Here is a 115,343-nt window from a genome sequence, read left to right on the forward strand (position 1 = left end):
AGGACATAAAGGCCGCACGAGGCGTTGTCCGCCACCGTATCGACGAGCGTGATGTTCCAGTTTTCGATCGCGCTGTCGACAATCTCGATCGCCGGTAGCGCGTACTCGATGCCATGCAGGAATCGGCCCCAGCTCAGTTCCTCGGTCAGGTCTCGCCCTATGACGAAAGCCACCTCGCCCTCGGCCTTGGGCTGAATCAGGCTACTGACCGGAATGTCTGCGCCGCTGACAAACTCCATGTCCCTGAACAGGACGCCGAAATCCGGCTGATCGACCCCAAGTTGTCGCTGGACCGCAACCGATGTCAGCCCAACTTTCTTCCCGCAAATTCGTTTCCCAGCGTCGATAGCACGGTTCGTGTTGAGCGCCGCTACCCGATACGCGTCGTGCAGACTCTCGATCCCGAACCTTTCCGAAATCCTGGAAACCGGGATACGCGTACTGCGGGCTTCGTATAAGGCATCCGCGGCTTGCTGAATAGATGAATTAGTCATACGTCCAACCGTCATGAACCAAAATCTTCGGCGCGGACTGCCGTTCGTTCCGCAGCCTTGAAATAGGTAATGTGTTTCATCGATAGACTTCGAAATTCAGCCCGTCGGAAATCGATGCTCCTTGAACTGCTCTCGCAGTGCGGCTTTTTGAAATTTGCCGGTCGCGGTCATGGGCATGGCATCGACGAAAACCACATCGTCCGGAACCCACCACTTCGCAACCTTTCCTTCAAAAAACTCCAGCAATTCATCTCGACTGACATTCGCGCCGGCTTTTTTTACCGCGACCAGTAATGGGCGCTCGCCCCATTTCGGATGGCGCACGGCAATGCACGCGGCCATATGCACCGCTGGGTGAGCCGCTGCAATGTTCTCGACGTCTATCGACGAGATCCATTCACCTCCGGATTTGACGACGTCCTTGCTGCGGTCGGTGATCTGCATGTAGCCATCCGCATCGATCGTCGCCACATCGCCAGTTGGAAACCAGCCATCCTGCAGCGGCGACGTGTCGTTGCCGTAGTACGAATCGATCACCCACGGGCCACGAACGAAGAGGTCGCCGGCCGCTTTGCCGTCCCAGGGCAATTCGCGACCGTCACCATCGTCGATCTTCATGTCTATGCCTGCAATCACAGGACCTTGCTTCTCGACGACCTTTTCTTGCTCGGATTCGGAAAGCGCGGCATGCTGACCTCGCAGCGTGCAGCTGGTGCCCAACGGCGAAGTCTCCGTCATGCCCCAGCCATGAAGCACGTCGACACCCAATCCTTTGAAGGCGCGAATCATCGAACGGGAGACGGCGGACCCGCCGATACCTGTCCGACGGAATGTCGAGAACGCGAGATTGTTCGACCGGACGTATTCGAGCAAACCCAGCCACACAGTCGGCACGCCGGCGGAGAACGTAATCTTCTCCCGCTCGAGCAGCTCGTAGAGAGAAGCGCCGTCGAGCCTGGGCCCCGGAAGCACCAGCTTCGCGCCGACGAGCGGCGCTGAATACGGCAGCCCCCATGCATTCACGTGGAACATGGGAACCACGGGCATGATGACCTCCGACGCTGAACAACTCAGCGAGTCGGGCAAGGCGGAAGCGTACGTATGCAGAACCGTCGAACGATGCGAGTACAGCACGCCCTTTGGGTTGCCGGTCGTACCGGACGTATAGCAGAGGCCTGATGCGAGGTTCTCGTCCAACATCGGCCATTCGTAATTTCCATCCTGCGCACCGATCAATTCTTCGTAGCAGAGCAGGGAAACCTTGCTAACGGCAGGCATGTCCTCGCGACCGGCCATCATGATCCATGCCTTGACTCCTGAGCACCGTCCTCCGATTTCCTCGACGAGGGGCAAGAACTGAGCGTCGAAACACACGTATGTGTCTTCGGCATCGTTGACGATATGGACGATTTGCTCAGGAAACAATCGTGGATTGATGGTATGGCAGATCGCACCCGCACCTGGCACGGCGTAGTAAAGCTCCAAATGGCGATAGCTATTCCATGCCAGTGTGCCGATGCGATCTCCTTGTCGCACGTCGAGCGCCTCCAACGCCTGGGCCAGCTTACGCGCGCGGAGCTCGCACTCCCGATAGGTATAGCGGTGAATGTCGCCATCACTGCTGCGCGAAACAATCTCGACGCCGCCGTTGTATCGGGCCGCGCGCCTTATGATCGAAGAGATGAGCAGGGGCGTGCTCATCATCCGGCCTGTCATTGCCATGGAATATCCCAGTTACGTCGTGATTCAACAATCGTCGGCGTCGTGTTCAACGCTCTTCCGCGAGGAAGGACGAAACGACTCGATTGAACCGATCCGCCCATTCCCATTGCGCCCAGTGGCCGCACTTCGGAAAGGTGTTGAGTTGGGCATTGGGAATACGCTTGACATAGATCATTCCGGTATCGAGCGGAACCACGCGGTCCTCTCTGCCCCAAATGATCAGTGTCTGGTGCGGCAGCGTCGCAAGGCCCGGGTCTCGCCAGAGTTCTTCGATCGGTTGTCCGGATTCCAGGCGCATCGGCGGCTGCGCAATGATGCGCGGATCCATTGCCGCTTCAAGTCTGCCTTTGACCAGTTCATCGGTGATCGCCGACTGATCGAACAAGCTCTCGCTGATGAAACTCTTCACCTTTTCCGCCGTAATGCCATCGCCCTCATAGGCGGTCGCCAACGTGCGGATCGCGGGCGTGGGCCATTGGCCAAGCGTCGGGAAGCCGCCGGCCGGCCCCATCAGCACGAGGCGGCCGATACGTTCCGGAGCAGTCAAGGCCATCTTTAGGGCAATCATTCCGCCAAGCGAATTGCCGATGATGTCAGCCTGCGTAATGGACAAAGATTCCATGAGACCGAGAATCGAGTTCGCCCACCAGCCAGGAATCGATACGCCGACCGGCCTCATGTCGGATTTGCCCCACCCGGCGAGGTCAGGCACGATGACACGGTGGCTGCGCGCGAAGAACGGCGCATTGCGGCTATAGTTCGACCAACCGGACGCGCCCGGTCCCGATCCCTGAAGCATGATCAGAGCCGGACCTTCGCCCGCCTCCTGGTAGTGAATTCGGGTGCCTTCGAATTCGACAAACGCGCTGCGGAAATTCACTTCACTCATGTTGTTCTCCCAATCTCACTGGCCGGTACGCTGATGGCCCCACACGCTGATCCGATCGTGACTCACCACCGTCCACGACTCGTCGACGCTCACCGCTCCCGCGCCGTATTCGACTTCAAACCCTGACGGCGTTCTCGCGTAAAAGGAGACCATCTGGTCGTTGGTGTGGCGACCCAACGTCATCGTGACCGGCACGCTCTGCTGCGTTGCGCGATCGAGCGCGAAGCCGACGTCGTCGATCGACGGGACCTGCAACATGAAGTGCTGGAGGCGCTTTGGAGCCGGCATTTCAGCGAAAGCCAACGTGTGATGCCGCGCGTTGCAGTGAAGGAAATGCAGTTCGAGCGTGCGATCGGGACCGATCGGCATCGTGATGATGTCGGACAGTTTGAAGCCCAATCCCCGGCAGTAGAATTTGAGCGCTGCCTTGACGTCAGGAACGAGCAGCACGATATGCCCAAGCCCCTGGTCGCCGGTTTCGAAACCGTCGACCACAGCCGATCGGAACGGTGCTTCGCCGCGTTCGGTCGCGCCCCAGTAGAGTTCCACTTGCATGCCGGACGGATCGGTGCAACGTGCTAGCTCGCGCACCTGCCGGCTGCGCGCGAGTTCGCCGGAATCGCTTTCGACGCTGTAACCCAGGTCCTGCAGGTGCCCGACCATTTGCGCGAGGGCTTCAGGCCCTTCCAGTTCGAACCCTGCATAGGCGATGTCATCGCGTTCACCTTGTTCAACCGAAATCCGCCAAAGACGGTTATCGATACGATAGCGATCACCGGACGCGCCATTTTCTCCAGGCATCAAGCCCAGGAACTCGGTCGCGTAACGTCTCCAGGCAGATAAGTCGGAAGCGTCGATTCCGATATAACCCAACGATTGCACCTTCATGCGACCGTCTCCTGATTGATTGAAAGTTTTTCGAGCAACCCGGCTCCGCCGCGGCTATCGATAAATCCTTGAACGGCTAACCCACCGTCGTGTCTCAGGACCGTTCCGGTCGCCGGCACGTTGTCTTCGCGTGATGCGAAGAAAACATAGGCGCCCGTGTAATCGGCCGGAGTCGGCAGGTGGCCGATAGGCACCACATGGCGGGCCATTTCGACGAACTGCTCCGCCGGAATCGTGGCATCCGAGAGTCCGAGCGACTTCACGCCGCTGAGGTTCGTAATCATTCCCCCCGGGGCAACGGCGTTGACGCGGACGAACGGCGCCAATTCGAAAGCGAGTTGCGTAACGATGCCGCGAATTGCGTGCTTGCTGGCCGTGTAGAGGACCCCGCCACCGTCCGACTGAAACGACGCGTTCGATGCCGTAAAGATCAGACTCCCGCGACTTTCGGCCAGCGCTTTTAAAGCGGCCTTGGCGAGCAGAAGATAGCCCTTCACGTTCACAGCGAACAATTCGTCGAACGCCGAAGAGAGTTTGTCTTCGGAGAGATCGACCAGTGCGGTCTTGAAATCCCAAATCCCGGCGTTCCCGATCGCGCAATCCAGGCGGCCGAACTGAGCGACCAATCCATTCACTGCGCGAAGGTTGTCCTCATACGACGTAACATCGCCCTGAAAGCCCATCACAGCATCACCGAGTGCATCGCGGATTTCGGCGATCCGATCGGCCGAGCGGTCAAGCACGCCCACCCGCGCACCCTCCGCAACGAACCGCTCGACGATTGCGCGGCCCAAGCCAGATGCGCCTCCTGTCACCAGCACGACTTGGTTTTCCAGTTTTTTCATTTAGTTCACCTTGTAGCTAAGCAAGCTGCGAAGCTCGGTAGAGGGATCGGCTAGCAGTTCGGTCGGCACAGCAATTTGCGACTCGACGAGCCTTTTGGCCATCGCGTACTCACGCGGGGCATCAACTGTCGCAACGCCTTCCACCCGTCCTCTCGATACGCGGAATACGGAAAAGGACGCGCCCGTCTCATCGCCCCGTATAACCATCCCTCCCGGACCCGTGAGCTCGCCAGCAAGTTGAATCTTTCGTCCTGCAATTTCGGTCCACGAGAACGCGATCTGAGGCTGCTCGTTCACGCACCCGATCATTGCGCATGCTGCGACGGCCGCCTGCGCCTGGCTGTTGAGAAAACTCTCGAGAGAGCGGCGCCCACCTTCTACGAGCGGCCACGAGGCAACATCACCGGCAGCGAAGATTCCGGGAACGGTGCTGCGGCCCGCGGCATCGACGACCACGCCGCGCATACACGCCGCACCAGCGGCTTGTGCGAGTTCGTCGCATGGTTGGGCTCCCACACTCAAGACGACGACGTCAGCCGGCAAGTAGGCGCCGTTCGACAATCTCACGCCGCGCGCCCGTGTATGGCCTTCGATCGAAGCGACCGTCGCGGATCGATGAATGACCACACCGAGTTGCTCGAGTTGAAACCGCGCCCAACGGCCCATAATTCGCCCGAGCGCACGCTCCATCAGTTCCTCGCCAGACTCGACGACAGTTACCGCATGCCCTGCCTTCCTCGCGGTGCTCGCGACCTCGCACCCGATCAGGCCACCACCAATGACGACGATCTCGCTCTGCGCCGCTAGCGCATCTCGAAGCGCGAACGCATCATCCAGCGCACGCAGCGTATAGACGCCTGGCAACGACACGCCGGGCAAGTCGACCTTGCGAGCCCGGGCGCCGGTCGCCAGCAAAATGCCGTCGGTCGCCACCGACGTGCCGTCGTCAAGCGCGAGTACGCCTCCGTCAATCGACACCGCGCGCGCCCCTCGACGCCAGTCGAGCTCCAACGTATTCAAGTCTTCCGTCGAGCACAGCACCGGCGGAGCGCCCCCGCACAGTGCTTCCTTGGATAACGCAGGTCGCTCGTACGGGTGCTGGACCTCCTCGCCGACCAGGATGATTCTGTCGCTATACCCATTGGCACGAAGCGTCTGCGCCGCGCGTACACCGGCGAGGCCCGAACCGACAATCGCAAGCGGCTGTTTCATATGCCGGCCTCAGGTTCAAGATCGATCAGTACCCGGTCACCCACTACCTTGATCGGAAACACTTTGACGTCGCGTATCGCCGGCGGCGCACAGACCTTCCCGGTCTTCACGCAGAACTTCGCCATATGCAGGCTGCATTCGATCAGGCCGCCGTCTAGATAGCCGTCTGACAAGGACCAGTCGCCGTGCGGACACTTGTCCTCGATCGCGTAGAAATTGCCGTCGATCTTGAACACAGCGACCGCCTCGGGTCCAGCGTCGATCCTCAGCCCGGCGTCGCTCGGGACGTCCAATACTGAGCAAACATCGGTAAACGACATTACGCTAACCCTCAAAGAAAGAAACTGAGGTTGTTCGCGAGAAACGTCGTCTGATCGAGCAAGATGCGCCGACTGACGATCTGAAATCCCGCGTCCGTCTCGACGCAGCGCAGGCGATCATGGCGCTCCCCGATCAGGTAGTCGGTTTGTCGTTCCGACCTGCTGCGATATGCGAGGAAGTTCGAGCGGACGAGGTATTCGCCCTGCCCAGCAGCGCTTGCGCGTACGTTCGTGATCAGATGCCGCGTGTGAGACGGCGGCTCCTCGGCCCATGCGGCGCCCGATTGGAGTTTGCGCAGACGAAGCTTGAGGTTCTCCTTGCTTTCGTCGAAATACGCGAGTTCATCAGGACTGGTCCATTCCACTTTTCGCTCGCGCGGCCCCACGTTGCGGCGGATCGGCATCACATAACGGAGGTCGTCGGCCATCAGCTCGATCCACTCCGCGATGTTCCTGCCGTCGAGAAGCTCGGCTTCGAGAAAGAGGAACTGTTCGATCGCAAAGTGCTCTGCTACCGAAACGGCGTTCGTGCGCGTCGCGGCGATTTCGTTAGCAACCATGGCCGGCCTCCTTGGCGCACGTATCGTTTTGCGTCGGAATGCACATCAACTTGAGCCAGTGGCCATAGAGTCGCCGTGCGGCCTCCTCGCTGTAACAGCCCTCGACAGTGCCGGGGAACGCGGGATCCGCAGCGGGATTCAGATCCTTACCCATCTGAATGCTCATGGTGGTACGGCGTGCCTGATGTCCGCGCAGCACGCGCTGGATCTCGACCCAGTTCTCGCCGTCGTCCTGTTCCCATGTTCCTGCGGGCGAGAAGGTACGCAACGTGGCTTGCCGGAGTTGCTCCTTCTCGGCAGGTGAAGCGTCGGAGTCGACCAGACAGAATGCCCAGACCTCGATTTCGCCAGGGCCGCGCGGATGCCAGACGCGGCAGCTGTTCACGCCCGCGAAAAATGAGAACGTGGGAAACACGGTCATGTGTTGCGCAGTAATCGCGCTCACGCCAGCATTGTGAGCGGCGTGCCGCTGAGCAAGGGCCATCGAATCGTATCCCGGCTCGCGCTCGCCAGCCTGCGACACAATCCAGTCTTCATGAAGGCCCGGGGCCAGGAAAAAGCCCGTGCCATGTCCTTGGTCAGATAACAATTGACGCCCCGGCAGCGGCAGTTCCTTGCCCGCATACTCCGGTGTTGTCGCAACTTGCACAGACACATGCGACATGATCCCGTGGTGCATATCGCTGGCGAATTGCTCGGCGGCAAGCTTCCAGTTGCAGGGGATGACCCACTTGTAGATCCCGCCGATCGGCTCCGTACCGGCAGGCGACCGATCGAGCAGTGCGTCCAGATACAGCGCAGCTTCGCCGAGCGATTCTTTCAGCGATTGTGCATGCTCGTCCCAGTTGGCGAAGATCAGGCCCTTGTAGCTTTCAACTCGAGGGACGCGCCTTGCAGGCCATTCTTCCTTGTTGAAACACGGCCCGTAGTGCTCCTCTGACGGCACGTTCACGAGAGCGCCGTCAATCCCATAGGCCCAACCGTGGTAACTGCATGTGAATGCCTTCGCGTTGCCCTGGTCCGCACGGCAAATCTTCATGCTGCGATGACGGCACTGATTGAGCAAGACGGCGACCGACCCGTCCTTTTGCCGAACTGCAACGACGGGATCCTCCGCCATGTAGGTGGAGAGGAAGTCCCCGGTCTTGGGAATATGTTTCTCGTGAGCGATGAACAGCCACGACCGCCCGAAGATGCGGTCCAGTTCCTGCTCGTAGATACCCTGGTCGGAGTAGACCAGTGGACTGATCGTCCCCGCCTCTTCGTCGAACAGCGCAGAGGCAGGATAGCCTTGAATGGTGGTATCAGGCACTTGCGTCTCCTAGATAGTTGCCCATGGCGAAGCATCGGCTCTTATTGCGGTATGCGGCCGTTGGTGTGAGCGTCGCGCGCATTTCCGTTACTGAAACAATAGGCGTTCGCGGACTGTCCACCTTTGCTCACAGCGCGGCAAAGCTTTGCTCGTCGGGCAGCGACATCCGCGGATCAGATGGCGATGCTTCGGGGGGCAGCATCAATGGATGATGCTGCCGGCCGCAGAGTGGAAACGTTGGGAGAGATGCCCGTTGTGACGGCATGACGAGCGTCATACCGCAGAGAGGGATGGACTTTAGTTGATAGCGCGTTCGCGCAGTGGAACGTGGCGGGTCAGCGCGAGCACGGGCACGGGCACACAGATGCTCACATGACTTCCAGCTGGACGCCCCTTTCGGGGTCGACTGACGGAAGGCTTTCGCAGCGGATACGGTCTCTCAGTTGGCCGGGGCTTTCGCCAAATCGATTCTTGAAGGCTCGATTAAAGTGGCTAATGTTTTTGAATCCTTCTTCGTAAGCAACCTGGCAAATTGTTTCCCTAACTTGGTTTCTAAAAAGCAATCGATTCCTGCATCGCTCGAGTCGCTCCGCGATGATCCACTCTGTTACCGTCGTCTGACATTGAGCGAAGAGTTCATTCAGGCGGCGAACGCTTATGCCCATGGCGCTTGCGATGGAAGATGGGGTAAGCGTGTCGTCGTGCAACCTGGCGACGATGTAAGATTTGATCCGCTGCAGAGTCGCGCGACTATACGTCGTGGCATGCCCCTCTCTCGCCACGATCGAACTGGCGCTTACCGCCGCCGCGATGAGATCCAGCAAACTGCTCTCCAGCCACGGGACGCTATCCCCTGCAATCGAATTCGCCGACTCGTATGTGGCCAGCAGCGTTCTCAACAGGACATGCATGATCCCGTGCCGGCTATCAAATTTTCTGTCTACCGCATCCTGAAAGATCACGCGTCTAATGTGTGATTCGATTTTCGGAAGACGTACCCATAGCCCATCAAAGCCTGCTGAGAACTCCATCCGGGTAGGGTGCTCCGAGCCGATGAGCGCAATGTCGCCCTCGGCCAGAGCGTAGTAGCTATTCCCGATTTCACATGACAGTTGACTTGCCAGAACGACAACTAGAAATAATTCGTCCTGCCCGCCTCTGCTGCTTTTCGAATCTCGATGGATTTCAAACGGACGATTGGAGGTCGCCGCCTTGGAACGCAGCATTTCAATGCTACTCAATCGGCGACTCGTAATCTTTCCGACCGGCTCAAATCGATTCTGGGAAGCCTCGAGTTCCAACCGCTCGCCGTGAAACGCCTCGCACAGCCGCTGCGATGTCAGACGCTCGAAGCCTTGTGGATCGGACGATAACTGTTGAATAGGTGCGTACATGTGTCTCCCCCATCATTAGTGGGTCATTTACGTTGTTTTACCTTCTCGTGCCGCGCTACTCTGAAGCGCAGCTGAGCGCCCTCCAGACAGCCTTCGTCGCAGCGCGAAGTGTTTCATCGTCTGACGATGCGCCATGTGCCGGCCGGACTAAAACAATCAAACCGGCCAAATGGGAGTACAGCAGACGACCGCGTAACGCGCACTCCCGGGGTGTAAGCGATCGATTGATCTTGGCCAGCAATCGGGCGAACGTCTCCTGGAATCGACGATTGAAACTTGCCACCAGGTCTCGGGCAAATTCTTCGCGCTCGGCCATGCTCCAGACTTCCAGGCAAAATGGTGCAATGTGTGTACCACGCTTGACCAACTCGTCGAAGGCGATATCTGCGATGGCATCTAGCCGAGCCTCCGGCGATAGATCATCGTCGTCGACCACACTTTCATAGAGCGTCAGATATCGTGTTGCCACCGTCTCCGACGCCGCTCGCAAAAGGTCTTCTCTGGTCGGGAAGTAGTGCTGCAAGGTCGCCAGGTGGATCCCAACATCGCTCGCCACGCGGCGCAAAGCGAAGCCAGCGTTACCGTACTGCGCGAGCACATTGATCGCGGCCTCCACGATTTCGGGGACTCGTGTCGTTCTGTTGCCGCGGCGCTTTGGCTCGTCGGCTAACTCTTTAGCCTCTGTCAGTTCAATCGCCAGTTCCCTCATCTTTGACCTCTTATCGGCAGCGGCCGGTGTGCGCTTCGGACAGTCCAACCGCTCAAATATCAACATTCCCTCGACCGAGCGATCGCAGTCAGTTCATCGGTCCTCGCCCTAGCCACCATGGCGAGCAACCACCTTGTCATGAAGAATATGTCACGCGACTGATAATTACCAGTCAACCGAGCATATACATATCCGACCCCCAAATATATCGGCGCTATTTGTCAGGAAGATAGGCGATTTTCCTGGCAACTACGGCCTTGATATATCCGTCGCGTGACTGTATAAATCGGTCAATCGACCAATAGTTGGTTCCCAACGGCCATCCGGAATTCAAGTTAGCCGAGGGCAATCGCAGCACCCGCGCCTTGGCGGTACCGCATGCGCCAAGGTGCGGACTCACAAGGTGGTCGAGTCGCGGTTACGGGGTCATGGAGAGCACGATGAACTACGATGGGTATTGTTTGCGCAGGTTGATCGACAAGTGGCTTGCTCCCTCCGACACGTCACCGATTCGCATCAAGCGCTTCCAGCTCAGCGACAAGGTATATCGCGAAGGACGCTGTGTCTGTGTTGAGTCCACCAAGCCTGGTCGATCGTTGGCGATATTTTTCTTCCGACACGATGACGGCTTATGGTATGTATTTCCCCCAACAGCAACACGACCGGCGATGCGCGCCGCTTGACTTGATGACTGAGTTCCCAGGACATCACGTCGCTTGCTCGACACCGAGCACATGCATGCGTGTCCTTTTGCACTGCGTTGCCTTAAATTCCTTGATCCTTTCCTTTAGGTCGGGGTAGCGGTTGTAAATCAGCGAATGCGATACACCGCATCGCGCAGCGACAGCGTGAATGCTGATGGTCGCCAGCAGGGCAATGAAGCTCGACCGGATCGCGCCCGGGTCCAATGCAGCTGCATGGGCTTGTTCAATCAGCGTTAAACGCGTAACAGATCCAACCCATCGACCGACAGGATGGCCAGCCTCGCGCTCAGAGTCCGTTGTACGTCAACCGAGCTTACCCCATGGTGGGCTCACATGCGATGAAACGTAGGTCTCGGGCCTGAGCAGCGTTGACACTCGGATGATCATCCAGCGCCACCCATCCGTTTAGCCCCCTTCGCTTCACCTCGGCGAATATTTCTTCAGAGCGGGATGTCCGGTAACTTTCTACCACCCCGACAAACCGCGTGGCCAACGGGCCCAGCAGCCGGATAAGCGTCGCGTCATCGACGATCCGACGCCAGTGCGAACTGCCAGTCCTGCTTTGACATGACGTCGAATCCGCTTATCGCACTGTATTTCGCTTGCGAGGGAAACTTCCAAAGAACGAAGGCGTCGTTCATGCTTCCGCGCTGGAATCGGCGGAACTCTGGCCGAGTTAGCGCGCGCTCAGACAGGCGGCCCATCCGGGTGACCGGGCACCAAACTCGACTGCACGAGCCGATGCGTGCAACTCGTGCGGTCATTGATCGCATCCATCACGAGTTCCGCGATGATGTGGCCCGTTGATTGACGCCCGCGCTCACACACAGCTTCGAATAAGCAACAGGCAGAATGGAATGATCGACTTTGTGACCCCGCCGACAAGCAACGGCCACAACTTTTACCTTTCACAAAGAATCGGGTATCACCGCCCCTCTTCGATTGGCGGAAAGCAGCCGGAGTCGAACCGACCTGAGAGCGTCTGACGCCCTCAACTGAGTTTGAAGCCCAGCCGCGCCACCGGACGCGAATGCCTTCCTGCGGTGATCGAACTACACGTTGCCGATGCTCAGAGCAGATCGAGCCAGCGAGTATCCGTGCGCAGCAGATGCAGCCCACGGTGGAAGCGAGTATACCCAACCCGGTCGAAGAACTCCAAAAGCTGGATCGCGCGTTTGCGGCCCAGTCCGGTGGCGTCGCGAAACGGTGCGGCCGCAACCGTGCCGGCATTCTTTTGCCCCTCGGCTGCCGCAATCGAAGCCAGTTCCCGAATCATCTCGGGGTGATAAAAGAGGTCGCGCACGACCTGAAACAGCTCGCCCCGCCGCGCGAGTTTACGCATCAATTGCCGCACGCGCTCCTCCGGCACGCCGTTCGCATCGGCCAGATCGCGTACCCAGGGCGGGTCGAAACGCCCTGCTCTCACCGCCGGCAGCAACGTCGCCGCGAGTGCGCGATCCGCTTCGTCGAGCGTTACCGTATGACCCGGCAGATGCAGCCAGGGCCCGCGTTTGACGATCTCGCCACGCGTCGCCGCATCGTCGACAAGCGCGCGCCACAGCGCGTCGTCCACCAGCGGCGCCGCGATGCGCCGCAAGCGCGAGATATCCGGGCCCAGGTCGTCCGGCGAGCGTTCGTGGTACTGCGCGAGCGTAGTCGTCAAGCGCGTATTGAGCGCTTGCCAAAGCGCATCGGCAATTAGCAATGCGTCCTCGCCTGGCAGTGCCACGACCCGCGTATCGGCCGGCAATGCGAGCGCGGCCGCCGGCATGCCCGTCAAACGTTCCAGCAGCGAGCGCGGCAAGCCATGCGGTGCTCTCGCGATGACGGCGTCGAGCGTGCCGGTGTCGAGCATGATCTGAAGCGCGTCGAGCCACGCCAGCCGCTCGGCCGAACGACGCTTGCGCGACGGCGCGAACGGATCGAGCACATGGCCGCCGCCAATCGTGCGATTGGCCTGCGCGTTACGTACCACGAAGCGATCGCCGGGCAGCGCGCAAACCGGCCGCTCGAACACGAGCTGAACGCGGGCACGCTGACCGGCGCCGAGTGTTTCGCCATCGAGCAACGCGACGTGCGCAACCTGATGCTGCGTGCCCAGATGCACATGCAGCGGCGCCCAATGCTCCAACGCCTGCGGTGCATCGGCGAGCAGCGTCAGCATGACGTCGATCCGCTCCGACGCCTGCGAGAGCTGCGGATCGACGATCCAGTCGCCACGATCGATCGCGCTCTTCTCGATACCCGCCAGGTTCAATGCACAGCGCTCGCCAGCGCGTCCGCTCTGCGCCGGACGATTCTGCGCATGAATGCTGCGCACACGCACAGGTTGATTCTTCGGCGCGAGCAGCAGCGTATCGCCCACCGCCACGCGACCCGACACCACAGTGCCGGTCACGATCGTGCCTTGGCCCGTGAGCGTGAATACTCGATCGACCGCGAGACGGAACAGGCCGTCGTCGCGCTTCATTCGCCATGCCGCGGCCGCCGAGTGCAGATGCGCCTTCAACGCGGCGACGCCGGGATCGCCGGACCGCACCGCGCAAGTATCGAACACAGGCGCGTCCTGCAGCACGCTGCCGCTCAGAAACGCCCGCACTTCGTCATGCACTTCGCGCAGACGCTGCGCGTCGACGCGATCCACCTTGGTCAGCGCGACGGCGCCTTGCCGGATCCCGAGCAGTTCGACAATCGCCAGATGCTCGCGCGTTTGCGGCATCACACCGTCGTCGGCGGCGATCACCAGCAGCGCGAAGTCGATGCCGCTCGCGCCCGCGGTCATCGTATGCACGAGCTTTTCGTGACCGGGCACATCGATCAAACCGAGTACGTCACCGTTCTCCAACGGTACGTACGCGTAGCCCAGTTCAATCGAAATGCCGCGCGCCTTTTCTTCCTTAAGACGATCCGTATCGATACCCGACAGCGCCTTCACCAGGCTCGTCTTACCGTGGTCGATGTGCCCCGCCGTACCGACGATCATGCGCGCACGCCTTTCAATTGCTCGATCAGTTCCGCTTCATCGGCGGCTTCGAGACAGCGCAGATCGAGGCGCAACGCGTCGTCTGCGATACGGCCGATCACGGGCCGCGCCATCTCGCGCAGCCTCTTTTCGAGCGCGAGCAATTGACGGCCACCGCGCTTACCGTCCACTGTTTTGACGACCAGTCCGTAACTCGGCAGTACGTCGACCGGCAACGCGCCGCTGCCAATCTGGCTGAACATCGGCTCCGCCGTCACCGCATAGCGTTCGCCGAATGCATGCTGCAACGCGGGCTGCACGCGCTCCGCGGCGAGCCGGATGTCACCGGCGGCACGGGTCAATAAGCGCAACGTGGTGAGCCGCTGCGTGAGCCGCTCCGGCGCACGATAAAGCTGCAAAACAGGCTCCAACGCCGCGAGCGTCAGTTTGCCGACGCGCAACGCGCGTTTAAGCGGATGCTTCTTGATCTTCGCGATCAGATCGCGTCGCCCGACAATCAAACCGGCTTGCGGACCGCCGAGCAACTTGTCGCCGCTGAAGGTGACGATATCCGCACCGGCTTCGACGGTTTCGCGCACTGTCGTCTCGCGCGGCAGGCCCCATTGGCTGAGATCGACCAGCGTACCGCTGCCGAGATCCACGGCAACCGCGAGGCCGCGCGTGTGGGCGAGCGGCGCGATTTCATCCAGAGCGACCTCTTTGGTGAAGCCGCTGATTGCATAGTTGCTCGCGTGGACTTTCATCAGCAGCGCGGTTTGCGGGCCGATGGCTTCCTCGTAGTCCTTCAGATGGGTGCGGTTCGTCGTGCCGACTTCGCGGAGTTTCGCGCCCGCGCGGCTCATGATGTCGGGAATGCGAAACGCGCCGCCGATTTCAACCAGCTCGCCGCGCGACACGATGACTTCCTTCTTCGACGCCAACGCCGACAGCGTGAGCAGCACCGCGGCCGCGTTGTTGTTGACCACGGTGGCCGCTTCGGCACCGGTCAATTCGCAGATGAGGTCGTCGATCAAATCGTCGCGATCGCCGCGCTTGCCGGTGCCAAGATCGAACTCGAGGTTGGCGGGTTGCGTGAGCGCTTTCATGACGGCCTGAACCGCCTCGTCGGGCAGCAATGCACGGCCGAGATTGGTATGCAATACCGTGCCGGTCAGATTGAAAACGCTGCGCAAGCGCGACTCGTTGCGCTGGCGCAGTGCGGCTTCGACTGAACTCTTCAGTTGCGCGACGTCGAGCGCGCTCACGGACGCATCGCCTGATTGCGCGCCGGCGCGCCAGGTGTCGAGCGCCTCGCGCACCGCGCCCAACACCTGCGTGCGGCCGTATTCGACAATCAACGCCGCAAATTCGGCCGACGCCATTACCTTTTCCACCGACGGCACGCGCGCCATCAGCGCCCGCAATTCAGAGCCGCTTACATCGCTCACGAGCCAATCCCTTTTCTAGTCGCATTCATTCGCTGCTAGTCGGACTCGCCGGACGACTCATCCGCGTTGACGCCCTGTTCGGGCCACAGCCACGGATGCGGCGACGCCCGCCGGTAACCTTCCGCCCCCATCAGCAAATCCAGCGTGAGACTGGCGAGATCGTCCGCGAACGGTTCGAAATCGTAGTCCTTCGACTGAATGCCGATCTTCCGGTAAGTATGGCATTCGTCGCACGACTCCGCTTTCAACGCGGCGTTCTTCGATTCGGCTTCGCGCGCGGCTTCGCCGGCATCCGGCGAGCCGACTGTGTGATAAGCGATGCCCTTGGTCGAATCGCAGTTCGAGCATTTCGCGCGAACCATGTGCCACTCGGTCGAGCACAGGCCGCATTGCAGGTAGCGGTAATTGTCATGGGCGCCGCCCACGCGCACGATGCTCGCCACCGGATGCGATCCGCACACGGGACACAGGCCGAGCGTCTCGATGTACGGCACCTCGCGCTTGTCGATGTCGGCGGCGAGGTCGGTCCACACCACTTGCAGCGCGGCCACGATGAACGGTGCGCTCGCCGGATCGATTTCTTCGAAGCGCTGCGCGAAGATGGCGTCGGCCTGGAATTCGAGCGCGTCGGTGTCGAGTGTGCGCAGGCGGTCGATCAGCGCTTCGAGGGGCGGCGTGAGCGGGCCCGCGGCTGCCACCTTGTCGAGCAACCGGCGCAGCACGTCGCGCCACGCCGGATCACGCACGCCGGAAAACGCAGGAATCAGCGGCATGGAATGCTGCTGCGCACTCGCGATCAACTCGGCGCTCGGCGGCGCTGCCTTGAAACTGGCGATCACGGCCTGCTGCGCGTCGGCGAGCACGGCCATCAGGCGCAAATAGCCGGCGATCGGATTGTCGAGCGCCGCAAGCTGGCGCAGCCGCGCGGCGCGCGCGGCAAACACCGCGAGCCGTTCCGGCATGCGAAGGCGCGGAATCGCGGAATGATCGAGCGATTCGATATCGCCGGCTTCGAGAATACGTTGAACCACGGTATCGACCTTTAAAAACTGAAGAGCCGCCGCCGTTCATTGAACGGGAGCGGCGGCTCGGGTGCAGCACGCCGGCAGCCGCACTGCCTCTACTGACTATGCATGGCCCGCTATTTACGGATGACTTCCTTGAACCAGTTCGGATGATGCTTTCGCGCCCAGCCGTAGGTCACTGTGCCGCGCGTCATGGCGCCTATCGACCCCTTGATCCACAACGCCGCATAAATATGCACCACGATCCCGACGATCAGCACGAACGCCGCCGCGGCATGCACGAGCGCCGCAAGGCGGATGATTTCGATTGGAAAGTAGATCGAGAAATAGCGCCGCCAGATCACGATACCGCTCGCCAGCAACAGCAGCAGGCAGATCACCATGGTGAAAAATAGCAGCTTTTGACCGGCGTTGTACTTACCGATCGCGGGGAGTTTTTCCTCACGATTGTTGAGCACGTCGTCGATCTGCCTCATCCACTGAAGGTCGGCTTTGTCGAGATAATTGTGATGCCAGAAGCGCAACGCAAGAATCAGAAACGACAGGAACATCACGCAGCCGACGAACGGATGCAGAATCCGTGTCCATTGCCCGCCGCCGAAGATCGCGTAGAGCCATGACATGGCGGGATGAAACATGGCAAGACCGGACAGCGCCAAAAGAACGAACGTGATCGCAGTGATCCAGTGATTCGTGCGCTCATTCGGCGTGTAGCGCACGATCAGGCTGTTGCCTCTCACATCCTTCAGATCGGTATGCTCAGGGTGCTTCATTGGGCGCCTCCCGCGAACGGCGTACTTCATCGGCTTCGTGCTGGGCTTCGGCTTCATCGGCTTCCGACACTTCGTTCGGACCGACGCGCGTGTAGTGGAAGAACCCGGCTATGGCCGCGAACGCGATACCTGCAAGCGCCAGCGGTTTTGCCAAACCTTTCCATAGCGCCACCATCACGCTGATCTTCGGATTCTGCGGCAACCCGTGATACAGAGTGGGCTTGTCGGCATGATGCAGCACGTACATCACATGCGTGCCGCCCACGCCGGCCGGATCGTACAAACCGGCATTCTGGAAGCCACGTTCCTTCAGATCTTCAATCCGGTCCGAGGCCTGCTGCTTCATGTCCTCCTTGGTGCCGAACATGATCGCGCCGGTCGGGCAGGTCTTCACGCAAGCCGGTTCCTGGCCGACCGCCACGCGATCCGAACACAGCGTGCACTTGTACGCGCGGTGGTCCTGCTTCGAAATGCGCGGTACGTTGAACGGGCAACCGGTGATGCAATAGCCGCAGCCAATGCAGTTTTCCTCGTGGAAATCCACAATGCCGTTGGTGTACTGCACGATCGCGCCCGGCGACGGACAAGCCTTCAGGCAACCCGGATCCTCGCAATGCATGCAGCCGTCCTTGCGGATCAGCCACTCGAGATCACCCTCGGTGTTCTCATACTCCGAGAACCGCATGACGGTCCACGAATGCTCGCTCAGATCGCGTGGGTTGTCGTAGATGCCGGTTGTCGTGCCGATTTCGTCGCGCAGATCGTTCCATTCCATGCAGGCGGTCTGACACGCCTTGCAGCCGATGCACTTCGACACGTCGATGAGCTTGGCGACCGTGCCCGTAACCGGCTCACGCACTTGTGGTTCAGGCAAGGTCGTGGCCGAGAGGCGTCTGATGTCCAGTGATTGCAGTGCCATCTCTTCTCCCTATGCCTTTTCGACCTTGACGAGGAACGATTTGAATTCCGGTGTTTGCGAATTCCCATCGCCCACGGAAGGCGTCAGCGTGTTGACGAGATAGCCCGGCTTCGCGAGTCCCTTGAAGCCCCAATGCAACGGCAATCCGACAGTCTGGATTTTCTTCCCTTCGATCATCAGCGGTTTGATCCGCTTGGTGACGAGTGCCACGGCGATGATATGCCCGCGATTGGACGACACCTTGATGCGATCGCCGGCCACCACGCCCACTTCTTTCGCCAGATCCTCGCCGATCTCCACGAACTGCTGCGGCTGCACGATCGCGTTCAGATGCGCGTGCTTGGTCCAGTAGTGGAAATGCTCCGTCAAACGATACGTGGTCGCCGTATGCGGGAAGTTCTCGTGCGTGCCGAACGCGGCGTGGTCAGCGGGGAACACGCGTGCCGCCGGACTGTTGACGGCCGCCTTGTTGTTCGGATGCAGCGGGTTGTAGCCAAGCGGCGTTTCAAACGGTTCGTAGTGCTCCGGGAACGGCCCTTCCACCAGACCATCGCGCGAGAAGAAACGCGCCACGCCTTCCGCGTTCATGATGAACGGATTCATGCCGTTTTCGGGCGGTTCGTCGGCCTTGAAGTCGGCAATGTCCGCTCCTGTCCACGCCTTGCCGTTCCATGCGATCAGCTTGCGGGTCGGATCGAACGGCTTGCCGCTGACGTCGCACGAAGCACGGTTGTACAGAATCCGCCGGTTCGCCGGCCAGGCCCACGCCCAGTTCAGCGTATTGCCGATACCGGTCGGGTCGGAGTTGTCGCGGCGGCCCATCTGGTTGCCCGCCTGGGTCCATGCGCCGCAGAAGATCCAGCAGCCGCTCGCGGTGCTGCCGTCGTCGCGCAACTGCGCGAAGCTGGACAACTGCTCGCCCTGTTTGGCGAGCACCTTGGTTTTGTCGGTCGTGTCGGTGACGTCGGTGAGCGCCTTGCCGTTGAACTCCATGGCGATCTCTTCGGGCGTCGGACTTTCCGGGTCGGCATACGGCCAGCTCATCTTGAGAATCGGATCGGGATACTTGCCGCCGTCCTCCCGGTAAGCCTCGCGAATGCGCAGCCATAGCCCCGACATGATCTCGAGGTCGCTCTTGGCTTCCCCGGGGCCGACCGCGCCCTGCCAGTGCCACTGCAGCACACGGCTGGAACTGACCAGCGAGCCGCGTTCTTCCGCGAAACAGGTGGTCGGCAAACGGAACACTTCGGTCTGGATCGCAGTAGGATCCACGTCGTTGAATTCGCCGAAATTCTTCCAGAACTCCGACGTTTCCGTAGCGAGCGGATCCATGACGACGAGCCACTTCAGTTTGGCCAGACCCGCGCCGATCTTCGCCTTGTTCGGCGCCGCGGCAAGCGGGTTGAAGCCCTGCGCGATGTAGCCGTTCATCTTGCCTTGATTCATCAGCTCGAAGACCTGCAGCATGTCGTACGACTTATCGAGCTTGGGCAGATAGTCGAAACCGAAGTTGTTCTCGGCTGTCGCGTTGTCGCCCCACCATGACTTCATGAAACTGACATGGAACGCGCGATAGTTGCGCCAGTAGCTCAACTGATTCGGCCGTAGCGGCTGGCTCGCCCGTTTCGCGATGAAGGCGTCGAAGTCCTGCTCGGCTTCCAGCGGCAGCGTCATGTAACCCGGCAACAGGTTCGACATCAGACCGAGGTCGGTCAAACCCTGAATGTTCGAGTGACCGCGCAGCGCATTCATGCCGCCGCCCGCAATGCCGATATTGCCCAGCAGCAACTGCACCATCGCACCCGCGCGGATGATCTGCGCGCCGATCGAGTGATGCGTCCAGCCGAGCGCGTACAGGATCGTACCGGCGCGCCCCGGAACAGCCGTCGATGCGAGCATCTCGCACACCTTAAGGAATTTTTCCTTGGGCGTGCCGCACGTGCTCTCGACCTGTTCGGGCGTGTAGCGCGAGTAGTGCTTCTTCATCAACTGATAGACGCAGCGCGGGTGCTGCAAGGTCGGATCGACTTTGGCAAAGCCGTCGTCGCCGCGTTCGTAGTCCCACGAACTCTGGTCGTACTTGCGCTTGTCGGCGTCGTAGCCGGAATAGAGACCGTCGGTAAACGAGAAATCCTCACGGACGATGAACGGCATGTCCGTGTAGTTCTTTACATACTCGTGCTGGATTTTGTCGTTGGTGAGCAGATAGTTGATCACCCCGCCGAGGAACACAATGTCCGAGCCGGTCCGAATCTGCGCGTAATAGTCCGCAACCGATGCCGTGCGCGTAAAGCGCGGATCGACCACGATCAACCTCGCCTTGCGATGCGCCTTGGCTTCAGTGACCCATTTGAAACCGCACGGGTGCGCCTCGGCCGCATTGCCGCCCATCACCAGAATCACGTCCGCGTTCTTGATGTCGACCCAATGGTTCGTCATCGCTCCACGGCCAAACGTCGGGGCAAGACCTGCCACCGTCGGGCCATGTCAGACACGCGCCTGATTGTCGAATGCGAGCATGCCAAGACTGCGGACAGTCTTGTGCGTCAAATAACCTACTTCATTGCTGCCGGCCGATGCCGCGAGCACGCCGGTGGTCAGCCAGCGGTTGACCTTCTTGCCGTCCGCCGTTGTCTCGACAAAGTTGGCATCGCGATCTTCCTTCATCAATTTCGCAATGCGGTCGAGCGCGTCTTCCCATGAAATGCGTTTCCATTCATTCGAGCCGGGCGCGCGATACTCCGGATACTTCAGACGGCTTTCGCTATGAATGAAGTCGATCAGGCTCGCGCCTTTCGGGCACAGCGTGCCGCGATTGACCGGATGATCGGGATCGCCCTCGATATGGATGATGCTGGACTTTGCATTCTTGGCGTTGTCGCCGAGTCCGTACATCAGGATGCCGCAGCCTACCGAACAGTACGGGCAGGTATTGCGGGTTTCGGTTGTGCGCGACAACTTGTACTGACGAACCTCCGCTAACGCGGGCGCGGGTGAGAAGCCCATAAGGGCAAGGCTCGATCCGGCTAGCGTGGTGGCGGAGACCTTCAGAAATTGTCGCCGGGACATATGGGTCATCGAATGGCCTCGGCTCTTTATGGGGACACCAATATTGATTATAGAGAGCGGTATGAAATCCTGCAGCGAGGAGTTACGCCATCTACAGTGCAACTGAATATGAATTGCCACAGCCGGTTTCAACAGCTGAGGCACCGTTATTGCTGACAGGAGGCAGACGCCTCCACGCTTACTCCTGACCTTTGGCACATATATGACCGCTCCGCTTTTCACATCTTCTCCCGCACGCACTATTTACGGCACAGTGAAATGGCGCGCGTCGGTCGGCCTTGTGTCGCTTGCGCTGGGTGGTGCGATGCTCGTACTGAGTTCGCACAGCGTTGCCCAGATCACGCAAGGCAGCGGCTCGTCGCAGCAGGAGAGCCGGACTTCTTCAATGGGTTCGGCGCCGGATTCGTCGGCCTCGGCAGTTCATGAATCGCATAAGCCACAGACGAAAGATGGCGGCTCGGCGAACACGCGCGGCAAGACGGCCGGGCAGGGTCACAAGCCCCAAGGCGCGGGCGGCTTCGATAACGGGCTCTACGGCACCGGCGCAGGCAGCAACAAATAACGTGTGAGATGGCCGCATCTTTGCCGCCCGCTCTCCCGCGGCGGGCGCATGATGAGACCGCCGCGCATTTAGAGGTACCTTCAGAAGAATCGACAATGTGTTGCGCGCTCTGGCCGGATCGCTTCGACGACCGCCGTCCCTGCGCGTTGCCCGAACAACCATCATAATGTCGGTCATTCGTCGTCTGAAATGCCTGCCACAATGACCCATACTCCCAGCCACGCAAGCGCGTCGCCCCGTCTCACCAGTCTGTCGCACGGCGGCGGTTGCGGCTGCAAGATCGCGCCCGGCCTGCTCGCCGACCTGCTCAAGCGCAGCGCGCCGCTGCCGTTCTTTCCCAACCTGCTGGTCGGCAACGACACGGCCGACGACGCCGCCGTCTACAAACTCAACGACGAACAGGCGATCGTCGCGACCACCGATTTCTTCATGCCGATCGTCGACGATCCGTTCGACTTCGGCCGCATCGCCGCGACCAATGCGCTGTCCGACGTCTATGCCATGGGCGGCAAGCCGATCATGGCGCTGGCCATCGTCGGCATGCCGATCAACGTGTTGCCGCACGACGTGATCGCTGCCGTGCTGAAGGGCGGCGAATCGGTATGCGCAGAAGCCGGCATCCCGCTCGCCGGCGGCCATTCGATCGATTCGGTCGAGCCGATCTACGGCCTCGTCGCCATCGGCGTGGTCGACCCGAAGCGCGTCAAACGCAACGCGGGCGCGCAAGCCGGCGATGTGCTGATCCTTGGCAAGCCGCTGGGCGTGGGTATTCTCTCGGCAGCCCTGAAGAAGGACCGCCTCGACGCCGCCGGCTACGCCGCCATGATCGGCGCGACGACCAAGCTCAACCGGCCGGGCGCGGACCTGTCCAAACTCGCCGGCGTGCACGCGCTCACGGATATCACCGGTTTCGGGCTGCTCGGCCACACATTGGAATTGGCGCGCGGCTCAAACCTCACCGCTCGCTTGCGCTACGCGGATCTGCCGTGGTTGCCTGAAGTGGTGAGTCTTGCGGAAGCCGGCATTTTTACAGGCGCTTCGGGGCGCAACTGGGACGCATACGGCAAAAACATCGATTTGCGATCCTCATTTTCCGAGACCGCACGCACACTGCTCACCGACCCGCAAACCTCGGGCGGTCTGCTGGTCTCGTGTGCACCGCAAGCCGTCGACGAAGTGCTCGCCCTGTTCAGCGCCGATGGGTTCGGCGAAGCATGCGTGATCGGCGAAATGGTCAACGGAGAAGGACGCGTCGAGGTTATCTGAGCCGCGAGCGGCAGGCGGAACGACGCGGCCGTATGGACGACGCGTGCGATAATTGCACCCCGCCGCAGCCGACCCTTTGTACCCCAACGCCTTGAAAAACCTACTCGTCAGCCTCGAACAAGCCGGTGATTTCGACGAAATCATCGATGTGCGCACGCCTCTCGAGTTTGCGGAAGACCATATGCCGGGCGCGCTCAACGCGCCCGTGCTGAGCAACGAAGAGCGCGTGCTGGTCGGCACGACTTACAAGCAGGTATCGCCGTTCGAAGCCACGCGGATCGGCGCGGCGCTGGTCGCGCGCAATATTGCGCACCATCTGGAGACCACGTTCGCCGACCGGCCGCGCAACTGGCGGCCGCTGGTCTATTGCTGGCGCGGCGGCAAGCGCTCGGGCTCGGTGACCACGCTGTTCAATATGATCGGCTGGCAGGCACGCCAACTCGAAGGCGGCTACAAAGCCTATCGGCGCGCCACGCTCGACACGCTCGTCACGTTGCCGAAAAAATTCTCCTACGTCGCGCTGGTTGGCCCGACGGGCAGCGGCAAGACGCGCCTGCTTGCGGCCCTGAACACCGCGGGCGCGCAGACGCTGGACCTCGAAGCGCTGGCGGCGCATCGCGGCTCGTTGCTCGGCGCCTGGGCCGGCGTGCCGCAGCCGTCGCAGAAGCGTTTCGATACGCTGCTCGTGAGCGCGCTGCGCACGTTCGACCCGGCACGGCCGGTGTTCGTGGAAGCGGAAAGCCGGCGCATCGGTTCTATCGCGCTGCCGCTTGCCCTGCTCGACACGGTTCATCAGAGCCGCTGCGTCGAGGTGATCTCGAGCCCCGAAGATCGCGCGGCCTTCCTGCTGCACGACTATGCCCATCTGTTCGACGATCCCGAGTCACTCAAGGGACAGTTGCAACGAATGATCGGTTTACATAGCCGGGAACGTGTGACGGGTTGGCAGCAACTCGTCGACGACAACCGGCGCGCCGAACTCGCGCGCGAGTTGATCGGGCGTCACTACGATCCGGCGTACGCGCGCAGCAGCCATCAGCATTTCGTCCAGTTGGCGCGCGCATTGCAATGGAATTTCCGGCCTAACGACGCCGATGTCATCGATCAGGCGAAAGCACTGCTTGCAAAGCTCGACAGCAGCGCACTCGCTGTCACCTGATTAAAACCAACGTTCAAGACCCCTATGCAATCAACCCTTCGACAACCACGAGTCGCGCTAGGCTGGATCGTCTTTCTGCTGATCGCCGTGGTCGGCCTCTTTTACGTGAAGTGGTTTCCGTACTACAACCGCGCGTTCGTAGCGGCGAGTCAGCACTCGATCGGCAAGTCGATTCTGATGGGCACATCGGCGAGCGCGCCGGCGGCGTCGTGGCAATCTGCCCTTGACTACGCCCTCGCCTACGGCAAAGCGATCTGGCAAGCCATGGTGCTCGGGCTGCTGCTCGGTTCGGCGGTACAGGCGCTGATTCCGCCGCAATGGGTCGCGCGCGTGCTCGGCCGGACCGATTTCAGCAGCGTCGTGAAGGGCGGCCTGATGTCGTTGCCAGGCATGATGTGTACATGCTGCGCCGCGCCGGTAGTGGCGGGCTTGCGTGCGCGTCAGGCGGCGCCGGGCGCGGCGATCGCCTTCTGGCTCGGCAATACCGCCTTGAATCCGGCTACGCTGATCTTCATGGGCTTCGTGCTCGGCTGGCAGTGGATGGGTCTGCGCCTCGCCCTGGGCATCGTGATGGTGTTCGGCCTCGGGTACCTGGTGAACCGCATGGTGACGCCGAAGGAAGCCGAAGCGTCGCGCGAAGCGATGGCGCAGCTGGTCGCCGTCGATGTGCCCGGCACCGCCTTCGCACGCTGGGTGAAAATCCTCGGCACGATGACGCTGCGGCTCGTTCCCGAATACGTCGTGCTGGTGCTGATTCTCGGCGCGGCACGCACGTGGCTGTTTCCGCATGTCGGACCTGAGATCGACAACAGCCTGCTCTGGATCATTGCGCTGGCCGTCGCCGGCACGCTGTTCGTGATTCCGACCGCGGGCGAAGTGCCGATCATCCAGGCCATGCTCTCGTTCGGCATGGCGGCCGGCCCGGCTGGCGCCTTGCTGATGACGTTGCCGCTGATCAGCGTGCCGTCCATGGCGATGCTCGGACGCTCGTTTCCGCGGCGCGTGCTGACGGTCGTGGCGCTGGCCGTCGTGGTGTGCGGCGTGATCAGCGGATTGTTGGCGGTAGCTTTGGGGTTCTAAACCATGAAACGTATTGCGGCATTTGCCTTCACGTGCTGGTCGGCGGCCGGCCTGCTCTACTTCGGACAGCATTCGGTGGCGCTGATCGTGGTGAGCGGCGTTGTGACGCTGGCAGGGTTCGATCTGCTGCGTCCGTGACCGCGCGCTGCGACTCGCCTACGCCGCCTCGCGAATCGCAGCCAGCCACAGCGCTACCGCATGCGCGGCAGGATCCACGTGATCTGGCGCGCGCACGAGCGGTGCTACGTCTAACTCAAGGTAATTAGGAGAGGATAAACCGGCGGGACAGAGCGGCACGCTGAGCAGTGCGCCGAGGTGATACGGGAACCTGACAGTAGACGAAAGCGAAGCCGCTTTCGTCTACGTCACGGATGCGTTGGTAGGCTCGATTGGATTCGAACCAACGACCCCCACCATGTCAAGGTGGTGCTCTAACCAACTGAGCTACGAGCCTTTAGAGGCGCGAATTATAGAGAACCCGCACGCTCAGCACAAGCCCCTGACGGCACTTCTGTCGACTCAACTCGTTGATGCCCACTCGGTTTGCGTATCCAGCGGATAAACCGGCCGCCTCACCTGCTTGAAAGCGAACAGGCCGTAATCCGAACTCGTCACGCCACGGCTATCGCATTCGACCAGCGCCGCCGCAATCGGCACGAACACCGGGCGGCAGTACATGCGCGACTTCAGCAACAGGAAACGCGCGCGACGCGGATCGATGCCGACACTCTCGAACACGCCGAGGTCCCACGGTTCGTGCGTGCGCTCGGTCATCACGAGCTTGACGGTGCCCGTGTCGAGGACCGCGGCGCGGCCCATGAAAGCGCGCTGCCCGGTGTAGGTCGGCCCGCTGATCACGTACTCGCCGTCGGTCAACGCGCGCACCACGCCGGTCACGGCGAGCGGCGGACGCGGCTTGAGCGCGTCGCTCGCCACCTTGTTGCCGATGGTCACCGTCACCGTGCTGCCGACGCCCGACGACATCAACGCGGCGACCGCTTGCGGATCGCACAATGGTCCACTCACGATGCCGTCGAGCTTCTGCTTCAACGCTTCCTCGAGCAGATCCATCGTGTCGCAGGTGCCGCCCGACATGCAGTTGTCGCCGTGATCGAGCAGCAGCACGGGCTTGTCGGCGTCCACTGCGAGCGCCGCGGCTTGCGCGACGGATTCAGCGAGCGGCGCACTGCGATAGACGAAGTCTTCGCGCTCGTTCCAGATCTGCCGCGCGATGCGCTCCGCGACCGCTTCGGCGTGAGCGCGCTCGCCATTGCCCACCACCACGACGCTGATGCAGGGCGCCTCGATATCGGCAAGCGAGAAGCCAGACAGCACCGACACCGCGAGCATGCCGTCGGCCTCGGCCGCGCGCGCGGCGTCGACGGCGCGCTTCATCGCGCCTTCGGCAGTCGCGCTGCGCAGCGTATGCGTGAGCAGCGGCGGCTGGCGCCACGCGATCACAGGCTTCGCCTTGCCGTGAATCAGGTCGAACATCAGACGCGCCGCGTGCACGCCGGTCTCGTACATATCGACGTGCGGATAGGTCTTGAAGCTGACGATCACGTCGGTGTTGTCGATCATCTTTTGCGTGACGTTACCGTGCAAGTCGAGCGCGACGGCGATCGGCGCATCCGGCAGCAACGCGCGCACGCGTTCGAGCAAGTCGCCTTCGCCATCGTTCGAATTCTCGGCGACCATCGCGCCGTGCAGATCGAGCATGACGGCGTCGCAACCCACGGCGGCCGACACGATCGCCTCGCAGATCGCGTCGTAAGCAGCGGCCTCGACCGGCCCGCTCGGATTCGCCGACGCCGACACGGGCGTCACGATGTCGGCATGCTCACGCTCGGCAGCGTCGATGAACGCGGCCATCGCCGTTTGCATGCCTTTGTTGTCGTTGAACGCGTCTTCGCCATAGCTCGGCCCGTGACGGCCGAATGCCGCCAACGGCGTGGCCACCGGCGAAAACGTGTTGGTCTCGTGATTCATCCGCGCGATGAGGATCTTCATGCGTCCGCGCTCCCCGCGTTCTGCGCGGCGTTCAGCATGGCCTGCAACAGCACGTTGCAACCGGCTTCGAGATGATCCGAGCGCGCATCTTCGATTTCGTTGTGGCTGATGCCGTCTTTGCATGGCACGAAGATCATCGCCGCAGGCGCGACTCGCGCGAGATAGACGGCGTCGTGGCCGGCGCCGCTGATCACGTCCATCGACGAAAATCCGAGTGCGTCCGCGCCCTGCTTCACGGCTTCGACTAATTCGGCGGCAAACGGTTGCGGCGGAAAATACACCACTTGTTCGACATCCACCGTGATACCGGTTTTCTCGCGCGCTACCGAGCATGCGGCGCGCAACGCGTTGTCCATTGCCGTGAGCGTGGCGTCGTCGGCGGCGCGCAAATCGACGGTGAGTGTTATGCGGCCTGGAATCACATTGCGTGAGTTGGGATGCACGTCGAGCCAGCCGACTGTGCCGCGACCGTGAGGCGCGTGATCGAGCGCGATGCGGTTGACGGCGTGAATCAGATCGGCCGCGACGAGCAGCGCGTCGCGGCGCAACTCCATCGGCGTCGGGCCGGCGTGCGCTTCCATGCCGTGCACCGTCACGTCATACCAGCGTTGACCGAGCGCGCCCTGCACCACGCCGATTGTTTTGTCGTGTGCTTCCAGCACCGGACCTTGTTCGATATGCGCTTCAAAATAGGCGCCTACCGCATGTGGTTTTGTGATCTCGCCGGCGTAGCCGATCTGCGACAGCGCGTCGCCTACCGTGATGCCTTCTCGATCGTGTTGTTCGAGCGCGTGCTCCAGAGTAAACGCACCGGCGAACACGCCGGAGCCCATCATCACCGGTACGAAGCGCGAACCTTCCTCGTTGGTCCATACCGCGACTTCGAGCGGTGCGAGTGTCCGCACATTGGCATCATTGAGCGTGCGCAGCACTTCCAGTCCCGCGAGCACGCCGTAATTGCCGTCGAACTTGCCGCCTGTAGGTTGCGTGTCGATGTGGCTGCCGGTCATCACCGGTGGCAGGTCGTCACGCAAACCCGCGCGGCGCGCGAAGATGTTGCCGATTGCGTCCACCCGCACGCTGCAGCCGATCTCCTTCGTCCACGCGATAAAGAGGTCGCGTGCCTCGCGGTCCAACTCTGTGAGTGCGAGCCGGCACACACCGCCTTTCTCGGTGGCGCCGATCCGCGCGAGTTGCATGAGACTGTCCCAGAGCCTCGCGCCGTCGACTCGCAGATCTGCGAACGTCGCGACGGTTGTTGATTCATGAACTTGCATCGATGCTTCCTCGTATTGAAGACAGAATGCGCGTCAGACCACGCCGACGCCGAGATAACGGTCCTTGATCGAGTCGTCCGCGGCAAACGACGCGTTGTCGCCCGAATAGACGATTACGCCCTGCTCGATGATGTAGTGGCGATCCGCGAGTTGCGTGCACACCTCGAGATTCTGCTCGACCAGCAGAATCGCCACGCCCGCTTCGCGGATCAGCTTGAGTTGCGCGACGATTTCTTCGACGATCACCGGCGCGAGGCCTTCGACGGGTTCATCGAGCATCAGCAAGCGCGGGTGATTCATGAGCGCGCGGCCGATCGCAAGCATCTGCTGTTCGCCGCCGGAGAGTTGCGCGCCTCCGTTCGTGCGCCGCTCTTTCAAGCGCGGAAAAATGCGGTAGATATCGTCGAGTTGCCACGGCGAATCTTTGCGCGCGCCGAGCCGCAAGTTTTCTTCGACGGTAAGCAGACGAAAGATGCCGCGATGCTCGGGCACGAAGCAGACACCACGTGACGCGATCCTGTGCGGCGGCATGCCGCTGACTTTGGCGCCGCTGAACGTGACCGTGCCGCGCTGCGGCGCGACGACGCCCGCAATCGCTTTCAGCGTGGTCGATTTGCCGGCGCCGTTGCGGCCCAAGAGCGTGACCGTTTCACCATCGTCGATCTGCAGGGATACGCCTTGCAGAATGTGGCTTTTGCCGTAGAAGCCGTGAATCTGCTGCACATCGAGAATCATGCGCGGCCTCCGGTGATCATGTTGCCGAGATAGGCGCTGCGTACGCGCTCGTCGCCGCGAATGTCGTCGGGGCGGCCTTCCACCAGCACACGCCCTTGCTGCATGACGGTGATCGTGTCGGAAATGTCCATCACGATGCCCATGTTGTGTTCGATCAGCACAACCGTGTAATCGTCGCGCAGGCCGCGAATCAACTGCTTCATGTCGTCGAGGTCGTCGATACCCATGCCCGAGGTCGGCTCGTCGAGAAAGATCGCCTTGGGCCGCGCGGCGAGCGCCATGCCGACTTCGAGCCGCCGCTGCTGACCATGCGAAAGCGCGCCCGCCGATATGTCGCTGAAACGCTGCAACGCGAGCCGCTCGAGCACGCTGTCGACAATGTCCGCATGCGTGAGCGCACCGTGCGGCGGCGTCCACGCATTCAACGCGCGCACTGCGTCGACACCTTGCGCGGCAAGCCGTAGATTTTCTCGCACGCTCAGATTGGCGAACAGGCTCGTTACCTGAAATGAACGGGCGACGCCGCGTCGTACGCGCTTATAATCCGGCTCGCGCGTGACATCGTGACCGTCGAAAACGATCTTGCCTTCGGAAATAGGCAGCGTGCCGGTCAACACGTGAAAGAGCGTGGTTTTGCCCGCGCCGTTCGGTCCGATCACGGAATGCACCGTGCGCGGCATGATGTTCAAGGTGACGTCGGAGAGCGCTGTGAATTTGCCGTAGCGCTTCACCACGCCGCTCGCTTGCAGAATGGCTTCGCTCATACGGACTCCTTGTCTGCGTCGTTGCCTGCATCAGCGGATGATTTACGGCGCAGCGATTGCCAGATGCGTTCGCCCAATCCCCACAGACCGCGCTGCATGTACAGGCTGACTGCCATCAGCACGATGCCGAGCAGCAAGAGCCAGCGCGGCCACAACGTCGAGAGCCAGTCAGCGAACAGCACGTAGAACGCAGCGCCCAATACGGAGGCGAACAGATTGCCGGTGCCGCCGATCACCGTCATCACGAGGATCATTTCGCTCGTGTGATAGTCGATGTTGGAGAGCGGAGCGATGCCGGTCATCAGCGCATGCAGCGCGCCCGCGAGACCCGTGACCGCGCCGGAGATCACGAATGCCATCAGCTTGAAGCGCTTGACGTCGTAACCGACCGCTGCCGCGCGTGCTTCGTTGTCGCGAATCGCCAGCAGCGTACGGCCGAACACCGAGTGCGATACACGCATCAACAGCCAGAACACCACGAGGAACAATACCGCGACGAAACCGTAGTATTGCCACGGCGAGGTCAACGGCACGATCGCTTTGCCGAACAGTCCCAACGCCGGGCGTGGGATGTCGAGCAAGCCGTTGTCGCCGCCGGTCAGATCGGGCGTGGTGTAGGCGAGGAAGTAGAACAGTTGGCCGAATGCGAGCGTCAACATGACGAAGTAGGTGCCGCGCTGGCGAATCGAAAACCAGCCGACCAGCGCTGCGGCCGCCGCGCCGATCACCGCCGACGCAAGCAAGGCCATGGGAACCGGCAGCCCTGTTTTAGTAAGGACTAGTCCCGCGCAATAGCTGCCGAGCCCGAAGAAAATGCCTTGTCCGAACGAGAGCAACCCTGTGTGGCCGAGTAGTAGATTGCAGCCGAGCGCGGCGAGTGCGAACACCAGTACTTCGGTAGCAAGCGATCCGGAGCGTAACGTGAGCGGCAAAATGCATACGACCAATAGCGCCAGCAACAGGAAGCGATAACGGTGCAGTGAGTGCTTCAGGCCCGCTGGCGTCTTCGAGGAAACGGCGCTCTGCCCGATGGGTTTGGGGGTATCGATCATGCCGCCCTCCCGAGCAGACCGTTCGGTCGCAGCAATAGCACAGCGGCCATCGCGACGTAAATCATCAATCGCGCGCCTTCCGGCCATAAGGTGCTCATCACGCTTTGGACGATTCCCACCAGCAATCCACCCACCAGCGCACCCAGAAAATTACCCATTCCGCCAACCACCACCACGACGAATGCGACGCTGAGCGCTTCGATACCCATGAAAGGATCGACGCCGCGAATCGGCGCGGCAAGCACGCCCGCCAGCGCGGCCGTTGCGGCGCCGAGCGCGAACACGAGGCTGAAGACACGCAGCACGTTGATGCCGAGCAGCGAGACCATCTCCGTCGATTCGCTGCCCGCACGCACCGCACTGCCGAGCCGCGTACCTTCCAGCACCCACCACAAGAGCGCGGCCAGTATCGCCGTGAAGCCGATCACGAAGAGACGGTACTTGGGATACACGAAGCTGCCCCAGATCACCACGCCGTTCAGCACGTCGGGCACGGCCACGTTATCGCCGAGCGGTCCCCACATCAGGATCGCGCACTCCTGCACGACGAGCGCGAGACCGACGGTCACGAGAATATGAAACTCATGCTGCTGCGCGTAGACGTGCCGCAGAATCAGCTTCTCGACGACCCACGCAAGCGCGCCCACGACGACCGGTACGACTATAAGCGCGGTCCAGAAACTCATGGACCATTGCATCGCCTGATAGCAGAAGTACGCGCCGAGCAGATAGAACGCGCCGTGCGCGAAATTCACGAAGCGCAGCAAACCGAACACGATCGACAAACCGACCGCGAGCAGGAAATACAACATTCCCACTCCGATGCCGTTGACGATCTGCAGGAGATAAACGTTCATGGCGTCCGTCTAAAGGGTGGTGCAAAGAGAAGTCGCGATGCGGTATTGCGATATGCGCGCCGAGCTTGCATACGGCACGCAGGCGTCAGGTCATCTTGCAGCCGGTTTTGTCGAGTGGCAGGAACGATTGGCCGGAGCTCACGATATCCGCGTAGTCGTCGGCGTTCTTCATCTTGTTCTTCGCCTTGCCCTTCAACAGATAATAATTCTTCAGCACCTGATGGTCGCCCTTGCGGACTTCTTCCGGGCCGGTCAATCCATCGTACTTCATGCCTTCGAGTGCGGCGACCACTTTCTTCGGGTCGACGTTACCTGCTTTCACGATGCCGTCGAGCAGGATCTTCGTGCAGATATACGACCCTGCGAGGCTGTAGTTGGGATTGGCCTTGAACGCGGCATTCGCGCGTTTGACGAGATCGCGATTCAACGGCGAATCAATGTCGTGCCAATACTGTGCGCCGAAATAGACGCCTTCGCACAGGTCCGCTCCGAGCGATTCGAATTGCTCGAGTCCGGACGCCCAGGCCATCAGAATCGTGCAATTGTTCTTCATGCCGAAGCTCACGGCCTGGCGCAATGTATCGGACGACTGCGAGCCGAAGTTCAGAATCAGCAGCACGTCAGGCTTCGCCGCCACTGCGTTCGTCAGATAGCCGCTGAACTCCTTCTCATTGAGCGAGTGGTAGCTGTTGCCCACGTGTTCGATGCCCTTCTCTTTGAAGACCGTCTTCGCGGCCGAGAGCAAACCGTCGCCGAACACGTATTGCGGCGTGATCGTGTACCAGCGTTTGGCTTTGGGCATCATCTGGATCAGCGGACGCACCGTCTGCTCGATCGCGCCGTAGGTCGGCACCGACCAGCGGAATGTGGCGTCATTGCAATCCTTACCGGTGATTTCGTCCGCGCCGGCAGTCGTAATGAAAACGCCGCCCGCCTTCTGCACTTCCTTGCCCATTGCCAATGCTTCGGAGGACAGAATACCGCCCGCAAAGAAGCGCGCATTCTTCTGTTGCGCGATTTCCTGAACCCGACGCACGGCGGTTGCGGGCTTGCCTTCCGTGTCGAGCACCGTGTATGCGAGCGGTTGACCCAGCACCTTGCCGTACTGCTCAATAGCGAGCTTCATGCCGAGGTCGGCGTATTTGCCGTTCGCCGCGAATGGACCCGACATCGGCACCGGACAGGCGAACTGCAACGTTCCGGCCTGTGCGAACGCGCTTCGCGCGACCAGCGAGCCCAACGTGCCTGGAACGGCCGACAACGCGGCCAGCTTCAACATATTTCGGCGATTCAAAATGACGCTCCTTAGGAAAGAGACACGCACTGACCGACTACGAAACTGCACACGCTGCGCGAACGACTACTCGAGCTTGCTGGCCGCCGTGAAGTTTTTCACTGCATCGGCTTTGTTCTATTTATCATGATAAATAGGTTGGACTTGATCGTAGGTACAATAAATTCGGGTGTCAATAAGGCAAAATTCCTGGCGGCGTCGGAGCACTCTTTCAGGCAGCGACGGCACCGGCGAATCGATCGAAGATCGCAGGACAAACTGGGAGCATCGAATATGGCCATGGACCGCGCCAAGGCTGGCGCCGCGATTGAGATCAAGCAGCAGAAACGCGGCGATCTGGTCGCCGAGGAAATCAAGCGGCTCATCACCGAGAAAGACCTGAAGCCAGGCGACCGGCTGCCGCGCGAGGTGGAATTGCAGCAGCTCTTTTCGGTGAGCAAGAGCACGATCCGCGAGGCGTTGAAATCGCTCGAGGTGCAAGGTCTCATCAAAGTGACCACCGGCCCGAGCGGCGGCGGTATGGTGGTGGAGGTGCCGCTCGATCGCACGCTGCAACTGCTGCAAAACTACCTGTTCTTCAAGGACGTTTCGATCGACGACATTTACACCGTGCGCAAACTGCTTGAGCCCGAACTCGCGGCGGGGGCCGTGCCACATCTGACGGAGCAGGACTTCGAAGCGCTCGACGCGAGCATTGCGTGTTGCGATCAACCGGCTTCGTCACACGGCGGGAAGGATATCGTGCGGCAACGTCAGGAAGATGTGAATTTCCACGACATCCTCGCGGCGGCGAATCCGAATCCGTTCCTGCGTTTCAGTTGCGAGTTGATCAATGAAATGATCCGGCAGCTCATCGAGTTTCGTAACGATACGCCGCAAGCGGAGCATGAGCGTTTCGGTCAGGCCAACGTCAAGATTCACAAGGCGATTACGAAGGCGGCACGTGAGCGTGATGTGGAGAAAGTGCGAGAGTTGATGGTGATCCACATGACCGAGGCCCCGCGCTATGTGAAGCGGATGAAGGGGAAACTGCGTGGACGTTTGATCCTCGATTCGGAGATTCGTCGGCGAGTGCGGGCGCGAAGTGTGGCGCCGGTTTCGGAGGAGGATGACGGCGAGTGAGGCGAGGCGTTGATGCGGCCGGAGTGGGTTGAGGGTGGGTTGCGGTCTCGTGGCGACGCCGGGTAGGGGTGCGGCTTCGCGGACAGAGGCCATTTTCTCTCATGAAGAGACGCAAATGGTCCGTTGCGTCCGGCATATAGCCGAAGTTTCGACGCGGTCGCAGATCGGCATCGCGCGGAACGAAGTTCAAGGTTCGAGGTTCTGGTGGGAGAAATGTCTGTCGCAGGAAGGAAGATTGAAAGGCATCGCGCCTTTGGCCTGAAAGACGTATGCGCCGGACTCCACGCAGGAGTGGTGACGAGGGCCGCCAGACAGCCCTTCCAAGCGTTCCGTCGATGGCGTGCACGACTGCGCAACGAGGGCTCAATCTTTTACGATCCGCGCCGTTATTGCATCTGCACAGGCATAAACATTGGACCTTCATGGCACAACCTATTCCGTTATCTCGCCACACTGGCGCTACGCGCGCGCGGCATGCCAAGGCCATGCTATTGCCGATCCCCCGGCAAACCGCCGACGACCTCGCGCTGCGGGTCCATCTGGCCCTCGACGCCTTGCGCCGTGGCGCCGGCAGTATGAGCGACGCGCAAACGCTCACGCAAATCATGCTGCTGACGGGGTTTCTAGCGGAATCGGGTTTCGGTTCGGTGACCGGTGAGCAGCTAGGAGCGGCGGAACGTGCGGTGTCGGCAGTGTTCGACATTGGTCGTGATGCCGGCAAGTGGGAATTGGACGATACGGGCTTCGCGCTTTTTGCGGCGATCGCTACGAATTACGACCGACAGTTGCGTAGCGCACCCCTCTGGGCGATCACCGATGCGAGTGAACGACTTGATCGATTCACCGCAGGTGTGCCGCATCAGATCCCGGTGCGTAAGCGGGCTTAGCCGGATCACGATGTGGGGCGGCGAGGAAACCTCGTCAACGGTTGCTCGCAATCGACGGATCTGCGGCGCGAAGGTGTGGATGTGGGACGGGCGTATCTGGAACTGACGGGCTACGCGGATACGCGGCGGATGGGGCGGGAGTGAAGGCGGGTTATACGGCGGGGTTGTAAACGCAGAAACCCCACCTTTTCGGGGTGGGGTTTCTGGTTGCTGCTGGGGAGCCTGACGATTACCTACTTTCACACGGGTAATCCGCACTATCATCGGCGTGGAGTCGTTTCACGGTCCTGTTCGGGATGGGAAGGGGTGGGACCGACTCGCTATGGTCATCAGGCATGACTTGTTGCTGCACTGCTCGTGGAGCAATACAGCCAATCGGGAAGAAGTAGTTTCTGGTGATGCTCACCAGGGGTAAAGCTGTTGGGGTTGTGTTGTTTCTGGCACAACACGATCACTTAACCTGAGTGTCCTTGCCCCCTTCGGGGGTGGGATGCCCGTCAGTGCTGAAGCACTAACGATCATCGCAAAACACACCTGTTATAGGATCAAGCCTTACGGGCAATTAGTATCAGTTAGCTTAACGCATTACTGCGCTTCCACACCTGACCTATCAACGTCCTGGTCTTGAACGACCCTTCAAGGGGCTCGAAGCCCCGGGGATATCTCATCTTAAGGCGAGTTTCCCGCTTAGATGCTTTCAGCGGTTATCTCTTCCGAACATAGCTACCCGGCGATGCCACTGGCGTGACAACCGGTACACCAGAGGTTCGTCCACTCCGGTCCTCTCGTACTAGGAGCAGCCCCCTTCAAATATCCAGCGCCCACGGCAGATAGGGACCAAACTGTCTCACGACGTTTTAAACCCAGCTCACGTACCTCTTTAAATGGCGAACAGCCATACCCTTGGGACCGGCTACAGCCCCAGGATGAGATGAGCCGACATCGAGGTGCCAAACACCGCCGTCGATATGAACTCTTGGGCGGTATCAGCCTGTTATCCCCAGAGTACCTTTTATCCGTTGAGCGATGGCCCTTCCATACAGAACCACCGGATCACTATGACCTGCTTTCGCACCTGCTCGACTTGTCGGTCTCGCAGTTAAGCACGCTTATGCCATTGCACTATCAGCACGATTTCCGACCGTACCTAGCGTACCTTCGTACTCCTCCGTTACACTTTGGGAGGAGACCGCCCCAGTCAAACTGCCTACCATGCACTGTCCCCGATCCGGATTACGGACCAAGGTTAGAACCTCAAACAAACCAGGGTGGTATTTCAAGGGCGGCTCCACGCAGACTGGCGTCCACGCTTCAAAGCCTCCCACCTATCCTACACAGACCGGTTCAAAGTCCAATGCAAAGCTACAGTAAAGGTTCATGGGGTCTTTCCGTCTAGCCGCGGGGAGATTGCATCATCACAAACACTTCAACTTCGCTGAGTCTCGGGAGGAGACAGTGTGGCCATCGTTACGCCATTCGTGCAGGTCGGAACTTACCCGACAAGGAATTTCGCTACCTTAGGACCGTTATAGTTACGGCCGCCGTTTACCGGGACTTCAATCAAGAGCTTGCACCCCATCATTTAATCTTCCGGCACCGGGCAGGCGTCACACCCTATACGTCCACTTTCGTGTTTGCAGAGTGCTGTGTTTTTATTAAACAGTCGCAGCCACCAGTTTATTGCAACCCCTTCACCCTCTGCCCGCAGGGGCATCAAGCTACAGGGGCGTACCTTATCCCGAAGTTACGGTACCAATTTGCCGAGTTCCTTCTCCCGAGTTCTCTCAAGCGCCTTAGAATACTCATCTCGCCCACCTGTGTCGGTTTGCGGTACGGTCTTGTTAAACTGAAGCTTAGAGGCTTTTCTTGGAACCACTTCCGATTGCTTCTTCACCGAAGTGAATGGCCTCGCACCCTTGAATCCTGCGCCCGGATTTGCCAAAGCGCCTTCTCCAATGCAAGGACCGGGACTTCCAACACCCGGACAACCTTCCGCGATCCGTCCCCCCATCGCATTTAACAATGGTGCAGGAATATTAACCTGCTTCCCATCAGCTACGCATTTCTGCCTCGCCTTAGGGGCCGACTCACCCTACGCCGATGAACGTTGCGTAGGAAACCTTGGGCTTACGGCGAGGGGGCTTTTCACCCCCTTTATCGCTACTCATGTCAGCATTCGCACTTCCGATACCTCCAGCACACTTTCCAGTGCACCTTCGCAGGCTTACGGAACGCTCTCCTACCATGCACATAAATGTGCATCCGCAGCTTCGGTATATTGCTTAGCCCCGTTACATCTTCCGCGCAGGACGACTCGATCAGTGAGCTATTACGCTTTCTTTAAAGGATGGCTGCTTCTAAGCCAACCTCCTGACTGTTTTAGCCTTCCCACTTCGTTTCCCACTTAGCAATATTTGGGGACCTTAGCTGGCGGTCTGGGTTGTTTCCCTCTTGACACCGGACGTTAGCACCCGATGTCTGTCTCCCGTGATTGCACTCTTCGGTATTCGGAGTTTGCTATGGCGTAGTAATCCGCAATGGACCCCACAACCATGACAGTGCTCTACCCCCGAAGGTGATACACGAGGCACTACCTAAATAGTTTTCGGAGAGAACCAGCTATTTCCAGGTTTGTTTAGCCTTTCACCCCTATCCACAGCTCATCCCCTAACTTTTCAACGTTAGTGGGTTCGGACCTCCAGTACGTGTTACCGCACCTTCATCCTGGCCATGGATAGATCACCTGGTTTCGGGTCTACACCCAGCGACTGAATCGCCCTGTTCGGACTCGCTTTCGCTACGCCTGCCCTAATCGGTTAAGCTTGCCACTGAATGTAAGTCGCTGACCCATTATACAAAAGGTACGCCGTCACCCTCTTTCAAAGGCTCCGACTGTTTGTATGCATGCGGTTTCAGGATCTGTTTCACTCCCCTCCCGGGGTTCTTTTCGCCTTTCCCTCACGGTACTGGTTCACTATCGGTCGATCACGAGTATTTAGCCTTGGAGGATGGTCCCCCCATCTTCAGACAGGATTTCACGTGTCCCGCCCTACTTGTCGCATACCTAGTTCTTCCAATCTGTTTTCGCCTACGGGGCTATCACCCGCTATGGCCGCACTTTCCAGAGCGTTTGGCTAACAGTTCAGATAAAGAATGCAGGCTGGTCCCATTTCGCTCGCCACTACTCTGGGAATCTCGGTTGATTTCTTTTCCTGCGGTTACTTAGATGTTTCAGTTCACCGCGTTCGCTTCGCGTAGCCTATGTATTCAGCTACGGATGACCCATACGGGCCGGGTTTCCCCATTCGGATATCGGTGGATCAAAGCTCGTTTGCCAGCTCCCCACCGCTTTTCGCAGGCTACCGCGTCCTTCATCGCCTGTGATCGCCAAGGCATCCACCACATGCACTTGTTCGCTTGACCCTATAACGGGTGTGTCTCTCCCGATTCACATGCCGCTACAGGTTGAGTATTCGTGTTGCGCCGTATTCCAAAAGCGATCTTTCGATCTCTCTTTTCATACATTGATACAATCACAACCCTGATTCACCTACTCAACCACCCATCTCTAAGTGATCTTTCGTGAATCTCTTTACTACTTCTTCCTGATTGTTAAAGAACGACAGCCGATATCGCAGTTGCTATAACCGCGTATCCTTACTGACTGGCTCAATCGCCAATGCACAGTGCTCTGCTTTTACTACCCGCAGAACGCTACGCATTGAGGATTGGTGGAGGATGACGGGATCGAACCGACGACCCCCTGCTTGCAAAGCAGGTGCTCTCCCAGCTGAGCTAATCCCCCAGTCATGCACAGATAATCTCTACCTGCATTGATACCCAGGGGTCTTAGTCGCCAAACTCGGCGATCAGCACACCAGACAAGACTTTGGTGGGTCTGGATGGATTCGAACCATCGACCCCCGCCTTATCAAGACGGTGCTCTAACCGACTGAGCTACAGACCCCTGAGTCTGTCCAGATTTCACAGCCGATAAGCGTGAGCGCTCAACGCATTGCTTTTACGCAACTGACACGTTCGCTCGAGAAAGGAGGTGATCCAGCCGCACCTTCCGATACGGCTACCTTGTTACGACTTCACCCCAGTCATGAATCCTACCGTGGTGACCGTCCTCCTTGCGGTTAGACTAGCCACTTCTGGTAAAACCCACTCCCATGGTGTGACGGGCGGTGTGTACAAGACCCGGGAACGTATTCACCGCGGCATGCTGATCCGCGATTACTAGCGATTCCAGCTTCACGCACTCGAGTTGCAGAGTGCGATCCGGACTACGATCGGTTTTCTGGGATTGGCTCCCCCTCGCGGGTTGGCGACCCTCTGTTCCGACCATTGTATGACGTGTGAAGCCCTACCCATAAGGGCCATGAGGACTTGACGTCATCCCCACCTTCCTCCGGTTTGTCACCGGCAGTCTCCCTAGAGTGCTCTTGCGTAGCAACTAGGGACAAGGGTTGCGCTCGTTGCGGGACTTAACCCAACATCTCACGACACGAGCTGACGACAGCCATGCAGCACCTGTGTTATGGCTCCCTTTCGGGCACTCCCACCTCTCAGCAGGATTCCATACATGTCAAGGGTAGGTAAGGTTTTTCGCGTTGCATCGAATTAATCCACATCATCCACCGCTTGTGCGGGTCCCCGTCAATTCCTTTGAGTTTTAATCTTGCGACCGTACTCCCCAGGCGGTCAACTTCACGCGTTAGCTACGTTACCAAGTCAATGAAGACCCGACAACTAGTTGACATCGTTTAGGGCGTGGACTACCAGGGTATCTAATCCTGTTTGCTCCCCACGCTTTCGTGCATGAGCGTCAGTATTGGCCCAGGGGGCTGCCTTCGCCATCGGTATTCCTCCACATCTCTACGCATTTCACTGCTACACGTGGAATTCTACCCCCCTCTGCCATACTCTAGCCCGCCAGTCACAAATGCAGTTCCCAGGTTAAGCCCGGGGATTTCACATCTGTCTTAGCGGACCGCCTGCGCACGCTTTACGCCCAGTAATTCCGATTAACGCTTGCACCCTACGTATTACCGCGGCTGCTGGCACGTAGTTAGCCGGTGCTTATTCTTCCGGTACCGTCATCCCCCTCAGGTATTAACCAAGAGGTTTTCTTTCCGGACAAAAGTGCTTTACAACCCGAAGGCCTTCTTCACACACGCGGCATTGCTGGATCAGGCTTGCGCCCATTGTCCAAAATTCCCCACTGCTGCCTCCCGTAGGAGTCTGGGCCGTGTCTCAGTCCCAGTGTGGCTGGTCGTCCTCTCAGACCAGCTACAGATCGTCGCCTTGGTAGGCCTTTACCCCACCAACTAGCTAATCTGCCATCGGCCGCCCCTGTAGCGCGAGGTCCTAAGATCCCCCGCTTTCATCCGCAGATCGTATGCGGTATTAATCCGGCTTTCGCCGGGCTATCCCCCACTACAGGACACGTTCCGATGTATTACTCACCCGTTCGCCACTCGCCACCAGGATTGCTCCCGTGCTGCCGTTCGACTTGCATGTGTAAGGCATGCCGCCAGCGTTCAATCTGAGCCAGGATCAAACTCTTCAGTTCAAACCTGTTACTGTTTTCGGGCTCTTTCGAACCCGGTCGCTCACTCAACGTACTGACGAATGATCCTTCCATCTTTCAATGGAAAAACCTTCCTTTCATTACTGTGTGAGACTTGATACTTTCGCTTCATCCGGCAGATCCCGAAGGGCCCGCCGGCGCGTCGCGCATCAAGCGCCCACACTTATCGGCTGTTAATTTTTAAAGATCGAGTACGCATTCACCACCGAACCCGCACCGCCAGTCGTCAACATCACAACCACCCGGCACCGCTTCGTTCTGCGTCGCTGCATCAGCAGCAGAGAAACGAGATTATGGAGAACGACTGACACGTCGTCAACCCCCTTTTGTGAATTTTCTTTTGACCAGGCGCTGATCGACGCTAGAACACGCTATCCCTATATATAGGGGGAGCAGCGCATTCGTGATCCCGTCGTGTGAGGACAACCGAACTCCTCTATAGTGAGGAGCTTGAAAACAGCGAATGTGCACGCACCTAGATGCATCGGCCCAGCAACCGCTCCAAGCCCGACCGGCGGCCAAAGGACGAACCTGCGACAAACGCGCATGATGAAAAGATGTGCATACGATGAGCGCAAAGTCCCAAGCTCGGATATAATGCGAGCCGCGCGAATTTCGCACATTTCTATCGGCCCGCTTCGAGCGGGCTCATCTTTTTTGCTCCCCAGAGCACAGCCAAACAACCGCGTTGAGTCACTCAGGTGATGTTGAGCCATGCTCGAAACGCCTGACGGTCGCGTCTTGCGTCTCATAGCGAAGCCTCTAGAGGAGAATACGTGAACCCTTTTGATCGCGAAGATTCGCAACACGAAACCGCCGCCTACACCGCCAAAGCGCCCTCGGGCCGCACGGCCAAGGGCAAGGGCGCCGGTAAAGCGATCCCCGTGGCGGCCGAGTTGCCGCCGCAACAAGCCGAAGAACGTCAGCGCCAGATGCGCGCCCTGATCCAGCTGGGCAAGGAGCAAGGCTACCTGACCCACGCGCAGATCAACGATCACCTGCCCGACAACTTCGCGCAGACGGCCGCCATCGACAGCATTGTCAGCGCGTTCAACGACATGGGCGTGCAGGTCTACGAACAGGCGCCGGACGCGGAAACGCTGCTGCTCAACTCGAACGCCCCGGCCGTCGTGTCGGACGATCAGGCGGACGAGGAGACCGAAGTCGCCCTGTCCACCGTCGATTCCGAATTCGGCCGCACGACCGACCCGGTGCGTATGTACATGCGCGAGATGGGCGCGACCGAACTGCTGACGCGCGCCGGCGAAATCGCGATTGCGAAGCGCATCGAAGACGGCCTGCACGAAATGGTGCAGGCAATCGCCGCTTGCCCGCTCGCGATCTCGGCCATCCTGGCGAGCGCCCAGCAGGTTGCCGACGGCGAACTGCGCATCGACGAACTGGTCGACGGTCTGAATGAAGACACGCTCGCCGCCGAAGAAGATAGCACCAGCGCGGACGCATCCGCCGACGTCGACACGGACACGGATAGCGACGATGAAGAAGACAGCGACGACGACGTTGGCCCGGCCGACTCTTCGGCAGCGGACGAAGCACGCCTGAAGCAACTCACGAGCGACTGCCTCGAAATCTTCGCGCAAGTCGGCATGCTGTCCGACCAGATGAACGCATCGCACACGCGCGGCGACGTCACCTCGAAGGCGTACCAGCGCGCACGCGAAGAGATCCAGCAGCACCTCGCGAAGATCCGCTTCACGGCACGCACCATCGACCGCCTGTGCGGCGACGTGCAGCAACAGGTGGCACAAGTTCGCGCGATCGAGCGCAACATTCTGCAAATCGTCGTCTCGAAGAGCGGCATGCCGCGCGAGAAGTTCATCGAGTCGTTTGCCGGCCATGAAGCCGACCTCGGCTGGACGGAACGCGCGGCGCGTGGCGCTTCGTCGTACGGCGCGGCGCTGGAGCGCCATCTGCCGGCGATTCAGTCCGAACAGCAAAAGCTGATCGAAATCGAAGCAACGGTTTCGCTGCCGCTGAAGCATCTGAAAGAGATCAACCGCCAGATGGTCGCGGCCGAATCGAAGATGCGCAAGGCGAAGAGCGAGATGATCGAGGCGAATCTGCGTCTCGTGATCTCGATCGCGAAGAAGTACGTGAACCGCGGCATGCTGTTCCTCGACCTGATCCAGGAAGGCAACATCGGCCTGATGAAGGCGGTGGACAAGTTCGAATACCGTCGCGGCTGGAAGTTCTCCACGTACGCAACGTGGTGGGTTCGCCAGGCTGTGACGCGTTCGCTCGCCGACCAGGCTCGCACGATCCGCGTGCCGGTGCACATGATCGAAACGATCAACAAGCTGAACCGCATTTCGCGCGAAATCCTGCAGCAGACCGGTCAGGAAGCCCATCCGTCCGTGCTCGCGGAACGCATGGAACTCTCTGAAGAGAAGGTGCGCGGGATTCTGAAGATCGCCAAGCAGCCGGTGTCGATGGAAACGCCGGTCGGAGACGACGGCGACGCCACGCTCGGCGACATGATCGAAGATTCGGCAGCGTCCTCGCCGGCCGACGCCGCGATGCAAGCCGACCTGCGCGCCGCCATCGACGACGCGCTCGACTCGCTGTCGCCGCGCGAAGCGAAGGTGCTGCGTATGCGCTACGGCATCAACACGAAGTCGGACCACACGCTCGAAGAAGTCGGTAAGCAGTTCGACGTCACGCGTGAGCGGATTCGTCAGATCGAGAGCAAGGCCATGCGCAAGCTGATGCACCCGAGCCGCGCCGACCGCCTGAAGTCGTTCCTCGATCGCTGAGCCACCGCTAAATCAACCGGTAAGCCGTCAATAGCGCTTGCCGTGCGTCACGCACGGCAAGCGCTTTCTTTTTCCCGCTCCCCTTTCACGCAAGCAGCGAAACGATCCCGCCGATCGTGATTCCGGCTGCCAGCCAACGTCCGGCCGTATAGAACGCGTTGTGCGCTTCCTGAGGCTGATCCGGACGCTCGAGCCCGAGCGTGCCGTACGCAAACGATTTGACCGCTGAGACACCGGATGCCGGTGTGTCCTCCCTTGCGGAATCGCTGACTGCGTCACCCTGACCCGTATTGTTATCCTGAGCCGCCGTTGCCGCACCTTCCGCGGAGATATGGACGGCGTCGTCCTGCGCGGGCGCATCCATGGTCGATGTCTTTACGACAGAGTCGTGCGCTGCGGACGGTCCTTTGGTCGTCGTGCGATCCGGCCCCGGCAGTGTCGACGACAACGCACTGTCGATTTGCATAGCAACCTCCGTTGATTTTGTTTCTGCTGCGTCGGCCGGCGCCGCACACACAGCCGGTTAAAACTCCTATCGACCTCGATTCGCGGAAACTTGAGCACCGGTAAGAAAGGGTAAGGGCTACCTGCTCGATCGCCGCGCCACGCGTTGCGGATCTGGTGGTCGAACTCGCGCTGAACCGCCGAAAAAACCAGCTCCGGTCCGCGCCCCTTTTTCCGGTAACGCCGCCCACAACTGTCGATTGCCCACATGCCTCGCCGTACAGCCGCGCGCGCAAAACCCATCACACGGCCAGCAGCAGCAACCACCTGCGAAGCGCTCCCGCGCCAACCATTCCCCGGCTAACAGGCATAGTCGTTGCGCGCTCCCTACGTACGCTTTTTACGAGGAGCACATCATGACTACGCTCGATCCCCAAGTACCGGCATCCGCCGATACGCAAGGGGCAACTATCGTTGGAGTCGGCAACGGCGACGGTCCCGGACCGGACGTCATGGCGGCAGCCACGCTCGACGGCAACAAGGTGATGTCGTCGGACGGCGAACATGTCGGCAAGATCTCCGACATCATGCTCGACGTGCGCGGCGGCCGGATCGCTTACGCGGTGTTGTCGACCGGCGGCTTTCTGGGCATCGGCGACACGCTTCACGCGATTCCGTGGAGCGCGCTCACGCTCGACACGGACGACAAATGCTTCGTGATCGATGCGAGCGCCGATCGGATCAAGAACGCACCGGGTTTCGATAAGGATCACTGGCCTTCCATGGCGGACATGCAATGGGGCACGGCCGTGCACGACTACTACAACCGTCAGCCGTACTGGTCGGTCATGCGCGATGGAGTGGAAGAGCGGCGATTGGACACCGACCTCTGATCGCCGGACGTGCAGAGTCGATCTGCGCAAGGCGGCTTTTCAAAGCCAGGATAGCGCGCGAACCTGTCCGTGGCATTTGTCCACAGAAACTGTTCAGAAGCCTGTGGACAACTTGCGCATGACACACCCAACTCCTTGAACGCATTGGTTTTCGTCGCCGCGCTCCGAATGAGTCGCGGGCCTCACGGCTTGCCGCAGACCGACGAGTGTTTCCTGCTTTACGGCAATACAAACGTTTTCACGAGCGTCAATTCACCGGCTTTGCGCATGGGCACGCGGATCGTTTCGCTCTTTTCGTTCGGCGTATTCTCGTTCGTGATGATGGTCACTTGCGCGACGGTCATATCGGCGCCGCTGTTGCCGCTGCCGTAGTAATTCACATAGACCAGATACGTACCCTTCAACGGCGCCGCGGACGAATAAATCTCCGGCCCGTATCCCGTCGTCACGTCGACGTCGAGCGCGCCGCCGTTCGGCGCGACGCGCTCGCCATACCAGGTGTGCGCGCCGTCGGGTGAGACGACGTGCAAATCCAGATCGGTGCCGTCGGTGTCCCACGCAAGCAGCACGCGCAGCTTCGGCTGGGTCTTGCCGCTGTAGGCGTCGTAGAACTGCACGCGCTTGCGACTGCCGTCCGGCGCGCGCAGTTCGACATTGTTGCTGCCAGCGGGAAACGCATAGGGACGCGAAAATTTGCCGTCCTCTTCCACGCGCTGCGGCAGCGGCGTGCCATCGACCACCAGCGTCCCCACCGAGGTGCCCTTCTTCTTCGGCGTGCTGCGGATCTGCCCTTCGATCAGCGCGAACCTGGACTGCCCTTCCGGCGTCGACACCGCCACCGCCGGGTAATGCACGTCCTGCGTATAGCGTTCGCTATCGCCGCTCGTGTTGCGCCAGCCGTTCAACGGCGCCGCGAAATCGATATCGCTCGCGTACGCCGCCGGCACTGCCAGCAAGCAGGCCAAACCCGCCGAACAGGCCATTGCGAGCCAGGCGCGGCTCGCCTTCATCCAACCCGTCGTCTCGACCTTCATCGTCACTGCTCCCATCCCGCTGTCAGAGTCGCTCGCTCTTCACGAGCATCAGGTCGCCGATCTTGCGCAGCGGCACGACCATCGTTTCACGCCGTTCGTTCGGCGTGTTTTCGTTGAACACCAGCGTCAACGTCGCCGTAATCACGTCGCGGTCGTGCGCGGCGGCGTCGAAGTTATAGCCGGTCGAATCGAAATTGCCCCAGTAATTCAGAAAGAACAGCCACGTGCCACGCTCGGGCGCCGCCGACGAAAAAATACCCGGCCCCGCGCCGTCCACCGAATCGACGTCGAAGCCGCTGCCGTCTTCGAGTGTCGGGTTGGCGAAGAAGGCATGCAGGCCGCCCGGCGTGACCACATGCAGATCGACCTGCGCGTGCGGATCGTCCCACGTGACCAGCGCGCGCAATTTAGCTTGCGGCTTGCTGCGGTCAGCTTCGTAGAACTGCATGCGCTGATGCTGTTTGCCATCGGCGGAAATCAGCTCGATGCTGTTCGAGCCCGCGCCGAACGCCCATGGCCGCGCAAACGCGCCTTCCTCGTCGGTATATAGCGGCGTGGGGCTGCCGTTGACGACGAGCGTCGGCGGCTTACGCGCGTGTTTGTCGATGTGCTTCAGGCGCCCTTCGATCAGCGTGCGATAGCGCTGCGCGCCGCGATCGACCGGCGGTCGCGGATAAGCCGCGACGAAATGCTCGCCCTCGTTGGTCAGTCCACTGTGACGCCAGCCGCCGAACGCGCCGCTCAGGTCGGCAATCGCGCCATCCGCGTCAGCGGCTTGGGCGTTCGGCGCACTCGTGCAGAGCGCAAGCGCAGCCACGGCTGCGGCCAACGTCACGACGGCGCGACCACGGAAATCACGCCGTGCAAACGGCCAGCGCAACAAGGATATCGGCGAGCGCGAGACGGTATTCATTGGATCGGGTTGTCGGTGCGAATCAGCGTGCGCGCGGTACGCTCGACAAACGTCTCGTCGAGCCCACGCGGATGATGCTGAAACGCGAGGTGAATGTATTCATGCGCCAACGCAATCCGGTCCTCTTCGGTCTGCAACCGATACACGTACACGCGATTGCGCTGCGCATCCGCATACGGCCGACCTTCGCGCACGGCGCACACCGCGGGCAGATCGGGCGTTTCGTAGCCCGCCGCGCCGTCCATGCGCCGCGCCCATATCGGCGCGTTGCGCTGCAGCCATGCCTGCGCGCCGGCCACTTCCACGCAATCGCCCGACAGCGGACTCTGAAACGAAGTCAGCGTCGCTTGCGGCCACGTGCGCGCGAGAATGGCGTCGAACGTCAGGCCGGCTTGCGCCGACGCCTTCGCCGCCAGCCAGCTCATCTGCCCCGGGGCGGCCTTGTCGTGGTGATATTGAACGGGCACGCCGGTCAGCACGAGCGCGTCGGTGAGATCGGCGGCATGGCGCGCGGCGGCTGTCGGCGCGCGCGGCAGAACGCGCTGCGTCTTGCTGCTGTCGTCGATACGGAAACAGCCGTGGTCGTGGCTGCCCTGCTGCACGACGTAAGTGCGCGCCGCGACCGCCAGCGCCTTCGCCGCTTCCACCTGGCTCGTGTCGCCTTCACGCTCGACCACGCGCGCCACATAGTCGTTCATGCCGAAGCGGCCGACCACTTGCGGCGCACCGGCCGCATCGCGATCGAGCCGCAACTCGCCGCGGCTCATCACCCGCGCCCAATTGCCGTTGACGAAGCCGACGCGGAAATCGCCGCGCAGCGGACCCTCCGGCGCGGCGGCCGGTCCCTTGTCGCCGAGCACTTCGCGAATCGGATAGCGGCTGAAGAAATCGACCAGCACGCAAGCGCCGTCGTCCGGCACGGTGACTTGCGTAAGCAGCGGCGCAATGCGCGGCGCGGCGGCCGCCAGCACGCGCGCGCTGCCGCCCGGACCGCCGAGCCACACCGGCGTGCCGTCCGCGAGCCAGCCGGCGGCGCCGCCGATCGAAGCGCCCGGACGCGCCGGATCCGGCATCGTCCAGGTCTTGGCGCGCAATATGCTGCCGTAAAGCGACACCGTGCCTTCGCCGCGTCCGCTGGTCAGCACCGACACCAGCGTGCTCGCGGCCGCTTCGCGCGGCCGGGCGGGCATCGCTTGCAAAGCGGCGAGCAGTTCGGCCACCGGCACGCGATGCGTGGGCGTCATGGCGCGCAGATCAAGCAGCCAGGCCGGCGCGTGAGCGGCTGTCCAGTACTTGCGCCAGTCGGCGGAATCGAGCTGCAGGCGCGCGGGCTCGAAAAAAAGTCCGCATGACTGCACCAGCGCATGTTCACGGTCGATATGACCGCCCGTCATGCAGCAATACACTTCTTCGGGATCGCCGCCGTTGCAGGCGTAATCCGGCGTGGCGATATTGCGATCCACCACATAGCCGTAGACGAATAACTTCCAGACGCTGCCGAGCGGCGTCTTTAGTGTCGCGGGCAAGACACCCGCGGCCTGCGGCGAGAAGCCGAGCGCGGCGCCGTTGCCGTCGGCTTGCCAAAGCCGGCTCTGACCGTCGCGCAACCAGGCGAAGCGCAGCATGTGCGATGAAGATCGCGCTGACATTCCAGCGGAGGTCGCGGTGCTCATCCCATTAGCGGCATCCGTTGCGTTCGCCAATGCGACTGAAGACGAAGCCACCGCATCCGCCGACACGCCCTGTCCAACGCAACCGAGTCCCACGGCCACGGCGAGCGCGATCCGCAGCCTGGCTGCCAGACGATCGCGTAGAGGCCGAAGCGCGCGGAACATGGCGGTCTTGTCTCGCTTATTGAATGCGCAACGTCGTCACGCGATCGCTCTTGCCGCCTTCGAACGCCTTCGCGTCCGGCTGATACATGCGGAAGTAGCGCGCGGGCGGCAACGCGAATGTGCCCGGCAACGCGAAGCGCACCAGTTGCCGCAGCGTGACCGGTCGGTCGAGCAAGGGCACGGGCTGGTGATACGCCAGCTCGCCCATCTCGTACGACGCCACGCGCTGGAACGCCTGCGGACCGCTGGCGCCGTCCTTCGCGCCCGGCAGGCCGTCGATCGACACGCCCCAGCTCGTCGCCTCGACATCGCCGCCCGGCGGCAGCGGCACGTCGAGCAAGCCGTAGTGGTAGGTGTTGCCCGAGCGCGGCGTGAGCGTGACTTCGTCGACATAGAGCGCATTGCTGTCGATCGCGTCGCCCGGTTTCATCACACGCGCGGTGAATGCGGAGCGGCCCAACTGACTCTCGCTAGCGGCGTCCTTTTTCTTCGGATCGGTCGCGACTTCGACCGGTTCGAGCTTGTAGAAACGCCGCTCGACAGTGATGTTCAAGCGGCTGTCCTCGCTCGTGTGGCTGCGGAACGAGACGAGCGCGTTGACGTCGGTGCGCGCGGCGCCGGCATCGAGCGTGGTCGGCTGTGCCGCGCCGGTCCACTTGTAAAGCGGCGTGCCGGTCGGCGTCGATGCGCGGGTCCAGCCCGTGCCTTGCAGCGACGGCAACGACGCGGTAGTCGGATCCGCGCCGAGCGACTTGCGCAGCCACAGCAGCGTCAAGGCGCGATCGAGCGTCGGATAGTCGGCGCTGCTTTTCGCCAGCAATGCCGGGGCATCGGCGGCCGCTCCGCCGTCGCCCGTCATTGCGATGAGGCTTTGCACCAACGGCGCGGGATCGTTCACGAGCGTGAGGCGCGCGGCGCTTGCCGCGGCGTCGAAGCCATCCGGCAACTGTGCGCTCGTGCTGCGCGCCATGCTCGCGATCAACAGCGTCGCCATCTGCTTGCCGCGCGGCGAATCGGCCTGTGCGAACACGATGCTGTCCGACGCGCCGTACGTGCCGCTACGTGCGGGCGCTTTAGCGGTGGCGGCCGCATCGCTCGTCAGATCCGCGGCCACACCCGACACCGGCGTTGCGACCGGCAGACCCATCTGCTGCATCAGCCACAAAGCCAGCGCGCGATGCAACAGCGGCTCTTTCGCGCCGGCGTCGCGATAGACGTCCATGGCGTGCTGCCAGTTGTCCGCGGGCAGGCTAATGCCGAGGCTACGGCTCGCGAGCCAGTCCGCGTAATACGCATAGGCCGTAATCAGCGCGCTGCCGCCGGTCGTATCGCCCCACCAACCGAACGTGCCGCCGACGCCCGCGAGCATCGCCAGACGCTGCCGCTGATTGCGTAACAGTGCTTCGAGCCCTTGCGTCGAGCTCGCATTGTCGCCGTGGCCGATCGCATCGTGCGCGAGCGCCAGCGGAATCAGACGGCTCGACGTTTGCTCGGCGCAACCGTACGGGTAGTTGATCAGGTCATCGGCGACGCGCATGAACTGGCTCTGCGCGCTGCCGATGAAACGCACGCTGACGTCTTGCGCATCTTGCGGCAGATTGAGCGGCTTGTTCGAACCGTCGAGCGCCACCGTGTTCTGATGCAGATCGAGCCAGCCGCTCGCATCGAGATGAATCGCCGTCTGCAGACGATCGACGTCCTTACCCGCGCTGCGCAGCGACGCGTTGATCGCGCCGTCCTTCAGCGCGCCGCTCGGCAAACGCAGATAGTTCGCGCCGCGCTTGAGCGTGACCTTCTGATTGAGCGACAACCCGCCGCCGTCCACCACCCACTGCGCGTCCATATCCGCGTCGGTCTGATTGAAGGCGATCATGTCGATGGCAGGCTGATCGTTCACGCGGAAGTGCGACGGCCCGCTCCACTTCAGATACAGCGCCTTGTCCGAGCGCACGTAAGCAGTGCGCTGACCGACCATGCCATCCGGCGCCGCCGCGCGCACCGTAATGCGCCAGCGCGCCAGCGAATCCGGCATCTTGAACGTCATGGTGGCATGGCCGCTGGCGTCGGTCTTGAGGTTGCCTTGCCACGCGGCCGTATCCTGATCGTCGCGACGCGGCCGTTCAAGCACCTTCACGCCGCGCTCGTTGTAGTTGGCGCGCTGCGGTCCGCCGGGCGCGCCCTTCAGCGGCGAGCGCGCGAGGTCGTAGGTAATGAACGACAGGCTCGACGAAGTCCGCACGTTATTGCGGCGCGGGTGATAGAAAAAGTCGACGATATTCGGTGCGATTTCCGGCTGCAGCACGTAGACCATTTCATCGACCACGCTCACCGTCAGGTTCGCCGCTTCCGGCTTGCCGTTCAACGTGCTGTCGAAATTCAGCGTGACCGTGTCGCCCGGCCCGTACACCGTCTTGTCGCTCTTCACGTTCAGTTCGATCTGCGGCTGCGCGACCACGATGCCCGCGTTCTGGAACACGTATTCTCCGGCGTGCACGTACAGCACCGAGAACGTCATGTTCGGCGCGAAGTCAGCGCCGACCTTGATGCGCGCTTTCCATTGCGACGGCGCCACGCGTTGCAACTGCAACCAGTCGCCGCCCGCCGTCAGCAACGCGCGACGTTCGACGTTATCCCGTTCGAGTGTGAGCAGCGCGTCGTCGACCGGCATCGGGAACGTGATCAGTGCTTCGGCGGTATCGCCGATCTTGTACTTGTCGCGATCGAACACGATCTCGACGCTGCCCGGAATCGCCTTCAGGCCATCGCCCGCGACCCAGTGGCTGGTGGCGGCGAGCAGGTTGCCCAAGTCGTCCTTGACCGACAACATGTACGAACCCGGCTCGTCGAACTGCACCGGGAACAACAGCTTGCCGCCCGCGCTCGCGCCCTTCAGCGCGCCTTCGCCATGCGTTTGCGATTCGAGGCGCGTCCATTCGTATTTCGATGGCGCATGCGAAGCCGGATCGACCGCGCCGAGCGCCTGCAAATCGAAGCTGACCGCTTCCTTCGGTTGCGAGAACGACTTGGCCGTGGTCAACCGATACGACGTCGCGCCGCGCGCGATCAGCACTTCGCGCGTCACACGCACTTTGTACGCCGCGCCGTCCTGCGCGAACAGCGTCAACGCGTAGCGGCTCGGTTCCTTCGCGGCAGGCAGCGTGAGGCTCGCGTTGCCGTCGCTATCCGTCTTCAGTTCCTGCTGTTCGAGCTTGACCGGAAACAGCCCCGCATAACGCAATTCACCGTCGACGATCGTCACTTTCTGCGCGCGCAACGTGACCGAAATCTTGCTGTCGCGCACCGGCTTGCCGTCCGGATAGCGCAACTGGATCTTGCCCTTCAGCGCCTCGCCGGTCGCGTAGTCGGCTTTATCCATCGACAGGTTCACGTCGAAGTGCGGCTTCACATATTCGGCGACGCGAAACGCGCTGCCATACACATCGCCGTTGTAATCGAAGCGCAGCGTGTAGCCGCCGGCGGTGGCGTCGGCGGGCAGCGTGAACGCGGTATCCGCGCCGGTGTCGGAGGCGAAATGCACTTTGCTGGTCGCGACCGGCGCGCCGTTCGGATCGAGCACGTCGAGCTTGATATCGGCCTCGGCCGGCGCCGACGATTGCGTCGCGTTCTGGAACGTGCGGCCGATGAACTTCACATGCACCGGATCGCCCGGCCGGTACATCGGCCGGTCGGTGACCGCGTAGATCTTCGTGTTGTAGATCTCGCTGTCGTAATAGAAATTCTCGGAGACGAACACGCCGCCCTGCGGATCGGTGCCGAGCACATAGCTGCGCTCGGGGCTCACGTGTTGCAGCACCAGCGCGCCGTCGCCGCCGGTCGTGCCGCTTTGCAGAACGCCCACGCCGTCGGTCCAGTTCACCTCCGTATTCGCCACCGGCTTGCCGTTATCGCGCCGCGTGGTCCACACCAGCATGCCGCTCGACGCCGCCTTCACGACCGCCACCGTGTCCGACACGAACAGCAGCGTATGCGCGCGATAGTTGCCGATCACCGCTTCGACGATATACAGCCCCGGCGGCAATTTGCCGACCGGAATCATGACGTTGCCCGAACTGGCTTCGATAAAGTTACTGCTGCTGCCCGCGAGATTCACGCCCTTGGGCGGCTCGATCACTTTCGCGTCCCAGATCGGATAGCGGAAACGCGCGACCAAGTCGTAGCCTTTGAGCGGCGCGAATTGCGAGTTCGGCTCGAATTGCGTCGGCTTGCCCGTCTGCTCGCCGAGCTTGAACTGCGGCGCGGCTTCAGTCGCCTTGCTGCGAGTCGCGAACGACAGCACGCGCTGCCACGCGCGGCGCGCTTCGGTGAACCAGCGGTCCCACAGATACGCGAGCGTGTTCGCGAGCCCTTCGCCCTGATAGTTCGGCGCGACGTTCAGCCGATGCAGATTCTTTTGCGCCTTCAGAAAGTCCAGCGGCCTGGGCACGCGATACACGACGATGTCCGCGCCGCCATAAGCCTGCAACGCGTCCTTGAAATCGCGGCCGGGCGCTTCGAGCCGCACCTGCGCGAGTTGATCGCTGCCGAAGCTCGCGTCCGAGAGCAGGAAGAACGGCTGACCGTCCACTTTCTGCGAGCTGAAGTTGCTAGTGGGCGCCGTCTGCAGCGTCGGATTCCCGGCGATGTTGGCATCGGCGGCAGCAGAGGCGCTCGCTGCGTCGTCGTCCGCATAGGCGGCCGGTGCGACGGCGAGCGTCATCACCGCGAACAAGACTGGCAGCAGCGCCGCGAACGCGCATGCCGCGCGACGGGGCGCCCTGCCCAACCAACCGCTCGGTCGTGTGACGGAAATCATTCGGGTCATGGTGTCAGAAAGTCCAAACGAAACACGCCAACGAAATTCGGATTGCCGTCGAGCGGCTGCCAGCGGGAATCTTTCCATTGCATCAGGTCGGAAACGGCGACGGCGCGCAGACCGGTATCGGTCGGCGTGACGGTGCCTGTGTGATAAGCGATGTAGCGATCCAGCCAGATCATCAGATGCTGGTCGTCGCCCTGGTCGAAGAACAGCAGATCACCGGGCAGGGCCTGGTTCACGTCCTTCGAAACAAAACGGCTGTTGCGTTGAATCAGCGCGATCGCCGATGCGTATGCGCCAGTGGATCCGTCGAGTTGGGTCCAGCGGTTGGCGATCGTGCGCTGCGACGCCGACAATTGCAGTTCGGGCGGCATGCTGCTCGTATCCGCGAGACTGGTCATGCCGTTGGCGCGCAGCCATCGGGGGTCGTGCGGACGGAGCGTCTCGCCGATCGCGAAGCGCACGAGGCCCGCGCAGTCGCGTTGGGTCCAGCGCGGCGTCGGCCCGCGCCGCATCTGCTGATCGACGATGCGCGCGAACCACGCGCGAAATGCTGCGGATTGCTGTGGTGAGAGTGCGTCGGGGTCGGCGGATGCGGTGGTGCTGGTGAGCGCGTGCGCGTAGGGCGCGAATGTCGCGATGGCGAACGCGGCAGCCGTGCTCGCAAGCCACGCTCGGCGCGATGTGAGGGCGGCATGCGCAGGCTGCGCGATGGCCACGCGCGCCGCGCGCTCAGGCGCGTGCGCCGCCACTACCGCGTCGGATACGCGCAGGCGGCGCACTCAGTCGCCCTCGGTGCCGGGCTGATCCGCGGGCGTATCCGCCGCGCTCGTATTCAAACCAGCATCTGCTTTCGCGCGGTCGAACCACCACTCCACCGGCACCCAGCCCGTCGAACCTGGCAGATTCTGCGGCAGCGTCAGCGAAACTGGCGGGTAGTGAGCGAGCGCGTGCAGCTTCGGCATGAGATGTGTGCGCGACGCATTGCGGAACACGGCTTCCTGATCCGCCGGCAACGCTGCGCCGGCCTCGCGTTCGATCAGCGCGGCTGCCGACGACGGCGCGAGCGTCAGAATCGTGCGCGGCAGACGTTGCGGCGCGAGCGTATCGGCGAGCGCCGGGTAGCGCTTGTCGAGCACGGCGAGCGTGTCGTCGACGAGGCGGCCGTCCGGCGAGAAAATCAGATAGCCGTGTGCGAGTGCGAGCGTGACCGGGAAATAACGTTCCGCCGACAACTGCGACGCGAACGACGCCTTGCTGCTCACCGCCGTGCCCGACCGCGCGCTCACCGGACGCTGCCACACGGTGACGTCCGCGCCCTGATCGCGCGTGGTGACAGGCAAGCGGCGATAGCCGGAGTCGGCGCCGTCGGCTTTGGCGGCCTTCGCTTCATAGGCGCCGATCACATCGCCGAAAGTCTTGCCGAGCGCGCTCTTCAATGCGGCGATGCCGGCCGCGTCCTGCTGCTTCACGCGCGCGACGAACACCGGCGCGACCAGCGTGGACTTCGCATACCAGCACACCGCAGCGGGGCCGGTAAGCTGATCGCCGATCGCGGCCGCGTTGTCCGCGCCGCCGCCGGTCACTTTGCCCAACAGACCCGAGGCTTCTTTCCAGTCCGCCGGCAAGCTCGTGCAGGCCGCCGCATTGGCCGGCAACGCGCGCCACAGGTCGGCGCCGTTCCACTGCTGCGGCAACTTGCCCGGATCGATCAGCGCCGAGGTCTGCCAGTTCGCCGCGGCGTTGCCGTTGCCGTTCGGGGAGAAGTCGAAACGCAGCGCGTCGATACCGGAGAAGAACGCTTGATAACCGAACGACAGGTAATTCGCCGACACCACCAGCCGATGGCCCTTCGGCGCGTCGCCGGACGCATCGAGCCGATAGGCATGCGCGGCATCGTCGCGGCCTGAGGACAGCATCTCGGACACGGCGTCGGCCCGCTCGCTCAGCAAGCCGCCCTTGCCGTCGAGCAGTACGCCGGGCGCGGACAGCACCACCAGCCGGTCGTCTTTAGTGGCGAACAGCAGCGTGCGGCCGACCGCCAGCTTCAATGCGTAGACCGGCACCTCGCCGGAAAGCTTGGCCACCTGACTCAGCTGCGCGTCGCTCGTGGCGACGTTGCCCACGCCTTGCAACAGCTTGGCGAGGCCGTTGCGATGCATCGACATCGCCCAGTAGCCGAGGCGGCCGTCGGGCGAGCGCCACAGCAGCACGTGCGCGGGTTCGTCGAAGACGCGGCGGATCAATTCGTCGCGCCAGTCGAGTTGATGTTCGAACGCGAGACGCCGCAGCGCGCCTTCGGCGGACAAGCGCGTATTGCTCGATTCGTAATAGTCGACGAAGTCTTGCGTCAGCACGTCGTGCAGCAGCGGCACGCGCAGGATGTCGCGCGGCAAACGCGACAGCGCTTCGCTGTCGATTACCGCGTCAGGGTGATGAATATCGAGGACGACTTCGCTGTTCTCGGCGACTTTGCGATGACCAAAAGGACGCCACACCGCCTGAATGACCACGCCGGCCACGACCAGAAGACCGGCTACCAGGATTGCAATCTTTTTGCGCGACATCTTCATCTGATTTCTTCTGGTTCGATGCGACGGTATTAACGCGGATGCCCGGTAGATTAAGCCAGCGGGATCAATCTCCGAAGGCAGCGATGATAACCGATATTTTTAACTGAAAACCAACGACGCTTCCTATTTAACAGTGGGACTTTGCTTGAGGAGTTTGACAAAAATCGGACACATGCCTGATTAAGGGAATAGGAAACGCTTCCATTGGATGCGGCGATTCGATTCGTTAAAATGGCGCGAGCCAGTGCCGCGCCTATTAGGCGGGAACACGCGGGACATGGCCTCGACGCTTTGGGTATAGCGCGCGTCGGCTTGCATGGCATTACTCGTCCGGCGCCATTATGCTAAATCCGCTTGATTTAGCGTGCGCGTAAAAAACCCGGCTGCACGCAATGTGCTCGCCGGGTTATTTCAGGCATCGCGATTACTGCTTTGATGCGAGCACCACCTTAGCCGCCGTCAAAAATACTCAAGCGCCTGCTTCATTCTCCGCACGCCGGTTTCGATATCCGACACACCGGGCGCGGCAAATGACAAGCGCAGTGCCGACGAATCGATATTGTCTTTATAGAACGCGACGCCCGGCACAAACATCACATTGCGCTCGATACAAGCGCGCAGATAATCGGATGCATTCTGACCGGCCTTCAATCGCGCCCATACGAACATGCCGCCAGCAGGACGATGAAATGCGATCTGTTCCGCCAGTTGCGCGTCGAGCGCATCGCAGAGCGTGCGGCATTTCACAGCGTAGGCGTCGACGATCCGCGGCAAATGCTGCTCCAGCGCGCCGCTCGCGAGATACTCCGCGGCGATCGACTGGGTCCACGGCGAGCTGCACAGATCGACGGTCTGCTTGGCGACCACGCAGCGTCGCAGAACCTCCGCGTGCGCGAGCATCCAGCCCACGCGCAAGCCCGGCGCGACGATCTTCGAGAGACTGGAGAAATGCACGACCCAATCGCGCGACTCCGGCACCTGTTCGCTCAGGGCGAGCAGCGACGGCAACGCCGCGCCGCTGAAGCGCAGATCGCCGTAGGGATCGTCTTCGACGATCAGAAAGCGGTGACGCGCCGCCAGCTTCAGCAAAGCCGTGCGGCGTTCGAGCGACAAGGTCGCGCCAGTGGGATTCGCGAACGTGGGCACCGTGTACAACAGCTTGGGCGGCCGGCGCAGCGTGCCCGAGTCGAGCAGCGCGGCGAGCGCGTCGATATCGAGGCCGTTCTGATCGACGGGAATCGTAACCACGTCGGCCTCTTGCAGCTTGAGCGCCTGCAAGGTCGCGGGATAAGCGGGCTGCTCGACCAGCACCACGTCGCCGGGCGCAACCATCACGCGCAGCAGAAGATCGAAGCCTTGCTGAGAGCCGGTCGTCACCAGCAAGTCCTGCGGCGTGCAAGACACGCCGCGGCGCGCCATCAGGTGCGCGAGTTGTTCTTTGATGACAGGGAGACCGTCGGTCGGGCCGTATTGCAGGCAGAGCGTGGTGTGTTGCGAAGCGCGCGACGCAGCGGCATCGAGCCCGTCACGATCGAACAGGTCGCTCGCCGGATAGCCGCCGGCGAACGAGATCATGCCGGCTTGCGCCAGATACTTGAACAGTTCGCGGATCGGCGAACCGGTCGGCGCTTCGAATGCGGGATTGAACGTGAACATGGTGACGGGCCGCTTCTCAGGAAGAAAGATCGTCGCCGATTGTGACCATTGCCGAGGCGGGCGGCAAACGCTATCTACGCACTACGTATTGCGTTTTCCGCATCACCCCGATGCACGCGGCTACACCACGTTCTTCTCCACGATGGGCCGGTTTTCCAGCACACGCGTGAAGCTCAGCGAGCCCAGATCGAGCGTCGTGTAGCGGCCGTGCAGAATCAGTTCGCTGATGCCGCGCCCCGTGGCCGGACCTTGCTGCAAACCGTGACCGCTAAAACCGTTGGCGAAAATGCAGTTATCGACATCCGGGTGATAGCCGATGATCGCGTTCTGATCGAGCACGTTGTATTCGTAGTAGCCGGACCAGCAATTCTGCACGCGCAGCGCTTCAAATTGCGGCACGCGATGCGCGAGCGTCGGCCAGATCACGTCGTCGAAGAGTGCGTGATCGACTTCGTCGAGCGGCAGATCGTCGGGGTCGTTATTCGCCGACGGCGACGTACCGCAGATAAACGATTTACCTTCGGGACGGAAGTACACGCCGCTCGGATCGATCAGCAGCGGACACCGTTCGAGCTGCCCCGGCGAGCTGACGTTGAAAATACTGCGGCGCCGCGCGTAGACCGGAATGTCGATGCCGACCATCTGCGCGACTTTGCGCGACCATGCGCCCGCTGCATTGACCATTACGTCGCAGGCGTAAGTCTCTCCGTTCGCGGTCTGCACTTGCGTGACGCATTTGCCGTCGCGATGAACGGCGGTGACGTCGGCGGCGATGTAGCGCGCGCCGAGCGACTGCGCCTTCTTGCGTAGCGCCTGCACGAGTCCATAGCCGTCGAACCAGCCCTCGCCGCTTTCACCGTATGCGCCGGCCACGAGGTCTTCTGTGTTGAGCCAGGGAAAGCGCGTTTGCAATGCGTGCTGGTCGAGCAGGCTGATGTCGGCGCCAAGACTCGTTTGCAGCGCGTGATTCTCGCGCAGCGTGGTCTCGCCGGCCGGCGTTGCGAGAAACAGATAACCGCCTTCGTGCAGATCGATCGACGGTTTCGCGCCATCGACCTCGAGCCGTTCGCCGATCGAGCGCAAAAACTCGATGCCGTATAGCGACATCTGAATGGAAAGCGGTGTGGAGAATTGCTGACGAATCGACGCCGCCGATAACGCCGACGACGAGCGCGCATAAGTCGGATCGCGTTCTATGACAGTCACGCCGACCGTCGGATCGGACAGTCGCAAGAAATACGCAATCGAGCTGCCGATCACCCCACCGCCGACGATCACGACTTTGGAACTCACGTCTTACTCCACGAATAGCGTGGCCGCTCGCAAACGCCGGCGGCGCAAACGGATTGCTGAAGAGGTTATGTCAGTTAGCAACGGCGCAGGAATGCGCCGTTGCTTTTGCACCGGTCAAGCGAGCGGCATCAGCCGATATTGAAGTCGATACCCTGCGCGAGTGGCAACGCGGACGAGTAGTTGACCGTATTGGTGGCGCGGCGCATATAGGCCTTCCACGCATCCGAACCCGACTCGCGGCCGCCGCCGGTTTCCTTCTCGCCGCCGAACGCGCCGCCGATTTCCGCGCCGCTCGGTCCGATGTTGACGTTCGCGATGCCGCAGTCGCTGCCCGAGTCGGACAGGAAGCGTTCCGCTTCGCGCAGATCCGTAGTGAATACGCACGACGACAGGCCGTGCACCGCCGCGTTGTTCGCCTCGATTGCGTCGGCGAAATCGCTGTAGCGCAACACGTAGAGAATCGGCGCGAAGGTTTCCTTCAATACCACCGACGTTTGCGATGGCATTTCGACGATAGCCGGACGGACGTAGTAGCCGTTTTCATAGCCCTTCACGTCGACGCGCTCGCCGCCGAACACCTTGCCACCTTCGGCCGTGGCCTGCTGCAGTGCTTCCTGCATGCGGCCATACGATTGCTTGTCGATCAACGGCCCCATCAGCGTGCCCTTTTGGAGCGGGTTGCCGATCGGCACCTTGCTGTACAACTGCTTCAGACGCTCGATGGTTTTGTCGTACACGCTCTCGTGCACGAACAAACGGCGCAACGACGTGCAACGCTGACCCGCCGTGCCCACCGCCGAAAACAGAATGCCGCGCATGGCGAGTTCGTGATCCGCCGTTTGCGTGACGATGCCCGCATTGTTGCCGCCGAGTTCGAGCAGCGAGCGGCCGAAGCGCTTCGCCACTTCCACGCCGACCGTGCGACCCATTTCCGTGCTACCCGTCGCGCTGACAATCGACGCGCGCGGATCGGCCACCAGCTTCGCGCCCACGTCGCGGCCGCCGTTGATCAAGGCGGTGAGGCCGGCGGGCGTGTCGCCGAACTCCTGCAGCGCTTCGCTGAGAATCTGATTGACGGCAAGCGCGGTGAGCGGCGTCTTTTCCGACGGCTTCCAGATCACCGCATTGCCGCAGACCAGCGCGAGTGCCGCATTCCACGACCACACCGCGGCCGGAAAATTGAACGCCGAGATCACGACGCAGGTGCCCATGGGATGCCACGTCTCCGCCATGCGATGCCCCGGGCGCTCCGAGGCGATCGTCAGGCCGTACAGCTGGCGCGACAGACCGACCGCGAAATCGCAGATGTCGATCATTTCCTGCACTTCGCCCAAGCCTTCCTGAAGAATCTTGCCGGTCTCGAGCGTGATGATGCTGCCGAGCGCCTGCTTCTTTTCACGCAGACGGTTGCCGAGCAGACGCACCAGTTCGCCGCGCCGCGGCGCCGGCACGTTGCGCCAGGCGGTGTACGCCTCTTTCGCCTGGGCAAGGGCCGTGTCGACTTCCGCCACCGTGTTGCTGGCCACACGGCCGATGAGTTCGCCGGTGATAGGCGAATGAACCGCGATGTCGCCGGCTTGCGCCGCGTGGGCGATGCCGAGGTCGGCGAGGATGGTGGAAGCGTCCATGAAAATCCCTTTAATTTCCGATGCGAAACAAGAGTAAGTTCGGAAACTATACACGCGGGCTTTTATGGCGGCAAGTGAAGCTCTCGACTAGAACCGGATGCAGCGCGCAAATACTTCCGGACACGACACCTCAAAAGTATGCTGAAACCCATACTGGACGGACTGAGTCCGCAATTAATCGAGCATCTTTAAAAGTTGATCTCGGCGACGGTGCAGCGACTTTTTGTTATAGCCAACGTCGAAAGTGGGACGATACGATGGGAAACATCGTTTCTCTTCGGAAATCCCGTGCCGGAACTCCTCGCACGCGCCTTGCGCCCCCTTTCCGCTCGTTCGCCTCGAGATATTTGCTTGCAAAAGCCACATAAGCTGGCCGGTCTTCAACGCGTCGATCGCGGCCTGCGTGTCGAGGAGCCCGCCGCGGCTCGTATTGATCAGTATCGCGCCAGGCTTCGCGCGTTTGAGCGTTTCCGAATTGATGACGTGGTGCGTCGTAGGGGTGAGCAGGCAATGCAGCGAAATGATATCGGCTTTCTCACCGATCTCGCCCTGCTTTGCATAGGTCAGACCGAGCGCCTCGAATTCCGTCGAGGGTTGCAGATCGAAACCAATCACCCTGCAGCCGAAGCCCAGCATGATCTTCGCAAACACGCAACCAATCTTGCCCGTTCCGACCACCGCAACCGTCTTGCCACTAAGGTCGAAGCCGGTCAGACCGTCGAGAGAAAAGTTCGAATCGCGGGTGCGATTGTAGGCACGGTGCACCTTGCGGTTGATCGCGAGCAGAAGTGCCACTGCGTGCTCCGCCACGGAGTTCGGCGAATACGTCACGACGCGCACCACCTTTATGCCGAGCCTTGCGGCAGCTTCCAGATCGACGTTGTTGAAGCCCGTGCAGCGCAACGCGAGCAGACGCGTGCCACCCGTGCGCGGCGCGTCCAGTACTTGTGCATCCGCCTTGTCGTTGACGAAAATGCAGACGGCGCCGTAGCCAGCGGCAAGACCGACTGTGTCCATCTCCAGCGAAACGTCAAAGTAATGCAACTTGTGCTCGCCGCTCTTGTTCGCCTCGTCGAGATATCGGCGTTCGTAGCGCGTCGAGCTAATATCGCCACTTCCATGATGGACTCCTTCTGGATCCGTAAAGCTAATTTCGTTCGCCTGCGGCACGGACAAGTCAAGCGAGCTGCAATCGCGATGGCGATCTGCACGAAGAGCACCTTGACGATCGTCATCGACGGAAAAATCAATGTCGGGCTGCTCCGTCGGCGCGACGCGGTGGCAAAGGCGAGAATCGCCGGTTGCCGGTCGCGCCGCGGATTACGCGGACCGACGTGTCGAACGACAACTTGAAAGATCCACTGGCAGCAGATCGCCGTCACGCCGACCAGCACCGGCACCAGCAGCGCGATGGCGCCACAAGGCAGCAGCAGGGGCCGACGGCGCCCGCGGTCGCGACGAACTCGCGTCCGCAAGCGGTGTCCACCTGCGCAACAAAAATCGTAAGTCCGAGACTGCGCTGGACGAGATTCGCCGAAAGCGGCATCACCCAGACGAACGGTCCGTTGCGACGCGCCTTGCCGAGACACAGCGCGACCAGCAGCAACGCCGCGAGACCCAAGCTAAACGCGCCGTTCTGACTGCGCCCATGCCCACTTAAGATGGACAAAGCAACGCGGCAGTACATAAACATTAAAGTCGCTTTACCGCACACCGTCCGGCGCCATCGCGTACATTCATCGTGATTCAAGCACCACGACACTGCGCGCCTCTACACGGCAGGTAACGCGCTCGACGCGGGCTGTTTCAACAGTCGAGACAATGTCCGCCGGTGGTTCCGCGGCCGTATCGACCATCCGCCGCCACTTCGCGTCGTCGAGGGCGGGAAGCTCCGCGTCGCGCGCATCCGCGTTCATGTTGAGGACGATGTGCAACATGGGTTCGCCCGGCGCATGTCCCGCAAGCGTGAACGCCACCAGCCGGGCGCCCGGGTCGCCCCATGCGGGAACGCCGAGCCGTTCGCCATGCCAGGCGACATCGGGATGCGTTTGCCCATGCCCGGCGCGGCCCGTGAGGAACCGGCGACGGCGCAGGCTCGCGTGACGCCTGCGAAGCCCGATCATCTCGCGCACGAAACGCAGCATGTCGAGCGCGCCATCGGAGAAGTGCCAGTCCATCCACGATAGCGCGTTGTCCTGACAGTACGCGTTGTTGTTGCCGCGCTGGCTACGCAGGATTTCGTCGCCGGCGAGCAGCATCGGCACGCCCTGGCTTAGCAACAGGATCGCCATGAAGTTGCGCGCCTGCCGCAAACGCAGACCGACGGTAGACGGATCGTCCGTGTCGCCCTCGGCGCCGCAGTTCCACGACAGGTTCTCGTTGCTGCCATCGCGGTTGTCGTCGCCGTTCGCCTCGTTGCGCTTCGCGTCGTAGCTGACGAGATCGCGCAACGTGAAGCCGTCGTGGCAGGTCACGAAGTTGATGCTGTTTGTGGGCAGTCTGCCGTCCGCTTCATAGAGATCCGCGCTTCCCGCGAGGCACGTGCACATCAGGCCGATCAGTCCCGGATCGCCCCGCACGAAACGGCGGATCACATCGCGGTAGCGGCCGTTCCATTCGGCCCACGCCATGCCCGGAAACGCACCGACGTGATACAGGCCCGCCGCGTCCCACGCCTCGGCGATCAGCGGCACGCGCCCAAGCACTGGCGACGCTTCCATCGCCCACGGCAACGGTGGCGTACGCAGCAGCGCGCCGCCTTCGCCGCGCGTGAAGACGCTCGCCAGATCAAAGCGAAAGCCGTCCACCCCGAGTTCCTCCACCCAGTACTCGAGGCAGTGGAGGATGAACGCCGACACCAGCGGATGATTGCAGTTGACCGTATTGCCACAGCCGGTGTAGTCGAGATAACGCCCGCCGTCCGCCGGATCGACGTGATAGAAGACTTCGTTGGCGAGCACCTTGAAATTGATCACCGGACCGCTCAGGCCCGCTTCCGCGGTGTGATTGAACACCACGTCGAGCAGCACGCAGATGCCGGCCGCGTGCATCGCGTCGATCAGCGCACGAAATTCCTGCGGTGCTCGCTCAGGCTCGACGCAATAGCGCGGATGCGGGCTGTAGAAGCTGTGGGTACTATAGCCCCAGTAATTGACGAGCCCTTTGGCGGCGGCCGATGCCGGCACGTCCTGCTCATCGAAGGCCATCACAGGAAGCAGCTCGACGTGCGTGATGCCCAGTTCCTTCAGATAAGGGATCTTCTCGATCAGCCCCGCGAACGTGCCCGGATGTCGTACGCCGCTCGATGGATCGCGTGTGAAGCCACCGACATGCAGTTCGTAGATAACCGCGTCGTCGAGCGTGCGCACGGCCACCTCTTCGCGTTTGTCCAGCGGTTCGGTGACGATGGCTCTATAGGACGTATGCCCGGGCTCGTGCCCATCGGCAGCGGGCTCGCGCTGCCAACGGCGGTCGCTGACCGCGCGCGCGGCGGGATCGAGCAACTCGCGACGGCCCAGTGCCTCGTCGTCGAGTTGCGGCACGCCATGACGACCGTAGGCGCGCCACGTGTAGCAACACGGCACAGGAAGCGCTTCGACCAGCACATGCCAGAAATAGAACGTGCGGTTCCTTTCGGGCGTGAGTCCGATGATCTGAAACGGCTCGATGCTATCCGTGGAAGCGTAAAGCAGTAGTTCGAGGTGAGTCGCATGCCGGCAAAAAATGCAGAAGTTGACCCCTTCCGGCACGACCGACGCACCGAGCGGAAATCGCGAACCGGGCCGCGCCTCGTAGCCGCGCGTAATGTCGGTGTTACGGCTGACCAAGGTCGATCCTCACCGCACGCGCGTTCCAGATGCGCTCGCAATACTCGCTGATCGAGCGATCCGACGAGAACTTACCCGAGCGCGCCGTGTTCATGATCGACATTCGCGTCCAGCTGCTCGAGTCGCGCCACGCGTCGCTGACGCGTTGCTGACACGCGACGTAATCCGCGAAATCGGCCAGCACGAGGAATGGGTCCGCGTGCAGCAGATTGTCGACGAGCGGCCTGAACACGTCCGCATCGCCGCGCGAGAAGCGCCCTTGTGCGATCTGCGCGAGCGCTTCGCGCAAGTCGTCGTTGGATTGCACGTAGTCGGACGGGCGATAGCCGTTGCGCTTGGCCTCTTCGACTTGCCGCGCGGTCAGGCCGAACAGGAAGAAATTGTCGGCGCCCGCTTCTTCGCGGATCTCCACGTTCGCGCCGTCGAGCGTGCCGATCGTCACCGCGCCGTTCATCATGAACTTCATATTGCCCGTGCCCGATGCTTCCTTGCCCGCTGTCGAAATCTGTTCGGACAAGTCCGCGGCGGGATAGACCCAATGTCCGTTCTTGACGTTGAAGTCCGGATAGAAGACCACTTTCAGCCGGCCGTCGATTAGCGGATCATGATTGACGACTTCCGCGATGCCGGTGACAAGGCGGATCATCAGCTTGGCCATCGCGTAGCCCGGCGCGGCCTTGCCGCCGAAGATGAAGCAGCGCGGCGCGATGTCGAGCGCGGGATTGCGGCATAGCTGGTGATACAGACTGATGATGTACAGCGCGTTCAGATGCTGGCGTTTGTATTCGTGAATGCGCTTGACCTGAATGTCGAACAGCGCGGTCGGATCGACGTCGATGCCCGTTGCGCTCGCGATCCGCGCGGCGAGCGCGGCCTTGTTGTCGCGCCGGATCGCGCGCCACACTTCATGAAAGCCGGCATCATCGGCGTGTGCAGCAAGTGCGTCGAGCTGCGTGAGATCTGTGCTCCATTCGTGGCCGATCGTTTGATCGAGAAGACGCGTGAGACCAGGGTTGCTCAACATCAGGAAGCGGCGCGGCGTCACGCCGTTCGTGACGTTGAGAAAGCGCTGTGGATAAATCTCGGCGAAATCGCGAAGCACGGTTTGGCGTAGCAGATCCGAATGCAACGCGGCCACGCCGTTGACCGCATGACTGCCAACCGTGGCCAGATGCGCCATGCGCACTTTCTTGTCGCCGCGTTCGTCGATCAGCGACATACGCGTCACGCGCGCGTCGTCGCCGGGAAAAATGCGCCGCACGTCGTCAAGAAAACGTCGATTGATTTCGTAGATGATTTCGAGCGGGCGCGGCAACAGGCTCTGAAACAGCGGCAGACCCCAGGTTTCGAGCGCCTCGGGCAACAGCGTGTGATTGGTGTACGCGAAGGTGCGCTGCGTGATGTCCCACGCGGTATCCCACGAAAGCCCGCGCACGTCCAGCAGCAGACGCATCAACTCGGCCACCGCGATCGACGGATGCGTATCGTTGAGTTGCGCGGCGAACAGGTCCGCGAAATGGTCGATCGAAGTGCCCTTCAGTTCCATCAGCCTCAGCATGTCCTGCAGCGAACACGAAACGAAGAAGTACTGCTGCGCGAGACGCAGGCGCTTGCCCGCTTCCGGCTCGTCGTTCGGATAGAGCACCTTCGACAAGGTTTCCGACACGACTTTTTCCTGCACCGCCTCGTAGTATTGGCCGGCGTTGAAGTCCTGAAAGTCGAACGACTCCACCGCTTCGCTCTTCCACAGCCGCAGGACATTGCAGGTATCGACACGATAGCCCTGCACTGGCAGATCGCAGGCGACGCCCTTCACTTGCCGCGCCGGTATCCAGCTCACGCGCAGGCGGCCTTCGTCGTCAGTCTGCTGCTGTGTGTATCCGCCGAAGCCTACGTAGTGGCTCACATCCGGCCGCACGATTTCCCATGGGTTGCCGTTCTGCAGCCATTTGTCCGTCACCTCAACCTGCCAGCCGTCGCGAATCTCCTGATCAAAGATGCCGAACTCGTAGTGGATGCCGTAACCGATTGCCGGTATTTCGAGTGTCGACAGCGAATCCATGTAGCACGCGGCAAGGCGTCCAAGTCCGCCGTTGCCGAGTCCCGGCTCTTCCTCGATCGCGAGCAGCACGTCGAGATCCTGGCCGAGCGCGTGCATGGCTTCGCGCGCTTCGTCTTGCATGCCGAGATTGAGCAGATTATTGCCGAGTTGCGGTCCGATCAGGAACTCCGCCGACAGATAGCAGGCCACCTTGACGTCCTTCGCCGCATAGACTTTCGTCGATGCAGCCCAGCACGCGAGCATGCGATCACGCACGCTGAAGGCGAGCGCCATGTACCAGTCGTGCGGGCCCGCAATGTCCGGGTAGCGCCCCGCGCGGCAAATCAGATTCCTCACCACGTCGTGCTGGAATGCGTAGCCGCTCACATCGAGCGACGCGGCTTTCGCGTTCGAAGCCGCATCCGCTACGGAAACATCGTTCATGATCGCTTCCCTCGCATGTCATGCCGGAGTTGGATGGCCTGTCGGTGTCCAGCGCAGCGCATTCGCGAGATTCTCGGCGCCGAGTCCGACCAGCAGGTCGATCGCGCCGTTCTTCAACGCTTGCGTGGCAGGCACACCCGCAGCCTTGAGCGCCGCCGCGTCGATCCGCGAGATGTCGGACAGCTCGACGCGTAAGCGCGTGGCCGCTAGCGCTTCGAGCTTGATGATATTGGCCGCCCCGCCGAGCGCCGCGCGAATCCTCTCCGCACGCGCGATTTCCTGCGCCGAGCTTTGCGCTGAACCTGCCAGCACCGCAGCAGCCGTAGCGCCCGCGTTAGCCATTGGTTCGTCCGGTGTGACGGGCGTGCCGGCCGGGGCCAGGTCGGCGTCGCTGCCTGCCGTCTTCAGATACTCCTGCATGTCGGTTTTCAGGTTCTCCGACAGCGGCCCGAAGATCGCCTGCACGCCATTGCCGACGCGCATCACGCCCGCTGCACCGAGTGCTTTCAGCTTTGCTTCGTTGACGCGCGCGGGGTCTTTCACGGATATGCGCAGACGCGTAATGCACGCGTCGAGACTGGTGATGTTCGAGCGTCCGCCGAACGCAAGCACCAGTTCGCGCGGACGCCCGCCTGTGCCGCTCGTGGCGGACGGCGCCGTTTCGACCGTGTCGTCCTCACGGCCGGGCGTCTTCAGGTTGAAGCGCGTGATGAAGAAGCGGAACACGCCGTAATAGATCACCGCGTAAATTGGGCCGAGAACAAAAACGTACCAGGCGTGCGTGCCCTTATTACCGACCAGGTTAAACATCAGGAAATCGATCCCGCCTTGCGAGAACGTAAAGCCCATGCGCATGCCCAGCGTGTTCGCGACGAACTGCGCGGACGCCGCGAGGCACGCGTGGATGAAGTAAAGGAGCGGCGCGACGAACAGAAACGCGAATTCGATCGGCTCGGTGATGCCGGTGAGGAACGACGTCAGCGCGGCCGAAATCATCATGCCGCCGACGGCCACTTTCTTCTCCGGGTTCGCGCAGTGCCAGATCGCAATCGCCGCCGCGGGCAGACCGAACATCTTGAACAGGAACGCGCCCGCGAGGATGCCCGCGCTCGGATCGCCCGCAAAGAAACGGGTGATGTCGCCGTGCACCGTCTTGCCGGTCGTCGGATCGAGGTAACTACCCATTTCGAAGAAGAACGGTACGTTCCAGATGTGATGCAGGCCGAACGGAATCAGCAGACGCTCGACGAAACCGTAAACAGTTGCTGCGGTGCGCGGGTCGGACACCGCCGCCCAGTGCGAGAATGCCTTGATACCGCTGCCGATCGGCGGCCATATGAAGGACAGGATGCCGCCGAGCACGATTGCGCCGATCGCCGTGACGATCGGCACGAAGCGCTTGCCCGCGAAGAAGCCGAGATACGACGGCAATGTGATCCGGTAGTAGCGGTTGAACATCCATGCCGCGAGGCCACCGGCCAGGATGCCGCCGAACACGCCGGTCTGGATCGACGGGATGCCCATGATCATGTCGGGCTCGATGCCTTCGACCTTCGCGATAACGCCGAGCGTCGCCGTCATCACCAGATAGCCGATCGTCGCGGCAATGCCCGAGACGCCATCGTTCTCGGTGAAGCCGAGCGCGACACCGATCGCGAAGATCAGCGGCAGGTTCGCGAAGATCACGTCGCCCGAGTTCTTCATCAGCGCGAGCACGACCGCCGGCACGTAACCGTGAAAGTCGGTTGCGCCGAGACCGAGCAGCAGGCCGGCCACTGGCAGTACCGCGACCGGCAGCATCAGCGACTTGCCGACCTTCTGCAAGACTCCGAACGCATGCGAAAACATGGCAGGTCTCCTCTTGATCCGCTCAGTCGGAAAAACGGGAAAGTTGCGCGCGGACTTCCGCGACGGTGCCCAGACGCAGCACGTCGGCGGCGAGCTTGCTGGCCTCGGCCATCGTCAGCCGCGCAAGCTGGGCCTTGACCGAACCGATAGCGGGAATGCTGACCGACAGCTCGTCGATGCCGAGGCCCGCGAGCACGGGCACGGCCATCGCATCCGACGCGATGCCGCCGCAAATGCCGACCCATTTGCCGTGCCGGTGCGCGCCCTCGACCGTCATGCCGATCAGACGTAGTACCGCAGGGTGAAGCGCATCGGCCTGCTTTGCGAGTTGAGGATGGCCACGGTCCATCGCGAGCGTGTATTGCGTCAGGTCGTTCGTGCCGATCGAGAAGAAGTCGACTTCGCGCGCGAGCGGCTCGGCGATCAGCGCGGCAGCAGGCACTTCGATCATCACGCCGACCTTGACGCTCGCCGCGTGGTCGCCGGCTTCTTCGAGCAGGATTTTGCGCGCGGCCTTCACTTCCTCGACCGTCGCGATCATCGGGAACATCACGTGCAGATTGCCGAGTGGCGCCGCGCGCAGGATCGCGCGCAATTGCGTGCGGAAAATGTCGGGACGTGCCAGGCTCACCCGCACGCCGCGCAAACCGAGGAACGGATTGTCTTCCTTCGGCAGGGGCAGATACGACAGCGGTTTGTCGCCGCCGACGTCGAGCGTGCGGACCACAAGCGGACGTTCGCGGCCGAGCGCCTCGGCTACCGCACAGTATTCGGCGGCCTGCTCGTCTTCGGATGGCGCGGTGTCGCGCGCATCGAACAGGAACTCGGAGCGCAACAGGCCCACGCCTTCGGCGCCGGCCGCCACCGCGTCGCGCGCCTCCTGCGCATTGCGGATGTTCGCGACGACTTCGATGCGGTGGCCGTCGGCCGTCATTGCGAGCTTGCTCGCCGCGAGCTTTTCGGCTTCGCGTTTGGCGGCCTGGCGCCCGATGCGTTCGTGCGCCTGCGCCAGTTCGTCGGCGCTCGGGTGGCGCCGCAAGCGGCCGCGCGAACCGTCGAGCACGACGGGGGTGCCGTCGGCGACTTGCAGCGCGCGGGCGTCGATACCGCAAATCGCGGGAATGCCGAGCGAACGCGCGAGGATCGCAACATGACTCGTCGCCCCGCCGGTCGTCGTGCAAAAGCCGAGCACCTTGCTGCGATCGAGCGACGTGGTGTCAGACGGAGACAGTTCTTCGGCAACCAGAATCGAGTCCTGCGGCACGTCGATTTGCGCCTGCCTGACGCCCGCGAGCAACGCGAGCACCCGCCGGCCGACGTCGCGGACATCGCCCGCACGTTCGCGCAGCAGCGGGTTGTCGAGCTTCCCGAGGGTGCTCGCCTGCATCTGGAAAGCCTCGCGCCACGCGAAGCCCGCGCTCTTGCCTTCGCTGATGCTGGCGATCGCCATATCGCTCATGTCGGGGTCGTCCAGCAGTTCGAGATGCGCAGCCAGAATCTGCGCCTTCGACGCATCGGCGAGCGTCGCTTTCAGCGCTTCGATCTGCTGACGCGCCTGGTGCCGCGCCGCTTCGAGTTTCGCGCGCTCGCGTTGCGGCGATTCGCCCGCTTCGTTCACGTCGATCACTTGCTGGCGGAACTGCACCACGTTGCCGACGGCGAGTCCCGGCGAAGCGCAGACCCCGGTGAACTCGTTAGGGTCGGCCTCGGTGACTGCGGCGCGGGTGGCGATTGGCTCGGCGCTTGGAACCGGAGGTGCTGGAGTTGCGGCAGACGCGGGTGCGTCGCCGGGCTTTTCGCCAGAACCGTCGGCGAGCAGTCGCGCAAGCACGCTCGCTGCCTCCGCTGCGTCGGGCCCGCGGGCCTCGACGCGCAGCTTGTCTCCGAGCGTGGTGGCGAGCCCCATGATCGCGACGACCGACTTCGCGTTGACGCTGTCGCTGCCGCGCAGCAGGCGGATCTCGGACGTAAACTTCTTCGCTTCCACAGCGACGACGGCGGCGGGCCGCGCATGCAGGCCCGCCGGATTAGGCAGCGTGATTTCGCCAGAGAGGATTGCGCGGGCCGCCCCCGCCGTCTCCTTGTCTGCGATGCTGCCGGCCAGCTCGACATACAGGGCCGTGTCGGTGCCCGCGTTGACGAGGCCTTTAGCGGGCACATAGCGGGCGACGAGTTCGCCGTTGGCGATCACCATCTGCGTGAGCAAGCTGCTTGCCTTCGCACCGACCACCACCGGGTCGAAGCGGATCAGCGGCGTGCCGACCGCGACGGTGTCGCCTTCCTTGACGAGCGGCATGAAGCCCTCGCCGCGCAACAGCACAGTGTCGAGCCCGATGTGCAACAGGACTTGCAGCCCGTTGTCGCCGGTGATCGTCAGCGCATGGCTCGCGCTATGCAGTTGCGTGACTTTGCCGGAAAGCGGCGCCAGCAACTCATCCGACGTCGGATCGATCGACACGCCGTCGCCGACCATCTTCTGCGCGAAGACCGGATCGGGCACGCTATCCAACGGCACCAGCACGCCCGAAAGTGGCGCGCTCAACGCGATGCGCAGGGGACCCTCAGGAGCTTGCATTGCGACAACTCCTAATGTTTTTTACGCTTGCCAGAAAGAGTTTGATTCGGGCCATGCGAGCGCGAGATGCACGGCGCAGACGACGAACCGGTCAATACGGCCACACCCATTCGGAAATCTCCGGGCTATCGGTGCCGTGCTCGTGCGCGTAATTCATGTTGAGGATAATTGCATTCCTCATGTCGTCTCGCAGATGCGCGGTTCTGCCCTGCAAGCGCGGCACGCGGTCGAGCACGTCGAGCACCAGGTTGAAACGGTCCACCTTGTTGAGAATCGCGAGTTCGAGCGGCGTATTGATGTTGCCTTTCTCCGTGTAGCCGCGAACGTGCAGATTCTCGTGATTGCGAAAACGATATGCGAGCTTGTGAATCAGCCACGGGTAGCCGTGAAAATTGAAAATCACGGGCTTGTCGACCGTAAACAGGCTGTCGAACTCGCGCTCGGTAGAGCCGTGCGGATGCTCTGTCACCGGCTGCATCCTGAACAGATCGACCACGTTCACGAAGCGCAGTCGCAGTTCGGGCAGACGCTCGCGCAAAATAGCCGTCGCCGCGAGTGCTTCCTGCGTGGCGACGTCTCCGCATGAAGCCATCACCGCATCGGGCTCCACATCTTCGTCATTGCTCGCGCGCCGCCATACGCCCATGCCCTTCGCGCAATGGACGACCGCTTCGTCGATGGTCGTAAATTGCAGATGCTTCTGCTTGTCCGCGACGATTACATTGATGCAATCGGTCGAGCGCAGGCATTGATCCGCCACGACGAGCAGCGTATTGGCGTCAGGCGGTAAATAGACGCGCGTGACCGACGGGCTCTTGTTGGTCACGAGGTCGATGAACCCGGGGTCCTGATGCGAGAAGCCGTTATGATCCTGACGCCATACCGTCGAAGAAAGCAGGATATTCTCCGAGGCCACGGAAGCGCGCCACGGCACATGGTTCTTGCACACGTCGAGCCACTTCGCGTGCTGGTTGAACATCGAGTCCACCACGTGCGCGAACGCTTCGTAAGTATGAAAAAAGCCATGACGGCCGGACAGCAGATAGCCTTCGAGCCAGCCCATCAACGTGTGTTCCGAGAGCATCTCCATCACGCGGCCGTCGCGCGCGAGTTCGCCGCCGTCGTCGTCCTCGGGCAGCATGTCGGCCATCCACACTTTCTTGCTGACCTCGTAAATGGACTGCAAACGGTTGGATGCGGTCTCGTCAGGGCCAAAGACGCGAAACGTGTCCATGTTGCAGCGCAAGGTGTCGCGCAGGAACTGGCCGAGCGGCTGGGTGTTCTCGCGCAACACCTTGCCGGCGTGCGTGACCTCAACCGCGTAGTCGCGGAAATCCGGCAGCTTCAACTCGCGGCGCAGTACGCCGCCGTTCGCATGCGGATTGGCGCTCATGCGGCGTGACCCTTGCGGCGCAAGCTCGCGCAGCTCGGCGAGCAACTGGCCGTTGTCGTCGAACAACTCTTCGCCCTTGTAGCTGCGCAGCCAGCTTTCCAGCAGTTCGAGATTCGCGGGGTTGCCGCGCACATCGGAAAACGGCACCTGATGCGAGCGCCACGAGCCCTCTACCTTGTGGCCGTTGATTTCCTTCGGTCCCGTCCAGCCCTTCGGCGAGCGCAGGATGATCATCGGCCAGCGCGGGCGCTCGGTGTTGCTGTTTGCGCGCGCTCTTTCGTGAATCGCGCGGATTTCGCCGATGACCGTATCGAGCGTGCCGGCCATCTTCTGATGCATCTCTGACGGGTCCGATCCCTCGACGAAGTACGGCGTATAACCGTATCCCTCGAATAGTGCCGCCAGTTCTTCATGGCTGATGCGCGAGAGGATCGTCGGATTGGCGATCTTATAGCCGTTCAGGTTCAGGATCGGCAGTACGGTGCCATCGCGCGCGGGATTGATGAACTTGTTCGAATGCCACGCGGTAGCAAGCGGACCTGTCTCGGCCTCGCCATCGCCGACTACGCAGGCCACGATCAGATCGGGGTTGTCGAGTGAGGCGCCATAAGCATGCGAGAGGCTGTAACCGAGTTCACCGCCTTCGTGAATCGAGCCGGGTGTTTCGGGCGTCACATGCGAGCCAATATGCCCCGGAAACGAGAACTGCTTGAAGAATTTCCGCATGCCTTCGGCGTCTTCGCTTTTGTCCGGATACACCTCCGAGTAGGTGCCTTCCAGATAGGCGGGGCCCAGTACGCCCGGCGCACCGTGTCCGGGGCCGGCCATGAAGATCACGTCGAGATCGTCGCGCTTGATCACGCGATTCAAATGGGCCCAGACAAACGACAGCGCGGGGCTTGCGCCCCAGTGTCCGAGCAGACGGTGCTTTACATGGTCGACTTTCAGGGGTTCACGCAAAAGCGGGTTGTCCCTGAGATAAATCATCCCGACCGAAAGATAATTGCAGGCCCGCCACCAGGCGTCGATGCGCCCAAGTTCGTCGCTGGAAAGCGTGGAGGGATACGAAGCGTCCGATGCGCCTTCGTTGCTCATGCTGACGTCTCCTGTCCATGCGCCTCGATCTGAGACGAACGAAAAAGCGTTGGGCGCTGCGGCGGCGCTGTCGCTTTGTCGGGCCGTTTCGCGCCTGACGGCCCGTTGCATGGAGTTCGGGAAAGAAGCCCGAAAGAACTCTGAAAAAAGCATATGTTACTGAACGCAGATTGCAAGCTACGGCGGATGTTCTGGCGCACAAAGGCTGTCTTTGCTGTTTGGCTTGTTACGCTTTTCAAGTTTCTGTTTTACCCGCTCAGCGAAGCCCGCCACAGCATTTCCCCGAACATGTACAAACTTCCGAGCCCTCTTGCCGCACGTCCCAAATCAGAGGGAAGGTATGAGGTAGTGGCCGTCGAACACGTGCTTTACGGCCGCGTCCGCCTGAGTTTCCTCGATGGGCAGCCGATGGCGGCCTAGTAGACGCGTCTTGTCACTACCCGCGCGGCGCAAATTGCGAAGCCAAGCATTCAGCGTGCCAGATTGGTCATGTAGTTCCAGCAACAAGCTGCGCACAGGGTCCGACAGCCTGACGTCGTCGGCCAGACCGAGGCAATGCGGCAAGAAACGGGGCCGCAGAAGGCGCACTCACCACGCGAAATTCAGCGAGTAGCTCGCGTGTCTGGTTCGGCAATGTGGGCTGTTCTGCAGGACACACACTGCTCGACACCGTATCAGGCAAGAATTGCCTGCTGCTCGACAGACTTGATTGCAACGAACGCATGGTTGGCTGGCGTGCCGCGATGGCGATCGCCTCGGCACCGGCCGCATCGTTCTTGCTGCTGAGCCCGCTCTCGGTTTCCCGCTGCGGAAACTTCTGCCCGCGTTCGCAAGGCTCGCGCCTCAGTGGTGAACGGGCCGCATCGATGATCCCATTGGCCGAATTACCGCGGCCGCTCGCGCCTGGATTCTCGCCGCAGACGAAGTCGTTTTATGTGGACTGGTTGCGCAGTCGTACCCGTTCATTTGCTCGTCGATGACAAAGTCTGCGACTCTCATCGCGTCCATCGAGTTACCGTCGACGTCGTACCACTGACGAGTCGCGCGATTAATTTTGGCTAGTGCGTCGACAGCAAGTAGTACGGCGTCAGTCTCGGTGATCTTGCCTTCAAGATCATCCGCCAGGTAATCCGCAACACGTAGAGCCGCATTGATTAGATTGCTGTCGTCAATCAGGTCCGTCAATACCGCATCAACCACTGCCAGGCAGGCATTTTTGCGTGCAAGTGCGATATCTGTCATGAGGGTCTCCAGAGCCGAGGTGACTGGTTAGCGAACTTTGGCGGCCGCGTCGTAGAACAAAGCGAACGCTACGCAGCCATCACTACGACGACTACGGCAACGGCGATATCAGGTGCAAGCACAATTTACTCCGAGTTTTCCCACGTGCATACCGAATGCGCCCCCGGCGAGGCCGCCACAGCATTTGTGGCGCTACAGGGCCACGTTATAGTGCAAACGGAGCGACTCCCATCATGAATTTTCTAGTGGTTACCGCTTCGCCCATTTTCGTTGCAGTGCTTTCAAGCCCGTCCGTTCGGGCTCGAAACAATTCCGCGGCCGGTGCACCGGCGGCTGCAGAGCATCCCGACGAAATCGTGAGGATGCGCCAACAGGTTGCCGCAGCCAATCGCGGGTACAGCAAGCAGGTAGCCGCCGCTAAAAAATTTTCGATGAAAAAAGGCAGCGGCCAAAAAAGAGCGCGACGCTGCCACAGCGGCTTTCCGCAGCAACCCCAAGCGCTACCGCGCGTTACGCCCCTAGTATGCAAGTGCGGTCACCGACATTGACCAGGCCGTGTGTTCCGCCGTTGATCGCCGTCAAGCGGGCGTAGACCCAATTTAGCCTCTCGGCTTGCTTCGTACAAAATGACCGCTTCCGGGATGCAAGGGCTATTTGCGTCGTTGGGTCGTCCGGCAAGCCTCAATGCTGAAGAACGCGGCGGCGGCGAGCCGAGCCGGTGCGAGTCCGCTTGCGGCGTGTGCAGGCGCAGGCCTGTGTTCCTTTCGAACGTGAGTGCCACACATGTCAACGCCACCCGCTGCCAGCCTGGATATAGAACGCGTTCTGCTCCTTGCTGTGGGCGACGTCGATTCCGATTGAGACGCCCAGGTTGCGTGCGATCAGGCAACGGAAACCCGCCCCGACACTGCGGACGTTCTGCGCCTGAGAGAAGCTCTGCAACCGTCCGTAGGCTTTACCCACGGCAGTAAAGCCGAGCAGCGACCACCTGGGCGTCACGTCCCAGCGCAGCTCCGCTTCAGCCGCAACCGCATCGCGGTCTTGGTATCGACCCTTCTGGACGCCACGCTGATCAACGTACGGTTGCGCATAGAACGGGATGTCACCGGTCGAAATGGACGCTCGTTTTTATCGGAGAGACTTCCTTGGGTCTGGCTCCTACGGCCATACGAAGACGGCTTGGCGCGACAGCTGACGCCGTCTCAACCAGGCACGGAGGGCCGTGAAAATGGGCGAATCAAGAAACGGACTTTGGAGGGGGACGGGCGCAATGCTGGCCGCCGCCGGACTCCTGGCGCCTTCGGGCGCCGCACTGGCCACAAACCAGTCGCAACAGCGCCAACAAGGCAGGAACGCAAACCAGGCTGCCAAACAGGAAACGCGCGCGGGCAAGGTCGACTGCCGGGCTGCAAACCAGAAGAGCAATTCGCAGTGCCGACAGGACAAGCGCGACACGAAGCAGGAAGGCCGCCAGAAAAAACGGGACATCAAGTATTGACGGAGAGTGCCGGTGGAATGCCTGCCAGCGGGGCACGCATCGGGCGCCTGGCGACCCGTGTAGTGGGCATGTCCGTTTCGCCCGGTGCAACGTCGCGATGCGCGGTCTTTGTTTTCAGGCAGACCGTGTTGCGAAATCGAGCCGGCTGCCACCAGCGTCTTTCAATTTGCATGGCCGCCAAAACGCAATCAGAACTTGAAGGTCACATTCACGCTTGGGCCGCTAAAGCGCAGCGTTTGTACGAGTTGATTACCCGAGCCGTAAAATGCCAAGTACCGATAGAGCAGGCCGACATCGACCCGCTTTGCCGCGTAGGCCAGCCCTGTCAGCGCCTGCCATGTAAGCTTCGAGGTCCCCGTCCCCACGTCGAGATAGAACGGGATGTACCAGGCGCCATCCCGAGTGATAGTTGCACGTCCGCGCACGCCCGCAAATCCGTCAAAGATGTTCTGCATCTGCGCAACATGAAAGTCCGAACTGGCCCCCGGGCCCGAGCCAACTGTCGCGCCGATTGCAGCGTCAAGTGTTCCCTTCACACCTAAGTACCGCATGCCCGCGACCGCATCGACGTGTCCCCATTCCTGCCGGAGAACCGTGCGACTGCCTCCCACCTGGACCAGCGTTCCAGCGAAACTCGTCTGAACGTCCTGTTGTGTTTCACGCGTTCCGAGTACGCCGCTCGTCGCATTGACAGCGCCCTCATGCCGGCCAAAGTTCAGGTAGATGGTGTCGGCGAAAACACTCCACTCCCCTTTGCGCGCCTCCCCCTGGAGCATCAAGGCGAACCTGAGGTTCTGCAGATAGTTGTATGGCCCGGTCGACGCGTCGGCGCCGCCGCCGGGCGCTGTGAACCGGAGCGTCCCACTGACGGTGGGCAACCACAAGTAAGGGCCCACTGCAAACTGCCACTGCGCGCTGGCGTCGCCCGGAGGGGAGTCGGTCGCGAACGCCCAGCCGCTTATTGCAGCCATCGCCAATGCGACGACGCATTTTGACCGTCGAGTCATGATGCCCCCTCCTGCCTCTCCGCGCGTTTTCAGATCCGCGCGGCGGCGCTTGCATGGTCGAAGTTCGACTTGAATGTCGTCCGTGTACAGCCGAAGCTCGCCGCCGGCTCGCGTCGCGACGCCTGTTGCCGGCGCGACGCGTCATGGCAATTGCGCAATGTGGGTCGCACGCCGCCGCGCTCGCGGCACAGGCGCTTTTTTGCGAAACCGCCTGCAGTACGGGCGCGAAGTAGTTGCAGGCACTACACAGATTCCGCGCAGCAAACACTGTGAAGGCATCTTGATACAGAAGCAAGAAGCACGGGACGCTCGTCAATCCTGTCCCAGCCGGCGCATCTCGCCGCACCTAACTGCCGCTCGCAAGACCGGAATGATTGGCACAGCAAGCGCCGCTGCCGGCTCGCCCGGCACGCCCGATCGCAAAAAGAGCGGTCCCCACCAATGGGCGACGCAATATGTCATCTCCTTGCGCCGCTCGTAGTAGCGCCCGTGCTTCGCCAAAGCGCGCTCAATCTTGTCCTCTGAGCCCGGCGTGCCCGTGTCCACGAGAACACAGCCCGCTTCACCGATGATCAGGTGGCAGTGGACCATGCCGAACGGCAGGACGTTTAACCTGCATATGCAAAATCGCATGGGTCGGCAGCCGGCCAGGAAGCGTCATTCGCTCGTCGTTTCGCTCGGACGTTCAGACGTCGGCTTCTCCCGATAAACGGCCGTTCGATTGGCGAAGACTAATGTTGCTTCATCGACAACTCAGGTCGTTCACTCGTAGCGGAGCGACACGCCGGCCAAGCGGACTGAATGGCCCCCTAGGTACCCGCCATTCAATTCGCCGCCGCTACGGGATCGGTCCCGTGACTGCCAGAGTCGGACAGCTGCGCCGCCGCGGCGAGCGAAACGTGGCTGCGCAGCCGTAAAGTATTCCGATAGCGTTCGTTAGAGTATCGGCGGCAGAAGGTACAGCGTCGTCGCAAACGTGAGATAGACCGCGATGACCAGCACCCCCAGGAACCATGCGCTGCGCCCGCCATTGCACACGAGCGAGACGGTGAGCGTGGCAAGAAACATCATCGCGACGGCGCCCGGCCAGAACTGCAGGGTCATGGGCGCCGGGCCGAGAAAGTAGCTGGCGAGTACGAGCACGGGTGCCACGAACAGTGCGATCTGGGTAGCGCTGCCTAGCGCGATGCCGACACTCAAGTCCAGGCGGTTCTTGCGGGCGCCGGAGAAGGCCGCGGTCATCTCGGCGGCGGCCCCCACCAGTGCCACGACGACGAAACCGACGAAGGTGTCGGTCATGCCCATAGCCACCGCAGCTTCCTGCACCGACGCCACGAAGATCTCGCTGACCAGCCCCACGAGCACCGTGACGGCGCCCAGGATGCAGATCGCCAGCCTCAGCGGCCAAGGCTCGCCCTCCTCCTCGCCCTTTACGTCGCCATGCCTGACCGAACCGAAGAACTCCCTATGGGTCTTCAGCGAGAAAACCAGGCCCAGGGCATAGGTTACGATGAGCACGATTGCGAGGCACACACTGAGTTGCTGCAGGAACGCCTGCCCCGGCGCTTCGCCCGTGCCAGAAGCCAGCGAGGGCACGAGCAGCGCGATCGTGGCCAGGAACAGCTGGCCCGCCTGGAGCCTGGCGCTAGCCGCGTTGAAATCCTGCGTGTGATAGCGCATGCCGCCCAGAAGCAGGGAAGCGCCGAGCATGAACAAGGTGTTGGTGACGATGGCACCAGCAATCGATGCCTTCACCAGCATATACTGCCCCGCGCCCAGGGCGGTCAGCGCGATCACCAGTTCGGTGAGGTTGCCCAGTGTCGCGTTGAGCAGGCCGCCGACGGCGTCGCCGGTCTTGGCGGCGACCGACTCGGTGGCATGGCTTAGCAGGCCCGCGAGTGGAACGATAGCCAGCACGGCCAGGATGAACAGCACCTGCCCATGCGCATGGAACAGGTGCTCCGCAGCGAGCACCGTGGGCACGAACACCAGCAGCCAGAGCAGCGGACTCCTGCGGATCTCGTGCCATAGCAGTGTCATCGCGTCACTCCGGTTTCGGTGTACCAGCGATTGGCGCGGTGCCCCTGGTGTCACTCATCGCTTGCGGCCGTAATTGCCTTGACGGCGACGGCCGCGACCAGCGCCGTCAGGATGATGCCGCACATGCCGATAAGGATGGCGAGCGCGCGCCCGAGAAGGGTCTTAGGTGCGAGGTCTCCGTAGCCGATTGTCAGGCCGGTGACAAACGAGAAGTAAATCGATTCCTGGACAGACCAGCCTTCGCGCAGGCCGACAACGATGCCGAGCCCGACGAACAGCACGAGCACGGCCGACATGACGGGCCACACCACCCGCAGGCCAAAGAGCATGCCTTGCAGGAACCTTCGTCGCGTGGTGCGGCGATCCATGTCCTCTCCCGACTGGAGTGCAAAAAGCGGATCAATGAACGGGTTATCGGGCTTGCATGAGCATCATGCGCAGCCGCACATGAATGAGCGAATGCTCCTCCTCGAAAGTCGATCGATCTAAACGATCTAGTTCCGGCAGACCATCGAATAAATGGACTGCCAGTTCACCGCATACGTCCCCGCAACACGCTGGCCAAAACTCACCCGATCGCCGGGTTTCGCAAAATGTTCCTGTCCCGAGGGTGGTGAGAATACGAGTGCACCACCGCGTGGTAGAGATTATTTTGTCGTTCACGCTTTCGATACAGTCAAGATCTGCGACGGCGACCGGCTGTATCAGCTACCTACGCTGGCAGCGCAACTGACGACTTCGTCTTCAGGACGCGGCACGCTGACACCCAGCTCACCGCTTATCCAATGAGTTTTAACTCGCGAGAATCGGCGCAGTAGCGTTGTCCGATTATAGGTGTCACCGGGTGGATGACGGCATAGGGCCTTCGTCCTATGCTTGCCCAGTGGCGGTCGAAAGCCTGGGCGCATTGAAACCACATGCACAGCGAGCGGCCGACAACGCTTATGTCAAAGCGAAGTGCGCAGCCTCTCTCGCGGCACGCTCCTTGCGCGACTGTGCGAACGCTTGGTCCCGAAAAAATTCAGGCGGGACTTGTCAGCCGGCGGACTCGCAGCGGGCCAACCTGCCATTAGCGACAGTTCAGAAGCCACAGACGTGGAATATCGGTGGCGGTGAAAGATAATGCAAAGGAGAAAAAAGACGTGCCGACCAGAACGATTAGCAAGGGCAAGCACACCTACCGTATTGAACCGATCCCACTGGCTGAAGGCTCGTACACTTTTGAGATTGTCCATATTGACCATACTGGAGACGCGATCAAAGAAATGCGCCACGAACCGGGAATCGCTTACGCGACAGAAGAGGCCGCCATGGACAGTGGATTTGATGTGGCGGCAGAAATGGCTGAACAGCAGAACGACTGAACTCGGGAACTTGTCGAGCTTGGTGGCGGGACACCGTCCGTCGCCCTACGGATGCAATCCAGGGATGCTTCTACCCGCCCTTGAAGGGACCGCGCCCTGCGGCTATGTCCGAATGGGGGTAGGGTACCGAAGTTGGCGGTGGTTGCTGCGGCGCACTGCCCGAACCTGGTTCCAGATTTCGGATTCGGGCACGAAGCGTCATTCGCACCCGCCGCGGTTCGGACATTCGGACGTCTGTTCCGGGGAGCAACCGGCCACTCGCCTGGCAACGCGCGCGGACCTAAACAGGCGACGAGCAGATGTGCGCCAATGGGCGGGGCAGCTAGATCACTAAATTGAATGGGTCGAAATGTTAGGCGGATACTTGCCGTTACCTTCAACGCGGTTGAGATTCCGGCCGTAAAACAATGTTCTTGCTCGCGAGTTGTTTTGACGACTGAGGAACCGTCGAGCCGGCTGCTATTGAACCGGAACCGGATGGCGGCGTCGGCGGGAATATTGCGGTGCGTACCAGCACCCGGTCGATGTAAGAAAGATCGCGGCTAATAGGACGAAAACCATCGGGTTGCTCTCCTGTTCGTGAATACCCCTTGACGGTGAACACACTGGAGTTATCTGCATCCGTTTTCTGACTGAGCGGCATCGGCGCTCAGCCGTGGGAGGTGAATCAGTGCGGACGAAGTCCTTGAGCCGCCAAATGTCCGTTTATTCCTTTCCGATCGCCGCGGCGATACATCACCACAAACCGAGCTTCGACGTCGCATACTTTCTTGGGGATCTGTTTCCGTTTGAGTTTCATCGAACTTAAGCCAAGGATAGTCAACGTTGCCGGTCGAACAAAGCATCTCGAACGAGGTGCATCCTGCTGTTCAACGTCAGCGTCTCCTCGCTCGTGCTAGCCGGGTGACCTCGTTTTGCGACGCTGTGGAACTGGCGCTTTGAGCGCGCCTGCGCCCGGATGAGCCGTTTTGCGATTGCGTGCCGTGGGCGGCCTTGATGGCAGCACGGCTGCCGTCGCAATAGGTTCGGGCGCGCTAGGACCAAAGTCTCATGTCGTCTGACGCTCGCCTGCGCTAGGCCGGGAAGTCACCACACCGTCCTCGGGCGCTTCCTTTCGCCGTCGATACGACCGACGCCGTGCACGTCGGGTCAACACTACAAGGCCTGGAGACGTCAGATTCGGCAACGATCGCACATCGGGTCCTCCATCCCCGAAACGACATGCCGTCGCGCATCAGAATGCCTGGTCGGTCGGCGTTTCGTAGACCGTCGCCTAGGCGATGGGTCGCGCGCATCCCGTGCATGAATGGCCGGCAGAAGGTGGTCAGGCTGGATAATCTCCGGAAGCAGGATCGCCCCCAATTTGAACGACAAGGACGCTTGCCGAGAGGTCCGAGGAATACAGCGGCTTGACGGCGGTTTCGGCGTTACCCAGCGGCTCCCAGGGAGCGGACTCATGAGAAAATTCTTCGCGGTTGGGACTCTAGTCGCTGACAGACAGCAGTTCAACTCCACTATTCTCGGCCTATTCGTCGCTGTACTACTGACACTTCAAGGGTGCTCAACTACGCCGAGGCGCTTGCCAGCGGTCCCACACAACGTAGTAAGTAAGGCTGAAATCTCCGGCATGCCCGGCGTACGCTACGTCGCAGGCTCGGATGCCCCGGAACTTACTGTGGCGGCTTTTGAGTCGCTGAAGAGGGAAAAGGCTTACCCGGCGCAGCAGGGGCACACGATTACGCCACCGGCGGTATTTCTCGCGATTTCGGGTGGCGGGGACGACGGTGCATTTGCTGCGGGCTTGCTGAATGCATGGACGGAGACAGGAACACGGCCACAGTTCAAGCTCGTTACCCTCGGTGGAATTATGTTTAATCCGCCGGGCGGCAGGGGAGATCTGAAAGCAATGGGTGAGCGATTGAATAGAACGATAATTCACATCATCGCCGAAGAGACCGTGCAAGGGTACACGAGAGACAAGAGCTTGCTTGAGAAGATAAAACGTCAGATGCGAGCGGGAAGGACTCCCATGCCACTGGACGGCTTCGAGAGGTTGTTGCTAAAAGCAAAAACTTAGTTAAGGAAGGTCTGCAAAAGTCCTGGCATTGAGGTTCGGGTGAACTATCCTGGGATGAGGGAAGTTAGTTGAGGAGAAGCCTTGATGTCCCAGCTTGGTCTTGGTCTGGATCTCTCAACGAAACGTACGTGCAAGCGGGAATTTCTCGACGAAATGCGGCGCGTGGTGCCTTGGTCGAGGCTGATTGCGCTGATCGAGCCGCACTATCCGACGGGTAAAACCGGACGGCCGCCGTTCCCGATTGCGACGATGCTGCAGATTCATTTTATGCAACAGTGGTTCGGTCTTTCGGAACCTGCGATGGAAGAAGCGCTATATGACGTTCCGCTGTATCTGGACTTCGCGGGGCTGGACGGCGGCATGGCGCGCTTGCCGGACGAGAGCACGATTTTGCGTTTCCGTCACTTGCTCGAGACGCACGGACTGGCTGCGCAAATGCTGGCGCTGGTTAATGAGATCCTGGTGGAGAAAGGCCTGATGATCAAGACCGGGTCGGTGGTCGATGCCACGTTGATACCGGCGCCCAGTTCGACGAAGAACGGCTCGGGCAAGCGGGACCCGGAGATGCGTCCGACGCAGAAAGGCGGTAACTGGTACTTTGGAATGAAAGCGCACATCGGCGTGGATGCGAAGTCCGGCCTGGTTCACACGGTGATCGGTACGGCGGCCAACGTGCATGACATGGCCCGGCAGCTTGATCGTTACCGATCAATGGCGCGCGACTGAACGCCGGCAACTTTCGGCCTTAAACCCCCGCCATCAGCCGGTCGACCAGCACGCGCGCGAACGGCGGCAGGTCCTTGAGGCTGCGCACGCAGATCTTGAGCTTGCGCTCGGCCCAAGGATCGTTCAGTCCGACCGTGGCGATCTGCATCGTCTTCCTGTGCCGCAGCGCGACCGATTCCGGCACGATGCCGATGCCCACGCCCGCTTCGATCATCCGGCAAGCGGCTTCGAAGTTGCCGACCTGGATGCGCAGTTTCAGCCGCGCGCCGAGCGCATCGGCGGCACTCGTGATGAACGCGTGGATCGCGCTAGAGGTCGGCAAGCTCACGAAATTGGCCGTGAGCACTTGCGCAAAGTCCACCGACGCCAGACGCGCCATTGGATGATCGCGCGACGTGACCAGCACGAGCCGGTCGTCGCGATACGGCAGCATTTCCAGATGCTCCGCGTGCACATTGCCCGCGACGATGCCGATATCCGTCGCGCTATCCGCCACACCCTTGACGATTTCACCGCTCAACACTTCGCGCAGGTCGATGTTGACGTCAGGATGATCGCGCAAGAAATGGCTCAGCACGGCCGGCATGAACTCGCTGATCGCCGTGGTATTGGCCCAGATGCGTACGTGTCCCTTGATGCCTTCGCCGTACTCCTGCATGTCGCCGGCCAGATGCTCGACCCGTTCGAGCACGAGCCGCGCGTGATGCACGAAGGCTTCGCCCGCGGGCGTAAGCGTCACGCCCTGGCTGGTGCGATAAAGCAGCTTGAAACCCAGTTGTTCCTCGAGATTCTTGACCCGGTTGCTCGCCGCCGGCGCCGACAGATGCGAACGCTCCGCGGCGCGCGCCAGATTTTGCGTGTCGGCGATATTGATGAGCAGACGTAAGTCCACGAAATCGAAATGCATGATGACGGCCTGGTTGAAGCGCTGCTGGGCGCTCGCAAGACAAAGGCCAATCTTAACCGGGCGTCAAGAAAGTGCCGGACGGTTTCCGCCGAGCCGCCTGTTTCGCCCGCAACTTCGCACGTCGCTTTCCTGCATATAGCCAGGCACGGCACTTGCTCTATGTTGCGGCTCGACAGGGCAAGAACATATGGCAGTTCAAGCCGCTTCCCTGTCAAGGCTGGCGCCACGGACACCCGCGGCCCGGCCCAACCGAACATTTCAGGCATAAGCATTATGAGTCGCGTATTACTGGTCGACGACCAACCCGAGGCATTGTCCGCGCTACGCGCCGTGCTGGTCGGCCGTGGTTACACGGTCGCCACGGCGGCGGACGGCGCCGAAGCTTTTGAACGACTGCAACGCACGCGCGTCAGCGCGGTGGTGTGCGACTGGCGCATGCCCAACATGGACGGCGCCGAACTGATCGAATCGATGCAGGCCCGCAGTGAACTGGCTTCCGTACCCGTCATTCTGACGAGCGGCAGCGGCGAAGCGCCCGCCTTCCCCGTCAAAGGCTTTCTGAGAAAACCATTCGCGCTGGACAAGCTGCTCTCGTTGCTGGCCGAATGCGAAAGCGATGCGGCGGTGCCAGCGGTCTGCTAGGCGCTTAGCGGCCCGCTGGCGAGTGCCGTCGATGCACTCGCTCGCGCGCGTCGCGCACAAAAGCGGGGCACGCGGTAGGTTCGCGAGCGCAGCGGTGCGGCGTCGAGGTGCGGTTACTTTGGAACGCGTTCGCGTCTGGAAGAGCCAATCGACGGACCACCTCATACGCTCGATCGGCTACACCGACTTTTCGAACCACTCTCCGCTCGGCGTGAGCTCGGCATCGGGAGAGATGTCCTCGAGCGTCTGCTGACTCGTTTCGATCCGCAGCGCAAGGATCGCCACGCTCAGTAACAGCAGAACGCCGCCGACCATCGTCAGCACGCCGGTCACGCCGAAGTGCGTGTACAACAGCAGCGCCACATAAGGTGTCGACATGGAGGCGGCGCGTCCGCATGTGCCGGCGACGCCCGTCCCCCGCAACCGGTGCGCGGTCGGAAACAGTTCCGGGATATAGCCGAACAATCCGAGCGTGCATACCGTATAGATCGCCGTCACCAGTGCGAACCCCACGATGGAAATCGCCGCTGGCGCCCGCATCTGCACGTACACGAACCCGAGCGCGATTGTCACGAGCGAGAACAGCACGATGCCGTTACGCCGGCCGATCCGGTCCGTGACCAGATACCCGACCACCGCGCCGGCCGGTGCGCCGAACGACATCAGCAGCACGAATCCCAACGATTGCACGATCGTCAGCCCTTCCTTGACGAAGAACGTCGGCAACCACGCGACAAATCCATACAGCGACATGTTGATCGCCATGCAGGTGAGCGCCGCCACCAGCGTGCGGCCGATCATGCCGCGCGCGAACAGCGCAGAGAATGGCGCGGCCGGCACCTCGTGGCTCATCACGCGGGCCACCGGCGGCAACTTGCCGACCCGCGCTTCGACCTGCCGCTCGATCGCCGACACCGTTGCCTCGGCTTCGTCGAGCCGCCCGACCGTTTCCAGCCAGCGCGGCGATTCCGGCATGCGATGCCGCAGAAACCACACGACGAGCGCACCGATCCCGGCAATCGCAAACATATAGCGCCAGCCGAGATGCGGAATCACCCAATAGCCGATCGCCGTCGCGCCGAGGAGGCCGGAATTGATGATCAACGCGAGCAACGAAGTCCAGCGTCCGCGCGTGGCCGGCGGCACGAATTCGCACAGCGTCCCGGCCGCCACCACCAGTTCTGCCCCAAGCCCCACGCCCATGATGAAACGCAGCAGGATCAGCCAGTAGATGTTCGGCGCGAAACACGCGGCGATCGACGCGAGACCGAAGATCGCCAGATTCGCCTGATACGAGTAACGCCGGCCGAAGCGGTCGCCGAGATAACCAGACAGACCCGCGCCGATCATCATGCCCATGAAGGTCGCGGAGATGAAAAACGAGCCGAGCCGCAAATCGGTGAAGCCGCTCTTGACCATCGCGGCTAACGCGCCGTTAGCGAGATAGATATCGAATGCGTCGAGGAAGGCGCCTGCGCCGATCAGGCCGAGAATGTTCCAGTGAAAACGGCTGATGGGCAGGCGATCGAGCCGCGCGCCGGAATTGACGGTTGCCAAATTGTGTCTCCTGATGGGTCCGCGCGCGGTTGGACCGCGCGCGCAAAACAGTGATGCATGGCTGTCTTTTTATGACGACGGCTCTTTGCATGGTGTTGAGTCACTCCGCGCGAACGTGTCCCCCCGCGTGACGTCAAGATTGCGTTACGCCGCGTCTTCAGGGAATTGGCATTATTGGAAGCCGATGTTTTGTCGCGGTTAATGGACGGCTCGCGGCTTCGCGTCCGCGATGCGCTTGCCGCAGCCTACGCGCCCGCGAGGATCTTCCGCGCCTTCAGGATCACCGGCATATCGACCATCTTGCCGTCCACCGCCGCCGCGCCCTGGCTCGTTTCCACTGCGGCGAGTACGCGTTGCGCCCAAGCCTTCTCCGCGTCGCTCCACGCGTACGCGCGATGCACCGCATCGATCTGCTTCGGATGAATGCACAGCTTGCCGCCGAAACCGAAGCGCCGGCCGCGCCGCGCATCGGCTTCGATGGCCTCGGTATCGGTGATGGTGGTCGATACGCCATCCACCGGCGCGCCGATGCCGGCAAGCCGCGAGGCCAGCACGATCTGCGAGCGGAACAGATGCAGTTCCTCGCCGTCGCCGTCGATACCCAGATCGATCTGAAAATCCAGCGTGCCGAACGCGATGCGTTGCACGCGCGGCGCGGCGCACAACACCGCGAGGTTCGCAAACCCACGCGCGGTTTCCACAATCGGCAACACGCTCAAGGTGGCATGCGCCGTCGCCAGCACGGCTTCAATCTGATCGCGCGTCTCCGCTTTGGGCAACACGATCCCGGCGATACCGGGTTGTCCGGACAGTGCGGCGACATCCGCGTTGAACCAGGGCGTGTCCGAGCCGTTGATGCGCACCCATGCGGGCCGCGATGCATCGCCCGATACAGCGGCTAACACCGCCGCGCGCGCCGCCGGTTTTTCGTCGGGCTGCACGGCATCTTCGAGATCGAGAATCACCGCGTCCGCGCCGGCCGCATGCGCTTTCTCGAAGCGCTCAGGGCGGTTGCCCGGCACGAACAGATAAGAGCGCGGCAGTGCGCCGCTCATGCGGCCACCGTCGCGTCGGACTCGGTTTCGAAGACCGATCCGACCTGCGATTGTTCCGCGATTTGCCACCCATTGCCGAGCAATCGCGCGGCCTCGCCTTCGGTGGCCGCGCTTGAAAATGCCGTCAGCCGATGCAGCTTGGTGGCGATTTCATCGCGCGACAGCGTATTGCCCGGGTCGCCTTTCGGTTCGTCGACGCGGCCCTTCAAGGTGCGGCCGTCGGTGGTCGTGACCGTTACCTTGCCGATCCAGCGCGCGGGATAAGCGGCGTCGACTTCGGCGTCGAAGGCCATTTCGACGTTGTCGCGGAAGGCGGCAATCGCATCCGCGTCGAAACCCTGCTCGAATTCGGTCACGCCCGCATAGCCGTGATGCGCGACGAGCCCCAGCACCGTGCCCATGTTGAACTTCGCCTGATGAACGGTGCGCGGCGTGACGACCGCGCCGAGCACATCGAGCGCGCCCTGATGGACGTGCGCCACGACCTTCGCGATGTCGCGCGGTGCGAGACGGTGTTCCTGCACCACGGCGAGCAAGGCGTCGGCGGCGGGATGCGTGTGACGGCATGCCGCGTGATACTTGAACGACGTCTCCGCCGTCGCCCAGCGGCTGCCCAGGCGGTCGACGAGACGCGCCGGGTCGGCGTCGCTCGACATGCCCGCCGCCATGCCTTGCGCGCCTTCGAGAATGTGCGTCGCGCCCTTGAAGCCGTCGGCGGCGAGTTGCGCGGCCATCAGTCCGTTGGCCGCCGCCATGGCCGTATGCAGTTGTTTCGAGTCGGCGGCATCGCGCAGAAACTCCCACAGGCCGCTTGCCTGCGTACCCGCCGAGCCGAACGCGTCGAGCATTTGCGCCGGCGACAAACCGAGCAACCGTCCCGCTGTCGCCGCCGCCGCGACCGTGCCCGCCGTACCCGTGGTGTGAAACACCTTGTAGTGCGAGCGCCCGAGAAACTCGCCAACGCGGATGCCGACTTCATAGCCCGCGACCGCCGCCGCGATCAAGTCGCGCCCCGACTTGCGATGCGCTTGCGCCAGCGCGAGCGCCACCGGAAACACGACCGTCGCGGGATGAAACACCGAGCCGTTGTGCACGTCGTCCTGTTCGGCGAAGTGCGACGCCGCACCGTTGATCATCGCCGCGAAGTACGGCGTGGTGCGGCTGCGGTCGATCAGCACTTCGCATGCGCCGTCGTTCGACGCGCCGCCGGCCTGGCGGGCGAAGCGGGCGATCGTCTCGACCGGCCGCGCGCCTTTGCCCGCCAGCGCCGAGCCGAGCCAGTCGACGTAAAGGTTGACGGTGCGCTCGACCACGGCGTGCGGAATGCTGTCGAACTCGAGTTGAGCGGCAAAGGTGGCAAGCGTCAAACTGGGATGGTCGTTCATGATGAGGTCGCTTCGTGTTCGTTCGGGTCGCCGGCGTGGCGTCGCTTACACGCCTGCACAGGACATATTCAGATCGTGCCGGCGGCTCGCAGCGCGTCGATCCGCGCGCTGTCGTAGCCGAGTTCGCGAAGAATCGCGTCGGTATGCTCGCCGAGCGCGGGAACCGGATCCATACGCGGCTCGATATCCGTCGGCAAGCCCGGCGGCAATAACGCGGGCACCACGCCCGCCGGCGTGCCAACCTGATGCCAGCGCTCGCGGGCCTTTAGTTGCGGATGCGCCCATACGTCGCCGAGCGAGTTCATTTGCGCGTTGGCAATACCGGCGCTATCCAGCCGTTCGATCACTTGCGCCGCACTCAGCGTCGCAAAAGCCGCGACGATCACCTCGCGCAACGCGTCACGCGCCGACGTGCGTTTCGAGTTGGAGTTGAAGCGCTCGTCGGTGGCGAGATCCGGTTGCATCAATACGCGTTCGCAGAAGAGCTTCCATTCGCGCTCGTTCTGCAGACCGAGCATCACCGTCTTGCCGTCGCCGGCAGGGAACGGGCCGTACGGATAGATCGTGGCGTGCGCCGCGCCGGAGAGCGCGGGCGGCGTTTGACCGTCGATCGCGTAATAGAGCGGATAACCCATCCACTCGACCATGCTCTCCAGCATCGACACGTCGATGCGGCAGCCTCGCCCCGTGCGGCCACGCAATAGCAGCGCGCTCAGAATGTTCGAGTACGCGTACATGCCCGCCGCGATATCCGCAATCGAGCATCCGGCCTTGGCCGGCTCGCCGGGCGAACCGGTGATCGAAAGAAAACCGGATTCGCTCTGGATCAGCAGGTCGTAAGCTTTCTTGTCGCGATACGGTCCGTCGGAACCATAGCCGGAAATATCGCAGACGATCAGCTTCGGATACTTCTCGCTCAGCGTGTCGTAGCTGAGACCAAGCCGGTCCGCGGCGCCGGGGGCGAGGTTCTGCACCAGCACGTCCGCGTCGGCGACGAGGGCATCGAGAATCTCCGTCGCGGCAGGCTGCTTCAGATCGAGCGCAAGACTTTCTTTGGAACGATTGGTCCAGACGAAATGCGACGACAGTCCATGCACGCGTTCGTCGTAACCGCGCGCAAAGTCGCCAACGCCGGGCCGCTCTATCTTGATCACCCGCGCGCCGAGATCCGCGAGTTGACGCGTGCAGAACGGCGCGGCGATCGCGTGTTCGAGCGTGACGACTTTGATACCGTCGAGTGGTCTCATGTTGTTGGCGCCCGAACGTCAGAACGAACGCGGCAGCCCGAGAATATGCTCGGCCACGTACGAAAGAATCAGATTGGTGGAAATCGGCGCGACCTGGTAAAGCCGCGTTTCACGGAATTTACGCTCGACGTCGTACTCGCAGGCAAAGCCGAAGCCGCCGTGGAATTGCAGACATGCGTTGGCCGCTTCCCACGACGCATCGGCCGCGAGCAGCTTGGCCATGTTCGCCTGAGCGCCGCACGGTTGATGCGCATCGAAACGGCGTGCCGCCTCGAAGCGCATCAGGCTGGCCGCCTCGACATTGATGAACGAGCGCGCGATCGGAAACTGCACGCCCTGGTTCTGGCCGATCGGACGGCCGAATACGATGCGCTCTTTCGCGTACTCGGTGACCTTGTCGACGAACCAATAGCCGTCGCCGATACATTCGGCGGCGATCAGCGTGCGCTCGGCATTCAGACCGTCGAGGATGTACTTGAAGCCCTGGCCTTCTTCACCGATCAGATTCTCGGCGGGGATTTCGAGGTTGTCGAAGAAAAGTTCGTTGGTCTCGTGATTGACCATGTTCAGAATCGGCTGCACGGTCATGCCGTGACCGATCGCTTCGCGCAGATCGACGATAAAGATCGACATGCCCTCGGATTTCTTCTTCACGTCCGCAAGCGGCGTAGTGCGCGCGAGCAGGATCATCAGATCCGAATGCTGCACGCGCGAGATCCACACCTTTTGTCCGTTGATCACATAGCGGTCGCCGCGCCGCTCGGCGGTGGTCTTGATCTTCGTGGTGTCCGTGCCGGTGGACGGCTCAGTTACGCCCATGGATTGCAGACGCAAATCGCCGCACGCGATCTTGGGTAGATATTTTCGCTTCTGCTCCTCGGAACCGTGGCGCAACAGCGTGCCCATGTTGTACATCTGGCCGTGGCAGGCGCCCGAGTTGCCGCCGGCGCGATTGATTTCTTCCATGATGACCGACGCTTCGGTCAGCCCGAGCCCCGAGCCGCCGAAGTCCTGCGGAATCAGCGCGGCCAGCCAGCCGGCTTTGGTGAGCGCGTCCACGAAGGCTTCCGGATAGCCGCGTGCTTCGTCGATCTTGCGAAAGTACTCGCCGGAAAATTGCTGGCACAGATCGCGAACGGCTTCGCGAATGTCCTGAAAGGAATCCTGCTGCGTGGTTTGCATAAACGAATCTCTTGGGGTTCAGGCGAAGCTCAGGCGATAGCGGCCGTGGCGCGCATAGTCAGATAGCCTTCGTGGTCTTTGGCCCACAACTCGATGATCTTGCCGTCGGCGGAAGGCTTGCCGCACACCGTGAAAGCCTGGCCGGCGAAGGTCGGACGCACCGCCTTGAAAGCGAAACTTTGCAGCGTGGCCTGCGGTTGTTCGCGGCGCACAAGGTCGACCAGCAAGGTTGCAATCAACGGACCGTGGACGATCAGGCCTGGATAGCCTTCGACTTCCGTGACGTACGGATAGTCGTAGTGAATGCGGTGACCATTGAAGGTCAGCGCCGAGTAGCGGAACAGCATGACGGCGTCGGCGTCGATCGGGCGGCGCCAGGTTTCGCCTTCCGGCGCGAGTTGCGGTTGCGGTGGACGCGCGCCTTCCTGCGGCGCGTCGCGATAGACGATGTCGTGTTCTTCTTCGAGCTTCAGTTCGCCGCCGGCTTCGATAGTGTGCTGCACGGTGACGAATACGAGACGGCCGGAGCGGCCGGTCTTGTCTTCGATATTGGCGATGGTCGAAGTGCGCGTGGCCTGCTCGCCCACCTTGAGGGGCGCGTGAAAGGTCAGGCGGCCGCCGGCCCACATGCGGCGCGGCAGCGGCACGGGCGGCAGAAAACCGCCGCGCTTCGGATGGCCGTCCGGGCCGACTTCGGACATTGGCGCAACCGGTAGAAAGTACAGCCAGTGCCACAGCGGCGGCACGCCGTCGCCGCTTTCTTCGCGATCGAGCGTGGCGGCCATCGCCTTCAATGGAAAGGCGGTGATGTCGTCTTTGAGCACCTCCTGCTTGTCGAGCCAGTCGTCGAGTTTCTGTGGGGAAGCAGACATGGGCACCGTCTCCGTATACGCGTATTGGGCTTAATAGAGTCTTACTATGAACGAGGCAGCATGTGCTGCGAAGTTTGCATTTTCGAAGCGAGTGTTTGGATTTGCTTAAGGCTCGCTGAATCGCCGCGTGGCGGAGCACTGCGACCAAATCCGTCCGCACATCATGCGCTCTTGCCGAGACACCGGCTGCGAACAGCGCGGAATTGAAAAGCAAGAGTCGGGGTGTGCGGCATCACGCCCGTGCTTACACTCAATCATGGCTACGATCGCGTGATGGAGAAATTATGGACACGGTTGCGAAGGTTAGTGAGTCGCGCACGCTGGATTTGGCGTTGGACCTGAAAGCTGGCGCGGGACAGAAGCCAGAGGTGAAAGGCACTGAAACGGAGACGCGCGGCTCGCCTGCGCAGCGTATCGGTGCGATCGACTGGTTCGATGTCGAAGCAGAATTGAACGCGTACGGCTGTGCGATGCTGCGCAATCTGCTCAGCTCAGAGGAATGCGATTCACTGTCCGCGCTCTATCCGCACGATGCCTTGTTTCGTAGCCGCGTCGTCATGGCGCGCCACGGTTTCGGCCGCGGCGAATACAAGTACTTTGCTTATCCGCTGCCGACGTTAATCGCCGATTTGCGCCGCGAGCTTTATCCGCGTCTCGCACCGGTGGCAAATCGCTGGAATCAGGCGATGGGGATCGACGTCCGGTATCCGGCCGCGCACGCGGCATTTATCGAGCGTTGCCACGCCGCCGGTCAGACGCGCCCCACGCCGCTGATGCTCCAATATGCGACCGACGACTACAACTGTCTGCATCAGGACCTCTATGGCGAACACGTATTCCCGCTGCAGGTCGCGATTCTGCTGTCCGAGCCCGGCGCGGACTTCACCGGCGGCGAATTCGTCATGACGGAGCAGCGGCCGCGCATGCAGTCGCGTACGGAAGTGGTGCCGCTCCGCAAGGGCGATGCGGTGGTGTTCGCGGTCCATCACCGGCCGGTTCAGGGAACGCGCGGTGCGTATCGGGTGAATCTGCGGCATGGCGTGAGCCGCTTACGCTCGGGCCAACGACACACGCTCGGAGTGATTTTCCACGACGCGGCGTGAGGCAAGCCGAGTTTGGCTTGCTTTGGTTCGACGTGAGTTCCTGCGCTACTGCGCTGCGGCAAAAATTCGACACACGCAATTTTGACCCGGTATCATTCGGGAAAACCCGAACCCGCTGGATGCGCTGCACCACCCTTTGCAGCGCTTTTGGCGTGTCTGTTCGAGTGTTATCGCCCGTCGACGGACGGGGTTGTCAGCCGGTGATCCCGGCACGGCGGCCCAGTTCGCCGATATGAAGGTGGCGGGCCCGCGCGCCCGCCCTGCCGCAATCGGCCAAAAGCCGGTGGCGGCCAATCAGCCTGGATATCATCGATCATGATTGCCGCCACGTTATCGCGTGTCGCCGACCGTCTGCTAGCCGCGGACGCGGGACTCGTGCGCCTCCATACCGCGCTGCGCGTCGCGCTCGCCTGCCTGCTCGCCGGCGTGGCCACTATCGCGTGGACCGTTTCCCAAGATCAGCCCATTACGCTTGCCGCGCCCGGCATCCTCTTTGCGATGGTCGCGCCGTTGTTCGTGCGCGATGCGCAGCGGACTGCCTGGTTCGGCACGCTCTTCTATCTTTATCTCTGCGCTTGCGTGTGCTTTGCTACGGCGAGCGTGTTGAGCCACTATCCGCTAGCCGGCGATGCCGGCTTCCTGGTGGTGATGTTCATCGGCATGTTGTGCCAGGCGTGCGGACCGCGTGCATTGGGCTGCGCGATGCTGGGCGTGGTGTGTTTTTACCTCGGCCTCTATCTGCATCCTTCGACGGCGCATCTCGTGCAGTCGCTTTTGCTGTCCGCGTTCGGCCCGTTGATGGTCGCGCTGGTGGGCCGCGTCATTGTGCCGATGCGAGCCGCGGCGAGCTTTCGCCTCGCCGTTCATACGGTGACGCTGCGCGCGTCGCGTGTGCTTCACGCTCCGGTTGCCGCGCATGTCTCCGCGTTGAATGAAGCTGCGCTGTCGCTCGAAGAACAGTTGGCGCTGCTGAATCCGCCGGATGCGGAGACGATCCGTGAACGGATCGTCGAAGTGGAAGTCGCTGCTGGACAATATGCGTTTGCATCGGGATCTGTGGATGATGGCGTCAAGGCGAGTGCCTGTGTATTACGTCACGCGATTGCGCGCCTCAAGGAGATTGCGCAACGAGGCGACGCGCGACGCGTTTCGTCTGCACCGGCGAGCACTTCAATTACGCTGACCGCGGCCCAGCGCTTCGCCGACTTGCGCAGCAAGCTCTGCTGGCTCCCCGCCACGCGCGCCACGACCGCTGCATTGCTCGCGATGCTGATAGGCCATTCGCTTTCGCCGGAGCGCTGGTTCTGGGCGGTCATTACGACGTTCGTCGTGTTTCTTGGCACACGGTCGCGCGCGGATACGGTGTATCGCGGTGCGCAGCGTCTCGTGGGGACGCTCGCCGGCGCGCTCGTCAGCGTGTTGCTGGTCGCACCGCTGCATGATTCGCCAGTGTTGCTGGTGATCGCGATGGTGCTGTGCATATTCGGCTGGGCTTACTACATCTTGAGCGCGTATGCGCCGGGCGTGTTTTTCATCACCGTGCTCGTCGGACTGGTCTACGGCGAACTGGGGTTTGCGATGGGGCCGCTGGTCGAACTGCGGATCGAAGAAGTGCTGGTGGGCTGCCTCGTGTCGTTCGCCGTCGCGATTCTAATGATGCCGCTTGCAGCCACGCGGCATGTCGAGGCGAGGCTTGCGGCGGTGCTGGGTGCGCTACGCGACGTCGTGCGGCTCGCTGAGGCAGGCGCGCAGGCGGGTGACGCGGTTGCCGCAATGCGTAAGCTCGATCGCGGCTGGCATGATCTGCGGATCGCGCTGCGGCCGCTGCAGACGCAGCGCGTGGTGGTGTGGAATCCGGATGTCGAGCTGGCGACGGGTTCGTTGTTGTGTTGCCTGCATTGGGCGCGGGTACTGAATGGGCCTGCGCGACGCGGCGTACTGCAGCAAGCGGTAGCGCTCAATGCGGCGGAGGTACGCGCGGCGCATGTCGAGTCGATCGTGGCGCGGCTCGATACTTTGATTGCGCGTTATGGCGGCGGTGCGACGGGCGCTGCGCGTGGCGGGTCGGATGATCGTGGACCGATGATGCCTGCCGTTGCTTTCGACTTGAACCGGGCATCGGCACTTACGCAACTGGATGGCGCCGTTGCGCAGTTGTTCGATCGGTTGACGCAGCCGGTTTCGGATGGGCGGCGCGTTTTCAATTGGGCGTTGAGGGGGAAGAGTGCGTAGAGGGTTTGGGAGTGGCGGTAGGTGGAAACTTGTCCACAGAAATTGTTCGCAGGTCCGTGGATAAGTCTCTCCCTACAGCGCTGAACCCCACGCCATAAGGTTTTGCGGGCCATGTGAGGGGAAATTGAGCTTCCCCACAGGCCGCCAAACGTCGTTCCCCCGCGTTTCCCCTGAATGGGAAAGGGCCGACATATTAGACATGTGTTTTTTGTAAAGCATTCAAGCTAACGGCGATCCCTAACCAGAGCTAACACGACAAATGACTTGTTTAAATTCGGGACAGGTGAGTTTTTCTATGCTGCGGTGTGGGCGCATGGGGGACGACATGGATTTTCCCCACGGAGTCTGGTGGTAGGGCTCCTTCGCAATCCACAGGCGCAACAGCCTGACAGTGTCCGGGTTCGTCACAATCACGTCCTGTAATTCTTTCGTCGTGTATCCACGTCGCAGAAACGTCGTGGATATACCAGCTACACGATGCTGGATATAGTGGAATGGCCTCGTCCCACCCTCGGTGGTAGTGCACGAAGGTGCTCCGCCTGAGAGCGTGGCAGTATCAGAGCTCCTGATCTGCAGTTGACCGGAGGCCGTCATGAGCGTCGCGTTGCTGAGCATCGATCTTGCAAAAAATATCTTCCAGCTGTACGGCGTGGACGAACGCGGTCACCCAGTGTTGAGTCGGCGAGTCAGCCGCAACAAGCTCCTCGAATCCATTGTCAATCTGCCCTCTTGCCGTATCGTGATGGAAGCCTGTGGTGGAGCGCATTACTGGGCCCGCCGGTTCTCGGCGATGGGGCATCATGTGCAGATCATTGCGCCCCGATTCGTCAAGCCGTTCGTCAAATCCCAAAAGAACGATCGCAACGATGCGGAGGCGATCGTCGAAGCTGCGTCCCGTCCGACCATGCGCTACGTTGCGGTCAACAGCGCTCAGCAGCAGGATATCCAGTCCATGCACCGCATCCGCAGCCTGCTCATGCGAGATCGTATCGCGCAGATCAACCAGATACGAGGCCTGTTAGCCGAATACGGTGTGGTCATTGCACAAACCGCACCGAAAGTACGGCAGCAGCTTCCGTCAATTATTGACGACGAACGCAACGAGCTCACAGGGTTGGGTCGGTCAATGATGCGGGATATGTACGAGCGACTCGTACTGCTGGATAAGCAGATCGCCCGGTATGATGAATTGATCCATCAAGTGCACAAGGCATCCCCTGTCAGTCAGCGACTTGAGAAGATTCGAGGCGTTGGGCCACTGATCGCAACTGCTGTCATCGCCGCAGCGGGGAGTGCCACTGAATTCTCAAACGGCAGACAGTTTGCGGCGTGGCTGGGCTTGACCCCACGCCAGCACTCATCAGGCGGCAAGGATCGTCTGTTCGGTATCACGAAGCGCGGTAACGGATATCTGCGAATGCTGCTGGTACACGGCGCCAGATCGGTCGTCCAGCAAGCCATAAAACATACCGATACGCTCTCCCGATGGATACGCGAGGTTCAGGCGAGACGGGGAACAAACATCGCCGTCGTGGCACTTGCCAACAAGATCGCCAGGACGATCTGGGTATTGCTCGCACGCGGCCTGGAGTACGCACCGCCGGTATGAACGGAGCAACGATCGGATGGCGGCAATTGTTTTACCTCTTCATTGGTTGCACAAGTGATCTGATTCAATGGCAAACAAGTCGGACCGTCGGTGACAAAACCTGCGCAGTCTTAGGGCTCCCGAAGCCGTGGATATAAGTAGGAGTCGCCGGGCGAAATCCATTGGGGCCACGCACATGCGTGCCACAGAAAGGCCGAATGTATATATGCAATCCTGCACCTGCTCGCTGTAGAAAAGATCGTTTGGCAAACGGGACGAGGCCATGTATAAGGCTGCAACCGCACGTTGCGTGATGGCCCTGACGCGCGACGGGGACGCCGTGATCCGTTATTCTGTCGTCGCCCTCAACGATGACGTTGGGCACCACCTCAGGGTGGAGCGGACAGGTCACTTCGTCGCCTTTGCGGGCCACGCGCACGCCGCCATAGCGCATGACTTCGGAGGCGGTGATAACTTCGCCGCCGTGGTCGGTGATGTCACCGAGCCGGATGAGATCGGTCATGAGATTTTTACCTCACCGTACGGTAGCCGGCGGTTTACCTGAAGCGCCCCAGATACTTTGGTGTTTGTGAAGTACCCGAAACAGCATGCCCGGCGCGCAGTCAGCCATGCACATTGCACGCCCTTGAGTCACCCGACCGCTGTTGTCGATCGGAAAATCGGAATAGATCAGTGGCTTGACCGGTGACGAACCGTCAATTTCGACCGCATTCGGCATACGTTCATCCAAATCGATCGTGTTACGCTCCATGATGTTGATCCATGGATGACTGATCGTATCCACGGCTTTTGGAAACGCGTAGTTAGGATTTCCGGCATGCACGCATGCGGTTTCAAATTTAAATGACCGTGGCTTCTTTTCTGTTGCCAGAAAGCACATGTCCTCGAACCGATAAAACCGGTAGCCGGTTCGCTTCCCCGTTGCGAGGCTTGTTTCATAATTTTCTTCGTCTATCAACAGATAATCACTGATTTTGTTCTTCCGAATATATGGCAGGTAGGATGGGTTAATATCAGGATCGGGATCGTCAACTGCAAAACTGATATTAAATTTAGCCCGGACCGGGGGCTTTCCTTTCCACAATGGAATTTCATCAAGTGTAACAAAGTCTCTCTTTGGAGTCTTTACGGGCGCCTCGCCTTGGGCGCCGGGAAAGGAATAGTTTTCATCTTGTGTTGCTTGATATTTCCTACATACATCGTTAGATACCATTGCATAACGACTTTTCGAGTCCGCAGGTTGATGCCGGAGGAACAACGCACATCGTGGTTGCAAATAAGCCGCCTCATTATCGTAATGTATCTTTGTTCCGTTAAAAAATACTGTTCTTTCCGCTGCTACGCCAATGCGATAGATTCCCAAAAAGATACATGCCGCAAGAAGAATCCCTATCTTTTTTATAGTCATAAAAATCCCGTTTCCCTATTCGAGAACATTAATTATTCTTTAACTGTGACATGCATATGCGTGTCATGCGGAATAACCCAGTTAAGCCATGGCGTATAAACCGCTGCTGGCGTCACTTGGTGGTCCGTTCTCAACTCACCGTACAGGGCTGCAAGTTTCTGGCCTCCAGGACCAGTCGGGAACGGATGATTTCTATCGTGATGGTCGTGATTGTGAACCGTAAAATGAATGTTCTCATCGGCATCGTCAAAGTGCGTGACATCCAGCGCAACGCCCATCCTGTGCAATTTGGAACCCAGCATGGGTCGCCATGAACTGGAAAAATCAACCGAGCTGATGTGAAGGCGCCACGCCGCCTTCAGTAACCGTCCGCCCCTGACCGTATAGACGCCTGATGAAGGGGACGCCATGCTTTCCGGGGGGCACAAATGTGACTGTGTCCACAAAGGAATCATGGACACAGTGACTGAATTCACCGAAGTCAAAGGCGCCCGGAAATATCGCCGGCGTACCGTGGACGAGAAACGCCAGATCGTCGAAGAGACGTTATCCAGTAGACGTTCGGTGGCGGAGATTGCACGCAGTCACGAAGTGAACGCGAATCAGCTGTTTGACTGGCGCAAGCAGTATCTGGAGGGACGCCTTGGCGTGAACTGTCGCGAATGCGCCTTGCTGCCGGTCACCGTGAATGAGGCCAGCGATAGCGGCGCGGCCGAACCGGCTGCATCTACGCCTTCGACACAGGCGCCCGGCACGATCCGGATCCAGTTGCCACGAGGCGAGGTACACGTTGAAGGGAGTGTCGATCCCGACACGCTGCGCGTAGTGATCCAGTGCCTGAGCCGATGATTGGTCCGCTGGCAAACACGCGCATCTGGGTTGCCGCCGGATTTACGGATATGCGCTGCGGCTTCGACGGCCTGGCCGCGAAGGTGCAGACCGTGCTGGCGAAGGATCCATTCTCTGGTCACATCTTCGTGTTCAGGGGCAAACGTGGCGACCTCATCAAATGCCTGTACTGGCGCGACGGCGGCCTATGCCTGTTCGCCAAACGCCTGGAGCGTGGGCGCTTTGCGTGGCCTCGTGCTGACGGCGGTGTTGTTTCGCTGACCAGCGCTCAACTCGGCCTTCTGCTCGAAGGATTCGACTGGCGACAGCCCGTCGATGCAGCGCGCCCCTCCAGCGCTTTGTAAACGTATGTGACAACGCGGGCATAGCGCAATGCACGCGCGTAAACTGCCGGCATGGCATCCAGCGACGCTACCCTTCCGGACGACATCGAGGCCTTGAAGGCTCTCCTGCTCGCGCGTGAGGCGGCGTTACGTGAGCACGAAGACGAGCTCACGGATCTGCGCGACACTGTAACGACGCTCCGGAATACACTCTCGGACCGGGCGCTCGAGATCGAGCACCTGAAGCTGTGGATCGCGAAGCTCCAGCGCATGCAATTCGGGCGCAAGTCGGAGAAGATTGATCGCCAGATCGAGCAACTGGAATTGCGTCTCGAAGATCTGCAGGCCGACGACGGCGCGGCGATGGTCGACACACCGACAAGGTCCCGCTCAGAAGCGGGCAAGCCGACGGGACGCAAGCCACTTCCGGAACATCTGCCGCGCGAAGACGTTGTTCATCAGCCCGACGACGCGAGCTGTCCGCAATGCGGCGGCGCGCTTGGCGACCTCGGCGAGGACGTTTCCGAGCAACTTGACTATGTACCGGGGCACTGGCGAGTGATTCGTCACCGCCGACTCAAGAAGGCCTGTACCTGTTGCGACTGCATCGTGCAGGCGGCTGCGCCCAATCGGCCAATCGACCGCGGCATGCCCGGTCCCGGGCTGCTCGCGCATGTACTGGTCGCCAAATTCTGTGACCACCTTCCCCTATACCGACAGTCAGTGATCTATGCGCGCGACGGCGTGGAACTCAGCCGTTCGACACTCGCGGACTGGGTCGGCCAGTGCAGTGCGTTGCTCCGGCCACTTGTAGAGGTCGTTCGCCGGTACGTGATGGCCGCCTCGAAGATCCACGCGGATGACACGCCGGTACCTGTGCTCGACCCGGGGAACGGCAAGACCCGTACCGCCCGGCTCTGGACGTATGTTCGGGATGACCGGCCAGCTGGTTCGAAGGAGGCGCCGGCGGTCTGGTTCGCATACAGTCCCACGCGGGCTGGTGAATATCCACAAGCCCATCTGAAGGACTTCAGGGGAACATTGCAGGCCGATGCGTTCGCGGGGTACAACGCGATCTACGAGGATGATGATGTGCGCGAGGCTGCATGCATGGCGCACGCGCGCCGTAAATTCCACGATCTGTTCGTCGCACGCAGGAACGAGGTCAACACTGAAGCGTTGCGCCGGATCGGCGAACTGTACGCAATTGAGGCCGCGATTCGCGGCAAGCCACCAGACGAACGAAGACGTGTCAGGCAGGAGCAGGCGCGTCCGCTACTCGATGCGTTCGGGATCTGGCTGCGCTCGACATTGGGTACGGTGTCGCAGAAAGGCGATACCGCCAAAGCCATCAACTACGCTCTGAATCAGTGGGCGGCGCTCACGCTGTACGTCGATGACGGCGCCGTGGAAATCGACAACAACGCAGCCGAACGCGCTTTACGTGCCGTCGCTCTCGGCCGAAAAAACTTCCTGCACTTCGGTTCCGACAGCGGCGGCGAACGCGGGGCCGCAATCTACACCCTGGTCGGTACTGCCAAACTGAATGGCCTTGATCCCGAGGCCTACCTGCGCCACGTCATCGCTCGCATCGCCGAGCATCCCGTCAATCGCGTCGACGAACTGTTGCCATGGGTCGTTGCCGATCACCTTCACCACAACATCGCCTGAACTCAACGCGCTGCGTTTAACTGCTCGATATCAACACGCCGTCAAGAACGGTCGCGGTCGGACGGTTACCGCCTTCAGAACGACTGCAAATGCACGCGGGGAGGTCCGGCGCAACGCCTGCTGGACGGTCGTACGATTGCTGGTATTCACAGCATTAGCAACGGCCCGCGCGGCGAACGTCACAGTGATGCCCAGCGCATCCACCCGGACGCTGAAAGCGGCCATTGAGCGGGAATCCGCTCCCGCGCCATAAATAGGCTGAAGCACCTCTCGCCAGTTAACATTCAGTGACTGGGTGTTGCCAGCCGCCTGGGGCGACGTTTGTGGCTGCGCCTGCGGTAATGTAGAAGCGGGGTGTGGTGCGCCGGTGACGGGTCCGGCGTAGGTCTGCGGGTTCGGTTGCACGCCTTGTGTTCCCGGTGCGGCTGCTGGGGGCACTGGCGGAATGGCGCTTCCCGCATTGTCCTGCGGTGCCGCCGGATGTTGTCCGGGAAGTAGGGAACGCGTCAGCGTTTCCGGTGGGCAAAGCCGGGTGATTTCATCATCCGTGAATTCATGGCTAATTCGCAGCCACAGATCACCGTTCAGATACCCCTGATATTCGTCAGTTGTTCCGGGTTTGAGTCCAAATGTATTTTCGGCTGGCGGGGCACCAAAATGGTTTTCTATTGAGAACCGCTCCTCCAAGTCGGATCTGACCTCGTAAACATGGACCTTGCTGTGCGCGACATCCGGCACCATCCAGGCAAAAAGCTGGAAGTTGCGGTGCTGTGCATACGCATCGTTAGCAATGTGCAGTGCAATGCGGACGACGTGATCGGGAATATTGATCGGGGGCAGCGAATGTTTGAAACGCTGTCCATCATGCAGGGTGTTTGTCGACACCTTGGCCGGAAAAGTTGCGGTCCTGCCATCTGTACTGTTGTACGGATAGATCACCGCGTGCGTATCGGCATCGACCACCACGTACGGCATTCCGTTTAGGTACGGCGCGGAGTCGGTGACACCTTTGTGCGTGTCGTCATTAGGATACGCAGCGTTATACAGAGGATTGAGGCCAGAATCGTCTCGTGGCGCGCAATAAAAAGTAAAGCTCACCTTGCGCGTCATGCATTGCGCAGTCTGTGTCGGCATGTTCGGTCCGCACGTCATGGTGCCGATCGGGGTTTGATTCGGGCCAGTCATCTATCGTCCTTTTTTCTGAATAAGGAATGCTCAGCAATCGTGGGGATCGTCGTCAGGCGGGGCATCGTCCGGTTGCTGCGCATCGTGCGGATGCGCCGTGAGATTCTGCTCGCTGGCAGTCCAGACGCGCTGGGTCAGGCCGTTTTCGTCCGTGATGCCATACCAGGTTGGCCCGTTCTCTGCATCCAGCCGGTACGGGTAGTTGCGCAGGATGGCGCCGCTACGGTCCCGAAGCGTGAACTGCGCACTGAAAGGTTTCTCGCCAGGCAGATCGGGCAACGGCATACGCTTCGAATCCGGCCCCGGCACATCCCAGTTCGCCCCCTTCTCCAGAATCACCCCCGGCGAGCCGTTAATAATCCCGCTGCCGTTGATCTGGATATACGACCCACCCGCGCCGATCCACACTTCCTTCGACGCGGAGATCACGACCCGCCCATCCGTGCTGGTGACCGTGATGTCCTTGAGGGCCGCGAGCGCCATCTGGTCGCTCTGCGCCTGGATATCGACCTTGCCCTTCGCGGCGATCAGTTTCAGCCCAAGCTGGTAGGCGAACATCGAGATCGCACCGCGCACCGACGCGAACAGTGAGCGCCCCGCCGACACGCTCACATCGCGACCCGCTGTCACCGCATGATCCTGTCCACTCACGATGTGCGTTCCCTGCGCGGCGGTCATCCCGATGCCCGCCGCGCTCGCAACGACAAGATCGGGTCGCGTCATTTCGGGGAACGGATTTTCACGCCAGTGGGCGGTGTCGCCCCGGATCGCGTCGTTCTGCGCCTTGATGGCTTTCGCGGCGTCGTGCTGGCTCGCGTCCGACGACTGCGCGTTGTGCTGCTGCGCGAGCTGCGCCATGTCCTCGTGTTGCGCGCGCGCCTGCGTCAGGCGCTGCACCGTCTCGCCCATGTCCTTCGCGGGCGACTGCGCACCGCTGCGCGTCTCGGTGGTCACCAGCATGCCCCGGTTTGCGCGGACCACGCCCCATGAATCGGTGGCGAGTTCCCAGCCGATGCCGCGCGCCTGTTTGCGTCCCTCGCCGGGCACGATGCGCGTGTTGTAACCCACCACCAGCCGCGAGTTCGCCTGATCGCTCGTCACCTGCGCCTGTAACCGGTCCGGTGTGTCGTCCGCAACGAACTGGTTCGACCCGCTCCCTTCCAGATTGCGACTGAGCAGGCCTGACAGGGCATGGTTGTCCTGCAACGGCCACGGCGGCATGTTGTCCGCGTTGTAGGCCTGCCCGATGACGAACGGCCGGTCCGGGTCGCCGTCGATGAAATCCACGATCACTTCCGTGCCGATGCGAGGCAGGCTGATGGCTCCGTGACCATTGCCCGCCCACGGCGACATGACCCGCGCCCAGCACGACGAATTCTCGTCCCGGTTCGGCGAGCGGTCCCAGCGGAATTTAAGCGTCACGCGGCCATACGGCTCGGTGGACACGACGTTTCTATCGAAGCCCGTCACCACGGCGCTCTGCGGTCCGGTGGTGCGCGGCTTCGGGACCGTGCGCGCCGGACGGAATACATTAGTCGCCGGTTGCACGGTGAAGTCGGTGTCGAACCGGTAGACGCCCGGACCGGTCGATTCCATCGTCTCTTCGGCATCGAGCTTCGCGCGGATCACCATGTATTCCTGGTTCGCGTTGCGATACGGATGGTTCTCCAGATGGAAGGTCGTCCCGCATACGACATTGCGCAGCGCGCCACGGCCTTCGGCGCGCTCGCCGCGCGCGAACAGTTCCTCGATGCGGATCTGCGCGGACTTCTCGCCTTCGGCCGGGTCGGTATAGTCGCCGGGCCACTCGTAGCGCGCCAGATCATTGTGGATCGTCTTCTGCGGCTGGACCTTGCGCACCCCGAGATTGGCTTCGGGCTGCTTGAAGTGGTAGTCGCCGGTGGTCCAGACGCCCGACTGCAACGTCTGGGCGATATCGAACGCGTCGATATACTCCGCGTCGATCCTGTGCCCCAGCGGGTAGTACGCGAGCGTGTGATACGCCTCGCTCTGCACCGGCTTGTGCGCGCCCACGTGGTCCACGAACACCATCCGGTGAAAGCCCTTCGAGTGCTCGAAAAACCAGTAGATGCCGTTCTCAGCCATCAGCCGCTGCACGAAATTGAAATCCGTTTCGCCATACTGGACCTGATAGTCCAGTCGCGGGTATATCCGGCTGGTGCGCCAGGCGCAGGAAAACGGATAGATCCGCAGCACTTCACGAATGATGTCGATAACATTCTTGCGCTGGAAGATCCGGTAGTCCGAGCGCTGCCCGGCAAGCCAGAGGCCGGGTTGCAGCGTGAGCCGGTAATGGCACTGCCGGTCCTGCTGTTCGACAAAGCGGGCGCTCGTCACGATGCCGCTGATCTCACGCATGCCGCAGCCGATGTTCGACGTCCACGAAGGGCCGGCAACCCCGCTCATCCCTTCAAGCTGGATAGCCACGGTCAGCGGCCTGCCGATCATGGCACGCAGGTCGAGGTTCGCCGCGTCGTCGCCGAACATGTCGAGGTCTTGCGGCGTCACCATGTCCAGCGTGTAGGTGTAGATTTCCGACAGGGCTTCCTCGCCACGGATTGATCTGAGCACGAGTGCGGGCTCGCCTGACGGCGATTCCGGCAACGCCGCGCCGCTCACGGTGATGGTGCGGCGGGTCGAAAAATCCAGCATGAGTGTCCTTCCTCCCGAATGAATGGATGTGGTTGACGACCACTCAGGCCGCTCAGGCCGCGCTGCGGGTGCCCATGCGTGGCGGCCAGAGCGCGACAGGGCCGCGCTGTACCGAGCGCATCGAGGTCTGCACGAAGGTATGCATCGGGACGTGGCGCGCATGGGCAGGAAACGGCTGGCTGGCAATCTCGTCAGGATCGTGGCCGGCGAGGCTCGCGACAAAAAAGGAGAATGTTTCGTCATCCTTCCGGTCGAGGCCTGCTGCGGCCTGTGCGGAGGCCCACGCCCGGTACAGCAGAGTCAGGTAGCGGTGGTGAAAGATGTCGAGGAAGTCGACGAGCGTCGCATCCCGCCGGTTCTGCTCACGCTCGCGTGCAATCTCGGTCATGTGAATCGGCAGTGGCCCGTTCGGCCCGAACATGCCCAGACTGAGAAGCCGTATCTTCAGACGCCCGTTGACCTCACGCACGTCGGCAATCTCGCGCGGCGCGAATGCAAGGCTCGGCGCCTGGCCGAGACGGAACGGCTCCGCCTGTGGACGCCGCGCTGTGCCGACCGGGTCAATGCGGGGATCGGCGCCGATACGGCGCAGCAGGGAAATAAACCCGTAGCGCCAGGGTTCGGCCATCAGACGTTCAACGCTTCCCGGTGAAAGCGCCACGCCAGGCATGGGCAGATCGAAGCGGGCGCGCTCCATCAATCACGACGCGCCTGATGCGGCCCGCACGGGAAAGACAGGAGCCGTGAGGCGTGGATACGTAAGACGTGGATACCTGTCGCAGCGTACAGCTTTCATCGTTTGACCTCTTCCCCGAGTTTTTTCAATCATCGGGGATAGTCGTTCGATAGTCAGCAGGACTATTTCGCAATAACGCTGGGAAATGTCAGCGGCGTCCAGTTGCATTGACGGTTATCCACCCGGTCCTGAGCATGTTATGTATCGTGCATCAACACGGGCCACCGGGCTGGCGTCGGCGCAGGCATAAAAAAGCTTGCGACGGGCGCGGGCAACGCGAGCGCGTCTGCAGATCAGGAGGGGAATTGTGCCGACATGCAGAATCAATGAGAGGGTCGTGTACGCAGCCGTGACATCGGACAAATCCGGGAACGCGCAGCAAGCGACAAGATAAAAAAGGGCGACCGGAGTCGCTCTGAATGGTCACGCAAAACACCTGCCCTGTCCCAATGATGCGGACAACCGGAGGCCGTGTGCCAGCAACCAGGTTGTTAAATTCGAACGGAACAGATGTTTGTAGCTCTTGAGCGTCGCGGGCGAATTTATCCACAGAAATTGTTCGCAAGCCTGTGGATAACCACCCCACAACCGCCCCAACTCCTTGACGCATAACCCATCTTGACCACTGCGCGCAAACTGCGGAGAGCGAAGCACGGCGAGCAAACCGCCGAGCGCAACCGCCGAAGCGGCCGCACTCGTCATGCAAATCAAGCCGACTTCACCGCCGGCCGCCCCGCCACCCGCATCGACGCAATCCGCTCGACCAGCGCGCCGAACAGCAGCCCGATCGTCGCCCACATAATCGCTTGCATACCGAGCGCCGCGACGCGGAATTTCCACAGCAGCACCGCCGGGAAAGCCTCCGGCACTTCGTTGATCGCGGGCATCGACAACTGCACCGCAGCGATGATCACGATGAACACCACCGCCCCCACGATCGAGCCGTTCCACGCGCCAAGTTTCATCGCCGCACGGCGCCGCACCTTGAGCGAGAACACCATCGCCACCAGCGAGATCGCAATCATCAGGAAGAACAGCCCCGTGCGCGTCCCAATCGTCTCAGGGTCGCCGACCGAGGGCGGGTTCGCCGGATACTTCAGATTCGGCACGATCGCGAGCGCAATGAACGCGCCAAGCGCAAGCCATGCGGACAACGCGCGCGGGCTCAACGCGCCCACTCGCCCATAAGCGTAAGCGAACACCAGCGAGAACAGGCCGCCGAATGCCGCGCCGTAAGTCAGCACGCCAGTCAACAAGCCGATACCCCGCTGTGTATCGCGGCTTACCATCTCAGGCTCGGGCGCCTCGCCTTTCGCGGCGTCCGCCTTTTCTTCGAATGAAATCGCCTGATTGACCTGCGGCTCGCCCACTACCCGGGCGAAGCCGAACGTGAGAAGTCCCGCGGCGATGCCTGCAAGCATCCCGCGTACCAATAATTTACCCACCATGGTCGACTCCGTTAGTGGCAGGGAAAGCCGAGCAGATGGCGGCCGTCGTGCACGAACTCATGCACGTACATGCCCGGCACCAGCGAGGTGGCACCCTGTTCCGCACCCACGAAGTAAAGCGCGAGCAACAACAGCAAACCGCCGAACACGACCCAAGGCAACAACTCGCGCAGCGGAATCGGCGTGGGTTGGGCCACGGGCTGGTTGGCGGGATCGAAAACAGCTTCGGTCATGATGGACATCTCCTGGGGTAACGCGCCCCGATAGTCATTGCAGAGGATTGGTGCGAAGCTCAGGTCTGGCTTTCGGCTTGTGCTGCCGATTACAGTGGCGCGACCGCGCCGGGCTCTCACCGGCTTCCGCGCTTCGCAGTCCCGCTATTCTACGCGCTAAACTTGGGCACCCGGCAACGCAAAACACACGTTTCATGCCGTCGGCGTTCGGCTTCGGGGCGTGGCTTGATAGGACAAGAACAGAATGGATACAAGGCTGTTACTGGTCAGCCACGCATCGACCGCCGCCCAGCGCGCAGGCCGTTTTCCCGCCGACGACCCGCTCGACGCCCGCGGCCTCGCCGAAGCCCAAACCCACGCCGCACGCTTGCGCCTGGCGATCGCGGAAGAGTCACCGGCTTTCGTCAGCCCGGCCGCCTGCGCGCGGCAAACGGCGACGGCGCTAGGCCTCGCGGCATCGGTCGACGCCGGTCTGGCGGATCTGAACTACGGCACATGGCAAGGACGGCGGCTCGCCGACCTCGCAGCCGAAGCGCCGCAAGACGTCGCCGCATGGACGCGCGATCCGGACGCCGCGCCTCACGGCGGCGAGTCGTTCGGTCAACTCGTGAAACGGGTAGGAGAATGGCTCGAAGCGTTGTTAGACGGCGAGACCGATCGCGCATCGAGCAACGTGATCGCCGTCACCCACGCGCCGGTACTGCGGGCAGCGATCGTGTATGCGCTCGGGGCATCGCCCGTCGTATTTCCGCGCATTGAAATCGCACCGCTTTCGATCATCGAGTTGCGGCACTCGTCGCGCGGCTGGACATGGTGGCCGGCGTCACACTAGTGGCGCTTGCTCGGCGGCTTACTTACCCGACACCACCAGACGCAGCTTGTTCGACCCGGTCGGCGTCAGCGTGATATCGGTCCGCTTACCCTTCGCGCCCAGATAAAAGTGCTGACGTCCCGGCGAATTCTGATCGTGCGTCGCGTCGGGCAGACACGATGCGACGTCCGCCGCGACAGCTTGCAGCGCGTCGGCATTCGAGCCGGCGTCGTGATGCGGCGTCCACGTGCATTGATAGGCGCCGTGACTCGCCGAACATTGCGCGTCGTCGCCGTAAGGCTGCGCGACGCCCTTGCCGTCGTCCGACGTCAATGAGGCGAGCCCGCCAGGGGCCGCGGCAACGATCCGCTTCAGGGATGTGCAAGGGCTAGGCGCATCGTCGGCATACGCACCGCCGGTCAGCAAAACGCCCAGCGACGCAGCGGCGAGCGCGTTGGCAAGCAATCGGGTTCTGTTCATGTCGGCGCGGTCCTTGAAGTCACTCGCAGGTACCAGCGCGGTAGCACGCTTCATGCCCATGAGCGCTGACTAGTCAAGACCGCGCTTCAGTCACCATCATTACAGTCCAGTACCGAACAAAGCCGCCAGCCCCTGCGCCGACCCGAAAATCCCTTTGGCATCGTGTCCGACACCATCGATCACAAACGTCCGATGCTTCGCCAATCCTTCGGGATGCCGCAACGCCATATAGCGCGCATAAGCCAGCCCGCGCCCGAGCCGGTGTTCACCTTGCGCCAGCGCGGCGCACGAGCGGTCGAGCGCCGGGTGCTGTGGATCGCAATCCGCGCCGCCGAGCAGCGCGGTCACGTCACGCTGCGCGTAACGCGCTTCGAGCGTGGCCGCTGAAGCCGCGTCGCGAGAGTAAGCGGGCAAATCCTCGAGCCCATACTTCCAGCGATTGAACGACGGACACCTCGCCCGATCGAACGCCGCAAACTCGCCGGACACAGCGGACGCAACCGACCCAACCGGCCGCATTGCATCAAAGTACACATACGACGAAGGATTCGCGACCACATAGCGCAGCGCGATACCGCGCGCCGCGAGCGACGCCTCGTCTCGCGCTACTACCGCGTAGCGCTGCACGACCTGCGCGCCGCCCGAGTGTCCCGCGATCACCACCTCGGCGAGCGACGCGAACTGCTCGCGCGACGCCAGCGTGTCCACAATCGCGTCGAGCACGTCGAACGAACTGATCGGCGCGGGACCTTCGGCGTTCTCGCCGGCCATCCAGCTCGTCCAGTCCCAATGCAACGTGGACGGCGGCAGCTCATGCGCGTCGACATCCGCGGTCGCGAGAAATTGCGGCACGATCAGCAGCGTATCGGCCGCGCTGCCGCCGGCAAGCGCGCACGAACGCTGCGCGAGTTCGAAATACGTGTCGCCGTTGCGCAAGCGGCCATGAATCAGAATCACGGCGCGTTGGACATCACGCGTCGGCGCGAGCCAATCGCCATTGGAAAACACCGGCACGGTGCCGCTGCCGGCTCGCGTCGTGACGCTCAGATGCCGGTTCGCAACGACCGCGACCGGATGTTCATTCGGCGCGCGTTCGTCGTCTGTGATGAAAGGCTGGGTCATGCGTTAGGCTCGTGGTCAATCAATGAGTGGCGGGTCTAGCCGCCGCGCCGCTCGACATGCGTCCGGCGCGCGTGAAGTACACCATCGCGAGCGACACGAAGCCGGCAAAAATCAGGTAAAACGCGGGCGTGAGGCTGCTGCCGGTCACGCGCGTCAAGCCGGTGATGGTGAGCGGCGCCATGCCGCCGAACAGCGTCACCGCAATGTTGTACGACAGCGCCACGCCCGCCGAACGGCTGCGCACGGGGAACAAGGTCGCGAGCATGCCGGGATGCGCGCCGGACATCGCGGCGAGGAACAGCGTCGCGATCATCTGCGCGATGAACAAATGCCCCGGCGTCGGATTCGTCACGACGAAGTGATAAAGCGGATACACGCAGACCATCCACGCGATCACGATGGGATAGAACAGCCGGTATGCGCCATAACGATCGGCGAGCTTGCCGGACAGCGGAAACAGAAACAGATTCAGCACACCGGACACGAACGCGCCGAGCAACGCGGTGGACAGCGGCAAATGCAATTGCCGTTCGACATACACCGAGAGATAGGAATGCCAGACATAATTAGTCGCCGCCCCGACGATGATCACACCCATCGCGCAGATCGCCGCGTCGCCGTTATCGCGGAAGAACTGGCGGATCGTGACGCGCGGCGGTTTCTCCTTGTGTTCGAGCAGCCGCTCGAACTCCGGTGACTCGGCTACGCGATGCCGGATATAGAAGCCGAACGGCCCCGCCAGCGCGCCGAACAGAAACGGCAAACGCCAGCCCCACGTCACCAGTTGCTCATGCGTGAACTGCGTGGTCAGCAGATAGCCGACGCCGGACGACAGCAGCAACGCGAACGCCTGCGCCGACATGTTGAAGCTGCCGTAAAACATCTTCTTGTGCGGCGGCGCGTACTCGACCAGCATCGCGGAAGCCGTCGCAAACTGTCCGCCCACGGATAGCCCTTGCAACAAGCGAGCAAGCACCACCAACAGCGGCGCAGCGATGCCGATGCTCGCATAGCCTGGCGTGAGACCCATCAGCAACGTGCTAGCCGCCATCGAAATGATCAGCAGCGAGAGCGCCTTGCGTCGCCCCGCGCGGTCCGAGTAGATACCGAGCAGAATGCCGCCGATCGGCCGCACGATAAAACCGACGGCAAACGTCGCAAGCGTCAGCATGATCGACACGAAACCGCTGCCGCCGGGAAAGAACACCTGCGCGATGATCTTCGCGAAGTAGCCGTAGATCAGAAAGTCGAACCACTCGAGTCCATTGCCGAGCACGGAGGCGAAGATCGCGCGCCGCACCATCGACGGACTCAAGGCGTTCGCCGCATCGGCTCCAGCCGCGACACCGTCGCGCTGATTGAAGGTCGCTTCGCTCATTGCCCGCATCCCGGAGTGTCGAATATTGCTGACAGCGCGCATACCGACGTCAGCATGCGCGCACCGTCGTGCCCCACGCCCGGCACGATATGAAAGTGCTGCTTCAGGCCGTCCGGATGACGCGACTGGATATACCGGTAGTACGCTTCGGCGCGCGCCACGCGTTGCGGCCCTTGCGCTTCGGCGGCACAGGTTCTGTCGAGCGCGCTCTGCTGCGGATCGTCATCAGCGCCGCCGACGAGGTAGTCGACCCGGCGCGACGCATAGATCGCTTCGAGTTGCGCGGGCGTGCGGTCGTCGAGATACGGCGGCCGGTTGTCCATGCCGTATTTCCATTGATTGAAGTCGGGACATTGCGCGGCATCGAACGGCGCGGCAATGCCCTGCGCGTCAGGCCGTTGCGCATCGAAATACGCATACGTGGACGGGCTCGCCACCACGTAACGCACGTCGATGCCTTCGCCGGTCAACGCGGCGATATTACGCGCCGCGACGGCGTAGCGCTGCACGACCTGGCCGCCGCCCGAATGCCCGGCGAACACCACATGCCGCAGATTGGGGAACAGCTTGCGATCGGCAAGACGCGCGACGATCGCATCGAGCACCTCGTACGAACTGATCGGCAGCGGCGCGCGCGCCGCTTCGCCGCCCATCCAGGCGTCGCCGGTCCAGCGCAGCAGATCGGCGGGCTCGTCGTGTACGCGCGTGTCGAGCGTGGCGAGGAACTGCGGCGCGATCAGCAGCGTGGCGTCGGGGTCCGCATGCGCGGCATCGCGGGCATTCTGCGCGGTGCGAAAGTACACGTCCGCATTGCGCAGCTTGCCGTGAATCACGATGACCGCGCGCGTCACCCGCGGCTGCGCAACGTTCCAATCCTTCGACAGATACAGCGGGAATTGCGCTTGCCCTTGCGGCGTGTCGAGCGTGAAGCGCGTTTCGGAGATCGTCGCGACCGGCTTCAGATGCGGTTCGTAAGCATGGACCGCGAACGCGGATTGCGCGAACGTCATCAGCACTGCCGCGCCTGTCGACATACACAACGCCGCAATACGTCGTGAAAGATTCAAAGTCATCCAGCTTGCTCCTGATAACCGTGCGCAGTCTTGAACGCGGCGCATCGTCAAATCCGTCGTAGAGAAACCGAATACTCGGAACCGGAGGCGAATACCAAGCGCCATACCGGCCTGGTTCGGACGGAATGCAATGGACGAGATCGTAGGAGCGGACATGGTAAATGTAAAATACCTGTTTTATGCACCATTCATATTTAATATGTATGGCATCGAACCGGCCTTCATGCGCTGCTGAGGAGACAAAACACCATGGAGCTGCGGCATCTGCGTTACTTTCTGGCGGTCGTCGAAGAAGGCCAGTTCACGCGCGCAGCGGAGCGGCTGGCCATGCAACAGCCGCCGCTGTCGCAGCAGATTCGAACGCTGGAAGAAGAGATCGGCTTCGAACTCTTTGTGCGCATGCCGCGCGGCGTCACCTTGACGCCGGCCGGTCAGGCCTTTGCGGAAGACGCGCAACGCTTGCTGCAAAATCTGCAGCAGTCTGTCGAAAAGGCGAGCCGGATTGCGCGTGGAGAACTCGGCACGATTTCGATCGGACTGACCAGCTCCGCCTCGTTCCATCCATTTACGACCGAGGCGATCCGCGCGTTTCGCGCGGTCTGCCCCGAAGTCGCCGTGGACCTGGCCGAGCTCAACGCGGCGGAGATCATCGAGCGTCTGGCCGCGGGCCAGATCCAGGCGGCGTTTCTACGCAAGCCGGTCGACGCCCGCGAGGGCGTGGCGTTCGAGTTGCTGCTCGACGAACCGATGGTCGTGGTGTTGCCGGTGGGTCATCCGTTGCTCAAGGGCAGGAAGCGGCCGCAAGTGTCGCTGAAAGCGTTGGCGCACGAAGACTTCATTCTGGTCCGTCGTCCGGGCGCACCCGGCATGTATGCCGACATCCTCGCCGCTTGCCGGCAGGCGGGCTTCGTCCCGCGCATTGCCCGCGAAGTGCCGCGCATGGTGTCGGGCATCAACCTCGTGGCGGCGGGTCTGGGCGTGACCTTGGTGCCCGCTTCCATGCAGCGCTACGACCAGGTGGGCACCGTGTACTGCACGCTCGCGAACCCTTCGAAACTCAGCGCGCCGCTGCACCTTGCCTATCCCGCCGCACTGCACAACAGCGCGGCCACGCGCTTCATTCAACTGGTGAAGAAGCGCGCCGGCGCATGAATCCGTCAACCGGCACGGATTTTGCGTTCTCGCCGTACCGGCTGAATAACCAACAGCCATCCATCGACGTCAAATACGCTACGCCATGTCAAACAGACAAGCCGCCGACAAGCCGGCCCGCCTTTCCTCGGGAATCGATGGAATCGACGACATCCTGGGAGGCGGTCTCACGCCCCATCGCATGTACCTTGTGGAAGGTGCGCCCGGTACAGGTAAAACTACCTTGGCCTTGCAATTCTTACTCAAGGGAGTCGAAGAGGGACAGAGAGGTTTGTACATCACGCTCTCGGAGACCCGTGCCGAGCTGATCGCGGTAGCTCAAAGCCACGGCTGGGATATCGGCGGCTTCAACATTCTGGAGCTGGTTTCGGACGAAGGTCTCGACCCGCAGTACGAGCAGACCGTGCTGCACCCGGCCGAGGTCGAACTCGGCGAGACGGTGCGCAACGTCATCCAGCAGGTCGAGGAACTCAAACCCTCGCGCATCGTGCTAGACAGCCTCTCCGAATTGCGTCTGCTGTCGCAGAACCCGCTGCGTTACCGGCGGCAGATTCTCGCGCTCAAGCGCTATTTCGCCACCCGAGAATGCACGGTGCTGCTGCTCGACGACAATTCTTCCGAGCCCGGTGACGTTCAACTGCACAGCATCGCGCACGGCGTGGTCAGTCTGGACAATCTCGTGCGCGACTATGGCGGCAACCGGCGGCGCACGCGCATCGCCAAAATGCGCGGCATCAAATTCCGCGAGGGCTACCACGACCTGACGCTCGACACCGGCGGAATCCGCGTGTATCCACGCCTTGTCGCGGCGGAACACCACGCGCAGTTCGACACCGAGGCGGTCAGCACCGGCACGCAAGGGCTCGACGCGTTGCTCGGTGGCGGTCTGATCCCCGGCACTAATGCGCTGATGATCGGCCCTTCGGGCGTCGGCAAGACCACTACGGTGGTGTCGTGCCTGATCGCCGCGCTCGAACGTGGCGAGCGCTGCGTCTACTACGTGTTCGACGAAACCCTCGTCACGTTGACGATCCGCTGCGCGACGCTCGGCATGCATCTGGCGCCGCA

General features: G+C 61.5%; 85 protein-coding genes, 4 tRNA genes, 3 rRNA genes, 6 pseudogenes and 1 riboswitch (2 of these 99 cut by a window edge). Of the genes and pseudogenes, 24 read left to right on the plus strand and 74 right to left on the minus strand.

Going from position 1 to position 115,343, the window contains the following annotated elements; all coding sequences use genetic code 11:
- The 11 genes from B0G81_RS00550 to B0G81_RS00600 all read right to left on the minus strand — a co-directional run.
- Nucleotides 1-509, minus strand: the 5' portion of a protein-coding gene (locus B0G81_RS00550) for a fumarylacetoacetate hydrolase family protein (protein ID WP_243856325.1). Its footprint begins 286 nt before the window's first position; the window shows 509 of its 795 coding nt (coding positions 1-509); its start codon is at nt 507-509; its stop codon lies beyond the left edge, outside the window.
- 81 nt (nt 510-590) lie between these two features.
- Entirely contained in the window at nt 591-2,216 is a 1,626-nt protein-coding gene (locus B0G81_RS00555; RefSeq protein WP_134132418.1) for a 3-(methylthio)propionyl-CoA ligase, read from the minus strand.
- Nucleotides 2,217-2,262: 46 nt separating this feature from the next.
- On the minus strand, nt 2,263-3,105 hold the full coding sequence (locus B0G81_RS00560; protein ID WP_134132421.1) for an alpha/beta fold hydrolase: 843 nt from the start codon (nt 3,103-3,105) through the stop codon (nt 2,263-2,265).
- Nucleotides 3,106-3,120: 15 nt separating this feature from the next.
- Nucleotides 3,121-3,993: a biphenyl-2,3-diol 1,2-dioxygenase gene (gene bphC, locus B0G81_RS00565; RefSeq protein ID WP_134132423.1), complete on the minus strand. Its 873-nt coding sequence runs from the start codon at nt 3,991-3,993 to the stop codon at nt 3,121-3,123.
- Nucleotides 3,990-4,838, minus strand: coding sequence for a 3-(cis-5,6-dihydroxycyclohexa-1,3-dien-1-yl)propanoate dehydrogenase (gene hcaB / locus B0G81_RS00570; protein ID WP_116122317.1), 849 nt, complete (start codon nt 4,836-4,838; stop codon nt 3,990-3,992). The genes bphC and hcaB overlap by 4 nt, the downstream gene beginning before the upstream one ends.
- Nucleotides 4,839-6,050, minus strand: a complete 1,212-nt coding sequence (locus B0G81_RS00575; protein ID WP_134132425.1) for an FAD-dependent oxidoreductase — start codon at nt 6,048-6,050, stop codon at nt 4,839-4,841. It lies immediately after the preceding gene.
- The gene (locus B0G81_RS00580; RefSeq protein WP_134132427.1) at nt 6,047-6,370 is read right to left on the minus strand and encodes a non-heme iron oxygenase ferredoxin subunit; all 324 of its coding nucleotides are present in this window, start codon (nt 6,368-6,370) and stop codon (nt 6,047-6,049) included. Before B0G81_RS00580 ends, B0G81_RS00575 begins: the two co-directional genes overlap by 4 nt.
- Nucleotides 6,371-6,381: 11 nt before the next feature.
- Nucleotides 6,382-6,930, minus strand: coding sequence for a 3-phenylpropionate/cinnamic acid dioxygenase subunit beta (locus tag B0G81_RS00585; RefSeq protein ID WP_134132429.1), 549 nt, complete (start codon nt 6,928-6,930; stop codon nt 6,382-6,384).
- Nucleotides 6,920-8,242 (minus strand): aromatic ring-hydroxylating dioxygenase subunit alpha, encoded by a 1,323-nt coding sequence (locus B0G81_RS00590; protein ID WP_134132432.1) that lies wholly within the window; start codon nt 8,240-8,242, stop codon nt 6,920-6,922. The genes B0G81_RS00585 and B0G81_RS00590 overlap by 11 nt, the downstream gene beginning before the upstream one ends.
- A gap of 368 nt (nt 8,243-8,610) precedes the next feature.
- Entirely contained in the window at nt 8,611-9,636 is a 1,026-nt protein-coding gene (locus B0G81_RS00595; protein ID WP_134132434.1) for a helix-turn-helix domain-containing protein, read from the minus strand.
- A gap of 55 nt (nt 9,637-9,691) precedes the next feature.
- A complete protein-coding gene (locus B0G81_RS00600) occupies nt 9,692-10,345 on the minus strand; it encodes a TetR/AcrR family transcriptional regulator (RefSeq protein WP_134132437.1) in 654 nt (217 codons plus the stop codon).
- Between the two features lie 440 nt (nt 10,346-10,785).
- Here B0G81_RS00600 and B0G81_RS00605 point away from each other — a divergent pair, with 440 nt between their 5' ends.
- Complete coding sequence (locus B0G81_RS00605) at nt 10,786-11,028, plus strand: hypothetical protein (RefSeq protein ID WP_134132440.1); 243 nt, start codon at nt 10,786-10,788, stop codon at nt 11,026-11,028.
- 964 nt (nt 11,029-11,992) lie between these two features.
- On the opposite strand, the gene B0G81_RS43435 is transcribed toward B0G81_RS00605, so the two are convergent.
- The 7 genes from B0G81_RS43435 to fdnG form a co-directional block, all read right to left on the minus strand.
- Nucleotides 11,993-12,088 (minus strand) — tRNA-Sec (locus B0G81_RS43435).
- 30 nt (nt 12,089-12,118) lie between these two features.
- Nucleotides 12,119-14,032, minus strand: a complete 1,914-nt coding sequence (gene selB, locus B0G81_RS00610) for a selenocysteine-specific translation elongation factor (RefSeq protein WP_134132442.1) — start codon at nt 14,030-14,032, stop codon at nt 12,119-12,121.
- A complete protein-coding gene (selA, locus tag B0G81_RS00615) occupies nt 14,029-15,459 on the minus strand; it encodes an L-seryl-tRNA(Sec) selenium transferase (protein ID WP_134132447.1) in 1,431 nt (476 codons plus the stop codon). Before selA ends, selB begins: the two co-directional genes overlap by 4 nt.
- A gap of 35 nt (nt 15,460-15,494) precedes the next feature.
- A complete protein-coding gene (gene fdhE / locus B0G81_RS00620; protein ID WP_134132449.1) occupies nt 15,495-16,490 on the minus strand; it encodes a formate dehydrogenase accessory protein FdhE in 996 nt (331 codons plus the stop codon).
- A 110-nt stretch (nt 16,491-16,600) separates the two neighbouring features.
- The gene (locus tag B0G81_RS00625; RefSeq protein ID WP_134132453.1) at nt 16,601-17,257 is read right to left on the minus strand and encodes a formate dehydrogenase subunit gamma; all 657 of its coding nucleotides are present in this window, start codon (nt 17,255-17,257) and stop codon (nt 16,601-16,603) included.
- Nucleotides 17,244-18,176, minus strand: coding sequence for a formate dehydrogenase subunit beta (gene fdxH, locus B0G81_RS00630; protein ID WP_134132456.1), 933 nt, complete (start codon nt 18,174-18,176; stop codon nt 17,244-17,246). Before fdxH ends, B0G81_RS00625 begins: the two co-directional genes overlap by 14 nt.
- A 9-nt stretch (nt 18,177-18,185) precedes the next feature.
- On the minus strand, nt 18,186-21,254 hold the full coding sequence (gene fdnG / locus B0G81_RS00635; protein WP_166678912.1) for a formate dehydrogenase-N subunit alpha: 3,069 nt from the start codon (nt 21,252-21,254) through the stop codon (nt 18,186-18,188).
- A gap of 193 nt (nt 21,255-21,447) precedes the next feature.
- Between fdnG and B0G81_RS00645 the strand changes: the two genes are divergently transcribed.
- The 5 genes from B0G81_RS00645 (at nt 21,448) to B0G81_RS45305 (ending at nt 25,450) form a co-directional block, all read left to right on the plus strand.
- Complete coding sequence (locus tag B0G81_RS00645) at nt 21,448-21,807, plus strand: beta-xylosidase (RefSeq protein WP_134132463.1); 360 nt, start codon at nt 21,448-21,450, stop codon at nt 21,805-21,807.
- A 201-nt stretch (nt 21,808-22,008) separates the two neighbouring features.
- On the plus strand, nt 22,009-23,073 hold the full coding sequence (selD, locus tag B0G81_RS00650) for a selenide, water dikinase SelD (protein ID WP_134132466.1): 1,065 nt from the start codon (nt 22,009-22,011) through the stop codon (nt 23,071-23,073).
- 91 nt (nt 23,074-23,164) lie between these two features.
- Complete coding sequence (gene mnmH, locus B0G81_RS00655; protein WP_134132470.1) at nt 23,165-24,232, plus strand: tRNA 2-selenouridine(34) synthase MnmH; 1,068 nt, start codon at nt 23,165-23,167, stop codon at nt 24,230-24,232.
- 24 nt (nt 24,233-24,256) lie between these two features.
- Nucleotides 24,257-25,312 carry a permease gene (locus B0G81_RS00660; RefSeq protein WP_134132473.1) on the plus strand — a complete coding sequence of 352 codons (1,056 nt, stop codon included), beginning with the start codon at nt 24,257-24,259 and terminating at the stop codon, nt 25,310-25,312.
- 3 nt (nt 25,313-25,315) lie between these two features.
- The gene (locus B0G81_RS45305; protein ID WP_279590458.1) at nt 25,316-25,450 is read left to right on the plus strand and encodes a hypothetical protein; all 135 of its coding nucleotides are present in this window, start codon (nt 25,316-25,318) and stop codon (nt 25,448-25,450) included.
- Nucleotides 25,451-25,689: 239 nt separating this feature from the next.
- Here the strand turns inward: B0G81_RS45305 and B0G81_RS00665 are convergent.
- The 8 genes from B0G81_RS00665 to B0G81_RS00700 all read right to left on the minus strand — a co-directional run bounded on the left by B0G81_RS00665 (nt 25,690) and on the right by B0G81_RS00700 (nt 33,301).
- Nucleotides 25,690-25,766, minus strand: a tRNA-Val gene (locus tag B0G81_RS00665).
- 65 nt (nt 25,767-25,831) lie between these two features.
- Complete coding sequence (locus B0G81_RS00670) at nt 25,832-27,322, minus strand: M81 family metallopeptidase (protein ID WP_134132476.1); 1,491 nt, start codon at nt 27,320-27,322, stop codon at nt 25,832-25,834.
- Nucleotides 27,319-28,599, minus strand: a complete 1,281-nt coding sequence (locus B0G81_RS00675; protein WP_134132481.1) for a Zn-dependent hydrolase — start codon at nt 28,597-28,599, stop codon at nt 27,319-27,321. Before B0G81_RS00675 ends, B0G81_RS00670 begins: the two co-directional genes overlap by 4 nt.
- A 33-nt stretch (nt 28,600-28,632) precedes the next feature.
- On the minus strand, nt 28,633-29,334 hold the full coding sequence (locus B0G81_RS00680; protein WP_134132485.1) for an ABC transporter ATP-binding protein: 702 nt from the start codon (nt 29,332-29,334) through the stop codon (nt 28,633-28,635).
- Entirely contained in the window at nt 29,331-30,098 is a 768-nt protein-coding gene (locus B0G81_RS00685; protein WP_134132490.1) for an ABC transporter ATP-binding protein, read from the minus strand. The genes B0G81_RS00680 and B0G81_RS00685 overlap by 4 nt, the downstream gene beginning before the upstream one ends.
- A complete protein-coding gene (locus B0G81_RS00690; protein ID WP_134132494.1) occupies nt 30,095-31,150 on the minus strand; it encodes a branched-chain amino acid ABC transporter permease in 1,056 nt (351 codons plus the stop codon). The genes B0G81_RS00685 and B0G81_RS00690 overlap by 4 nt, the downstream gene beginning before the upstream one ends.
- Entirely contained in the window at nt 31,147-32,007 is an 861-nt protein-coding gene (locus B0G81_RS00695; protein ID WP_134132499.1) for a branched-chain amino acid ABC transporter permease, read from the minus strand. The genes B0G81_RS00690 and B0G81_RS00695 overlap by 4 nt, the downstream gene beginning before the upstream one ends.
- Before the next feature lie 85 nt (nt 32,008-32,092).
- Nucleotides 32,093-33,301 carry an ABC transporter substrate-binding protein gene (locus B0G81_RS00700; protein ID WP_134132501.1) on the minus strand — a complete coding sequence of 403 codons (1,209 nt, stop codon included), beginning with the start codon at nt 33,299-33,301 and terminating at the stop codon, nt 32,093-32,095.
- 273 nt (nt 33,302-33,574) lie between these two features.
- On the opposite strand from B0G81_RS00700, the gene B0G81_RS00705 reads away from it, so the two are divergent.
- Together B0G81_RS00705 and B0G81_RS00710 are read left to right on the plus strand one after the other, a co-directional pair.
- Complete coding sequence (locus B0G81_RS00705; RefSeq protein ID WP_116122342.1) at nt 33,575-34,423, plus strand: FCD domain-containing protein; 849 nt, start codon at nt 33,575-33,577, stop codon at nt 34,421-34,423.
- A 422-nt stretch (nt 34,424-34,845) separates the two neighbouring features.
- Entirely contained in the window at nt 34,846-35,310 is a 465-nt protein-coding gene (locus B0G81_RS00710) for a hypothetical protein (protein ID WP_134142952.1), read from the plus strand.
- Between the two features lie 220 nt (nt 35,311-35,530).
- Here the strand turns inward: B0G81_RS00710 and rrf are convergent.
- The 5 genes from rrf to B0G81_RS00735 all read right to left on the minus strand — a co-directional run bounded on the left by rrf (nt 35,531) and on the right by B0G81_RS00735 (nt 40,888).
- Nucleotides 35,531-35,644: ribosomal RNA gene (gene rrf / locus B0G81_RS00715) — 5S ribosomal RNA — on the minus strand.
- Between the two features lie 207 nt (nt 35,645-35,851).
- Nucleotides 35,852-38,733, minus strand: a 23S ribosomal RNA gene (locus B0G81_RS00720).
- Between the two features lie 306 nt (nt 38,734-39,039).
- Nucleotides 39,040-39,115, minus strand: a tRNA-Ala gene (locus tag B0G81_RS00725).
- Nucleotides 39,116-39,200: 85 nt separating this feature from the next.
- Nucleotides 39,201-39,277, minus strand: a tRNA-Ile gene (locus B0G81_RS00730).
- A gap of 80 nt (nt 39,278-39,357) precedes the next feature.
- Nucleotides 39,358-40,888: ribosomal RNA gene (locus tag B0G81_RS00735) — 16S ribosomal RNA — on the minus strand.
- Together the 16S, 23S and 5S rRNA genes with 2 tRNA genes alongside form the textbook arrangement of a ribosomal RNA operon.
- A gap of 794 nt (nt 40,889-41,682) precedes the next feature.
- Between B0G81_RS00735 and rpoD the strand changes: the two genes are divergently transcribed.
- Nucleotides 41,683-43,680 (plus strand): RNA polymerase sigma factor RpoD, encoded by a 1,998-nt coding sequence (rpoD, locus tag B0G81_RS00740; RefSeq protein WP_134132503.1) that lies wholly within the window; start codon nt 41,683-41,685, stop codon nt 43,678-43,680.
- Nucleotides 43,681-43,765: 85 nt separating this feature from the next.
- Here rpoD and B0G81_RS00745 read toward each other — a convergent pair whose 3' ends face one another.
- Nucleotides 43,766-44,146 (minus strand): hypothetical protein, encoded by a 381-nt coding sequence (locus B0G81_RS00745; protein ID WP_134132505.1) that lies wholly within the window; start codon nt 44,144-44,146, stop codon nt 43,766-43,768.
- 394 nt (nt 44,147-44,540) lie between these two features.
- On the opposite strand from B0G81_RS00745, the gene B0G81_RS00750 reads away from it, so the two are divergent.
- The gene (locus tag B0G81_RS00750) at nt 44,541-45,017 is read left to right on the plus strand and encodes a PRC-barrel domain-containing protein (protein WP_116122346.1); all 477 of its coding nucleotides are present in this window, start codon (nt 44,541-44,543) and stop codon (nt 45,015-45,017) included.
- 218 nt (nt 45,018-45,235) lie between these two features.
- Here B0G81_RS00750 and B0G81_RS00755 read toward each other — a convergent pair whose 3' ends face one another.
- The 18 genes and pseudogenes from B0G81_RS00755 to B0G81_RS00840 all read right to left on the minus strand — a co-directional run.
- Nucleotides 45,236-46,051 (minus strand): DUF2135 domain-containing protein, encoded by an 816-nt coding sequence (locus tag B0G81_RS00755; RefSeq protein WP_134132507.1) that lies wholly within the window; start codon nt 46,049-46,051, stop codon nt 45,236-45,238.
- Between the two features lie 22 nt (nt 46,052-46,073).
- Nucleotides 46,074-46,964, minus strand: coding sequence for a DUF2135 domain-containing protein (locus B0G81_RS00760; protein WP_243856326.1), 891 nt, complete (start codon nt 46,962-46,964; stop codon nt 46,074-46,076).
- A complete protein-coding gene (locus tag B0G81_RS00765; RefSeq protein ID WP_134132511.1) occupies nt 46,961-48,799 on the minus strand; it encodes a DUF2300 domain-containing protein in 1,839 nt (612 codons plus the stop codon). Before B0G81_RS00765 ends, B0G81_RS00760 begins: the two co-directional genes overlap by 4 nt.
- Before the next feature lie 16 nt (nt 48,800-48,815).
- Nucleotides 48,816-53,621, minus strand: coding sequence for an alpha-2-macroglobulin (locus tag B0G81_RS00770; RefSeq protein ID WP_134132515.1), 4,806 nt, complete (start codon nt 53,619-53,621; stop codon nt 48,816-48,818).
- Complete coding sequence (locus tag B0G81_RS00775; protein WP_134142954.1) at nt 53,618-54,328, minus strand: DUF1175 family protein; 711 nt, start codon at nt 54,326-54,328, stop codon at nt 53,618-53,620. The genes B0G81_RS00770 and B0G81_RS00775 overlap by 4 nt, the downstream gene beginning before the upstream one ends.
- Before the next feature lie 69 nt (nt 54,329-54,397).
- A complete protein-coding gene (locus tag B0G81_RS00780) occupies nt 54,398-56,188 on the minus strand; it encodes a DUF2138 domain-containing protein (protein WP_134132520.1) in 1,791 nt (596 codons plus the stop codon).
- A 459-nt stretch (nt 56,189-56,647) separates the two neighbouring features.
- Nucleotides 56,648-57,844, minus strand: coding sequence for a PLP-dependent aminotransferase family protein (locus B0G81_RS00785; RefSeq protein WP_134132524.1), 1,197 nt, complete (start codon nt 57,842-57,844; stop codon nt 56,648-56,650).
- A 120-nt stretch (nt 57,845-57,964) separates the two neighbouring features.
- Nucleotides 57,965-59,137, minus strand: coding sequence for an FAD-binding oxidoreductase (locus B0G81_RS00790; protein ID WP_134132527.1), 1,173 nt, complete (start codon nt 59,135-59,137; stop codon nt 57,965-57,967).
- Nucleotides 59,138-59,265: 128 nt separating this feature from the next.
- Nucleotides 59,266-60,765 carry an aldehyde dehydrogenase family protein gene (locus tag B0G81_RS00795; RefSeq protein WP_134132529.1) on the minus strand — a complete coding sequence of 500 codons (1,500 nt, stop codon included), beginning with the start codon at nt 60,763-60,765 and terminating at the stop codon, nt 59,266-59,268.
- A 174-nt stretch (nt 60,766-60,939) separates the two neighbouring features.
- A complete protein-coding gene (locus tag B0G81_RS00800) occupies nt 60,940-61,935 on the minus strand; it encodes a 2-hydroxyacid dehydrogenase (protein ID WP_243856327.1) in 996 nt (331 codons plus the stop codon).
- A 14-nt stretch (nt 61,936-61,949) separates the two neighbouring features.
- A pseudogene (locus B0G81_RS00805) lies at nt 61,950-62,398 on the minus strand (YidE/YbjL duplication); the annotation flags it as partial.
- A gap of 103 nt (nt 62,399-62,501) precedes the next feature.
- Nucleotides 62,502-64,592 carry an isoamylase gene (locus B0G81_RS00810; protein WP_134132532.1) on the minus strand — a complete coding sequence of 697 codons (2,091 nt, stop codon included), beginning with the start codon at nt 64,590-64,592 and terminating at the stop codon, nt 62,502-62,504.
- Nucleotides 64,579-67,077, minus strand: a complete 2,499-nt coding sequence (locus B0G81_RS00815) for a glycogen/starch/alpha-glucan phosphorylase (protein ID WP_208328498.1) — start codon at nt 67,075-67,077, stop codon at nt 64,579-64,581. The genes B0G81_RS00810 and B0G81_RS00815 overlap by 14 nt, the downstream gene beginning before the upstream one ends.
- Before the next feature lie 18 nt (nt 67,078-67,095).
- Nucleotides 67,096-68,925, minus strand: coding sequence for a PTS glucose transporter subunit IIBC (gene ptsG, locus B0G81_RS00820; protein ID WP_134132536.1), 1,830 nt, complete (start codon nt 68,923-68,925; stop codon nt 67,096-67,098).
- A gap of 22 nt (nt 68,926-68,947) precedes the next feature.
- The gene (ptsP, locus tag B0G81_RS00825; RefSeq protein WP_134132538.1) at nt 68,948-71,500 is read right to left on the minus strand and encodes a phosphoenolpyruvate--protein phosphotransferase; all 2,553 of its coding nucleotides are present in this window, start codon (nt 71,498-71,500) and stop codon (nt 68,948-68,950) included.
- 91 nt (nt 71,501-71,591) lie between these two features.
- Nucleotides 71,592-73,988 carry a phosphoketolase family protein gene (locus tag B0G81_RS00830; RefSeq protein ID WP_134132540.1) on the minus strand — a complete coding sequence of 799 codons (2,397 nt, stop codon included), beginning with the start codon at nt 73,986-73,988 and terminating at the stop codon, nt 71,592-71,594.
- A gap of 843 nt (nt 73,989-74,831) precedes the next feature.
- Nucleotides 74,832-75,230: a hypothetical protein gene (locus B0G81_RS00835; RefSeq protein WP_134132543.1), complete on the minus strand. Its 399-nt coding sequence runs from the start codon at nt 75,228-75,230 to the stop codon at nt 74,832-74,834.
- A gap of 786 nt (nt 75,231-76,016) precedes the next feature.
- Nucleotides 76,017-76,343: pseudogene (locus tag B0G81_RS00840) on the minus strand (glyceraldehyde-3-phosphate dehydrogenase); the annotation flags it as partial.
- 115 nt (nt 76,344-76,458) lie between these two features.
- Here B0G81_RS00840 and B0G81_RS00845 point away from each other — a divergent pair.
- Entirely contained in the window at nt 76,459-76,728 is a 270-nt protein-coding gene (locus B0G81_RS00845; protein WP_134142955.1) for a hypothetical protein, read from the plus strand.
- A 188-nt stretch (nt 76,729-76,916) separates the two neighbouring features.
- Here B0G81_RS00845 and B0G81_RS00850 read toward each other — a convergent pair whose 3' ends face one another.
- From B0G81_RS00850 to B0G81_RS00865, 4 genes are all read right to left on the minus strand, one after another.
- Nucleotides 76,917-77,735 carry a hypothetical protein gene (locus tag B0G81_RS00850; RefSeq protein ID WP_134132545.1) on the minus strand — a complete coding sequence of 273 codons (819 nt, stop codon included), beginning with the start codon at nt 77,733-77,735 and terminating at the stop codon, nt 76,917-76,919.
- 312 nt (nt 77,736-78,047) lie between these two features.
- Nucleotides 78,048-78,326: a hypothetical protein gene (locus B0G81_RS00855; protein WP_243856328.1), complete on the minus strand. Its 279-nt coding sequence runs from the start codon at nt 78,324-78,326 to the stop codon at nt 78,048-78,050.
- Between the two features lie 345 nt (nt 78,327-78,671).
- Complete coding sequence (cax, locus tag B0G81_RS00860; RefSeq protein WP_134132547.1) at nt 78,672-79,775, minus strand: calcium/proton exchanger; 1,104 nt, start codon at nt 79,773-79,775, stop codon at nt 78,672-78,674.
- A 50-nt stretch (nt 79,776-79,825) separates the two neighbouring features.
- Nucleotides 79,826-80,143, minus strand: a complete 318-nt coding sequence (locus tag B0G81_RS00865; RefSeq protein WP_208328499.1) for a potassium channel family protein — start codon at nt 80,141-80,143, stop codon at nt 79,826-79,828.
- A 738-nt stretch (nt 80,144-80,881) separates the two neighbouring features.
- On the opposite strand from B0G81_RS00865, the gene B0G81_RS00870 reads away from it, so the two are divergent.
- The gene (locus tag B0G81_RS00870) at nt 80,882-81,139 is read left to right on the plus strand and encodes a hypothetical protein (RefSeq protein ID WP_243856329.1); all 258 of its coding nucleotides are present in this window, start codon (nt 80,882-80,884) and stop codon (nt 81,137-81,139) included.
- A gap of 376 nt (nt 81,140-81,515) precedes the next feature.
- Here B0G81_RS00870 and B0G81_RS00875 read toward each other — a convergent pair whose 3' ends face one another.
- On the minus strand, nt 81,516-81,782 hold the full coding sequence (locus B0G81_RS00875; protein ID WP_134132549.1) for a hypothetical protein: 267 nt from the start codon (nt 81,780-81,782) through the stop codon (nt 81,516-81,518).
- Nucleotides 81,783-82,595: 813 nt separating this feature from the next.
- On the opposite strand from B0G81_RS00875, the gene B0G81_RS44340 reads away from it, so the two are divergent.
- Both B0G81_RS44340 and B0G81_RS00885 read left to right on the plus strand, forming a co-directional pair.
- Nucleotides 82,596-83,216, plus strand: coding sequence for a hypothetical protein (locus B0G81_RS44340; protein WP_243856330.1), 621 nt, complete (start codon nt 82,596-82,598; stop codon nt 83,214-83,216).
- A gap of 84 nt (nt 83,217-83,300) precedes the next feature.
- Nucleotides 83,301-83,906: pseudogene (locus B0G81_RS00885) on the plus strand (IS5 family transposase); the annotation flags it as partial.
- Nucleotides 83,907-83,961: 55 nt separating this feature from the next.
- On the opposite strand, the gene B0G81_RS00890 reads toward B0G81_RS00885, so the two are convergent.
- Entirely contained in the window at nt 83,962-84,849 is an 888-nt protein-coding gene (locus B0G81_RS00890; protein ID WP_106282760.1) for a LysR family transcriptional regulator, read from the minus strand.
- Here B0G81_RS00890 and B0G81_RS44345 point away from each other — a divergent pair.
- Nucleotides 84,844-85,491, plus strand: coding sequence for a response regulator (locus B0G81_RS44345; RefSeq protein ID WP_243856331.1), 648 nt, complete (start codon nt 84,844-84,846; stop codon nt 85,489-85,491). The genes B0G81_RS00890 and B0G81_RS44345 overlap by 6 nt on opposite strands.
- A 177-nt stretch (nt 85,492-85,668) precedes the next feature.
- Here B0G81_RS44345 and B0G81_RS00900 read toward each other — a convergent pair whose 3' ends face one another.
- The 6 genes from B0G81_RS00900 to B0G81_RS00925 form a co-directional block, all read right to left on the minus strand.
- Nucleotides 85,669-87,048 (minus strand): MFS transporter, encoded by a 1,380-nt coding sequence (locus B0G81_RS00900; protein WP_134132552.1) that lies wholly within the window; start codon nt 87,046-87,048, stop codon nt 85,669-85,671.
- 245 nt (nt 87,049-87,293) lie between these two features.
- A complete protein-coding gene (locus B0G81_RS00905; protein ID WP_134132555.1) occupies nt 87,294-88,103 on the minus strand; it encodes a CoA ester lyase in 810 nt (269 codons plus the stop codon).
- Nucleotides 88,100-89,488 carry an MmgE/PrpD family protein gene (locus tag B0G81_RS00910; protein WP_134132560.1) on the minus strand — a complete coding sequence of 463 codons (1,389 nt, stop codon included), beginning with the start codon at nt 89,486-89,488 and terminating at the stop codon, nt 88,100-88,102. Before B0G81_RS00910 ends, B0G81_RS00905 begins: the two co-directional genes overlap by 4 nt.
- Nucleotides 89,489-89,556: 68 nt before the next feature.
- A complete protein-coding gene (locus B0G81_RS00915) occupies nt 89,557-90,735 on the minus strand; it encodes a CaiB/BaiF CoA-transferase family protein (protein WP_134132562.1) in 1,179 nt (392 codons plus the stop codon).
- 18 nt (nt 90,736-90,753) lie between these two features.
- Complete coding sequence (locus tag B0G81_RS00920) at nt 90,754-91,917, minus strand: acyl-CoA dehydrogenase family protein (RefSeq protein WP_134132565.1); 1,164 nt, start codon at nt 91,915-91,917, stop codon at nt 90,754-90,756.
- Between the two features lie 29 nt (nt 91,918-91,946).
- Complete coding sequence (locus B0G81_RS00925; protein ID WP_134132569.1) at nt 91,947-92,789, minus strand: MaoC family dehydratase N-terminal domain-containing protein; 843 nt, start codon at nt 92,787-92,789, stop codon at nt 91,947-91,949.
- Between the two features lie 284 nt (nt 92,790-93,073).
- Between B0G81_RS00925 and B0G81_RS00930 the strand changes: the two genes are divergently transcribed.
- The 3 genes from B0G81_RS00930 (at nt 93,074) to B0G81_RS00940 (ending at nt 97,733) form a co-directional block, all read left to right on the plus strand.
- Nucleotides 93,074-93,892 (plus strand): 2OG-Fe(II) oxygenase, encoded by an 819-nt coding sequence (locus B0G81_RS00930; RefSeq protein WP_134132572.1) that lies wholly within the window; start codon nt 93,074-93,076, stop codon nt 93,890-93,892.
- A gap of 315 nt (nt 93,893-94,207) precedes the next feature.
- Complete coding sequence (locus B0G81_RS00935) at nt 94,208-96,124, plus strand: FUSC family protein (protein ID WP_134132575.1); 1,917 nt, start codon at nt 94,208-94,210, stop codon at nt 96,122-96,124.
- A gap of 592 nt (nt 96,125-96,716) precedes the next feature.
- Complete coding sequence (locus B0G81_RS00940; RefSeq protein WP_134132578.1) at nt 96,717-97,733, plus strand: IS110 family transposase; 1,017 nt, start codon at nt 96,717-96,719, stop codon at nt 97,731-97,733.
- Nucleotides 97,734-97,986: 253 nt separating this feature from the next.
- On the opposite strand, the pseudogene B0G81_RS44350 reads toward B0G81_RS00940, so the two are convergent.
- The 3 genes and pseudogenes from B0G81_RS44350 to B0G81_RS00955 all read right to left on the minus strand — a co-directional run.
- A pseudogene (locus tag B0G81_RS44350) lies at nt 97,987-98,235 on the minus strand (PAAR domain-containing protein); the annotation flags it as partial.
- A 12-nt stretch (nt 98,236-98,247) separates the two neighbouring features.
- A complete protein-coding gene (locus B0G81_RS00950) occupies nt 98,248-99,141 on the minus strand; it encodes a hypothetical protein (protein ID WP_134132584.1) in 894 nt (297 codons plus the stop codon).
- A gap of 32 nt (nt 99,142-99,173) precedes the next feature.
- On the minus strand, nt 99,174-99,443 hold the full coding sequence (locus B0G81_RS00955; protein ID WP_134132587.1) for a hypothetical protein: 270 nt from the start codon (nt 99,441-99,443) through the stop codon (nt 99,174-99,176).
- A gap of 151 nt (nt 99,444-99,594) precedes the next feature.
- Between B0G81_RS00955 and B0G81_RS45540 the strand changes: the two are divergent.
- The 3 genes and pseudogenes from B0G81_RS45540 to B0G81_RS00970 form a co-directional block, all read left to right on the plus strand.
- Nucleotides 99,595-99,786: pseudogene (locus tag B0G81_RS45540) on the plus strand (transposase); the annotation flags it as partial.
- A gap of 188 nt (nt 99,787-99,974) precedes the next feature.
- The gene (tnpB, locus tag B0G81_RS00965; RefSeq protein ID WP_347877438.1) at nt 99,975-100,334 is read left to right on the plus strand and encodes an IS66 family insertion sequence element accessory protein TnpB; all 360 of its coding nucleotides are present in this window, start codon (nt 99,975-99,977) and stop codon (nt 100,332-100,334) included.
- Between the two features lie 51 nt (nt 100,335-100,385).
- Complete coding sequence (locus tag B0G81_RS00970; RefSeq protein WP_134132592.1) at nt 100,386-101,984, plus strand: IS66 family transposase; 1,599 nt, start codon at nt 100,386-100,388, stop codon at nt 101,982-101,984.
- A 30-nt stretch (nt 101,985-102,014) separates the two neighbouring features.
- Here the strand turns inward: B0G81_RS00970 and B0G81_RS00975 are convergent, their stop codons facing one another.
- From B0G81_RS00975 to B0G81_RS00995, 5 genes and pseudogenes are all read right to left on the minus strand, one after another.
- On the minus strand, nt 102,015-103,169 hold the full coding sequence (locus B0G81_RS00975; protein WP_134132594.1) for a hypothetical protein: 1,155 nt from the start codon (nt 103,167-103,169) through the stop codon (nt 102,015-102,017).
- A 30-nt stretch (nt 103,170-103,199) separates the two neighbouring features.
- Entirely contained in the window at nt 103,200-105,842 is a 2,643-nt protein-coding gene (gene tssI / locus B0G81_RS00980) for a type VI secretion system Vgr family protein (protein ID WP_134132596.1), read from the minus strand.
- A gap of 88 nt (nt 105,843-105,930) precedes the next feature.
- Nucleotides 105,931-106,539, minus strand: a pseudogene (gene tssG / locus B0G81_RS00985) (type VI secretion system baseplate subunit TssG); the annotation flags it as partial.
- 746 nt (nt 106,540-107,285) lie between these two features.
- A complete protein-coding gene (locus B0G81_RS00990; protein WP_134132598.1) occupies nt 107,286-108,026 on the minus strand; it encodes a CbtA family protein in 741 nt (246 codons plus the stop codon).
- 11 nt (nt 108,027-108,037) lie between these two features.
- Nucleotides 108,038-108,259 carry a CbtB-domain containing protein gene (locus B0G81_RS00995; RefSeq protein WP_012428410.1) on the minus strand — a complete coding sequence of 74 codons (222 nt, stop codon included), beginning with the start codon at nt 108,257-108,259 and terminating at the stop codon, nt 108,038-108,040.
- Between the two features lie 2 nt (nt 108,260-108,261).
- Nucleotides 108,262-108,415: riboswitch (adenosylcobalamin (AdoCbl) riboswitch) on the minus strand.
- An 88-nt stretch (nt 108,416-108,503) separates the two neighbouring features.
- Here B0G81_RS00995 and B0G81_RS01000 point away from each other — a divergent pair.
- Entirely contained in the window at nt 108,504-109,091 is a 588-nt protein-coding gene (locus tag B0G81_RS01000) for a histidine phosphatase family protein (RefSeq protein WP_134132601.1), read from the plus strand.
- 18 nt (nt 109,092-109,109) lie between these two features.
- Here the strand turns inward: B0G81_RS01000 and B0G81_RS01005 are convergent, their stop codons facing one another.
- The 4 genes from B0G81_RS01005 to B0G81_RS01020 all read right to left on the minus strand — a co-directional run bounded on the left by B0G81_RS01005 (nt 109,110) and on the right by B0G81_RS01020 (nt 113,123).
- A complete protein-coding gene (locus B0G81_RS01005; protein WP_134132604.1) occupies nt 109,110-109,550 on the minus strand; it encodes a hypothetical protein in 441 nt (146 codons plus the stop codon).
- A gap of 99 nt (nt 109,551-109,649) precedes the next feature.
- Nucleotides 109,650-110,672, minus strand: coding sequence for an alpha/beta fold hydrolase (locus tag B0G81_RS01010; protein ID WP_134132607.1), 1,023 nt, complete (start codon nt 110,670-110,672; stop codon nt 109,650-109,652).
- 19 nt (nt 110,673-110,691) lie between these two features.
- Nucleotides 110,692-112,050 (minus strand): MFS transporter, encoded by a 1,359-nt coding sequence (locus tag B0G81_RS01015; RefSeq protein WP_134132610.1) that lies wholly within the window; start codon nt 112,048-112,050, stop codon nt 110,692-110,694.
- The gene (locus B0G81_RS01020) at nt 112,047-113,123 is read right to left on the minus strand and encodes an alpha/beta hydrolase (protein ID WP_134132615.1); all 1,077 of its coding nucleotides are present in this window, start codon (nt 113,121-113,123) and stop codon (nt 112,047-112,049) included. Before B0G81_RS01020 ends, B0G81_RS01015 begins: the two co-directional genes overlap by 4 nt.
- 249 nt (nt 113,124-113,372) lie before the next feature.
- On the opposite strand from B0G81_RS01020, the gene B0G81_RS01025 reads away from it, so the two are divergent.
- Together B0G81_RS01025 and B0G81_RS01030 are read left to right on the plus strand one after the other, a co-directional pair.
- Entirely contained in the window at nt 113,373-114,275 is a 903-nt protein-coding gene (locus tag B0G81_RS01025; protein WP_134132618.1) for a LysR family transcriptional regulator, read from the plus strand.
- Between the two features lie 85 nt (nt 114,276-114,360).
- On the plus strand, nt 114,361-115,343 hold the 5' portion of the coding sequence (locus tag B0G81_RS01030) for an ATPase domain-containing protein (protein WP_134132623.1). 535 nt of this gene lie beyond the right edge of the window; 983 of the gene's 1,518 nt are visible here — the first part of the coding sequence; the start codon lies at nt 114,361-114,363; its stop codon lies beyond the right edge, outside the window.

The organism is Paraburkholderia sp. BL6665CI2N2, from assembly GCF_004366535.1.
Classification (GTDB): Bacteria; Pseudomonadota; Gammaproteobacteria; order Burkholderiales; family Burkholderiaceae; genus Paraburkholderia.

Excerpts from the sequence above, each read along its gene's own strand:
- B0G81_RS00575 (WP_134132425.1), bottom strand. The coding sequence starts at position 6,050 with ATGAAACAGCCGCTTGCGATTGTCGGTTCGGGCCTCGCCGGTGTACGC.
- ptsP (WP_134132538.1), bottom strand. The coding sequence starts at position 71,500 with ATGCAAGCTCCTGAGGGTCCCCTGCGCATCGCGTTGAGCGCGCCACTT.
- B0G81_RS00675 (WP_134132481.1), bottom strand. The coding sequence starts at position 28,599 with ATGCAAGTTCATGAATCAACAACCGTCGCGACGTTCGCAGATCTGCGA.
- B0G81_RS00795 (WP_134132529.1), bottom strand. The coding sequence starts at position 60,765 with ATGGACGCTTCCACCATCCTCGCCGACCTCGGCATCGCCCACGCGGCG.
- selD (WP_134132466.1), top strand. The coding sequence starts at position 22,009 with ATGACCCATACTCCCAGCCACGCAAGCGCGTCGCCCCGTCTCACCAGT.
- B0G81_RS01015 (WP_134132610.1), bottom strand. The coding sequence starts at position 112,050 with ATGAGCGAAGCGACCTTCAATCAGCGCGACGGTGTCGCGGCTGGAGCC.
- B0G81_RS00660 (WP_134132473.1), top strand. The coding sequence starts at position 24,257 with ATGCAATCAACCCTTCGACAACCACGAGTCGCGCTAGGCTGGATCGTC.
- B0G81_RS01020 (WP_134132615.1), bottom strand. The coding sequence starts at position 113,123 with ATGACTTTGAATCTTTCACGACGTATTGCGGCGTTGTGTATGTCGACA.
- B0G81_RS00555 (WP_134132418.1), bottom strand. The coding sequence starts at position 2,216 with ATGGCAATGACAGGCCGGATGATGAGCACGCCCCTGCTCATCTCTTCG.
- B0G81_RS00750 (WP_116122346.1), top strand. The coding sequence starts at position 44,541 with ATGACTACGCTCGATCCCCAAGTACCGGCATCCGCCGATACGCAAGGG.
- B0G81_RS00690 (WP_134132494.1), bottom strand. The coding sequence starts at position 31,150 with ATGATCGATACCCCCAAACCCATCGGGCAGAGCGCCGTTTCCTCGAAG.
- B0G81_RS00910 (WP_134132560.1), bottom strand. The coding sequence starts at position 89,488 with ATGAACGACCATCCCAGTTTGACGCTTGCCACCTTTGCCGCTCAACTC.
- B0G81_RS00935 (WP_134132575.1), top strand. The coding sequence starts at position 94,208 with ATGATTGCCGCCACGTTATCGCGTGTCGCCGACCGTCTGCTAGCCGCG.
- B0G81_RS00760 (WP_243856326.1), bottom strand. The coding sequence starts at position 46,964 with ATGAATACCGTCTCGCGCTCGCCGATATCCTTGTTGCGCTGGCCGTTT.
- B0G81_RS00905 (WP_134132555.1), bottom strand. The coding sequence starts at position 88,103 with ATGAGCGGCGCACTGCCGCGCTCTTATCTGTTCGTGCCGGGCAACCGC.
- B0G81_RS44345 (WP_243856331.1), top strand. The coding sequence starts at position 84,844 with ATGCATGATGACGGCCTGGTTGAAGCGCTGCTGGGCGCTCGCAAGACA.
- B0G81_RS00680 (WP_134132485.1), bottom strand. The coding sequence starts at position 29,334 with ATGATTCTCGATGTGCAGCAGATTCACGGCTTCTACGGCAAAAGCCAC.
- B0G81_RS00595 (WP_134132434.1), bottom strand. The coding sequence starts at position 9,636 with ATGTACGCACCTATTCAACAGTTATCGTCCGATCCACAAGGCTTCGAG.
- B0G81_RS00845 (WP_134142955.1), top strand. The coding sequence starts at position 76,459 with ATGGGCGAATCAAGAAACGGACTTTGGAGGGGGACGGGCGCAATGCTG.
- B0G81_RS00850 (WP_134132545.1), bottom strand. The coding sequence starts at position 77,735 with ATGACTCGACGGTCAAAATGCGTCGTCGCATTGGCGATGGCTGCAATA.
- B0G81_RS00670 (WP_134132476.1), bottom strand. The coding sequence starts at position 27,322 with ATGAAGATCCTCATCGCGCGGATGAATCACGAGACCAACACGTTTTCG.
- B0G81_RS00950 (WP_134132584.1), bottom strand. The coding sequence starts at position 99,141 with ATGACTATAAAAAAGATAGGGATTCTTCTTGCGGCATGTATCTTTTTG.
- B0G81_RS00645 (WP_134132463.1), top strand. The coding sequence starts at position 21,448 with ATGACCGCTCCGCTTTTCACATCTTCTCCCGCACGCACTATTTACGGC.
- B0G81_RS00710 (WP_134142952.1), top strand. The coding sequence starts at position 34,846 with ATGGCACAACCTATTCCGTTATCTCGCCACACTGGCGCTACGCGCGCG.
- B0G81_RS00770 (WP_134132515.1), bottom strand. The coding sequence starts at position 53,621 with ATGACCCGAATGATTTCCGTCACACGACCGAGCGGTTGGTTGGGCAGG.
- B0G81_RS01000 (WP_134132601.1), top strand. The coding sequence starts at position 108,504 with ATGGATACAAGGCTGTTACTGGTCAGCCACGCATCGACCGCCGCCCAG.
- B0G81_RS00625 (WP_134132453.1), bottom strand. The coding sequence starts at position 17,257 with ATGAAGCACCCTGAGCATACCGATCTGAAGGATGTGAGAGGCAACAGC.
- B0G81_RS00940 (WP_134132578.1), top strand. The coding sequence starts at position 96,717 with ATGAGCGTCGCGTTGCTGAGCATCGATCTTGCAAAAAATATCTTCCAG.
- tssI (WP_134132596.1), bottom strand. The coding sequence starts at position 105,842 with ATGCTGGATTTTTCGACCCGCCGCACCATCACCGTGAGCGGCGCGGCG.
- B0G81_RS00695 (WP_134132499.1), bottom strand. The coding sequence starts at position 32,007 with ATGAACGTTTATCTCCTGCAGATCGTCAACGGCATCGGAGTGGGAATG.
- B0G81_RS00765 (WP_134132511.1), bottom strand. The coding sequence starts at position 48,799 with ATGTTCCGCGCGCTTCGGCCTCTACGCGATCGTCTGGCAGCCAGGCTG.
- B0G81_RS00855 (WP_243856328.1), bottom strand. The coding sequence starts at position 78,326 with ATGGTCCACTGCCACCTGATCATCGGTGAAGCGGGCTGTGTTCTCGTG.
- B0G81_RS00875 (WP_134132549.1), bottom strand. The coding sequence starts at position 81,782 with ATGCCGCTCAGTCAGAAAACGGATGCAGATAACTCCAGTGTGTTCACC.
- B0G81_RS00970 (WP_134132592.1), top strand. The coding sequence starts at position 100,386 with ATGGCATCCAGCGACGCTACCCTTCCGGACGACATCGAGGCCTTGAAG.
- B0G81_RS01025 (WP_134132618.1), top strand. The coding sequence starts at position 113,373 with ATGGAGCTGCGGCATCTGCGTTACTTTCTGGCGGTCGTCGAAGAAGGC.
- B0G81_RS00755 (WP_134132507.1), bottom strand. The coding sequence starts at position 46,051 with ATGAAGGTCGAGACGACGGGTTGGATGAAGGCGAGCCGCGCCTGGCTC.
- B0G81_RS00685 (WP_134132490.1), bottom strand. The coding sequence starts at position 30,098 with ATGAGCGAAGCCATTCTGCAAGCGAGCGGCGTGGTGAAGCGCTACGGC.
- B0G81_RS00865 (WP_208328499.1), bottom strand. The coding sequence starts at position 80,143 with ATGGATCGCCGCACCACGCGACGAAGGTTCCTGCAAGGCATGCTCTTT.
- B0G81_RS44340 (WP_243856330.1), top strand. The coding sequence starts at position 82,596 with ATGAGAAAATTCTTCGCGGTTGGGACTCTAGTCGCTGACAGACAGCAG.
- B0G81_RS45305 (WP_279590458.1), top strand. The coding sequence starts at position 25,316 with ATGAAACGTATTGCGGCATTTGCCTTCACGTGCTGGTCGGCGGCCGGC.
- hcaB (WP_116122317.1), bottom strand. The coding sequence starts at position 4,838 with ATGAAAAAACTGGAAAACCAAGTCGTGCTGGTGACAGGAGGCGCATCT.
- B0G81_RS00560 (WP_134132421.1), bottom strand. The coding sequence starts at position 3,105 with ATGAGTGAAGTGAATTTCCGCAGCGCGTTTGTCGAATTCGAAGGCACC.
- B0G81_RS00975 (WP_134132594.1), bottom strand. The coding sequence starts at position 103,169 with ATGACTGGCCCGAATCAAACCCCGATCGGCACCATGACGTGCGGACCG.
- B0G81_RS01005 (WP_134132604.1), bottom strand. The coding sequence starts at position 109,550 with ATGAACAGAACCCGATTGCTTGCCAACGCGCTCGCCGCTGCGTCGCTG.
- B0G81_RS00600 (WP_134132437.1), bottom strand. The coding sequence starts at position 10,345 with ATGAGGGAACTGGCGATTGAACTGACAGAGGCTAAAGAGTTAGCCGAC.
- ptsG (WP_134132536.1), bottom strand. The coding sequence starts at position 68,925 with ATGTTTTCGCATGCGTTCGGAGTCTTGCAGAAGGTCGGCAAGTCGCTG.
- B0G81_RS00780 (WP_134132520.1), bottom strand. The coding sequence starts at position 56,188 with ATGAAGATGTCGCGCAAAAAGATTGCAATCCTGGTAGCCGGTCTTCTG.
- B0G81_RS00990 (WP_134132598.1), bottom strand. The coding sequence starts at position 108,026 with ATGGTGGGTAAATTATTGGTACGCGGGATGCTTGCAGGCATCGCCGCG.
- B0G81_RS00930 (WP_134132572.1), top strand. The coding sequence starts at position 93,074 with ATGGACACGGTTGCGAAGGTTAGTGAGTCGCGCACGCTGGATTTGGCG.
- B0G81_RS00585 (WP_134132429.1), bottom strand. The coding sequence starts at position 6,930 with ATGGTTGCTAACGAAATCGCCGCGACGCGCACGAACGCCGTTTCGGTA.
- B0G81_RS00920 (WP_134132565.1), bottom strand. The coding sequence starts at position 91,917 with ATGCAAACCACGCAGCAGGATTCCTTTCAGGACATTCGCGAAGCCGTT.
- B0G81_RS00995 (WP_012428410.1), bottom strand. The coding sequence starts at position 108,259 with ATGACCGAAGCTGTTTTCGATCCCGCCAACCAGCCCGTGGCCCAACCC.
- cax (WP_134132547.1), bottom strand. The coding sequence starts at position 79,775 with ATGACACTGCTATGGCACGAGATCCGCAGGAGTCCGCTGCTCTGGCTG.
- B0G81_RS01010 (WP_134132607.1), bottom strand. The coding sequence starts at position 110,672 with ATGACCCAGCCTTTCATCACAGACGACGAACGCGCGCCGAATGAACAT.
- B0G81_RS00605 (WP_134132440.1), top strand. The coding sequence starts at position 10,786 with ATGAACTACGATGGGTATTGTTTGCGCAGGTTGATCGACAAGTGGCTT.
- B0G81_RS00785 (WP_134132524.1), bottom strand. The coding sequence starts at position 57,844 with ATGTTCACGTTCAATCCCGCATTCGAAGCGCCGACCGGTTCGCCGATC.
- fdxH (WP_134132456.1), bottom strand. The coding sequence starts at position 18,176 with ATGGCACTGCAATCACTGGACATCAGACGCCTCTCGGCCACGACCTTG.
- B0G81_RS00815 (WP_208328498.1), bottom strand. The coding sequence starts at position 67,077 with ATGAACGATGTTTCCGTAGCGGATGCGGCTTCGAACGCGAAAGCCGCG.
- bphC (WP_134132423.1), bottom strand. The coding sequence starts at position 3,993 with ATGAAGGTGCAATCGTTGGGTTATATCGGAATCGACGCTTCCGACTTA.
- B0G81_RS00830 (WP_134132540.1), bottom strand. The coding sequence starts at position 73,988 with ATGAGCAACGAAGGCGCATCGGACGCTTCGTATCCCTCCACGCTTTCC.
- B0G81_RS00835 (WP_134132543.1), bottom strand. The coding sequence starts at position 75,230 with ATGACAGATATCGCACTTGCACGCAAAAATGCCTGCCTGGCAGTGGTT.
- B0G81_RS00745 (WP_134132505.1), bottom strand. The coding sequence starts at position 44,146 with ATGCAAATCGACAGTGCGTTGTCGTCGACACTGCCGGGGCCGGATCGC.
- B0G81_RS00705 (WP_116122342.1), top strand. The coding sequence starts at position 33,575 with ATGGCCATGGACCGCGCCAAGGCTGGCGCCGCGATTGAGATCAAGCAG.
- B0G81_RS00955 (WP_134132587.1), bottom strand. The coding sequence starts at position 99,443 with ATGCTGGGTTCCAAATTGCACAGGATGGGCGTTGCGCTGGATGTCACG.
- B0G81_RS00915 (WP_134132562.1), bottom strand. The coding sequence starts at position 90,735 with ATGAGACCACTCGACGGTATCAAAGTCGTCACGCTCGAACACGCGATC.
- B0G81_RS00580 (WP_134132427.1), bottom strand. The coding sequence starts at position 6,370 with ATGTCGTTTACCGATGTTTGCTCAGTATTGGACGTCCCGAGCGACGCC.
- B0G81_RS00890 (WP_106282760.1), bottom strand. The coding sequence starts at position 84,849 with ATGCATTTCGATTTCGTGGACTTACGTCTGCTCATCAATATCGCCGAC.
- B0G81_RS00925 (WP_134132569.1), bottom strand. The coding sequence starts at position 92,789 with ATGTCTGCTTCCCCACAGAAACTCGACGACTGGCTCGACAAGCAGGAG.
- selB (WP_134132442.1), bottom strand. The coding sequence starts at position 14,032 with ATGATCGTCGGTACGGCGGGGCACATCGACCACGGTAAGACGAGCCTG.